Here is a 113,637-nt window from a genome sequence, read left to right as displayed (position 1 = left end):
TAACTAATATTACCGCCATTGATAACGGTGGTATCGCAACAGGTAATACGATCAACTGGACAAACTTAACTGTTCCGGCCAATGGTACTTTAACCTTAAGCTTTAAAGCAACGGTAGCAGCTAGCCTTCCAGCGGGTACCACTTCGATTAAAAATACGGCTTCGATAGTAGACCCAATTGATCCGACCACACCGATTACCCCGGTGGTTGAAAAACCAACCGAAGGGAAAATCACCACAGTAAAATCTATTGCCGGTGACCCTACAACGGTAAAACCTGGTGATGTATTGACTTACAACATCGTATTGACCAATAGTTTTGGTACTGCAAAAACAGGGGTTACGGCAAGTGATGCAGTTCCATCAACCCTAACTAATATCACTGCTATCGACAATGGCGGTATCGCAACGGGCAATACGATCAACTGGACAAACTTAACTGTTCCGGCCAGTGGCACTTTAACCTTAAGCTTTAAAGCTACGGTAGCCGCTAACCTGCCGGTGGGTACCACCTCGATTAAAAATACGGCTTCGATAGTAGACCCAATTGATCCGACCACACCGATTACCCCGGTGGTTGAAAAACCAACCGAAGGGAAAATCACGGCAGTAAAATCTATTGCCGGTGACCCTGTAACGGTGAAACCTGGTGATGTGTTAACCTATACTATTAATTTAACCAATAGTTTTGGTACTGCAAAAACAGGGGTAACAGCAAGTGATGCAGTTCCGTCGACCCTAACTAATATCACTGCTATTGACAATGGCGGTATCGCAACGGGCAATACGATCAACTGGACAAACTTAACTGTTCCGGCCAATGGTACTTTAACCTTAAGTTTCAAAGCAACGGTAGCCGCTAACCTGCCGGTGGGTACCACTTCGATTAAAAACACGGCTTCGGTGGTGGATCCAATTGATCCAACCACACCGCTTACCCCGGTGGTTGAAAAACCAATAGTTCAAAATCCTAAAATTGTTTTAGTAAAAGTCGTAACAAATACAGGCTCAGGAACCGCAGGTGCGTATCAGCTTGGCGATCAGATAGAATATACCTTTAAAGTCACGAATACGGGTGATGTCGTATTAAGGGATATTGTTTTAAACGATCCATTAATTGCCAACACGAATATTAATATTCCAGGTGAGCTTTTGGTTGCTGCAACGGTTAATTATGTGGCTCGTTATACCATTACCCAAAACGATGTGGATGCTGGTAAAATTACCAATTCTGCTACTGTAGAAGCAACGGCCCCTGATGGAACGAAATCAAAAGATGTTTCAGGAAGTCAAATTGACAATGATGATCCGACGGTCACTGTGATTCTGCAAAAAGCCGGTATGACGCTGGTGAAGACAGGTACTTATACGGATACCAATAATGATGGAAAAGTAAATGCAGGCGATAAGATAATTTATGCCTTTACGGTGAGCAATGTCGGTAATGTAACCATAAAGAACATTATGATTACCGATTCAAAAGTAACAGTTGCAGGTGGACCACTTACACTAGGCCCGGGGGCAATCGATAAGGGAACATTCACTGCGGTTTATACCATTACCCAGGCCGATGTAGATGCCGGACGTGTGGACAATATGGCTACTGTAACGGGTAAGGGGCCAAACGGTGACCCGGTAACGGCGACTTCAACCAGCGGTAACCCGGCAGACCCGGCTACACCAATAGATCCAAAATGCAAAGATTGTACTATTACTCCGTTGCCGGCATCACCGTCATTAAATTTAACCAAAACAGCAGTTGCAGGTACTGTTAATAAGGTTGGAGATGTAATTACCTACAATCTGGTGCTGAAAAATACAGGAAACGTAAGTCTAACCGGTATTCAAATCACGGATGCGAATGCAGACGGGGGCAGCATTATACCTGCAAACATTTCAAATCTTGCACCAGGTGCAACGGTAAATATGGTGGCTAAGCATACCGTAACCCAGGCAGATTTAGATAAAGGATATGTGAGTAACCTGGCCAAAGCCGATGGTAAAGATCCCAAAGGAGGGAACGTACATGGAGAGTCAACTGATCCTTCACCAATTCCTGGCGCACCAAAGGATCCGGATTGCCCAACTTGTACCATTACGCCTGTTCAGCAAAAAGGATCAATTGCCTTGGTCAAAAAAGTAACCAATACAGGGACGGGACAAAAAGGAGCTTTTGTTCTGGGCAATGAGATTGAATACACCTTTACGATAACCAATACAGGAAACATAAGCCTTAAAAATGTCGTATTGAATGACCCTTTATTGAATAAGCCAGCCATAAGTATCCCAGGAATTATTACCCCTGGCGAATCCCTTAGCCATAAGGAAAAGTATGTCATTACCTCAGCCGACATCGCGAAAGGAAATGTGACAAATCAGGCTGTAGTAAATGCATCAGATCCAAAAGGCACTCCCGTAACGGATCAATCCGGGACAGCGGCCAATAATGACGATCCTACAGTGACCACTTTGGCTAAACCTCCGGTAGCTACAGATGATAAAGGCAACACCCTGCAGAATCAGGAAGTCGTGATTTCAGTATTGGACAACGATACCCCTGGAGATAGCGATCTGGATGCTTCAGGAATAACCATTACCCAGCAGCCAGCGCACGGTAAAGTGGTCGTGAATCCGAATGGTACAATTACCTACAAACCAGACCCTGGTTATACGGGTGAAGACAAGTTTACCTATACCGTAAAAGATAAGAATGGACAGGTTTCAAATGTCGCTACCGGTAAAATTACAGTAACACCTACAAAGCCGATCGCTCAGGATGATGAAGGAAAAACAACGTTCAATAAACCAATAGATATTAAGGTCCTGGATAACGATAAGGAAAATGGAGCTCCGCTTGACAAAGGTTCAATTCAGATAACAGGTCAGCCGAAACATGGAACAGTAACTATTGGTCCGGATGGGACGGTAACTTATAAGCCAAACAGTGGCTACACCGGTGCAGACGAGTTTACTTATACCGTAAAAGATGTAAACGGAAATATCACAAACATGGCAACGGTAAAGATCACCATCGAAGGTTTCTTTATACCAAATGTAATTACACCAAACGGGGATGGTAAAAATGACGCCTTTGTTATTGTGGGTAAAGAAAATTATGATGTGGTGGAAATCGAAATCTATAACCGTTGGGGAAGCCAGGTTTACAGGCATCTGAATTATCAAAATAACTGGACCGGAGAGGGGCTGAATGAGGGCACCTATTACTACATCATCAGATTGAAAAAAGCATCAAATATAGAAACAGTCAAAGGTTGGGTACTTATCAAACGCTAAGGTAAAAAGATCAGATTATTGACTATTGAATTAAAAATCATGAACAAACAAGTGATAAAAAGAGTAATTATGTTGTTCAGCTTAACCATTGCGGGTATCTTACCCGCAATGGCCCAGCAGAATATTCAGTTTACCCAATATATATTCAACTCGCTGAGTGTAAACCCTGCTTATGCGGGTTATAAAGAACAATGGTTTGCCCAAATGGCTTTGCGTTCCCAGTGGACTGGTATTAACGGTGCACCTAAGACCGGTCAGTTTTCTATTGACGGACTTTTAGACCCTGAAACCAAAAGGATGGGCATAGGACTGCAGATCACGGCCGATAAACTTGGCCCGCAATCTTCTGTATCGGCTTATGCAAACTATGCTTACCGGTTGCAGCTGGATGCAGAAGATACCAAAAGGCTAAGTTTTGGTATCGGTGTTGGGATCACCAATTATGGCCTGGATGGTGCGATGCTCAAACCAGTAGACGGCGAAGATCAGCAACTGCCTGTAGGGCAAATCAGCAGCTATATTCCTGATGCCCGGTTTGGGGTGTACTACTATGAACCAAAATTTTATGTGGGTGCTTCACTGATGGATTTGTTTTCCGGTGATAAATCGAACAACATTTTTAAATGGGATGCAAATGCAACCGAAAATTTGAAACGCAAAAGACACCTGTATTTGATGGCGGGTATGCTGACCGATTTGTCTGAAGATGTTAAATTTCGGCCAAGTTTACTGATGAAAGAAGATTTTAAAGGCCCAACCAGCGTGGATCTAAGCGGGATGTTCATTTTTAGTGAAAAAATATGGTTTGGTGCTTCTTATCGTACAGGCTTAAACCTTTGGAAAAAGGATTATGAAAAGGACCTTAACCTGACCAAAGTGAATTCAATATCCGGAATCGTCCAGTTTTATGTGACAGAGAAATTGCGGATTGGGTATTCTTATGATCATATGCTAAACAAACTGAGCAGCGTTCAGTCGGGTTCGCACGAGATTACTTTAGGCTTAACCTTTCCACGTAAAGGGAGCAGATTACTTAGTCCTAGATTTTTTTAAATGTATAGCGAAAAATAATCACCATGAGCATGATTAAAAAATATATAGTCGTACCGGCTTTGATACTTGTATTTCTTGGGCCAGTACTAAAAGCACAGGAGCAACCAGGATTGCGTGAACGCGCAGATAAATTATACTTAACTTATAATTATGCGCAAGCCTCTTCCATTTATTCGAAGCTTGCAGATGTTAAAAAACCTAAGCTTAAGGACCTGGAACGCCTTGCGGATTGTTATTGGAAAATGAACGATTATGAGGCTGCCGAGAATTGGTACGCCAGGGTGGTACAATTTCCACAAAGCAGTCCACAGAACCTGCTCCTGTATGCTGAAGTACTCAAATCAAACGCCCGGTATGAACAAGCCAAAAGCATATTTAAACAATATGCTTCAAAATCGGGCGATGTTAAAAGGGTAACCAATGATATTGCCGGTTGTGATTCTGCTGTGGTTTGGATGGCAAAACCGACCAATCACCACATTAAAAATGAAAGCCTGATCAATACGGCCAATTCAGAGTTCGGTGTTTCCAGCATTGGTAAACAGCTTTTTTATGTTGCTGAGCCAAATGCGGCCGCCTTTAAAAAGATTTATGGACGCACCGGAAATCCATATTTGCGCATCTATACCGCTAGTCAATCTCCGGACTCCGGATTGGCAAAGCCGGAAATCAATCAGGCATCCTATAATAACGGGCGTTACCATATTGGTCCTGTGGTGAGTAATAAAGCGGGCAATGTCCTTTATGTCACGCGTACTTATCCTGGTCAAGAAACTGAGCTGACCAGGGAGCATCAATTGAAATTTGGCACCCATAACCTGGAGCTGTTTATCTATTCCAATTTAAATGGCCAATGGGAAGAAATCGCATTTCCATACAATAATGTACAAAAATATTCTGTTGGCCATGCGGCATTAAGCAAGGATGAAAAAACGTTGTATTTTGTGTCAGATATGCCGGGCGGTTTTGGCGGTACGGATATTTGGTACAGTGAACGCAAAAGTGATGGAACCTGGGGCCAGCCTCAAAATGCCGGGGGAAGGATTAATACCCCGGGAAATGAAATGTTCCCCAATCTAAATGAGGATGGTGTATTGTATTACTCCAGTAACGGATTGCCCGGGATGGGCGGACTGGATATATTTTCTGCCAAGGGAAGTCAAAACAACTGGTCGGTTCCATTGAATCTAAAGTATCCGATCAATTCTTCCGGAGATGATTTTGCCTTTCTGACTGCTGAAACTACAGCCGGCACAAAATCGGGTTATCTTTCTTCCAACCGAAAAGGCGGCAAAGGAGGGGACGATATTTATAGCTTCAACAGTGTGATTTCAAAAATCATATTGGCTTTAAAAGGAACGGTGGTCAATAAAAAAACAGGTGAAATTCTTCCGGCATCGGCAGTGACCCTATTTCAAAATGGAAGGCAGCTGGTGGCAAAACAAAACAGCAGTTCAAATGGAACTTTTTTCTTTGAATTGGAAAAGGATGTAGATTATTCTGTTTTAGGACAAAAAGAAAAATTTTATGGTGATTCTGTTCAGCTTAGCACTAAAGGTTTAATAAAATCTGATACTTTAAACGTCGTATTGCGTTTGGATCCTTTGTTTGAAATTGGAAAAGCAATCGCCTTGAAGGATATCCATTATAATTTTGATAAAGACAACATCCGGCCGGATGCCGCTAAAATTCTGGATGAACTGGTCAGAACGATGCGGGATAACCCAACACTTGAAATTGAGCTGGGCTCACATACAGACAGCAGGGGTGCAGATGTATATAACCTGGATCTGTCCCAACGCAGGGCACGTTCTGTTGTTAATTATTTGGTCAGCAGGGGCATTGACCGAGGCCGGATGAAGGCCAAAGGTTATGGTGAAACAAAATTGTTAAACCGGTGTTCTAATGGGGTAAAATGTTCTGAGGCCGAGCACCAGACCAATAGACGTACAGAGTTTAAGATTTTAAAATTATGACATTCAAAATCATCAATTCGATATTGATCATTATCGCTGTGCTGATGGGGATAAAGCAAGGTTATGCGATGCTATCGGCAAAACCTGAAATGATGGCAATGTTTGGCAAATGGGGATTTAATAAAACAACCTTAGCGATAAATGGAACGGTTACCCTGATTGCGGCTGTACTGATTTTATTCCCCAGAACTTTTGTCTGGGGAAATTTTCTAATGGCTGCAGGAATATTGCTGATTATTTGCCTGCAGCTTCTTGGTAAAGACTTAAAAGGGGCACTGATCGAACTGCCCTTTTTGCTGATCAACCTGCTCATTATCTATCTGCAATACCCATTGAAAAATGTATAATCCTAAAAAAGGTTTATACCAGTAAACTTCCACCATCAGCAACAATGACCTGGCCTGTGGTGAAACCTCCGCGCATCAGGTATACATAAGCCTCTGCAAGATCATCTGCATCGCCTACCTTGCCGGTTAAAAGTTGACTTCCTATCTTGTTAAACAGGGCCTCCCTGTCAGGTTCCGGCATATTTGCCAATAAATTGGTCCTGACTGTTCCTACGCAAACCGCATTGACTCTTATTGGAGCAAGTTCAAATGCAAGGGAACGGGTAAGGCCGTCAATTGCGCTGGCCATTCCGGCGATGACCACCGTTCCGCTTCTTGGCCTTTTTCCAATTGCACCTGTTGTTAGGGTTATTGAGCCTCCCTTGCGGATCAAGGGCGCCCCATACTTTGCGGCCATAATGGATCCCCAAAAGCGCAGATGGATGGACTTTTTTGCCTCGTCGATGTTCAATGCCGACAATTCGCTGAATTTCAGCTGGTCACCTGCAGTAAAAACAAGGTGGTCGAATTTGCCGATTTTTTTAAATAGGGCTTCAACTTGCGTTTCCTCTCCAAGATCAGCGGCGAAACCTTGAGTGTTTTTGGGCAATATGGATAAGGCATCCTCAATCCGTTGCTGACTGCTGGAAACGATTACTATGGCTGCGCCTTCCCTGGCCGCTGCCAGCGCTGTGGCCAGACCAATGCCCGAGGAACCTCCTAACAGAACGATTCGCTTAGCCTTAAGACCGTTGTTTATGGTGTTTTTCATGTCTGATGTATTTCATGTTTTCTTTTCGGGATAAAATTATTGGACTTTTAACATTAACTTGCTATGGCTTACCTGCAGGATAGTTACTATTTATATGGAAAAATTAAGGTGTGAATCACAACCGGGTATCGATAAGCAATTGGCATTGAAAGATGCCCTGGAGTTACTGAGCGGTAAATGGAAGGTTTGTATTTTGACGAATCTGTACCATAGCGGAACGCTGCGTTTCAAAGACCTTATGGAAACGTCCAAGGGCATTACACCTAAGGTGTTGTCTAAAGAGCTGCAGCAACTGGAGGAAAATCTGCTGATCACCAGAACTGTAAACAAGACCAAACCTGTTACGGTATCTTATGCGCTCACGCATTATGCGATTGAAACGCAGCCGGTCATTAAAGCGCTGATCGAGTTCGGATTGAAGCACAGGGCGGAGATTAAAAAGATTTTTTAATCTGGTGGCCTGCTTTAAACATTTAACAAATCAGCAGCAACCGGTATTCATTGTCATTTTCTTTTGGCGCCCGGTGAACACAGGGCAAAACCTTTTGTTCTGGATGCTCTATGGCTAATTTCCAAAGGTGGCCTAACCCTAAGTTTATGGGCTGGGCATTGGGTTTAGGCTGATAATGCAAATCGAAATAATATTCCTTTAAAAAGCTTTCAAACTCTGCTGGTGGACCCTGATGCAATGCTTTAAGCTTTTCCCTGATTTCAGGAACCCATATCTTTTGTTCTGCCTGATCATTCGGTAAGATGTCACTTGCAGCGCCGTAATAGGTGCATAAAAATGTATCGGTTCCAATATCTGAACGATCTACATGATAAGAATATACATCTGTTGAAATGAAATCTATTTCCAGGTCACGCTCGTAATTTTTTAGTAAATTGAGTGAGGGAGATGCACCGAAATCTGCTAACAACTGTACATCGTTTAAAATAATTTCCCGGGCGATATTACCTTTTTCTGATAAGGGAAGCGCTAAGAGGTCTTCTATCGAAATTTCTGTAACGTTCTCTTTTAATCGAAGTTTAGATACAATTTCTTTAAAATCCCCGGCTAAATTTCTGGACCAACAAATGGCATTCATCTCGTCTTGAAAATTGGTGTTTACCAGTTCAGAAAAAGTTGAAACGACTCCAATTTGATTGTTGTCAGAAAATTTATCTTTCATATTTTAAAATAAATATAATTCTTTACAAGAATATGGAATAGGATAGAGGATCATGCTAAATTAGCTTAATTTCTTTTTTCTATCCATTCATCAAGGCTTGCTTTTCCCGGCCCGAACACAAACAGTGTAAATAGCATAATCAGGTAATACAAAGGAATTTCAAAACCATTTTGCCCGGCTTCAAATCCGTTTTCCAGGTGTACGGTAACAATGGCGACAACCATGGTAACCATTAAAGGAATACTGATCAAACGGGTACCCAAGCCAAGGATCAGCAACAGCACACCCAGGGCTTCTGTAGATGCGGCAAGATAGGCATTCAGGTAAGGCGCAGGAACGCCAATACTGCCAAACCATTCTCCTATAGCGTTAATATCGTTCCATTTCATTTTTGCAGGGTTATAAAACCCATAGGCCAATATAAATCTGATGAGCAAAAGGGGGAGAAATTCTATTTTTTTAAGCAGGGCCTGCAGGCGGGTATAAGTGGATATGATTTTCATTTTTAATTTTTGTTAAAACCGATTATTAATCTCGATTCAATGGCCGTTTGTATAAAATCCAGGCACCTATTTTTAATTTCTGTAGTTTGATCGATTTGTAGTTCTGTGCATAGCCTGGTCATAAGGTCTGGTAAAGTTTGGGGACTATCGGATAAAAGTTCAAGCAGGCGTACAAAGCCGGCGGAAAGATCAGTGAAAATCACCTCTCCGCTTTCAGGCACACGGTGTACACACAAAAAGTAAGCTCCTTTGTCAGCAGCTGTAATTTTTACTGCTTCTTTTAAATGTACCGGATATTCAAAATGCTGGAAGTGTAGCTCGGGGTTTAAGACCAGTACATCGCAATCAACGTTCCCACTGTTGCTGTAGTCAATTTCACGGTCTTCCATCATAAACATTTCTATCTCCAACCATTCAAACCACAACAATTCCAGTAATACCGGATAGTCGGTCAGAATTTCAGGACGCCTTTGTTCTAGGTATTGATAAAACTCTTTGGGCATATACCAAACCTGTGGAGACTGACAAGCATGGGTGCTAAAAAACTCATGCGTTAGACTTTGCCATTTGCGGTTTTTGAGCAATTTATGGCTCAAAGGAAAAGCCGATTGCAGCATGTCATTCACAATATTAAAGACCAGTCTGCGGTAATGTCCGATGTTTTCTGATTTTATACCCGGAATATCTTCCAGAATACCTGTACGGCAATAATTGGCCAGGGCAGACTGGCTGTGATGTGTTTTTTTAAGCAGGAACATAAGGCATCGGTTTTAGTGCGTCCAGTTTAATCTCATTCAGGCGGGTCATTTCCTGATGTAGTTCCTCAAGCACAGGAATATTAAAATCCCTTTCAAGCAATACAGGCACATCTCGTTTTAAACGGCGCATGGTAAAGTCAAAAAGATCAAATACAGGGTCAATAATGGCCTCACCGTGGGTGTCTATAACAAGTGATTCCGATACCTGATGGTGCCCAGCCATGTGTATATAACTTACCCTGTCCATAGGGAGAGAAGCAATAAAATTTTTTGAATCGTACTGATGATTGAAAGCATTGACATACACATTGTTTACATCCAGTAACAGATCGCAGTTGACCTCTGAGAGTATGCTGTTGATAAATTCAATTTCAGTCATCTCTGGTGCGACAGGGCTATAATAACTGACAATCTCAATGGAGATTTTTCTTTCCAGGACCTCTTGCACCGTACGAATTTTTTCAGCCACATGCCTTACCGCATCATAAGTAAAAGGAATTGGCAATAAGTCGTAAAGGTGGGCATTGTCACATTTAGCGTAGCTTAAATGTTCCGAATAAAGCCGGGCATTGGTTTGGGAAAGGAAGTCTTTTATCTTTTTTAAAAACTGAAAGTCCAGTTGATCCGGGCTACCGACAGAGAGCGATAAGCCATGGGTATACAATGGATATTGTTCAAGGGCTTGCCTGAACTGTTTTTTCCAGAATCCACCAACTCCGATCCAGTTTTCGGGGGCAACTTCTATAAATGCAGGTTGAATGATATTGCTTTGCAACATTTCTTCTGCAAAGTCTTTTCTAAAGCCTATACCTACCATAGTATTGTTTTTTACGAAATAGAAAGAGCGCATCTAAAAATCCGGTACAGTACCGACCGGATTTTTAGACTGCCCATTGAAATTTTCTTACCCTTTTTTAGGTGTAGTGGTTTTTTTATCCTTGCCGGCCCCACATTTACCTTCGCCACATTTGCCGTCTTTACCTTTGGATTTTGATTTTGCGGCGCCGCATTTTCCCTCTTTGCCTTTTTTGGTAGAATCTGTTTTAGCTTTTGCCCCGCAGCTCAGTTCTAAAGTGTTCGATGTTGAAACTTTGTTCAATAAGCTTGATCTTAACTCTTCTGCGGAGCCCAAACTGTTGTAACGGAACAGTCCGTTAGCATTTGCGTTTAAACCCGAAACTGCGATCAGTGCACCAGCAATAATTGTACTGGTCAGGATACTTTTTTTCTTTTCCATTGTGTTGATTTTAAATTTTACCATTGATTTGTTTCGGGCTTAGTCGTACTTAAAATCCGATCCTTACAAGAATTTTAATTTTTTTTTAAATGCACAACAGATATGCGCAGGCTGAACAATCCTTAGCATTTTAACAGGCTGTTTAAAAACGTACCGGATATACCTTCAATGAGTTTAGAAACCTGAGCTAAATCAACGTGATATTGGGTCTCCAAAGGAGCGGGGGTAAGGATAAAATGACTGTTATAAAAAATAAATAAAGTCAACTATATAGTTAGCTTTGTTTTTTTATATTTACAATCAAATCACTTAAGGATATATGAGTTTTGAGCTTAGCAAAAAAACTTATTATACAACAGGCCATGAAAGAGATTGTTGAACTATCAGACCAGACCATAACCCTTGACAGGAATGAATTTCTGACCACCAAAGGTGGTGTTGACACCAATGTCTATTATATAGAAAGCGGAAGTTTGAGGATTTTTGTATTGGACGATTGTAAAAAACAGGTCGTTCGTTTTGGTTATAAAGCAAGTTTAATTGTTTTAATGGATTCTTTTTTAACTGGAAAACCATCTCATCTATTTATTCAAGCCATTAAAAAGACCGTGTTAAAAGTGATCACCAAACCACAGATTGAAAATTTTTTAACCACGGAAAACAATAGGAATTTGTGGATAAAAATTTTTGAAAATTTAGCGCTTCAGCAAATGGAACGTGAAATTGACCTGTTGACAAATTCACCAAAGGAAAGATACGAACGGGTTTTAAAACGAAACCCCCAACTTTTTCAGGAAATTCCCAACAGGCACATTGCCAATTATTTAAGAATGAGTGCTGAAACTTTATCACGACTCAAAAAACCTTGACTTCAATCAAGATTTATGAAAAATGCTTTTTTGATCTTTGCTTAGGAAATAAATTATGCAATCAGAAAAATTAATAGAACAGCTTTCAACGCAAACAAGTCAAATTATAAATCAGGCAGAAGAACTAAAAACCTTTGATTGGAATACATTAACCTGGAAAGAGAATGGAATTTCCTGGAGTATTTTAGAATGTTTGGAACATTTGAACCTGTATGGTGATTTTTATTTGCCGCAAATGGAAAACAAAATAAAAATTTCTGGTACCAAGCCAGAACTTGAATTCAGAAGCGGTTTTTTGGGTAATTACTTTGCGAAAAGTATGTTGCCAAAAGAAAATCTGAATAAAATGAAAACCTTTAAAGATAAAAATCCCTTAAATGCCGCGCTCGATAAAAGCGTTATTGACAAGTTTTTAAGTCAACAAAACCAGCTTTTGGACTTATTAAACCAGGCAAAAAAGGTGAGTTTAAATAAAGTGAAAATTCAGACCTCCATTTCAAGTTTAATCAGGTTAAAACTGGGCGATACTTTTCAGTTTTTCATCAACCACATGATCAGGCATTTAAAGCAAATTGACCGCATACAAATTTCAATGAAAAATGAATAACCAAAAAACATATACAAGCACTAAAATGAAGAAAAAAATAATGGCATTGGCTTTTTTACTGTTGTTTTTCGTTTCTGGATATGCAGATAGGCCTTTGCAGACAAGGGGAAAAATAATTGCAGCAGGGGATACTGTAGATCAGATTGTGGCAGAGGAAACCGCAAAGCTGATGAAAATGCCTGGCTATGGGGCTGTTTCAGGGGTGATTTATAGGAAGGGCAAGGCACACGAGTTTCATTTTGGCAAGCTCAGCAATGGTAAAAAGCCAGACAGCAATACGATATACGAAATTGCTTCGCTGACCAAAACCTATACCGGTTTGCTGCTTTCCCAGGCGGTTTATGACCACAAAATCAACCTGGATCAGGATGTGAGAGATTACCTGGACGATAAGTACCCCAATCTTGTTTTGGCCGGGGGTAAGCCGATCACCTTTAGGCACCTTATTACCCATACTGCCGGATTTCCTGTGTTCATGAATTGCGAAGATCCCGCCCAGACCGTTGCCCAGCAGATTGCTTGTTATGAGCGCTTCACGCGGAAAGACTTCTTTAAGGCACTGAAAACAGTGCAGCTGGTCGATAGTTCAGGGAAAAACTATCATTATTCCAGTGTAGGCACCCAGTTGGTCGGTTATGTATTAGAACAGGTTTACCATATGAACCATATGGAATTGCTCCGAAAATATGTTTTCTCCCGTTCGGGTGAAGAGCAGACTTTTTCCGTATTGAAGCAAGACGGAAATCCGAACCTATCGATAGGTAAAAACAGCGAGGGGATACCAATGCCATTGGTCAATGGGTTCCACGAGTATTCTGCGGGCATGAAATCGACCACAAGCTCGATGCTGCACTACATTAGGATGTATTTGGAAAGTAACGATGCGGTCGTCAAACAGACCATGGAACGACTAGGCGGCAATGCGCAGTATGGAAGGGCCTATGCCTGGAATACCTATGCCTACAATGGACCAAGGAAAATGCTGTACCATAACGGTGGCAGCCTGGGCCACTCCTCCTGGATCGCGCTCTATCCCAACCAGAAAACGGGAATTTTCATCGTCACCAATGTGGCCACAGCCGATTCACAGGCCAGGTTAAACGAACTCTCCAACCGCATTATGGACAGGCTGGATAGCAGCAGCAATTAAATTTTTTAAGTAACCTTATCTAAACCTTAAGATGAAACGTTATTTAACCCTCCAACTGTTGGTCCTTTTGTTAGGGCTATCCTGCGGGCTGGTTAGCCTTAAGGAATGCCGGTAGTGAGCGGTTGGAAGCGGATCAATTCTGTCGATCAGGAAGTTATATCTTCTTTTTGTTTTTTGTCCAGATTTCAGAGAGTTTCATCTCAACTGGTGCAATTAATTTTATACACAGTTCGATATCTTCGGCTTTTAATGCGCCAAAATAGGATTCGTTCAATTCTGACATAATCTCATAAGCTTCTTTAAGGACTTTCGTCCCTTTGGCGGTTGTGGTAAGAATTTTGGAGCGTTTGTCTTTATTGTTGGTTTGTTCAGTTATAAATCCATTTTGTTTTAATCTTTCGAGAATTAATAAGCCAGAAGACAACTCCGAAAAATTTCTTGTGATCACTTCTGTTTTATTGGCATTTTTCAAAACATGAATAGTGTTTAGAAATATGAAATCTTCAAAGTTATTTATGCCACATACTTTCAATGCCATTTGGGCATGATGTGAATGAAGCTTAGATATTCTTCCAATTGTTTTGGCTATTTTTCCGTATACATCTGCAGGAACAACCCCACCTAAAAATTTATCGTCTTGTTCATTTTTTGCCAACAGCATGGCCTGACAAAAATCTTCTATTTCAGCGCCTTCATTTTGCTCTTCAAATTTAGCCCACAATCTTACCAATTCAGCTGTTTTATTCATTCATTACCTCATTTGTGGTAAAAATAATTTTTTTTTCATTGTAAATTAAAACATAAATGATATATATTTGTTTTGAATTATATCATTTATGTTTTAATTTATTCAGCTAACCGATGTAGAATGAAAAAATGGCTTTTAATAATTGTTGCATTAATCATCACAACTATTGCAATGACCTCTGCCGGAAGAATGTCTGGAAACAATAATTTATATGACTTAAAAAAGAAAAAAATGGAAAAAAAAATCAAAGAAATAGACGGTCTTAAAATGGCCTATATCGAAGCAGGCACCGGTGACCCAATTGTGTTTTTACATGGCAATCCAACCTCATCTTATATTTGGAGGAATATAATACCTCTGTTAGAGGGGCAGGGGAGGTGCATTGCCCCGGACCTGATCGGAATGGGAGATTCTGACAAATTACCCGATAATGTTCCTTACAGCTTTGAAGAGAATCAAAAATATCTGGAAAAATTACTTGAAAAATTGAATGTTAAAAATAATATAATATTCATTGTTCATGATTGGGGAGGGGCGTTGGCATTTGATTGGAGCCGGCGTCATCCTGAAGCTGTAAAAGGAATTGCATATATGGAATCTGTGGTTGGCCCTCGTTATTGGAATGAAATGCCAATGCCGGCACGTCAACTTTTTCAGGATTTGCGTTCTGAAAAAGGAGAAAATATGGTGCTGGAACAAAACCTCTTTATAGAGATGATTTTACCAAAATCAATACTGCGTGAAATGTCAGCTGAAGAAATGAATCAATACCGGCGTCCTTTTCTAAGACCTGGTAGTGACCGCAAAGCTATGCTCAGCTGGGTACGACAACTGCCTATTGATGGAGAGCCAAAAAATATAGTGAAAATTGTCAATGAAAATAGTGATTTCATGGCTAAAAGTACCATACCTAAATTGTTTATTGAAGCTGTACCGGGGACATTATCTCAAGATGAAAAAAATATATGCAATACATGGTCAAATCAAACAAAAATGGCAGTGAAGGGACATCATCATCTTCAGGAAGATTCACCTGTAGAAATTGGGGAAGCCATATCCACCTGGATTAAGCACCTGAACCGATGATCATTGTTTCCTGTTCCTGATTTGGGAAAGGTCTTTTAATAGAAAGCTAAAATACGGCTTCTGATAGGATAACCGGCTTTTAGCTTTCTGCCAGTTTTAATGTTGTAAAAATATAAAGTAATGAACACCATCAATCAAAAAACAAAAGTTGCTATTATCGGTTTAGGGAGTATTGGTAAAGCTATTGCAAGCAATCTTATAAAGGGGAATCATCCGGTTATACTTTCTTCCAGAGAAATTGAAAAAGCCAAAAAAATTGCTTCAGAATTAGGTGATTTGGCAACTGCAGAAGAGATATCTGTTGCAATTGGAAAAGCCGATGTGGTTATTCCAGCCATTTACTTTGAAAAGATTAAAGAGTTTTTAGAGCAATATGAAGTGGAGTTGAAGCAGAAAATAATAGTTGATGTATCTAATCCTATTGAGCCTGATGGCAATGGGCGTTTTAAAAAGATTATTGATAAAGATGTTTCAGCTGGTGAAACAATTTTGGCATTGGTTCCAACTGATGCAAGTCTTGTAAAGGCCTTTGGGACCTTGGGGGCGCCATCCTTATCTGGAGCAGCATTTTTAAGTCCTGATAGGAAAGTACTTTTCTATGCCTCGGATAGCGCCAGCAATAATAAGCATATTGAAGAGTTGATTGCGGATAGCGGATTTGAACCCTTATATATTGGTGGTATAGATCAATCTATCCGTATGGAAGTTTTTGGGGACCTTAATGAATTTGGCGCGGTGGGGAAGCCTTTAACACTCAAAGAAGCTAAAAATTTTCTTGAAAGGGGCTAGTGCTTTCAAACACCGCTCAATACCTTCGGGCTGGTTAGCCTTAAGGAATGCCAGTAGTGAGCGGTGTTAAGGGATATTTTACCATTTAGGAAAGCATCGCATATTTTTTGGGTTTCATTCCCATATGCCGTTCAAAAACCCTCGAAAAATGACTGAGGTTGGTAAAGCCCAGTTCGTAACCTGCCTGTGAAACCGAAAGCCTTTGTTCCCTGAGCAGCCGTGCAGCTTCTTTGATTCGCCAGTATTGGTAGTAATCATAGATGCCCATGCCAAATACCTGAATAAAAATATGGCGCATTTTCAATTCGTTCATGGCAGCAATCTGTTTCAATTCGGAAATAGGGACCGGGGCGCTTAAAGAGGATATAAGTTTGGCACGTACTTTATAAATGGCGTCAATTTCACTTTGGCTGAGTTTGCTGTGCGCTGTTTTCTCCCGCTTGCTTAAACTCGTGAATAAATGGAAAAGCAATTCCATTGCTTTGAGTTTGTAGTAATAAGCAGTCAAAATACTTGTTTCGTCGATTTTTGCAAGCTCATTCACGGTGCGCAAAATATCATCGGTCATGATTTCCTCTATTAAAAAATCATTGCGGTTGTTAAACAGATAACCGAACTGTGCAGCATCATCCTTTAAAAAACTTTTCAGATAAGCAGCGCGGATAAATAGGGTCACGATGTTTACCTGGTGGCCTTTTTTGAAGGTACTTGTGGAGATGCGTGAGGCCGGAAACACATGCACGCAAGGTGCTGCTGAGGGTACATTTGATTTTTCCCCGGTACCCTCGGATTTATCTGCTGCCAATATGTTCTTAAAATAAAAACAAATGCCATCCTCGATAAACCTGGGGGCCTGCGTTTGGCGCGAGAATGTTTTCTTTACCGTATAGGACATCATGAACATCGCCAATTCGGGCATAAAATCAAAAGTCTTTTGAAAATGAACTTCCAGATTTTGCGCCGCATCTTTCCCAATATCGTAACCAATTTTATTTGTGAACTGCAAAAAAGTACTTAAGTCTTTTTCTGTTTTCATAATTTTTGCGACTATTATTACTAGTTAATCGGTTATTTTAATCCTAAAGTTACAATTAGTTTTGCTTTACGACAGCATCAAAAAATGGGCTACTGAGTTTTGTTGCGGAACCTGTTTTATAAACCTGTGTAACTTAATTTAACAACAGATGGATACAAAAGAAAATCAAAAAGATTATTCCACCCAGCGCCTGAGTCAGCGTTACCGTTTCTCCGATCCGAATATGGATCTTTTTTTTCTGGGTGCACTTGGTTGGGGGCCAACAGGCGGTTTGTCTGCGGGCGAAGCCTTTTATATTGCCACACAGATTGAAGATGGAAACGCGGAGTCCTGGACACGTGCTTTCGAAGGCCAAGGCGAAATATTAAACGCTCAAGCCGATGTTTGGTTGAAACGCGGATGCCCGGTTGCTGCAGGGGAAGCTAGGCTAAAGGCATTTGCCTGCTACCGTTCGGCCTGGCAATTTGTGGTTCCTGGCGAACGTTTCGCAACACTGCTGCGGACCAGTCAGAAGTACTTTGACCAGGCGATGGTAGAATTGGGGATTTCTGCGACCCGGTTTAGCGTTGCTTATCAGGGAGGTGAATTGCCAGGACATTTTTATGCAGGCAGCGATCCTGAGGCACCTACCTTATTGATCATCGGAGGAGCCGACACCTGCCATGAGGATAGATTTTTATCGCAAGGCCGTTATTACCTAAACCGGGGTTATGCTGTTGCGTTGGTCGACCTTCCGGGGCAGGGGCTCGTACAAGAACAGGGGCTTTATTGGGAACCAGAGACCGAGCACTCTATATCGGCGGTAATTGATGAACTGATTTCGCGCTTTGCCATAGAACCCCGCAAACTGGCTTTGCTGGGCATGAGTCTTGGTGGTTATTTTGCCTGCCGTGCAGCGGCCTATGAGCCACGACTGGCTGCAGTGATTGCCACTCCGGCGCTTAGCTGTCCCGAAGAATTATTTGCAGGTGTGGCAAAACAGGAGGCCCAGACTAAAGGTGCCGAAAAATCCGAGGTCGCCCAGAACAACTTTCAGGTACTGATGTGGAAAGCGGGCGTTGCAGATGTAGCTGAAATGATGCAACGCTGGGGAACTGTGGCCGTAGATCCAGGCCGTGTTCAGGTTCCGTTTCTGTCCGTGCTCGGCCAGCAGGAAGGAAGCGTATGGAAAGAACAGACGCAGAAATGGCACAATGCGATTCCATCTACCAAAAAGCGCCTTGTTGTCTTAGACGCCGAAACTGGTGCAGATGCCCATTGTCAGGGAAACAATCCTTTAAGATTGGTTCAGGAGGTCGATGCCTGGCTGAAAGAGGTGCTCCACTAAGGTCCCAGCTATAACAAATGTATATTTCGGCGAAAGCGGGGAAAGCCCTAAAACCGGAATATACATTTTAAGTTCTTTTTTAATAAGTCTTCCAATCATCATGATTTCTGCTGTCCTTTGAAATATTTAGCTTAAAAACTATTTTTGTGTAAACCTGAAAAACATATGAAAAAGATCTTGTTGGCCTCATTTTTATTGACTGCCGGAATTTCTGGATATGCACAAACCTACCGGCCCCTGACCAGTAAAAACAAAACTTATCTAGCGACAGTTAAAGGACTCAGTTATACTTATAAAGATGGCGTGGTTACCTTAAAAAATAATGGCAACTATGATTTAGGTACGGTAAGCATTATTGCCTCCTCTAAAGTAGATAAAACCTTGTTTGGAATTGCGTTGTTTGAAGATGGGCTCGAAAAAGGAAAAACAGTTAAAGCGGCGGTTTATTTTACCACTGGTCTTGGAAAAGATACGCATGAACTTTCTTTATCAGAGATCGATCAGAAGAATCTGGTGTTGTCTTTTGATAAAGCGACCAGGGCGCAGCACTAGGGGAATAGCGCCCCCAATGTATCCATGAGCTCCCTGGCTGCTGCACTTCCGGCACGATTGGCCCCAATAGTAGATGCGGAGGGGCCGTACCCGACCAAATGGATGCGGGGCTGTTTGGCAACCTGGGTGGCCAGCCGGCCTGCCATGATGATCCCGCCATTTTCTTCTCTGGGTAAAACCGGATTTAAATGATCTAAGGCACTTTTAAAGCCGGTATTCCACAAAATGACATCTGCTTTTTCTTCTTTCCCGTCTTCCCATTTTACGCCATACCTGGTCAGTTCACTAAACATGGGGAAACGTTTTAATACGCCTCGTTTTTCCATACTGATCACTTCGGGCGAAAGGGGCAAGCCGGTCACAGAAACCACAGATAGGGGCACTAAGCCTTTTCTGACCCTTTCTTCAACCATAGCAACGGCTTTATGGCCCGCTCCTTCATCAAAAGGCCCAGCCCTGAATTCGGGTGGGCGCCGGGTAACCCATGTGGTGGTGGTCACTTTTGAAATCTGATCCAGCAGCTGAATGGCCGAAATACCACCGCCCACTACAATGACGTGTTTGTTTTTAAAATAATCTGCAGACTTAAAATCCCTGGTATGTAATTGCTCGCCCTGAAAAAGATCAGCGCCCGGATAGTCCGGAATATAGGGGTTTTCCCAGGTGCCGGTTGCATTGATGATGCCCAGGGCAGAAAATAAAGTGGTGGAGGAATCGATGTAAAACCGCTGCTGATGTGCATAAACCTTTTCGACGACTACCGGCCGATACACCTGGATCCCAAATTTCTTTTCGTACAAATTGTAGTAACGCGGCACAGCGACATTGGCCTGCACCTGGGGTTCATTTGCTCCAATGGTTTCTTCAAAAGACAGGCCTGGTAAATCGTGAATTCTGTTCACCGTGCTCAAGGTCAGCGAAGGCCACCTGAATTGCCAGGCACCGCCGGGCTGCGGGGCACTATCCAGAATAATGAAATCCGGGCCTATATTTAAGCCCAGTTTCTTTAAGTGATAGGCAGCCGACAGTCCAGCATGTCCGGCACCGATGATGGCAATTTTGGTTTTATACCGGATTTTATTTAACATCGTAGACCTCCGTTTACCGCCATCCCAGCCCGGGGGCAACATGTTCCAGTATCGCAGAAAGCACATGCACATTATAGGCCACACCTAAGGTATTTGGAATGGTCAGAAGAACTGTATCTGCTTCCTGAATGGCCTCGTCTTTGGCCAGTTCTTCAATGAGCTGATCGGGTTCTGCGGCATAACTCCGGCCAAAAATGGCGCGTCTGTCCATTTCCAGAACGCCCAATTTATCGGTCTTTTCGGCCTGCTGACCAAAGTAATAGCGGTCCTGGTCATTGACCAGCGCAAAAATGGAACGGCTTACCGAAACCCTGGGCTCACGCTGGTGTCCGGCTTCTTTCCATGCTTGTTTAAACAAACGGATTTGCTCGGCCTGCTGGACGTGAAAGGGTTTGCCGTTTTCATCAAATTTCAGGGTAGAACTTTGCAGGTTCATGCCCGTTTTCCCGGCCCATACTGCTGTAGCATTGGATGCCGATCCCCACCAGATGCGGTCCCGCAAGCCCGGAGCATGGGGTTCCAAACGCAGCAGGCCCGGAGGATTGGGGAACATGGGATTGGGATTGGGTTCTGCAAAGCCCTGACCTTTGAGTTGCTCAAAAAACTCGAGCCCTTTTTGACGGCCCATATCGGTATCGGTTTCGCCTTCAGCCGGTTGGTAACCAAAGTGGCGCCAGCCTTCAATGACCTGCTCTGGAGACCCCCTGCTGATGCCCAATTGTAAACGGCCGCCCGAAATTAAATCGGCAGCGCCGGCATCTTCCACCATATACAATGGATTTTCGTACCGCATGTCAATGACACCTGTACCGATTTCAATTTTACTGGTTTTGGCACCAATGGCCGCCAGCAAAGGGAAGGGGGAGGCCAGCTGATTGGCAAAGTGATGGACCCTGAAGTAAGCGCCATCAATCCCTATTTCTTCTGCTGCCACGGCTAAATCAATAGATTGAAGCAAGGTATCACCTGCTGTTTTTGTTTGGTAAGACGGATGCTTTGCCCAATGGCCAAACGATAAGAATCCTATTTTTTTCATTGGTATACTTGTTTTTTATAGAATAAGGTAGACCTCCGAATTTAGCAAATGTTTTTCAGGGATGTTTTTATTTTTTGTCTGGTAAATTTCAAAAAAAACTAAACTATGTGGATGTATAGTCATAATTCATACCATACCCGGATAACTTTAGACACCACATTTTATTGATCGATCCATGCTTTTCTCAGTGAAAACTCGGCGGTCGAGGGGGTACGCATTTCAACAACAGTCCCGGCCTGTTCATTATAATCAAGCCCAACTTTTCGCAAGCTTTCTTTTAATGGAAGTGGATTTCCCGCTTCTACATAATCTTTAAAAAACTGACGGATCTGGGGAAATGTCAATGCGGTAATGACATCAAACAAGTCTTTATCTTCAAAAGCCTTTTCAGGACCATATTTTTTAATCAGCTTTTGCATTAACTCTTGTGTTCCAATTTTTCCGTTGGAAAGTTCTCTTAAACGAATATCAAGGCATAAACCCAGTAGGGGCCCTTTTTGGTAAAAATTCATGTATTGGTCTTGCATTTTAATGGCATTGCTACTCATTTCGGTCATAGACAGTTTATTGTTAAATCCGTCCATACCTTTAATTTTTCCTTCAATATTTTTAAGAAACTGCTGCAGGTTAATCATATGCTGCTTTATGGGCATATGTATGGTTGCATATTCGGTCATACCCTCATAAAGCCAAAGATGCCTGGATAGCACCGGATGAAGAAAGTTGAAATTCTGTACTTCTTTGGAGTGGATACCCAGGGGCGTCAAAATATGAAAAAATTCATGGGAGGCCACACCCATTAAAGCTTCCGGCAATTTATCTAAAGTTTTCGAGCCATACAGGCATACGGTTGAATTACTGTGCTCAAGACCATCGCCCATCATCCCCCTGGGGATTTGTTCATGATAAATAAGAAATGCATATTTCTGAACGGGTAATTTACCACCCAGGTAGGCCTGCTGGTTCTTTAAAATGCTTTCTATTTTGGCGGCCAGGTTTTTTGAATAGGAGCGGTCCTGTTTGGAATAAAAAGAAACCAGAACATTTGTAGTCCCAACTTTTATCCAGGTGGTATCAGGGACACAATACAGCACAGGGGCATCGACCAGGTGGCGGTAATCTTTAGCGGAAACCATATCTGTGGTATCGTTTTTAGGGGTGTAATCCAAAGCAGACGAAGGAAAGAATTCTTTGTTTTTCTTTACCGTAACACGATAAGCCCTATTTTTTAGCTCTTCAAAATAGCCTGCCAGCGTGCTATAGTTTAAGATAAATACACTGTCTTTTTTGTACGCACTTGCAACCGATTTTGGGCTAGAGGTACGTTGCATAAGTGAATCCCAGCCGCCGGCTACTTGATAGCTTATTTTAGCGATATTCTTCAAGTCAGGTATGATCCAGGTATTGGTATCTAATCTTTTAACCTCGATATTTTCTCCTTTTTTGTTAAAAGCCCGGAATTCTGAAACATATTGGCCAAAATTTAAAGCGTCATAATAGCCGGGAACCAGTTTAGGCATCACAAATTTACCCTGTTGGAGGTTGTTTTCAGGCGGTATAAAGGAAACACTAATTTTGTTGTTTTTCTCGCTCAATAAATCAATGTTGTATTGATAATCATTGGTTTGTGATTGAGCGAATAATTTTGATGAAAATACCAGTATTGCAACAAATAAGCCTAATTTATTCATTTGTGAGTTGATGATTTATTTTTATAATGTCCAATTACCTGCTGCTATTTTACATTGTTTTTAACCGTACTTGTAAGTATAAACTTACGTGTATTGATGGCTTATCCCACAAAGAAAGCATAATGTGCCCTTGTATTTCTTTTGGAGCACTTAATTCCCCCGGGGATCAAAACCATCCGGTTTTGGCAGGTGATTTTAGACAGCTGAACGATAATAAAAGTTACATATGGTCTGCTCTTCCAGAGATTTCGACACTAAAAAGGATCAGGATATAGACTAATCCCGAAATTTTGAAGAAGTTTTTTGTAGGTTTTTGCGTTGGGTCTCTTCTGCCTTTTTTACTTCATCTTTTTCCGCCAGGGGCTCGTCGGTTTTTAATTTTTCCGGTTTGGTACTGCTCCGGTCCGCATCATTACCATTTGTTTTTTTTCTTTTAATTTCCATGGTCAGCTTATTAATGGGTTAACGGATTCTTTTTCTGGTCGTGGCTCAGTTTTTTTTCTCAGGCACTTTAGCGCCTGCCTTCCTGGCTTCAGACAAACCAATAGCGATGGCTTGTTTTTTGGAAGTGACCTTCTGCCCACTGCCCGATTTCAATTTTCCTTCCTTCATCTGGTGCATGGTTTTTTCTACTTTTTCCGAAGCTTTTTTTGAATACTTTGTCATCAGTTGAATAATTAAAGGTTCATAGATCTATTTTAGAACATTAAAAAAGATCATAATGTTTGTGGACTACCGATCTATTTCATGTAGACATCAAAATGGACTTCTGCCTGTTTTTTGTGCTTTAATCAGCAACAGGGTTTATTTTGTTGTATTGGAGGACAGGCTACAGTTCCATAACTGCAAAATACACAGCAGTCGCCCTTTAATGGTTTTAACGTTTCCCGGCATTTTTCACATTCGTAAAAGTATTGACAGGAATCTAGGGGCATTGTTTCTGTTTGCTGAAATTGGCAAAATGGACAGGTGATAATCGATTTTAATACGATGGCTCTAGTTGACATGGCTTGATTTATTGGTGATTTTATAGCCGGTTTCTTTCTCTACAGCCTCTTCCAGTTGCGCTAAAGAAACCAGGGTGGAATCAAATTTTACAACAGATTGTCCCTTTCCATAAGAGGTAACCACCGATTGTACGCCTTTTTTAGATTGCAGCGCATGGTTAATGTATCCTTCGCAAGCGGCACAACTGAGTCCCCGGATATGAAGTACAGATTGTTTGTTGTACGTATTGCCCAGGGTACTTTGTTTTGCCGGCGGTTTTTGAAAATAAGAAATGTAATAGGGAAAGGCCGATAGTGCTAGGGAAACAAGTGCAATAACCCAGAGAAAAGTCTTTGATTGCATCACAGTCTTTTTTTCCTCACAGCCACATTGATCTGTAGACCTAGGTTGATAGGCTTTATAAAATGCCATGGCCAAGACCGCTGCAGTGGCACCAAGCAGATAGGGGCGTATGGGTTCTACCCAGCCAAACATGGAGGCTGCACTGCCAATGGAACCAAACAGCGCCAGTACCGGTACAATACAGCATAAGGAGGAAGTAAGGGCCAATAGTATGCCCGAACTTAACAGTTTGATGTGGTTGGTTTTGCTCATGCCCGTTCAGCAACTAAATTGACCTGATCAATGAGCTTAAAGAAAGGGCGAAGCAGTTCCAGATGTTCCTGCTTCAGCGTGTAAAAAATGGTTTGCCCCTCTTTGCGGAACGATATGATATGACCATCTTTCAATTTTCGTAAATGCTGGGATATTGCCGGAATACTCATGCCCAGTATATCGCTCAAGTCGCAGGGACACAATTCTTTTTCCTGTTCGAGCAAATAAAGAATCTTTAAACGCAGCTCATTTCCTGCCAGGGATAATATTGCAGAGAGTTGGGTAAAGGACGCTTCGCTGGCCGTAATTTTAATCCGGCATTCATTAATTTGTTTTGGATTGGCTTTTTCCCGTATACAACTGTTTAAACTTTCCATATTTTATGGTGATCGAAGGAACAAAGTTAAATGTTGTTACGTATTTAAGCAAATACTTAAATACAAAGAAGTGAATTAAGCCATAGTTGAATGGTTGAACATGTGGCCCCTGGTACCGGAAGTAGGGGGAAAGCCTGGTTCTTATCCAAATAAAGAGGAAGTATCAGCAAAATCCATTGGAGGTGTTTGGAATAGTACTAAGATACAAAATGTCCATATTACCGACTGATAGAAGACTCATAAAGTAGATAGTTTATGTACCCTAGAGATGTTCAGTGCTTTATCAGTGCTTTACCAGTACTTTATCAATAATTGTTCTGTACGGATATTAATGTTGATTTAGGCGAATTCGACCTTGTTCAAAATTCGTTAGTACTGATTTTGTTGGTTTATCGGAAATTTCTTCCTGAAATGGTTTGATGCTTGGAATTATTTTCCTGAAATCCATTGTTTCGTTTTCTACTTTGGAGCTGTGTATTCGACGTGGGGATGATGCAGTCCATTGTTCCTGGTTGCAAAAATGACCTCAGCTCCGATTTAGATTTCAATTCAATGGGGTATCTTACTTTCTTAAGCAGTGCGCCGTAAACCATAACTAATGTGAAATTTTTTGAAAATAGGAGATTTAAGAGGGGCTTAAAGAATGGCTTTGCCAATTTGTATGGCATAGTCCCCCAGGTCGGTCAGATTGGTATTGGATAACAGGATAATGCTCAAGTCACTGTTTAAGTAATGGAACCACACACTATTGGCACCTGAAATTCTGCCATACCTTTCCATGCGTTTGTATTTTTGATTGCCCCGGATCCAAACACTGTATCCGTAATTATCTAGCCCTGGTGTTAAAAGCAGTGCTAAAGTTTCCTTTTTTATAAGTTTAAAATCAAACAGCGCGTTGTTGAATTTAATGAGGTCCAGGGTACAGGAGTACATGGCTCCTGCGGCCGAGAAATTTTCAACGAACATAGGGATATTGGGGATTAAGTGGTCCAGATCTTCATCTTTGTAATAGGGGGTGGCCAGTTTTTTGATCAGTTTATAATGAGAAAGCAAGCCTGAATTGTGCATGCCTAATGGATGAAGAATTTGCTGATTTAAAATCTGCTCAAAGGACTTTTGATACATAACCTCTAAAATTCGGCCTAAAATCATGTATTCCCCATTATTGTAATCGAATTTTGTTCCGGGCTCGTTAACCAGGTCATTGGAGCAAAAATTGTTTACAATTTCCTTCAACTGGTGTGGCTGATGGTAAAAACCAAGGCCGTACTTCAAAAAGTTTTCATCTTTGGCCGTATCTGTATTTTTCATGCCCGATGTATGATTTAACAACTGGTGAACCGTTACTTTAGGGCCGCCCTGTCCCTTGTAATCAGGCAGGTAGTCCAGTATTTTTTTCTTCAAATCAATTTTTCCTTGTTCAACAAGCTGAAGGATTAAAACGGCCGTAAATGTTTTCGTTATGGAGCAAACCTGATATTTGGTGTCGTTTGTAATTGGCGAATCAAAAGAGCGCTCGGCCAGGCCAAAGCTTTTATGATAAATTATTTTTGAATTCTTTTGAATCAACACCGATCCGTTAAATTGATGTTCTTTGGCATAAGTTTCGATTAAATGGCTAATTTTCTGTGTTTGGCCGAGCGCACAATGGCTAAGAACAAAAAGGAACAAGGTGCTTAAAAGTTTTTTCATTTTGACTCATTTGTTTAATAAAAGACACTTGTTAATTCCTTAAGTTGCACGTTAAGAAGATGTGTGTTACAGGTATTTTTATCATGAGGCAATCTATAGCTCAATTGGAATTTTTTGCAGGATGACCATCAGAAAATAATCAGGGGGAGTACCAACTGCCCGCAAAGCGAAATGCAGTGAAAAATGATAAATACCGTTTCAGATCCTGTATTTTTATAAAAAGAAAGCTGAAATGAAACTTAGAAAAGCGAAAAAAGAAGAATTGTTTAGAATCATTGAGTTGTATGCTGACGATGTGCTGGGACAAAGCCGTGAAACCTTGAGTGATCCTTTGGATGAGGGTTATGTAAAAGCTTTTGACAGCATTGACCGCAATCCACAACAGGAACTGTTGGTATTGGTGGATGACAACAATTTGATTTTAGGGACCCTACAGATTACCTACGTCCAATATCTGAATAGAATGGGAAGTAAACGGGCCATATTTGAAGCAGTGCGCATTGATAAGAACCATAGGGGTAAAGGACTGGGGGAAATGATGTGCAAGCTGGCCATAAACAGGGCTAAAGAAAATGGGGTGAAATTTGTCCAGCTCTTTTCGGACAAACAAAGAACAGATGCTTTGCGTTTTTATCAAAAGATTGGTTTTACGCCTAGCCATGAGGGGTTTAAGATGAATTTATAAAGTGCAAGGAAGGTGCATTTTTGAGGTGATTTGACCAGTACTGAGATTTAATAAGTAATACATAGAAATAATGAGCAAAATTATCTTTGACAGCGGAATATCATTGGATGGATTTTTCGCAGGTGACCACAGAAGCCCGGCCAATGCAATGGGCGATAACGGACCTACAATACATATGTGGATGTTTAAACAAAAAGCATTTTGGAAAAACGTCAATATGGAAGGCGGCGAAGAATATGGTGCGGACAGCAAATTAATTGATGATGTATTTGCAAGGACCGGTGCTTATATTATGGGAAAACGAATGTTTGAAGAAGGCGAAGTCCATTGGAAAGAAGACCTGTATAAAGCCGATGTCTATGTGCTGACACACGAAAAACGCGAACCCTGGGTTCAAAAAGGAACGACTACTTTTTATTTCATCAATGATGGCATACATAGTGCATTGGAAAAAGCAAAACAATCGGCCAAAGGAAAGGACATCAGGATACAGGGAGGTGCCAATACAATTCAGCAATTTCTCAATGCGGGGCTTATAGACGAATTTTGTATTCATATTGCCCCTTTGTTTTTAGGAAGCGGGATCCGCTTGTTTGAGGGCATTGACAAAAACAAATATGAACTTCAGATTGCAGAGGTACTGCCCTCGGAGCTGACCACACACATAAGGTATAAACTGATAAAGAAAAAAGAACATTAAGGTTGCTGGCACTTTTGCCCCTTTAGATTGTCACCTTAAGCCCGCTTTATTCCGCTGAGGTCTGGCTATATTAGATTCATAAATTTACTTGCGATGAGAAAACTAATTATGAAAATGTCCGTTTCTGTTGACGGCTTTGTAGGTGGTCCCAATGGAGAACTGGACTGGATTTTCAAAAGCAGTGACCAGCACTCTAAAGCCTGGGCTGTTGGACAAACCGGTCAGGCCGGTCTGATCATCATGGGTCGGAAGTCCTTTGAGGGCATGGCGCCTTACTGGCCGACCTCAACCGATGCTTTTGCCCCGGCAATGAACGAAATACCCAAGGCTGTCTTTACCCAAAAAGGATTTAAAAACGTTGACCCCGGACAGGACCCATCCCCGGCAGTAGCTTCCTGGGCCAGCGCGCAGGTCTTTGAGGGCAATCTTGCAGCGCACATTCAGGAACTTAAAGCCCAACAGGGAAAGCCGGTTGTGGCCATTGGGGGCGCCGGATTTATGAGAAGCCTTATTGCAACCGGACTGATCGATGAGTTTCTGATCGTCACGCACCCGGTCCTGCTGGGCTCCGGACTTCCGATATTTAGTGGCCTTTCCCAGCCCCTGGATCTAAAACTTATAGATGTACAGACTTTTTCAGGAGGGATTGTTGCGCATACCTATCAGGTGGGTTAAATTTTTACCGGTTTCTCTTTGAAACGATAAAAACTTTAGGTCTGTAGTTTTGTTTTTATCCAATTAGCCGATAGTTTTATCCATACAGGCTTCTTTGAAAAAACTTAACCTGCTCACCTATGTCAGCACACCATAAAACCATACTGGAAAAGGCCAATGCCGCCATTACTAAAGGAGATTACGAGGGCTTTCTTGCTTTTTGTACCGAAAATACAACATGGACATTTGTGGGCGACACCGTCCTGGAAGGGAAGGAGGCCGTCCGGAAGTATATGTCTGTGACTTATCTGGAACCTCCAAAATTCCAGGTGGAGCAGCTCCTTGCAGAGGGCGATTTTGTAACGGCTATTGGTCGCATTAGCCTGAAGGATACAGATGATAAAATGACAGATTACGACTATTGCGACATCTGGCGGTTTGAGGAAGGTAAAATGGCCGAATTAAAGGCTTTTGTCATAGAATCCCGGGCATAGCCAGGTTTAAATGATCTTCAGATTTTTAAAACGCAGTTCATCCAGCCTTGGATCATCGCTGGGAAGGTCAGTAACCAGAACATCAATTTGTTCCAGGCCACAAACCACAAAAGCTTCGCTGGTGCCTGTCTTTGTGCTGCTGCTCAGTACAGCTACTGCTTTGGAACCTTTCAGCATGGCTTTTTTTACGGCACCGTCTTCCCTTATGGCCGAGGTGATGCCAAAATCTTTGGAAATTGCGCAGGTGCCCATCAGGTAAAGATCGGCCACAAATTCAGCAGCCTCAGCGCAGGTTCTGGCGCCCGTATTGGTCTGTGTGTCTTTATCGTAGTTTCCACCAAGTACGATAATTTCTATATGAGGGAAGCGGTCCAACAAGGGAACCAGGGCCATGTTATTGGTCATCACCCTTAGTGAAGTATTTGCCGGTAAACATTCCGCAACGGCGCATATGGTTGTTCCACCGTCCATAAATACGGTCATTCCGTTTTTGAGTAAAGGCTGAACCTTCATACCGATAATCTCCTTTTCCGAAGACTGAAGGCCGGTCCGGTCCTGAAAGGAGAGGGGATTTTTGTCGCGTGGTATTGCCCCGCCCCTGACTTTTGACAAAAGACCATTTTCATGCAGGTAATCAATGTCCCTACGGATGGTGTCTTCAGAAACCAACAAATCCGCAGACAAGCCCATATAGGTGACTGTACCTGTATTTTTCAGACTGGATAGAATGTGCTGGAAACGTTTTTCTCTGATCATGTACCCGCAAATATAGTTGTTTCATGCCACAGCATAAAAACCGGAAACATGATTTGTTTTTTATCAGGCAGATTCTGGATAAAGCAGACTTGGCCTAAGGGGGGAAAGGTTTTATCGAGTTTGAATCTGCTGCTTTTATGTCTTATATTTAAATATTAAATGTATTTATGAAGACGCTATTTACCCTGACCTTTTTATTGTTGTTCCTCTCCTGCAAAAGTCAGACGCTGGTTATCGATAAACTGATTTTTCATACCTCTATCTGCTTTGGTACCTGTCCGGTTTACCACATGGAATTAGACGGGGCAAGAAATGTTAAGCTTTTTGCAGAAACAGTATTTGATGACCGAAAAGGAGCCGTTCTGTATCAGGAGGACACCGCAAAAATGGGTTATTTTATTGGCAAACTTTCTAAAAAGGAGTTTCAGAAAATCTTAAATGAACTCAACCGCATCCGGTTTGATACCTTACAGTCGGATAGTAGCCTGTGCTGCGATGGTTCGAAAAAAACGATTATCCTGTACAGTAAAGGGGATCGGAAAGAAATAACAACGATGTTTGAGCCTCCGATCCTGGAGCCCCTGATCAAAAAATTATACCGCATCTGTGAGCTTAAACGGTTAAAAAAAGTAGAGCAGACTTTTCAGATTGAGCCCCCAAAGAATCTATAGAACTTTGATTTGTTTTAAGGCCTTTCTGAAAGAATAATTTTTAATCTCTTGCTTGCTTGGTATCGTAAAGTATAATAATATTGTACCAACGAACAAATGATACTACAAGATACTTTTCCAATACCAAAAAATGAGGGGCAAAGGTTGTTGAGCTTATCAGAGCTTGACCTGGATTATTCCGAACTTTCTGAAGAATTCAAAGACCTGGCCAGGCTGACTGCTAAAGTAGCAGGAACAGAAATTTCACTCATTAACCTTATTGATGCCTATACAACATGGACCATTTCGGGCCAGGGGCTGGACATACAGCAAACACCAAGGGAAGAATCCCTCTGTCAGTATACCATTATGGGCCAATCGCAGTTTGAAGTTTCAGACTTGTTACTCGACGAGCGGTTCAAGGATAAAGATTTTACGAAACCGCCTTTAGCCCTCCGCTATTATCTGGGGGTGCCGATCACAGATGCCGGAGGTTTTCAGATCGGCTCCCTGTGTGTTGTCGATAAGCAACCCAAAAATTTCAGCCCCGAGAAGATCGAAATGCTGAAAATTATTGCCGGCCAGGTGATCAGCCGTCTTCATACTTATCAGTCCATCAGGGAACTGCAAAGTCAGGTCAAAAATGCCAGGGAAACAAAAAGTAAAGTGGCCCATGACATTCGCGGCCCGCTGGCCGGGATTATAGGCTTGTCCAATATTATTGCCCAGCAAGGCAATGCCAATACCCTGAGTGAAGTACTGGACTTTATTCAGCTCATTCACAAAAGCAGTAAATCGTTGTTGGAGCTCGCTGATGAGATTCTTAGTGAAGAACAGCAGCAGCGCAAGCTGTCGGATCATGAAATGAACCTGAGTGTATTTAAATGCAAATTGCAGGACCTCTATGAGGTCCAGGCAAAAAACAAGGGGATCAATTTACAGATACAGGTGAAGCAGGGGGATACCTTGTCTTCTTTTCCTAAAAATAAACTGCTGCAAATTACGGGCAATCTGATTTCCAATGCAATTAAGTTCAGTCCGGAAAATGGAACAGTTAAAGTTCATCTGGCTTTAATTGAACAGCAGCAGGGGCATCTGCTCGAATTGATGATTTCAGATACGGGTGCAGGCATCAGCGAACAGGCCCTGCAGCATCTGGAAGACGGCCAGCATTTAAGTACCAGCGGTACCCAAGGTGAAACAGGTTACGGGTTCGGGCTGGCTTTGGTCAGGCAACTGGTTCATGGTCTGGGCGGCAGGATGGAGGCGCACAACCAGCCGGGCTCCGGTGCATGTTTTAACGTTAGCATACCTTTTAAAAAACAGTTAGAGGAATAGATTTTGCAAAAGAGCGCTCCCAGGAGCGCTCTTTTGCAAATTAGCCTGTTCTACATATAAAATACATTGAATTTATGCCCATCGGGATCGGCGAATACGAAACCATAATAACCGGCCCCAAAAGCTTCCGGTTTGGAAACAATAGTCCCTCCGGCTTGCTGCACCTGTTTTTCCCAATCGTTGACTTCCTGTTTACTATCGGCCGAAAGGGTAAATATAATCTCATTTCCGGAGCTGGTATCTGTAATTGGGCCTTTCATGGCAGGTTCAAGTACATCTTTTAAAAAGAAATGGATGATAAAGTTCTCGTCGCCAAAAAAGAAGCTGGTCAGCTGGTCAGAGGATCCGTTTGGTTTAAATCCAAGTTGGGTGTAAAATTTAGTGCTGCGCTGCAGGTCCCTGACGCTGAAATTGGCCCATATTTTTTTTGTTTTCATAGCAATGGTTTTAGTTTAAGGTATTCCTTTCAAAATTAGTCCATAAACCGGTTAAACAGGCTGGTGCTTTGCGAGATTTTCCGGGGGTATTTTTGCCATTTCTGCTGCCTCGGGTATTCAATTCCCGCCAGGGCTGTTTTTTCCATATAGAGGCTTAATTTGTTACGGTCGATGGTCACGGTAATTCCATTTTTTCAGACCTGGGGATATCCGGACTAACAAATTCCGAAAATAGACATTTTCTTTTCTTATTTATGAGGTTTTTGATGGTTTTAAGGCTTATTTTTTGTAAATTTATAGGGATAAAAATGCAAGTTTTTTACTTACCAAAATGGCCACAGCTAGGTCTTAAAATCAGGCTTTGTTTATCCTGATTTATCTGTATGCATAAAAATAATAAATTACCCGAACCGTCCTTTAAAGAAGCTTTAACATTTTGGTTTAAACTGGGTTGGATCAGTTTCGGCGGAACATTGGGCCATGTGCACATCATGTATAATTTTTTGGTGGAGAAAAAGAAATGGATTTCAGCCAGCAGGTTTTTCCATGCACTGAGTTTATGTATGCTTTTGCCGGGGCCGGAAGCACAGCAGGTGGCCATTTACATCGGCTGGCAGCTCCATGGGAAAAAGGGCGGGATATTGGCTGGTTTGTTTTTTATCCTTCCTTCTATGTTTATCCTGCTGGGATTGAGCCTGGTCTATGTGACCTATGGTCAACAATCCTGGATGAATGCCATTTTTAGCGGTTTAAAGCCTGCGGTTGTGGTTATTGTGCTCCATGCACTATGGAGCGTGGGCCGCAAGGCCCTACACACTGTGCTGCATTATGTTTTGGCTGCACTGGCCTTTTGCTGTATTTTCTTTTTTAATATGCCCATGCCCTACATTATCCTTGGGACCATCGTTCTGGCCTTGTTGATCCGCTGGTCCTGGCCGGCATTAATATACAGAGGGGCCGCGGGGCAGGAGGTGGAACAGGCCAGTGAACAGGACTACTATATCAATCAAACTTCTCCCGGACCGGGAAAACATTTTAGTGTGAAGTTGCTGCTCAAGCAAGTGGCGTTTTTTATAGCGCTGTGGGCATTACCATGGACGGCCTTTTACTTCTGGGCTGGTGATTTTACATTCTGGAACGGACTCATCCTGTTTTTTACCCAAACAGCCCTGTTTACCATTGGGGGGTCTTATACGGTATTGCCCTATGTAGCCCAGTTTAGTGTATCCAAGTTTAACTGGTTAAGTAAATCGCAGATGGTCGATGGTTTTGCTTTGGCCGAAACCACGCCTGGACCCCTGATCATTGTGGTTTGTTACGTCGGTTTTATGGCTGGTTTTAACCATTTTGGAGGATCTTTAATGATGGGAGGTATTGGACTTTTGGCCACCGCTTTTTATACTTTTCTGCCCTCTTTTCTATTTATTTTTGTAGGAGGACCGCTGCTGGAGAAAAGCAGGGAAAATGCTTTGATTAAAGATGTCCTTGGTTTTGTTACTGCCGCAGTGGTGGGGGTGATCCTGAACTTAACCCTGTTTTTGGGCAGGCAGGTATTGTTCCCGGGTGTTTTAACCTGGAGTAAAATAGATCTCACAGCACTGATATGGGTGGTGGTATCAATGGTGTTGCTGTTTAAGTTTAGGTGGAATGTGATTTATCTGATCTTATTGAGTGTCCTGTATGGGTTTTTGTCAATTTTATTCACCAAATAAGTCATTTTGGAGCGCCATATGGTTCAGGAAATAATTGGGCATGGGCGCGTCCTGAAGTTGTTTGAACTTATTGGTCAGTAAGGTTACTCTTTCCTGGTTTTTTCTGGATGTTTTCACATAAACAATTAACCGGCCTATGGTCGTTTTATCCATGCCAAACTGAAAATGTTTGGACAGGCTTTCAAAAAGAACAATGACACTGGGCGTTCCCGGACTGGCTTTAGAAATAGCGACATCAATCGGGGTATTGGTCAGATCGTAAATGTGAACGCCAGGATAACCATTGTCCTTTTCCCATTCGTAGGAAATGTCACTGGTTAAGTCTTTATGACTGACAAAGTTATAAGAAGGGTCTTGCATTTTGGTAACCGATCCGGATTTTACAAGACCCTTGGAATTGTTGGCTATGGTTTTGTTTACTTTTGAGGTTTCAAAATACAGCCTGGAAGAGTCTGTTTGGGTATGCCCAATGGTTTCTAAGGCCTTACGGTAAGCATCCATACCCGAACTGCATATGGTTTCACTGACCAGTTCATAATCCTGCACAGTCCTGTTTACAGAACGCAATTTAAATGTAGTAGAGAGGCTCAGTTTTCTTTCCGGTTCAGGACCTTCATGTTGCTGTTCTTCAACACCTGCCTGAACCTGTTCATATTCATTTAGGTTTTCCAAAGTACGGATGGCCCGTTTAATTAAATCCAGATCGCCAGGTTTTTTTGCCAATGCAATGACCAGCGTTTCAGCCTTGATCACATTCGAGGTAATGCGGTTGTTCACCCATTTATAAGTGTCTTTTTCGACCAGGTTGTTGCTCCCTTTGGACTGTTTTATTTCCTGATAACGGCGAAATCTTTCCTTTGCCCTTATTATGGCCAATTTTAGGGCAAGAACAAGTGGTGCACCTTTATCTTCTTTGCCATCAAATTTATTTTCAAATTTATTGTCCAATAAGCCGGCTATTTTAAGGACTTTCAGGATCATATGGGAAAATGTTGCCGAAGGAATAAGGCCGGGCCAAATCCGGATGCTTACGCCTACATCTCCTACAGTGGGGTAAGCAAAGCCGAAACTGGCGCGATTGGCGAAACTGATCGAATAAGTATTGTGGAAGGTGAAAACAATTTTCTTTTTTAATTCATCCATCATTTCTTTCGCCAATCCGCCAAATTCAAGGGTGTAGTTCGGCAGTGGTTCAAGCACCAGGCAGGGATACTGAATAAAATCCTGTTGAGTTTGAGAAGTAATGGCCCGCATGTATTGATTCTTTACCTGAGTGTTAATGGTGTTTGAAACCTCTGTCACCAGTTGCCTTCTGTTGTCCAATACCTCCTGTTTATAATTGGCGCTGGGTAATGCTTCAGGTTTGGTGCCTAAAACTGCTTTACGTGTATCTGAACGAAATGATTTTTCTTCAATATTAACCGAAGGGTCCACATCGACTGTGGAATTCATCTTTAATGCGCTCATAATCTGCTCATATTGTACCAGATTAGGGACTATGGCACTGGCATTGTACCGGGACTGATGACCAGCGCTATCTGCATTAACCCACAGAATCAGCTGATGCCCTGCAACATTGATCCTGCGCTGTACGACTGTTTTTCCGGACCTGGAGCCCAGCATTTTCTCATTGTCATAAGAGCCCTCCGGACCGGTAATTTTGAGTTTGTTTCCAGGAGCTTCCTCCACGTAGAAGCTGACATAAACCTGTTTGCCCCCAATTTCTTTACTCTTATGGGGAAGCTCTGTCTTTAAATATTTGCTTAAACTTTTTTCATGCGTTTCACGAAGCACATGCTTATGTGCAAAAGGGGCCCTGAAATAATCTGTTTTCTCTCTTCGTTTGTTGAGCGGGTCTCCCGATAACCCGAACGAGAAATCTCTTTCATATTGAACATCGTACTGATATGTATTGCCTTCAGTTTCCTCCTCTTGATCATCATCTTTTTCATTTTCGGAGGAGGTATTGTAACCTGGTGGCGCATTTTTTTTGAAGAAAGTATTCAGGGGTATGGCCACTTGATGATGCCCGTCCTTGGTGGCATTTCCTGAACGAATAGCTACAGCGTTAAACTTACGTATATCGGTTTCCAGTTTTTGGGAACGCTCACTGATCGGTTTGGATTGCTTGTCAACAATATCATCATAGGTTTCCTGATCATCAGGATGAATTTGAAAGTCAGGCTGATCGTCGGTCACCTGCATTGAATTTTCGTCATGTTCATCCTGCATGTCATGGCCTTGCTCGCCAGTCACCTGCATTGAATTTTCATCATGTTCTTCCTGGACCTCTTCAATCATTCCCTCAGGCTGTACTGGTTCCTTGTTCAGCTCCCTTTTAAGGATGGCCCAACCCCTCTTTTTTGCCTGTATATATTGCCTTATTTTTTCCTCTTCCACATTGGGAGACCTATACCACTGGTCCCATTTACGCTGGGCATCTTCGAGGGTAAACTGGATAGGGGCACCTGACAATGTTTGTGGTGAAGGTAAGGAGCGTCCCCCGGACCCTGTATGATGGGCAGAGGCGGACGATAAACGCTTTTCTTGAGAGGACAGGTGGCTAAACATTGGAGAGCGGTCAATGGTGGCTTTAATAAACGGTTAACGTATAAATTTAATAAAAATGGCTGGAAACACAGTAAGTGTTTCGAAGAAAATTTTACCTTCGGAAAACTGGTCAGATTTTCCGCTTTACTGTTTGCTGCTGTTATAAAAAAAGATCCGGCGCCAAAAAAAAAGAATAATTTATGAATTTTATCTTTGCAGGTTAGGGTTAAACAAACGTTTGCGTAAATTAAAATTACTATTCTGATGTTTGTGTAAGATATATTGCTGCTGCAGTCTTTTGTACAACACTTTTTTTATTCAATAAATTTCAAATGAAGCCGATAAGAAATACCGTTTATGTCTTGTTGCTGTTGTTTTCCTGCAGGCCTGCTGCAAAACAACAGCAAGACCTGACCCGGCGTTCTGCGGGTAAAGATGCGGTGGCCAGCTGTCATGCGGGCATGCCTTCCCGGTATGGGCCAGGGGCGGGCAAGGAAAAAAGTATTCCCCTTACAGTTTCTGATCACAAACACATTGGGATGGTATTGATTAAAGGCGGAGACTTTGAGATGGGTTCTGCCAATGCGGAGGGCAGGGAGGACGAATACCCCCTGCATAAGGTCCGGATCCCTGATTTTTATATGGATGAAACCGAAGTGACCAACGCACAATTTGCCCGTTTTGTAGAGGAAACCGGTTACCTCACCCAGGCGGAGCGGAAACCGGACTGGGAAGAGATTAAAAAACAGCTGCCACCCGGAACCCCCAGGCCCGCTGATGAGGTATTGGTCCCTGCCGCACTTACTTTTACACCACCGGCACATCCTGTAGCGCTGGACAATGCGGCACAATGGTGGAGCTGGACCAAAGGGGCAAGCTGGAAGCATCCGCAGGGACCCACCAGCAATATCAAAGGAAAAGAGCATTTACCGGTCGTACAGGTTTCCTGGGAAGATGCAAATGCCTATGCCCGCTGGGCGGGTAAAAGACTGCCTACGGAGGCCCAGTGGGAATATGCGGCCAGAGGTGGTTTACAAAAACAGGATTTTCCATGGGGGTCCGAAGATATAGAAAAGGGAAAACCCAAAGCCAATACCTGGCAGGGACATTTTCCGGATAAAAATACTGTCTGGGACCAGTATAGCGGGCTGGCAAAAGTAAAGTCTTTTGCGCCAAATGCTTATGGTCTTTATGACATGGCCGGTAATGTATGGGAATGGGTTTCGGATTGGTACAGGCCTGATTATTATCAAAAAGCGAAAGGTAAATTAAGTATAGATCCTAAGGGCCCTTCAACCAGTTACGATCCTGAAGAACCCAATACGCCCAAAAAAGTTTGCCGTGGTGGCTCTTATATGTGCAATGCATCTTATTGTAAAGGATACCGGGTTTCTTCCCGGATGAAGTCGTCGCCGGATTCTGCTTTGGAGAATACCGGTTTTCGTTGTGTTAAATCTTTGTAAACGGGTTTTTGATTTGCAGATCCTTATTGGATAAGGATTTTATATGCAAACGGTTGCGCTCAGAATAAAAATACTAAGGGAGGCTTTTTCAATAAATTCGTTTTTAAGCCCCTTGGGGTTTAAACCAAATAAAGATGTAGAGGTATGGATAAGGTTGAAACACGAAACATGCTGAAAAGCCGGGCCTGGCCTTTGTGGGTGCCGCTGTTGCTTTGCCTGTCCAGTGGATCTTTAAAGGCACAGCAGAAGCCCAATGTGATTTTTATATTGACAGATGATCTTGGGTTTGGGGATATTGGGGTGTTTTTTCAGGCGCAGCGTCAAAAATCCGGAGACAGGAGCCTGCCTTACCAGCTTACGCCTCATCTTGATCAGATGGCTGCCCAGGGTGCCCGTTTTACACAACAATATGCCAATGCGCCCGTCTGTGCTCCTTCCAGAGCTTCCTTTTTAACGGGTGTCCATCAGGGCAATGCGGTGGTACGGGACAATCAGTTTGATAAAATGCTGGAAAATAACCATACTGTTGCCAGTGTGCTCCAGGCCGGAGGCTATAAAACCGTTGCCATAGGTAAATGGGGGCTGCAAGGTCAAACAGGGACTGGACCGGCAAGCTGGCCTGGCTATCCTTTAAAAAGAGGTTTTGATGATTATTTTGGGTATGTGCGCCATTCGGACGGACATGAACATTATCCTTTTGAAGGTTTGTACCGGGGTAAAAAAGAAGTATGGAGCGGCAATGAAGAGGTCAGCGCAGGACTTGAAAAATGTTATACCACTGATTTATGGACAGCTGCTGCAAAAAAATGGATCACCAGTCACCGGAACAAAAGTAACCAGCCCTTTTTTATGTACCTGGCCTATGATGCACCACATGCGGTACTGGAATTGCCCACACAAGCTTATCCTAAAGGCGGTGGTTTGCATGGCGGACTGCAATGGCTGGGAAAAAAGGGGCAAATGATCAACACCGCTTCGGGCCATATTGACAGTTACCTGTATCCCGAATACGGGAACGCAACTTACGATGATGACCACGATCCCCTTAGCCCTGAGGTTCCCTGGCCGGATACTTTTAAAAGATACGCTACAGCGGTGCGGCGTATTGATGATGCCATTGGCGACATCCGGCAATTGCTGGTGGACCTGCATATTGAGGGGAATACACTGGTGGTTTTTACTTCCGATAATGGCCCTTCTATAGAATCTTATCTTCCCAAAGGTTTCGCGCCCAATGAACCGACTTTTTTTGCCAGCTACGGCCCATTTGATGGAATTAAAAGGGATTGCTGGGAAGGTGGGCTGAGGATGCCCGGGATTGCCGTATGGCCGGGCCGTATTGCAGCGAATAAAATGATCAATACACCGTCTATGCTGTCCGATTGGGCACCTACCTTTGCCCGGGCCGCCGGACTTGCTGTACCTGTGCGCATGGACGGCGTCTCTTTGCTCCCAGTCCTGACAGGCAAAGGCCCGCAGGATTCTTCGCAGGTTTATGTGGAATATTTTGAAGCTGGCAAAACGCCCGGTTTTAAAGAATTTGAAGCTGGCCGCCGTAACCGTAAAAGAGGGCAAATGCAAATGATCCGCCTGGGTGACCTGGTGGGCGTACGCTACGGGATTACCGGGGCTGAGGATAATTTTGAAATCTATAACGTAGTTACAGACCCTAAACAAACCAGTAACCTGGCCCTGAAACCTGGTTATGATCAAATACAGCAGCAGATGAAAAACAAGGTGTTGCAGCGCAGAAGGGCCGACACCGAAAGTCCGAGGCCTTACGACAATGCGCTGGTACCTGCAGATCAGGTCGATGCCAACATGCAGCCGGGCCTGCTGTGGAAATATTATCCCGGAAATTTCGCATATGTGGGGAATACAGACGGTTTAAAACCATTGAAAACGGGGAAAGTGGATTCGGTTCAGGGCAGGGAGTGGGCTGGAAAAAAAGGGCTGTTGAGCTATGAGGCTTATGTAAAGGTCCCGCAGGACGGAGCGTATACTTTCTCTTTGAAAACCAGCGGAAAGGCATTTGTACGCTTGCATGAGGCCACCTTGATCGATGCAGATTTTGCTTATGCACCCGGGGAGCTAAAGGCACAAAAAGTTCGTTTGGGCAAGGGCTTCCATAAAATTACTTTAAATGCAGTTTTTACAGGGGCTGTTGCCCCTGTGCTGTCGCTGGGTGGTCAGGGCGAAGGACAAGTGCTCCAGTTTTATCATTTAAATAAGCGTAATTAGTGGGTTATGCGTGATTATTCGAAACTTTCCGATGTGGAATTGGTCCAGCTGGTCAAACAGGGAGAAGAAAAGGCCTTTTCGCAAATTTACGACCGGTACTGGTCTGTACTTTTTTTACATGCGCGGAAAATGCTGCACCATGACGAAGAAGCCAAGGACATTGTACAAAATCTTTTTTTTCGTCTTTTTGAGCAGTTTTCCGGATTGGATTTTCATTGCTCTTTGTCGGCGTACCTATATAAATCTGTTCGTAATATGGTGCTGGACAACATCCGGCACCGGAAAGTGGTGAACCGCCACCTGGAATCCTTTAATGAATTTGCACGTGAAAATATAGTCATTCCTGAAGAACAGATCCGTCAAAAGGAACTGCAATCCATTATAGAAAGTGAAATCGAACTGCTTCCTCCAAAAATGAGGGAAGTTTTTTTACTCAGCAGAAGACATTATATGTCACATAAACAAATTTCAACTCATCTGGGCATCACCGAGCATACCATTAAAAGCCAGATTGGAAATGCCATTCGCATCCTTCGTTTGAAAGTGGGTATCCTAGCCCTTATAGCATGTTTTCTATATAAATAGCCAGCTGCCGGGGCTGCGCAATTTTTTTTATTTTTTTCTCATACCAGGGCTGTGCTGATCCGTCTTAACATTATATACGCCGGATATCCCTATGGAAAACACAGAATTCATCAGTTTATTAGAAAAATACCGGCAGGGCCGCTGCAGCCCTGAAGAAGTACGGCTTCTGGAAAGCTGGTACCTGGCAGAAGGCCGGAAAAAGGGGCCTGTTATAGAAGAACAGGAACTCGCTCAGGTCAAACAGCAGCTTTGGGAAGCGATATCCGCCCGGCAGGGGAAGCAAGGTGCCAGAAAGATGGACACCAGGCCTTACGCCTATTTTAAACTGGGCGCAGTGGCTGCCTTGTTGCTGGTTTTTGCAGCCGGATTTTATGTGTACAAGACAAATGGTAACCGCCCAGATTATTTGAAAAATGCCGATTTGGTTGTTCCGGGAGGGAACAGGGCGGTGCTGACTTTGTCAAATGGTAAAAAAGTCATACTCGATCAGCGTGGAAACGGAGAACTGGCAAAAAATCAGGGGATTGAGATCCTGAAACTCTCCGATGGCCAGCTGTTGTACAAGGTTTCGACTTCGGGTCAAAAGAAAAGTGAAGATGCCTCCTTGTTGTACAATACCATAGAAACGCCAATGGGCGGGCAATATCAGGTCATTCTGGCCGATGGTACAAAAGTATGGCTGAATGCCGGCTCTTCTTTGAAATATCCCCTTGCTTTTGCGGGTACATTAAGAAAAGTAGAATTGAAAGGGGAAGGCTACTTCGAGGTGGCCAAGGATAAAAAGAGGCCTTTTCAGGTTAAAACAGAACACCAGCTGGTGGAAGTGCTGGGTACACATTTTAATGTAAATGCTTACCCCGACGAGGAGGAGGCCAGAACAACTTTAGTGGAGGGAAGCGTAAAAGTTTCCAGCGGGCAGGATCCGGAGCATTATTCTGCACTTTTAAAGCCGGGCCAGGAGTGTAAACTGGGCAAAGGAAAGCTTCTGGTACAACAAGCTGATGTGGAAGAAGCCCTGGCCTGGAAAAACGGTTATTTTGTCTTTGATGATGTGGACCTGAAAACCGCACTCCGAAAAATTGGAAGATGGTATAATGTAGAGGTCGGCTACGACGGAAACTTTGACCGGATCGTACTGGATGGCTCCGTCTCTAAATTTAAGGACATCAATCAGGTACTTGATGTATTGCACTTAACTACACAACTCAATTTTACACTTAACGGAAGGAGGATCATGGTCAGTAATTGAAAATTTAGGCTTGGTAAAGACCGGGGGCGTTCGAGCGCCTCCGGTTTTAAAGACTAAGCGGGCGAAAGCAAATGCGTAATAACAATCAACCAACTTAACAAACCAAATGTATGAATTTTACCAGCAATAAACCAGGCAGGCCCCGCTGTGCCTGTTCAAAATTAATACGGTATACCATGATGAGAATGTTCCTGACTTTTATACTGACCTGCACGCTGTTTTTGCAAATAAGTTTCAGTGCTGCCGGACAGTACATCACCCTGAAAGCGCGTGCGGCCAGCCTCAAAGAAGTATTGAAGAAGATTAGAAAGCAAAGTGGTTATACTTTCATTTTTGCAAATAATGTTTTGGCCTATTCCAGGCCGGTGGACATCACTGTGGAACAGCAGGATATTTATAAAACGCTGGAGCAAACCTTTAAAAACCAGCCTTTAACCTATACAGTCAACAACAAAACAATCATCATCCAGAAAAAAGAATATGCTGCGCAGGTCCGGGTGACTGAGCAGGTAAAAGCCGATGTACAGGGCAAGGTACTCGATGAGAAGGGATTGCCCCTTCCAGGGGCCAGTATTAAGGTGCTCGATCAGGGTTTAAGCACAACAACAGATGTTAACGGCACATTTTTCCTGCGGGGGGTATCTGAAAATGCAATGCTTCAGGTATCCTATATTGGCTATCAGAGCAGACAGCTCAAGGCGGTTTTTAATGAACCCATGTCCATCCGTATGGAACCTGTGGTTTCTACTTTAAATGATATTGTGGTCGTGGGCTACGGGTCACAAAAAAAATCGACACTTATTGGTTCGGTCTCCCAGCTCAATGCCAGGGACATCAACAACCGTCCGGTTTCTTCTTTATCAAATGTATTGACCGGACAGCTGCCGGGGGTAACACTGATCCAAAGGAGCGGGCAACCCGGGCAGGCAGGGGCAGGCATACAGATCCGGGGAGTAGGTTCTTTCGGTGCAACGGCTAATGCTTTTATTCTGGTCGATGGTTTGCCGGTGAACTCCTTTAATGATATAGACCCAAATGATGTGGCCAGTATTTCGGTACTGAAAGATGCCTCAACGGCTGCAATTTATGGTTCCAGGGCAGCCAACGGGGTTATTCTGGTCACGACCAAAACAGGGACTGATGCCCAGGGAAAACTAAGGATCAATTACAATGGCTATGTCGGCTCGCAGCGGGCCACAGCTTATCCCGATTTTGTAGACTCCTGGGAGTATGCCACTTTAATGAACGAGGCCATTCCGGGCTCTTATACTGCCGATCAGATTCAGAAGTTCAGGGATGGCTCTGATCCGGATAATTATCCGAATGAAAATTACATCCGGAAAGTTTTGAAAAAGTCGACTTTTCAGACCGCCCACAACCTGGCCATATCCAATAGTACGCCCGGTACAACGTATATGTTGTCTGCGGGATATCTGTACCAGAACGGCATCGTAGAAAAAAATGACTATACCCGCTACAACCTGCGGCTGAACATGACCAATCAGCTGGCTTCCAATCTGAAACTGATCAGCCGCTTGTCTGGTGCCAGGTATGAAGACAACCAGCCCGCTCCGCCAGCTACTTTAGACTGGACGGATATGCTGACCAACATCAGCCAGGTGGTCCGTGTTCCTGCAATTTATCCCAGTAAGCTGAGTAACGGCGATTATGGACTTGGCGTGGTCGCCAAAGGGACACCGGTTTCTTATTTTGACAATGAATCGTTTTACAAAAACCGTCAAACTGATCTTTTGGCTAACCTGCGCCTGGAATGGGAGCCCTTAAAAGACCTTAAACTTTCCGTTATTGGCGGATATACCCAACTGACAGGCAATGATCAGCGGTTTTTATCCAACCAGCGTTTAAACAGTACAGTGACCCTTGGTCCGGGAAGCCTCAACCAGGGCAATGTGAACAATGCTTATAAAACTTTCCAGCAGCTGGCCGAATATAAAAAGCAGGCCGGCAAACATGAATTTGGGATACTGGCCGGTCATTCTTATGAATTTAACCGCGCAGCTTCCATGTCTGCAAACCGGACAGGATTCAACAGCAACACGCTTACACAGTTGAATGCCGGGGATGCCAGTACACAAAAAAATGGAGGAACAGCAGCTGAATATGCCCTGGACTCTTATTTCGGAAGGTTAAATTACAATTACCAAAACCGTTATCTGGCCGAATTTACCTTAAGGTACGATGGTTCCTCGAGGTTTCCTGCGAACTCTAAATATGCAACCTTCCCAGCTGCCGCCATTGGCTGGAGGATATCCGATGAAGCTTTTATGAAAGATAAGATCAGCTGGCTGACAGACCTTAAGCTGAAAGCATCCTACGGTACCCTGGGCAATCAGAACATTGGGAATTACAGTTATCAGGATGTGTTCAGTTCAGGTTACAATTACCCTTTTGGAAATGTACTCTCTACCGGTCTGGCCAATACCACACTGGTTGACCCGACCATTAAATGGGAATCGACCAGGACCAGGGACATGGGAATAGACGGTACATTCTTTAAAGGAAAATTAGGTTTCAGTGCGACCTACTTTGACCGTTATACCTATGATATTCTGGTGAGCCCGGCAGCGAGTGTTTCCAATGTGCTTGGTTTTGGCGTTGGTGTTCAGAACTCCGGAAAGCTGAGCAATAAAGGCTGGGAGTTTAGTCTGGATTATAAAAACAACATCGGGGAGTTCACCTATGGGTTGAACGGAAATTTCAGCATCATCAACAATAAAGTACTTGATTTGGGGGTGGGAAACATTAGCCAGCTCAATGGAATGGTTGGAAACGGTTCTTCCCTTTTTATCGGTTATCCGATGAACATTTATTATGGTTATAAAACAGATGGTCTTTTTAAAGACCAGGCGAGTATTGACAATTATGCCAACCAGAAAGGCATTAATCCTAATGTGAAGCCGGGTGACATCCGCTACATGGACATCAGTGGGCCTAATGGGGTTCCAGATGGAAAAGTAGATGCAACCTATGACCGTACAGTTCTGGGCAGCCAGATCCCAAAATACACCTATGGGCTTAATTTGTCTGCCGGTTACAGGAATTTTGACCTGAGCATACTTTTGCAGGCTGTTACAGGGGTAAGCGGTTACCTGAACAATTACGCAGGCTGGGCATTTTATCAAAATGGCAATATTCAGCGTTATCAGGCAGACAACCACTGGTCGGTTTCAAATCCGGACCCAAATGCTAAATACCCGCGCCTGGAAGCGATTTCAAATACCGGCACAGGAAATACGCTGACCTCTTCATTCTGGATGCTCGATGGAAGTTACCTGAAAGTGCGGAACATACAGCTTGGTTATAAGTTTTCCGACAGGTTGCTGAAAAATTATGGCATTGCCGGGCTGCGGGTGTATGCAACGGCCCAGAACCCTTTGGCTTTTAGTAAATATCCCAAAGGCTGGGACCCCGAAATCAATACGGGGGGAAGCTATTATCCCATTTTGGCAGTATATACGCTGGGTTTAAATGTTAACTTTTAATGGTTCTGATGATGAAAAAAGTATACAAAAATATATTTATGGCCATTGTGGCCTTATCCATAACTGCTTCCTGCCGGAAGGACCTAGACCGGGCACCCCTAGACCAGTTTTCAAGTGCCACTTTCTGGACAACCGAGCAAAACATTATGCTTGCCCTGACCGGGGTATACAGGGGCAATATTCAAATGGCCGTGAACCCAACGAGCGCAGAATATTCTGCTACAGACTGGTGGTCTTATCATGGGCTGTTGTTTCTGGAACTGGCTACAGATAATGCTTATGACCGCAGAGGGGATAATTCCGGATTCAACAGGTTGACCAACGGCACCCTGGATGCCACCAATAGCTATCTGGGCAATTACTGGAGCCTGAGTTACAACCGGATCGCCAGGTGCAATTACTTTCTGGAAAATATAAATAAGGCGCAGATCGATGCGGCAAAAATTTCAAGGATGTCGGCCGAGGCCAGGTTTATCCGTGCCTGCCAGTATTTTTACCTTTCGCAGTACTTTGGTGCAGTACCCCTGGTCCAAAAAACACTTTCTTTAACAGAAGCAAATTCGGTTACAAAAGCCACAAAAGAACAGGTGCAGGCTTATGCAGAATCGGAATTTAAGGCGGTGGCAGCCCTGCTGCCAAAACAAAGTGTTTTGGCTGGTACGGAAAGAGGCAGGGCCACCCAGCAGGCGGCGCTTGCGTTTTTGGGCAGGACCTATCTTGGAGAACAGAAATTTGCAGAGGCGGCGGCCTGTTACAAACAGATCATAGATCTGAATGACAATAGCATTGATCCCGATTTTGAGGGTTTGTTTAATGGTGCGAATGAAAGTAGCAGGGAAATTATTTTTGCGACCCAGTACCTGCAGGACCTTGCCCCGAATTCCATGTTGCAGCACAATTATCCGGCTAAATTAGGTGGTTTTGCCCTGGATTGTCCACTGAGCAGCCTGGTCGAGTCTTATGAATTTACCGATGGTACGCCATTTTCTTTTGCCGATCCCAGATATAATGCCGCAGACCCTGGCCAAAACCGTGACCCGAGGTTAAAATATACGGTACTGTATAATGGAAGGACCTTTAAAAATATCATTTACAACAGCAACCCCGACGATGCTTCTTCTGCAGACCAGCTTACCCTCACCAAACAGGCAACCCGTACAGGTTACCTGCTGAAAAAGTTTAACAGTGAGGTGTTTTCAGGAGGTGATTTGCAAAATTCAGGAATTGATTTGCCCATTGTCCGTTATGCAGAAGTCTTGCTGAGTTATCTGGAGGCCAAACTGGAATCGGGTGATGCCATAGATCAGACCCTGCTGGACCAGACCATCAATAAAGTAAGGGGAAGGGCGAGCGTAAACATGCCCAGGGTAACAGAAACCAATCCATCACTTTTAAGGGTAATTTTACGACGGGAAAGAAGAAATGAACTGGCCCTGGAAGGCCTGCGTTATTGGGACCTGCTCCGCTGGAAGACCATAGGTCAGGTGTTAAAGGGAGATTTTTACGGTGCTGCTTTTCCAAAAGCTGTAAATTTAAGAAAAAAAGGAACGGTGATAGATCCCTATGGACGCTGGTACGTGACTTCCAAAGCCTTCCGGGTCGGAATGGATGAATTATGGCCGGTTCCGCAATCTGAAGTAAATATTAATCCAAATCTCAAATAAATGAAGCCATTGTTATTTCTGCTCGCTGCGCTCTGCCTGGGCCTCCCTGCGGTTGCACAGCAAAAACCAAATGTGATCCTGATCTGTGCCGATGATCTGGGTTACGGAGATCTGAGTTGTTACGGGGCTACCAAAATACACACGCCGAACCTCGACCGCCTGGCCTCGACCGGATTAAGGTTGACCAATGGACACTCTACTTCAGCAACCTGTACGCCTTCCAGGTATGCCATGATGACCGGACAATATCCATGGAGAAGGAAAGGAACACGGATTTTACCTGGAGATGCAGCTTTAATTGTCCCTACCGATAAGAAGACCCTGCCCGGGGTATTTAAGCAGGCAGGATACCAGACTGCAATTGTTGGAAAATGGCATTTGGGGCTTGGGGAAAAAGTAGAAAAGGACTGGAACCAGGACATCAAACCCGGCCCCAATGAAGTTGGTTTTGACTATTCTTTTATTTTTCCGGCTACTGCCGATCGGGTGCCGACCGTGTTTTTAGAAAACCATTCGGTGGTGGCATTGGATGCAAAGGACCCGATTGCGGTTGATTATAAAAATAAAGTGGGGAACGATCCAACCGGAAAAGAACATCCTGAGCTGCTGAAGATGAAAAGTTCGCCGGGACAAGGACATGACAATACGATTGTTAACGGGATTGGCAGGATTGGGTACATGAGCGGTGGAAAAATGGCGCGATGGGCAGATGAAGAGCTTTCCTATACTTTTTTGGCCCGCGCACAAGATTTTATCTCCAGAAACCGGAAAACGCCCTTCTTTTTATATCTGGCATTGACCGAGCCGCATGTTCCAAGAGTACCGGCCACGATGTTTAAAGATAAAAGTGGTTTGGGGGCAAGGGGTGATGCCATTTTACAACTGGACTGGGTGGTCGGTGAAGTGATCAAAGAACTGGAGGCCCAGGGAATCGCCAAAAATACGCTGGTTATTTTTACCAGCGACAATGGCCCTGTACTGGATGATGGTTATCAGGATGAAGCGGTAAGCCTTTTGAACGGGCATACTCCGGCGGGCCCCCTTAGAGGAGGAAAATACAGTGCGTTGGAAGGGGGAACCAGAATGCCTTTTATTTTAAACTGGCCGGGCAAGATAAAACCAGGCGTATCGGATGCACTGTTGTCGCAGGTAGATTTGCTGCGTTCTTTGGCGGGCCTATTGAAACAGCCCCTCCTTAAACAAGAAGCAGGAGACAGTGAAGACCAGATGCGGGCTTTTTTGGGGACAGACAAGAAAGGAAGGAGCGAACTGGTGCTGCAAGGCGGGGCATTGTCGGTGACCAAAGATGGATGGAAATACATTCCGGCAAATAAAGGGGCCGGTTACGATGCGCTGGTTGGGATAGAAACAGGCAATTCCGAGAAAGCACAATTGTATAACCTGGTTAGTGATGTCGCTGAAAAGGATAACCTTGCAGAAAAGTATCCGGAGAAGGTGAAGGAACTGGAGGCCTTGCTGGACAAGATAAAAAATAAGGAAAGCGCACATGAATAAGGACCTACTTTGTGCCCCAGAAAAAAAGATACGGGTCTGCTTGAGCTTATTGGCTTTTATGCTCCTGGCTTTCGCCAATGCTTCCTTTGCACAAAAACGGGCGGCTAAAGCCGTTAAAAAACAACCCAACATCATTTACATCTATGCAGATGACCTGGGTTATGCAGAAACAGGACCTTATGGGCAGACCAAAATAAAAACACCTCATCTGGACCGGATGGCCCGGGAAGGTATGAAATTTACCCAGCACTATTCAGGGGCACCGGTTTGTGCGCCTGCCCGCTGCATGCTCATGACGGGCAAAAATGGAGGGCATGCCTATATTCGGGGCAATTACGGAATGGGAGGGAGCAGGGATGAGGAGGAAGGTGGACAAATGCCTTTGCCTGAAGGAACTTTTACCATACCTAAAATGCTTAAAAATGCGGGGTATGCGACTGGGATGATTGGAAAATGGGGCCTGGGCATGAACAACAGCACCGGATCTCCCTTAAAACAGGGCTTTGATTTTTACTATGGTTATCTGGATCAGAAACAGGCGCAGAACTATTACCCGACCCATTTATGGGAAAATGATCAGCAGGTGCCGCTGAATAATTCTTTTTTTGACATCAATGAGAAACTGGACCCGGCCCGGGCAACCGATGCCGATTTTGAACGTTTTAAAGGAAAGGAATATGCACCCGACAAGATGACCTCCAAAGGACTTGCTTTTATAGAACAGCATCGTTCGGGACCCTTTTTTTTATACATGGCCTATACTTTGCCGCACGTTTCCCTGCAGGTGCCCGAACGTTACATTCAACCTTATCTGGGCCAGTTCGATGAACAGCCTTATTATGGACAGCAGGGCTATGCACCCTGTAAATATCCTTTGTCTACCTATGCGGGAATGATCAGCTACCTGGATGAACAGGTTGGCCTGGTGATGGACAAAATTAAACAACTGGGACTGGATGAAAATACCATTATCCTGTTTTCCAGTGATAACGGGACCACGTTTAACGGGGGCGTTCAAGCCACATTTTTCAAAAGTGTAGCCAATTTGAGGGGTTTAAAAATGGATGTTTTCGAAGGCGGGATCCGGGAACCTTTTATTGTGCGCTGGCCCGGAAAGGTTCCAGCCAATACAAGCAGTGATCTGATTTCTGCTCAGTTTGATATGATGCCGACATTTGCGGAACTCAGTGGTGCCAGGGCAGTCCATCCCGATGGAATTTCTTTATTGCCCACGTTTCTTGGGAAGCCGGCCGGGCAACAGAATCGGCCCTACCTTTATTTCGAATATCCCGAAAAAGGGGGGCAAGTCGCCATTCGCATGGGCAAGTGGAAAGCCGTTAAACTGAATATGCAAAAACAAAAAAAGGCTGAATGGCAGCTTTTTGACCTGAGCAGGGACATCAGCGAGCAGCTAAACCTAGCCCCGGCATATCCCGGATTGATCCGGGAGCTGGAAGAAATTGTAAAGAAAGAACATCAGTCTGCCCACATCAATGAATGGGAGTTTGTGGACAGTAAAATGAAAACCAATAGCGCCAGCCCTAAGAAATAGGGCTGGCTTGGCTAAAAAAACATACACCGGGATTTTTTTTAATGCTTATGGCCGGAAAATGGTGCTGGATTGCAGGATTAACCCTTTGAAAGTACCGGTCGAAAGAACTGGTCAGATTTTTGTCTGAGCAACACCGAGTACCGGCTGGGCCAACACCTAGGGCCAATCCGGGAAATGGATTTCTGAGTAAATAACTCCGTTTTCCGTAATACCAGGCCTATGTTATCGTTATCTCATCTTCATCCCGGAAGACCCCTGAACTTTGTTTGTCTGCTGATGTTCAGTTTTTGTCTGTTCGGCTGTACTAAAAAAAATGATACTGTCCGTAAAAACCGTTACGCTGAGAAAATTTTAGACCATGCCAGCAGCCTGATTGATAAGGGGCAGTTGAAGCGTGCCATCTTTTATCTGGATTCTGCCTACCAGGGGCTGGAACAAATCGGGGTGTATGACAATTGGGCAAAATACAGCTTTAAGTCGGCTTACTTTTTAAATTATGAAGCCAATCCGGGAAAAGCGATCCTGTATGCCGACAGCATGCTTGTGGTTTTGAACGGTTTGGAAAAAGAATATCCCGAAGAATATGTCAGTGCTGTTTTGTCTAAAGGAGAAGCACTCACTGCCCAGGCAAAATACGCCATGGCTTTTAAATATTATTACGATGCAAGATTATTTGCCAGAAAATACCTCGACAGCTGTGCCTATAGTGCCTTGAATTATCGTTTGGGCCTGGTCCGCTTTAACCAGAAAAATTATGCGAAAGCCATTCCGTATTTTAAGCAGGCTTTTGAATACAACAAACGCTGCAAAATAAACGACGGTTTTATCAACCTGTTTATTTATCCGCAGTCTCAGCTCAATACGCTGGCTTTGTGCTATGAACGGTCGGGCATGCCCGATACTGCGGTTTATTATTACAAAAAGGCGTTGTCCTTTATGGATGACAGGGAAAAGCAGTTTCCGGATAAATTGCCTTTTATCAGCTCGGCCAGGGGGGTGGTGTACGGAAACCTGGGCGGAACGTATGCCACACTGGGAAAGTTTAAAGAAGCAGAGTGGTATTTAAAACGCAGCATCAGCATCAACAACAGGGTTGGTTATGCCATGGGAGATGCACAAACTGCGCAGCTTAAGCTGGCCGCGCTGTACCTGAAACGCTTGGATTTTAAAGCGGTGGATACCTTACTTTCGCAGATTGAAGAGGAACTGGCAAGGCCGCAAAAGCAAAACCTGGGCAAGGCTAATATCCGCTTAAACTGGTATAAACTAAAATGGGCTTACTTTGATCAAACATCCGATGTCCCTGCTGCCTATCGGTTCAGTAAAAAATATTATGCCTTAAAAGATTCCATTGACCTGCTGGATCAGGGCAAAAAAAATGCAGATCTGGATGAAGGTTTCAGGGATACTGCCCAGCAATACCACCTGGCCCTGCTCAGTAAAAACAACCAGCTCAAAACGACTTACATCTGGATTGTCGTTGTGGTGGCCCTGATGGTTATTGCCCTGCTGCTGCTGGTGTACAGGAACCTGAAAAGCTCCAGGAAAAATGTAAAAGAACTCACCGATTTGTACCTGACCATTAACCACAAAAACGCCCACCTGCAAAACGCACTCAGTGCATTGGAACAGAGCCAGGAAGAGAACAGCAGGATGATGAAAATGGTGGCGCATGACCTTCGCAACCCTATAGGTGGCATTACTGCACTCACAGATATTCTTTTAGAAGAAGGTGGCCATTCGGCAGGCCAAAAGGAAATGTTGCAGCTGATCAGAACCTCAGGACAAAATTCCATGGAACTCATCAATGACCTGCTGCAAAACAGCCGCAGGGAAATTTTGTTTACCGAAGCTGTAGATATGAATGCCATGTTGCATTATTGTGTGGAACTGCTGGAACACAAAGCAAAAGAAAAAGGGCAGCAAATTGAACTTGAAACCGGTCATCTTACCTTGCTGATTAACCGGGAAAAGATGTGGCGGGTAATCAGCAACCTGATTGCCAATGCGATTAAATTTAGTCCAAGGGATACCCGTATTTTTGTGCAAATGCAGGTTACAGAACACCATGCCCTAATCTTAGTGAAAGATCAGGGCATTGGAATTCCTATGGAACTGAGGGATAAATTGTTTGATATGTTTACCGAAGCCAACCGGCCCGGGACCGAAGGGGAACAGTCTTTTGGCATGGGGCTGGCCATTTCCAAACAAATTGTAGAGGTCCATGGGGGAGAGATCTGGTTCGAAAGCGCCATGGGAAAGGGGACCGTTTTTTATGTAAAACTACCGCTTCAACAACCAGATCACAGCTAAGGCCCTGATCAGCGCTTATTGACTGTTTTCATCTTTGATCCCTTTCAATAAAGCATAAATGGCCATAGCATGCCCATGTCCTAAATCGTAATCATTTTTTAACCAGGTTACGATTTCTCCGGCCTTTACAGCCGGGAGCAGCTGTCCGTGTTGGGTAAAGTTTTTTTCTTCCGCTTTAGTCCTGAAGTCCTTTGGGTCCAGTCCCGTTTTTTCTTTAATGGTTTTTAGGTAGGCTTGAAATGACATATTTTGTTAATTTAAATCGGTTAGCATACAAATATAAAGGAAAAGCAGGCCACCGGTAATGGTACTAAATGACAATTTAAAGGGGAGATCGTGACATTTATGTTCCTGGGTCTTGACTTATAAAAATCCTGGTTATCTTTGAGCCCCGGACCTGGTCAGCGCAAGAAAAATGAAATTAGAAAATAGAAATATAAAAACGAGGTTTGGGTACGGCCTGCTCATTGTTGCGGTCATTGCCGCCGGGATTTTATCGAGGCGAATTGCATTTGTTCCTTTAATTACCGGCGATGTATTGTATGCGGTGATGATGTTTTTTATGGTTAAGTTTTTGCTGATCCATACTGGTAAGGGGAAGGTCGCGGCGATCAGCTTATCGGTATGTTGCCTGATCGAACTGAGCCAGCTTTACGATGCAGTATGGATCAACCAGATCAGAAACACCACTTTGGGTGGCCTGGTGCTCGGGCATGGCTTTCTCTGGAGCGACATCCTGGCTTATACAGCCGGAACAGCGCTTTGTTTGCTGGTGCTTTATGCAGGGAAAAGGCGAACCGGATTTAAAACTGATGCCCCCTTAAGGTAAATTTACCCAGGATTTTGATGGATTTAAATCTTCTTTATCCTTGACCAGCCGGGCATGACCATTTTCGAAAGAGATGATCCAGATGCTGTCATAATCCTCATCGGGCCAGGTTAAATTTTCAGCAACACCCAGCGCTTTGATAATTTGAGGAATGCCTTTGTGCTCCCAGGTAATAATGACCGTCCCTTTACGGTTTTGGAGGTTTTTAGCAAGCAGGGCATAATCTGTTGAATTAAATACAGTGCTAACCACCAGGTTGTATTTGATGGCCAATGGCGTAATGGTTTGAAACATTCTGGAATGTTTTGTGGTATCGCCCAGTCCCAGGGCAGGTACAATCAGGTCATTTGGCGTGCCGAATTTTTTATACAGCACCTCTGGTAATTGCAGCGAACGGTTCAATCCCTGCCAGCTCAGGTTACTGCCCTTGATGGGTTTTTCGGCATGCCGGATAAAGATCAGTTTAAGATTTTTATCCTGGGCATAACCCATTAATGAGGTACACAGGCAAAGTACCAGTGCCGCCAGGATTTTGTTTTTTAAGTGGACCATTTTTTTAAGATTGTAAATGACTTTTCAAAGAAAGGGCGCAATACTAAATTAATTCTGTAGTTGTGCTGCTTGAAGTAGTTTTTGTAAATTTATGCTCAACTTGATTTGAAAGGGTTTTATTTGACTAAACTCCATTTAAATTTTCATAAATATTTTATAAACCTGTTTGTATGATGTCTGTCCCGGAAAAAAGAGTAGATCTTCAAAAAAACCTTGAAAATGAACTGGTCAGGCTTGTGCCTCTTCAGGAAAATGATTTTGAACGTCTGTATGCGGTTGCCTCCGACCCGCTCATCTGGGCGCAACACCCCAATAAGGACCGTTATAAAGAAGAGGTATTCCGGAACTTTTTTAAAGGGGCCATAGAATCTGGTGGCGCTTATCTGATTCTGGACCAGCTGAGCGGGGAAGTGGTCGGCAGCAGCAGGTATTATGATTATAATGCCGGGCAGAACCAGATCTTTATAGGCTATACTTTTGTTGGGCGTAAATTTTGGGGGCAGGGCTATAACCCTTCCTTTAAAAAACTCATGATAGATCATGCCTTTGGCTTTACCACGCAGGTTCTTTTTCACATCGGTGCGGAAAATATCCGTTCCCAGAAAGCCATACAGGCATTGAATGCAGTTAAAATAGGAGAACAGGAGGTTACTTATTACGGAGAAACACCCAAAAAGAATTTTGTGTACAGGATCGGGAAAATGGAGTGGGAAACTGGACTGTAATTCTGCTGCTGATTTGCCTTATAGAAAAAAATATGTTACAAGGATAATTTACCTGATAAAAGTTTTATTTTAGATGGTAAATCAATTAATCCATCGCCCTCATGAAAAAATATACTATAGCATTATTCTTTATCTTAGGTTTAAGTGCCTGTAAAAAAAACAATGAAAACCCTAGTCCTGAAGCAGGGTTCAATTTCGGAGATGCAAAGGAATCTTCTATTACAGTAAAAGTAGGCACAACGATCGTTCCTGTTAACAATTCTTCAAACGCTGTTTCGTATTTGTGGGATCTGGGTAACGGAACTACTTCTACCGAAAAAACACCTGTTCTTAGCTTTGATAAGGGCGGCGACTTTAAAATTTCACTGACGGTAAAAAATAAAGATGGTGTGGTATCCACGGTCCAAAAGCAGGTAAAAGTTTTATCTCCCCAGGTGAATCAGATAAAAATTACAGATTTGGCCAAATGGACCCCCTTCCCATTTTCTGATTTGACAAAATTTGCAGGGGGAACGGTTTGGGTAGAAGTTTATAAAAGTAAAAATACACTTCTTACCTATGATCGGATTTTAAACCGTGATTTTGAATTTCCGGATTATTTTAAAAGCAATGTAGTTAACGTACCGGCGGATGCCACTTATCCTGTGGTGATTGATGTGCCTGGAAAACTAGCCCTTGACGATAAAGTGAGCAAAAAATATTCATTTGTATTTGCCTTGTATGTGAAAGATGCCAGTGGAACACATTTGCTGTTTACCTCTGATTTTGTTGGATCAACTACAGTTTTAACCGATTTTTCTGGTGGCTTTGAGTGGTCCAGCACAGTGAACAACACTAAGCTCAGTCTGGATGGAGTTTATCAATAGGCTAAAGTATTATCGATAGATAAACTTTTTAACCGTTAAAATGAGGTGTTGTATCCTGAATACAACACCTTTTAAAAACACTTGTCTTTAACACCGAAGATCATTTTAACAAAACCTTAGGAAAAGCCAAAATAGGCCTGAAGGTTCCCCGATAGCCAGGTTGTTATTGAGCTGTGCCTGACCCGGGTTTCATTCGTCTTTGTTTTGAGGAAAGCCAAATAAAAGCGAGGTTAAAGATAAGGGGTACAAAGACTTTTAGGATAGGGGCGTTCCGGGTCTTAATCATTTTTTTTGCTAAGAAAAAATGATTTTAAAAGGATAAATCCAATAAAATTTGACCAGATCAATGCAAGTTTGTATTATTGCATAATCGTTGAGTAGTCAAGTATATGTCAACAATAAATTCCTCCCTTAAATTATTGATGAACCTCTCTAAAGTACAGGCTGTCATTTCTAAACGTTTTGATGTTTTAAACGCTTATGGAATGGGCTTTAATGATTTTGTGATTCTTTACCTGCTGCAACAGGCACCCGCAGGAAAAATGAGAAGAATTGACCTGGCAGATAAAATTGGAATCACGGCTTCAGGAATTACACGTTTGCTGCTGCCCATGGAAAAAGTGGGTTGGGTAAGCAGAGAATCCAATGAACGGGATGCCAGGGTCAGTTATGTGGTGTTGAGCCCTGCCGGCAGACAATTGTTTGAAGATTCGAAAACGACAGCCGATGACCTTGCCCTGGAGATCGTTCCCCGGGGAAAATCAAAAAATTGTAAAGCCTTAACTGAATTGCTCAGTGGAATGGGAGGCAACATTATTTAAATCATTAGTACAAATGCAAACTTTACAAAATGTGCTGTCAGCTGACCGGTTAGCTTCAGTGGAACAGGCATTAAAACAAACTTTTAACCACACCAATGTTCAGGAAATTGAGGTACTTAGGGGTGGTCTTTCTGCTTCGGCCGTATATAAAATAAAGGTCCAGGAACAGTTTTATGTCTTAAAACTGGATGTTCCTCAGCCTGGTCAGCTCCAGGAATTGCCGGGGGCTATGGAAATAGCGGCTGCCGGAGGGCTTGCGCCTGCTGTTTTTTACCTGAACCCTGCAGAAGGAATTTCACTGAGCGCTTTTATTAAAAGTGAACCGCTGCACACTGTGTTCAAACCTGCCACGGTACTGTTGCCGGCGCTGGCCAAAACGATACGGTCTATTCATGAACTGCCACTTTTTAGCAAGGAAAGTAATGTGCAGCAAACCGTTGCCGGACTGCTTACCCAGTTCAGGACATCAGGAATGCTGCAAGGTGCTGCGGTAGAGGAATGCCTTGATTATTGCCAGCTGGTACTGGATGCTTATCCCTGGGAAGATGAGGATAAGGTTTCCAGCCATAATGATCTTAATCCCAATAACATGTTGTTTGGTGAAGGTAAAATATGGGTCATTGACTGGGATGCGGCCTTTAAAAATGACCCTTATGTGGATTTGGCCGTTACGGCAAACTTTTATGTGAACGATGCGCAGCAGGAAGAACTTTTTTTAGAGGCGTATTTGGGCGCTGAACCAAATGCTGAACAGCGGGCCAGATTTTTCTTGATGCGGCAAATTTGCCGTATGGTCTACGCCATGCTGATGTTCAGACTGGCGGGCTACTCCAGCCCTGAAGGGACAGCCCATGATTCCGAAATAGAAAGTGTCCGCCTGGCTGCAGTAAAGGAATTGCTGGGGCAGGGAAAAATAAATCTTGGTGCTTATCCCGGACAATTTTTATTTGGTAAGGCCTTGTTTAATGAAGCCCTTCAAAGTATGCGCAGCAGTCGGTTCAATGAATCTGTGGCGTTAATAAAAAGAATATGGTCTTAATTACAAATCGAATTTTATGAATATAGAAATCCACCAATCGGGTGAAACCAAAATAGCGGAAGTCATTTCAGATGACGTATTGATCAATGATGCCGAGCAAGGGCTGCAATTGCTTGTGGACCTGTATTACCAGGGCTTTGACAAAGTGATTGTACATGAAAAGAACATAACACCCGAATTTTTTGACCTTAAAACCCGCCTGGCAGGGGAGGTTTTGCAGAAATTTTCCAATTACCGGGTGCAGCTGGTGATTGTTGGCGATTTTGAAAAATATCCTGGTAAAAGCATCCGGGACTTTATTTTTGAAAGCAATAATGGCAAACTGGTTAATTTTCTGCCTTCAGTAGCAGAAGCCGTACAGCAGCTTTTTAAATAGAAAAATGGCCGGGGGCGTTTTTCACCCGGCCATTTTATACAAACCGACCAGAGAAAGGAAAGGCCTTAACCTGGAGGATTCAATTTTTAACCTGATTTTTGTTGCCCTGACCGGATCAAATCTGATCAGACGTTTATAGCCGATGGTGGTTCCCTCGGCGAAAAGGACCCATTTTGTGCCATTCCAGTATTCAGCCCTGAATTTTTCTACTCTTTGTCCTTTGGCAATGTCCTCCTGCAGGGAAAGGACATCAAAGGTTTTTGCTTGTTTCAATTCGTATTGAAACTCCATTGGCATTTTTTTTACTGCAGCGCCTTTGAGCAGGTTGTGCTTAAAAGTGGCATCCATCTGATCCTTCCAGGCTTTAAGGCTCTTCTGGTCACTGGCACTGATCAGGCCCTGTTTGTTTGGTGGAATGTTGAGCAGCAATACACTATTACGCCCTACAGAAGTAAAATAAATATTCATCAGCTGCTCGGGTGTTTTCACTTTATCGTCCTCGGCGGGGTGATAAAACCAGCCCGGCCGTATGGAAACATCGGTTTCTGCCGGATACCAGGCCAGGGTTTTTGCCTTTACAATTTTTTCCCGGCTGCCTAAATCGCTGTCGGTCATATCGCCCTGGGGTGGAAAAGCAATGTCTTTCTGGGAATCTTTAGCGGTATGGGCATTCTCTTGCTGGTCTACGGGAACCACGCTCCATTCGGTTGTGCGCCCTTTACCGCTTTCGGTGCCTACCCAGCGTACATCTGGTCCGGTAATGGCAATAATGGCATTGGGTTGCAGTTTGCGGATCAGGCGGTACCAGTCTTCAAAATGATAAACCGGTTTTTTTCCGTTAGGGCCTTCACCGTTTGCCCCATCAAACCAAACCTCATCGACCTGGCCGTAATTGCTCAGCAGTTCGGTCAGCTGGTTTAGAAAATAAGCATTGTATTTTTCTGTGTCCCCATAATCGGGATGGTTCCTGTCCCAGGGAGAAAGGTAAACGCCAAAACCAATGCCGTACATTTTACAAGCCTGGGCGACTTCCTGCACCACATCGCCTTTTCCGTTTTTATAAGGGGTGTTTTTAATGGAGTGTTCGGTGTATTTACTGGGCCATAAACAAAAACCATCATGGTGTTTGGCCGTAATGATCACTTGTTTGAAGCCTGCTTCTTTTACAGTCCTTACCCATTGTTTTGCATCGAGCCCTTCAGGGTTAAATGTGCTGATGTCTTCTTTTCCGTCACCCCATTCCTTATTGGTCATCGTATTGATCCCAAAATGGAAAAAGGCCGTCAGTTCCAGATTTTGCCAGCGAAGCTGCCTTGCTGAAGGCCGCAGGGAAGCTGCTTTTGTGAGGATGTCTTTTTCAGTGTCTTTGGAGGAAATGTGGACCACATTACTGCTTTGGGCCTGAGCAGAAAGCACAGCACAGAATAGTGGGAAGCTTAAAATTTTTAATAATTTCATGGGGAAACCGGGGATTAAACTTTTTATTTTTTTGCAAATTTATCGGCAATTAAATGGAGCAGCAGGCCATGTTCCAGATAGGCTTTAAGGCCATCCAGTACAGTAGTAAAACCCCCGCTGGCATTATTGATTTCGGTCAATAATTCATCTCCACTGGTTTTAAATCCGTATTGGCTAATGGTTACATAGGTATTCTGATCACTAAGGGCCTCAAATTCAAAATCTACGGTGGTGGAATATTCGTCCCATTCAACGGTTATTTTTTTGTCCGGGATAATCTCTTTGACCAGCACGGTACTGGAAACCTGGTACATTTCCCATTCCCAGGTGACCGTTTTTCCGGTTTCCAGTTTGGCACTTCCTTTGGTAAACCAGAAATTTTTGGTAATCTGCGGATCTATAAAAGCTTCAAAAACAATGGAAACCGGTTTTCGGATCAGCATTTGTGCAGTAACAGCGGGTGAGGTTTGCTTTGACATGATTCGTTTTTAAATTGAATATAGTAAATTTATTTAGGGCGTTTATGGCTAATTTTATAATCGGGTAAAAATGTACGAAAACCACATGATTCTGGACGTTAATGAAAACATCAGGCTGGAGCTAACCTCCCTGCAACACAATGAGGCACTTTTTGAAGTAATCGACCGGAACAGGGCACATCTATCGAGGTTTCTGTCCTGGGTGGAGGATATGGAGCGCCCCGGTCATGTGAAAAGTTATCTTCAAAACTGCGAATTGCTTTATCGGGAGCGAAAAGAAGTGAGTTTTGTCATTAAAAACAAGGACAAGGTTTGCGGCCGGATTGGCCTTCACCATTTAAACCTGCAAAATAAAAGCGGGGCAATAGGTTATTGGCTGGACAAACAGGCCCAGGGACAGGGGATCATCACCAAATCCTGCAGGACCCTGATGGCCTATGGTTTTAACGAACTTGGTTTAAACAGAATAGAACTTAAAGCTGCTACTGAAAATGCAGGCAGCAGGGCCGTTCCTGTAAGGTTGGGCTTTACCCAGGAGGGAATTCTGAGGCAGGCCGAACTGGTGAACGGTAAATTTTTAGATCTGGTATTGTATGCCTTCCTTAAGCAGGATTGGGCTGGCTGAGCTTAATTTTTCCATCCGCGTGAAGCCTGCTGAACAGTTCTAATACCCCGGGGACCTGGGCTGGTTCTTTCCTGTAGGTTTCCAGATCGAAATAGGCAACCTGATCAATCTCATTACTGGCTTGTATTTTCTCGCTGAGCGGATACATAAAACAATCCTGTTCCATGCGGATGTTGGTGTTTTCACCATAGGCCAGCGCGGTAATATGTCCGTAAAATTCCAGTTTTTTAGGGTCCAGATCCAGGTTCAGCTCCTCCCTGATTTCACGTTGAAGGGCCTGAATGGCTGTTTCCCCGGCATCTACCTTTCCACCGGGAAGGTACCAGGCCTTTTTATTTTTGCTAAAAGCCAGTAGTATTTTTTGATCTTTAATGACAAGCAGTCCTGCGGTATGCAATTCTACGATTTCGGGATTCATTGGTTTTTGGGTCTTTAAACGGAGCAAATATAAAGGAATGTTCTGATCGGTTTTACCAGGAAAACAGAGCTGGTTTTAATTCAACGCTTTAAAATAAGCATGGCTTTTGGGCAGGCTGGCCCGGATCAGGTCATAAGAATGATCAATCAGTGCTTTGAGCAAATTGTATTGGAGCCCGCCATCGGTATATACCGTATTCCAGTGCTTTTTATTCATGTGGTAACCCGGAATAATTTCAGGATGTTGTTCCCGCAACTCTATAGCCCTTTCCGGATCACATTTAACGTTAAAACGGTTTCCATATTCAAGTCCAACGAGCAGAAATATTTTTCCCCCGACTTTAAAAACCAGGGTCTGATCGTCGAATGGAAATTCTTCAGTGGCCCCGGATTTTTGCAGGCAATAATCGCGTAATTCTTCAATATTCATGAGTTCAGAAATATAAATTCTGGTAAAAATTTATTTGATTTTATCAAAAGACTAATGTACGAATAAATATTTTGACTGCTAAAAATATTAGTATAAATTTGTGGACTGCTTATTTCTTTGCAGATTTTTGACATGGATTTTAAACCGGATGTATCCTATGGTGAGGTTAAAGCACCAAACGAAGATTTTATCGCTGCTGCGGGGAAACAGGTCATGCGGTTTTATCCGGGGGAGACCCCCTGGCACCGGAACTGGAAAAAAGCTTTTCCTGCACCTTACAGGGAAGTGAGTTTTACAGACCCTGCCGCTGGTGAATTGCACCGGGCAGATGTACATACACCTTGCGGAACAACCATTGAGTTTCAAAACTCTCCAATTGCAATTGCGGAACTCCGGAGCAGGGAAGCCTTTTATTCAAAACTGGTCTGGGTGTTGAACGGGAAAAAATTTAAGGGGTTCCGGGTACTGAAAAATTTACCGGATGTAGATGACCCAAAACTTGCTGAATATGATTTTTGTCATACAGACCATTTGAGCATGATCCGAAAAAACGATTTTAGGATCAAAGGAAATGGGGCAAAGGTGCTGAATTTTCATCACCCGGAATTGAAAAGACTGGCCCTTAGCTCTTGTTATTATTCTTTTTGCTGGAAACACCCGCACCGGGTCTGGTATGAAGCCAGGTTTCCCATTATCGTAGATTTAGGCGGACATTTCCTGTACCAGCTCAAACACCGCAGACAAATTTCCGGGGATTATTCTTACCTGCATATGATTTCCAGAAAGTCTTTTTTGGAGCAGTTTGGGCTAGGAAAATGATTTTCTGGCTTATGATTTTGATTTTTGAAATTCCTTGGGCGTAATGGCCATGTGTTTTTTAAAGAAACGGTTAAAATAAGCATCTGTTTCAAAACCAAGTTCCCAGGCTACTTCTTTGGCCCTTAGATCAGACCAGTACAGTAACCTTTTTGCTTCTGCAATTAAGCGCTCATCTATCAGTTGTTTGGGACTTCGGCCAGTGTACATCCGAATCACCTCAGTGAGTTTATCGGTACCCACCTGAAGCGCGCTGGCGTAATAATTAACCTGATGGTACATTTTAAAATGCGTTTTTAAAACACTTTTAAAACGAAGGTACAGTTCCTTTTTTTTGTGGTCGTAGGGGGCAGGTTCAGAAAACTCCGAAAATTTTAAAGTTAAAATCAGAATGATGTCCAGCAGACTGCTGATGATGCGGATGTCCTGCCGGCTGCCTTTTTCCTGTTCCTTGAAAATCAATTGGATATAGGTGTCCAGTTCCTGCAGCTGGCAGGCAGAGAGCTGAACAACAGGCTGGGAAAAAACCGAATCAATACATTGGGCCGATTTCATATGTCCCCTGTGCAAAAAGTCGGGAGAGAAGCAGATGTAAATAATTTTACAATCTTTGGTAGAGGCATGCGTATGGACCTGGTCTACATCGAGCAGCAGGATCGCAGGTGCTTCTGTTTTGCTCCATTTCAGGTCCGCAGAGTGTTCTGTGCTGCCTTCATATAAAAAACTTAAACAATAGTAGTCGTGCGTATGAGGCCCGTGATACATGGAATAAAGGTCTAAACCCGCATCGGCAGATTTGATCATAAACAGGTCCTGACCAGTTTGGGAAATTTGCAGTTGATACCTTGGTATTTGACTATCCATACAGATAACGCTTGTGCGGCTCAAATTTAGCTTCTTCGGCAGCACTGAATATCATGTGATTGTGTTTTTTTAAGGCAATGTTCATTTTATTCCAGGAGCTCAGTACAATAATGGCATTGATCAGTTCCAGGCTGTAACTCTTTCCAAAGCGTTCTTTCACTTGCTGGTATAAGGCGGCAGAAATTGTTGTATAGGTGTTTTGAACCAGTTCCCCGATCAGGGAAACCAGGAGTGCTCTTTCTGAGGATTTTGATGCCCTTGTTGGTACAGGAGGCCTTTCTCCACTCTGGAAGATGGCCGTTTTAATCCATTCTGCATGCACATGCTCAATTGTGCTGTGTAAAAAGTACTGGGTGCTAAAAAGCACCAGCGTGTTTTGAAGTTGTACTTCTGCGGCGGAGGAAAAATTATCTTTTGAAGTCATTACGTTTATGTTTAAGGGGAAGATGTTCGCCCCAGGTCCTTACCTTTCGGGCGATGTCAGGACAAAATTAAGGTTGGCCTTATGGAATAAATTACATTTTTGCGGGTAATCATTGCATTTTTAAGGGCTTTTGAGGAAATGACATTCAAATTATTTTGAATCATTATAAATAGCTTAAAGGCCTCTTTTTCCTGTTTTCCTGCAGATTAGAATTTTTCTCCATAGGAAGCTGTAGCCATTTATACCAGCCCTGAAATTAGGTTCCGGCATAATTTAATCCCTTCGGGGAATTCGTTTTAAATGTCTAATTTTAGACCCGGATTTAATTGGACAGATGACCATGGTCAATGCTTTTTTGTGGCTCAATGTGCTTGTATTTGCCTTTCTTTCGGGGCTGCACCTGTATTGGGTTTTAGGTGGGAAATGGGCCTTAACGAATGCTTTGCCCCAAAATCCGGAAAATCACCAGCCAGTAATGAACCCGGGAAAAGCCGGAACATTTTTAGTGGCTCTGGCCCTGTTGTTTTTTGCTTTGTTTACCACAGCGCTGGCATTACCTTTTACTTTTTCTGGCCGTATTTTTTCGAATACTTATGTTTTATTGGGTATTGGGATTTTGTTTTTACTCCGGGCGGCCGGAGATTTTAAATATGTGGGACTAAGCAAAAAAATTAAAACCACCTCCTTTGCCAAATGGGACAGTAAATTGTATACCCCCCTTTGCCTGTACATTGGTTTGAGCAACCTGATTTGTTTTGAATTTATTTAAAGTATAAAAATGGCACAAGAATATATTGCTGACAAGAGTTTTGAAAAACTGGATTTTACCAAAGCAGCGCTACCGCAAGGGGAATACGAAGGCTGCAGCTTTACAGGCTGCAATTTTTATGAGATGGATTTGTCGGGTTATAGTTTTTCTTCCTGTAGTTTTACAGGCTGTAACCTGAGTTTGGTCAAACTGGTTAAAACCAGATTAAGTGAGGCCAGCTTTAAAGACTGCAAGCTTTTGGGTTTAAAATTTGAGCAGTGCAATGCCTTCGGGCTTTCTTTTCACTTTGACAAATGTCTGTTGGACCATGCCTCGTTTTTTCAACTGAAATTAAAAAAGACCATTTTTAAAAACACGCAGCTAAGGGAGGTCGATTTTTCAGCTGCGGACCTGAGCCAGGCTGTCTTTGAAGAATGTGACCTCTGGATGGCTACTTTTGATCAGACGATCCTTGAAAAGACAGATTTCAGGACGGCATTTAATTATACGATTGATCCGGAACTCAACCGTCTGAAAAAGACCCGGTTCTCCCTGCCCGCAGTAACTGGTTTGCTGAGCAAATATGATATTGACATTGAAGGTCTGAACTGATTTTAGAATAGGAGGATTGCCGGATAAATGGTAAATTTAATATCGGAAATAAATTAAGCCATGGAAGATATAGAAGTGCCTACGGAGCATTTGCACGAAACCATTAAGGAGAAAACCGAAGAAGCCAGAGAGACAGAGAAGAAATGGGTGATGTCCCTGGCCATCTCAACGGCCTTAGTAGCGGTTTTGGCGGCAATAGCTGGGCTACTGGCCGGGCATCATTCTAATGAGGCCCTCATAGAACAGATACGCGCTTCGGACCAGTGGGCCTATTATCAGGCAAAAGGCATTAAAGCTGAAATCAAATCCCTTCAGATTGGTGGGGCAGACCATAGTGCAGACGTCGAAAAATATAGAAAGGAGCAAAAACAGATCCAGACGGCGGCAAGAGCTCATGAAAAATTATCTGAAGATCATTTGGAAAAACATGTGCTCCTGGCCAAATCGGTTACCTTGTTTCAGATTACCATTGCCGTTTCGGCCATTTCTATCCTGACCCGGCGCAAGTGGCTGTGGTACCTGGGACTTGTTTTTGCACTGTTTGGTGTTTTCTGCTTTATTTCGGGTCTTTTGTAGGGGGATTCGCTTTTTTAGTGGCCGTTTTTTTTGCCGCTTTAAGGTTTTCCAGATAAGTGTTTAAAACATTGATCAGGTATATATCTGGTTTGGGCATGACAATTACCGTTCCCGGCTCTTTATCCTGGGAGTGTTTAATATAATTTGCTTTTATTTTGCCCCAGTCTCTGGAATAAAGCTGTATAAATGTATCGACAAATTGCTTGTCGGTATACTTTTTTGGAAGTTTACTTAGCACAACTTCAATTTTTTCTTCTTTTCTATGTAATACTGCCATTAGGTTTTAATCTTGTCCAAAGCTACGTACAAATCTGATAGATCTGCTTAAATCCACTGATATTTAAATAAAGAGGGCATTTCGGTCGATGAGGGAACAATATCATAACAATAACTTAATATGGATCGTCCGTGTAAACCGTCTAAAAATCAGATGTTTGGTTAAACAATCCATTTAAGATCAAATGTTGTCAACGATGAATAGTATTACGCTTCCTTTTATGGGGGCAATAGATTTGAGTTATCCGGTTCTAATTATTTTTCTGATCTGCCTGCTTAGTGTTTTGGCTTTTGAGTTTGTAAATGGATTTCATGATACGGCAAATGCGGTAGCCACGGTGATTTATACAAAGGCATTAAAACCAAATATTGCCGTGCCCTGGTCAGGAATATGGAATTTTCTGGGGGTTTTTGCCGGTGGGGTGGCCGTTGCGATGGGCATTTTAAAGCTGGTTCCTTTGGATGAGCTGATGAACCTGCCCGTGCAGGTAGGCGCCTGTCTTGTGCTTGCTGTTCTTTTGTCTTCTATTATATGGAACCTTGGAACCTGGTACCTGGGGATTCCCTGTTCGAGTTCACATACCCTTATTGGTGCCCTGATCGGGGGAAGCATTGGGTTTACTTATTTTTATGGAGGCAGTGTAAACTGGGGCAAAGCAGAAGAAATAGGCCTTTCCTTGATCCTTTCTCCTATATTTGGCTTTGGTGCTTCTGTACTGCTGATGTTTTTTCTAAAAAATGTAATTAAAGCAAAACAGCTTTTTCATATTCCGCAGGGCGAGGGTGATAAACCTCCATTTTTAATCAGGATCTTACTGATTACAACCTGTACCCTGGTTAGTTTTTTTCACGGAAGTAATGACGGACAAAAAGGGGTCGGTTTGCTGATGCTCATTCTGATTACTTTTTTGCCCGCCAAATTTGCCATAGACCATTCCATTTCAAATGCGAGTATATTAAAAACCCTGGAAACCGCCGAGCTTCCGCTGGAACTATTGCTGGCTGCCAATACCAATCACCAGGCGCCCATTCTGAACGTAAAAAATCTGATCCGGCAAACCGAATCAGAAATTGGTCAGAATGCAAAGGGAAGTACAGCTGAAATTTTTAAATTTAGAAAGGATATTGAAAAGGTGAGCAAAGAGATCAAGGCATTAAGTACAAATCAGGAGCTTCAGCTTTCCCAGACCGAAAAGGAGCAGCTGGCCCTTTCTTATAAAGCCCTCAATAAAGTGACTGATTTTTCTCCGCTATGGGTTATTGCGGCCATTTCCATATCCCTTGGCCTGGGGACCATGATTGGCTGGAAACGAATTGTGGTCACCATTGGTGAAAAAATAGGTAATGAACATTTAAATTATGCGCAGGGGGCAACGGCCGAACTTGTAGGTGCAGCGACCATTGGTTTAAGTACCGGTCTGGGGCTTCCGGTGAGTACCACCCATGTACTTTCCAGTGGTATAGCAGGAGCAATGGTTGCCCAGGGCGGGGCCGGAAACCTGAACAACAAGACACTTAAAAGTATTGCCATGGCCTGGGTACTGACTTTGCCTGTTTGTATTGTATTGTCCTTGTTGTTGTTTACCCTTTTTAGATTATTTCTGTAATTAATTAAGCTCCAGATGAAAAAGATACTCGTTGCTACAGATTTTTCCAATTGCGCCAGTAATGCAATGGATTATGCCTTAGAGCTCGCCAGGATACTTCATTTAGAGGTATGTGCCATTCATGCGATACATCCTACCGAAGGCATTGACAACTCCATTTACAATGCCATTTACATTGAAAACTATTACAACTCTAAAAGGGAGGCGCTTTCCCATTGGGCCCTGGAAAGGAGCAGTAAACCCGAATACCGGGAGGTTAAAGTACAGACTTTGTGTGCTGTGGGCTTTTTGAACACGGTGATTTCCAATTATATTGAATCCAATCCGGTAGAGTTGCTGCTGATGGGCATTACCGGATCAACCGGAATTACCGGCATTGTAGGCAGCACTGCAAACATGATCGTTTCTAAACTTAAAGTGCCGACCCTGGTTATCCCTTTAGAAAGCAAACCTTTTAAAAACCCGGTCATTACCCTGGCCACCGATTTTTCGACGCAGCTTTCAGTGATAGACGTGAGTATTTTAAAAGAAGTGATTTTTGCTTTCGGATCTGAAGAACTGCATGTGCTCAATGTGATGGAAAAACCAGATATGCCGCCCGTAACCACAGGTGAAAAGGCTCTGGAAACCATTTTTAAGGACACTCACCTGGTCTTTAATTACATCAGCCACAGCAATACAACAGATGGCATTATGGACTTTATAGAAAGCAATAAAACAGATATCCTGTGTGTGGTCAAACACCATCACAATATGTTGTACAGGATCTTCAACAGGAGTACAGTGAACCAGGTCATGAACAAATCCATTAAAGCCATTTTGGTTTTACATGAATAAGGGCCGGGCCGGCTTTGCAGAATAAATTTAATGATGATGGTTTTGAATGGAAATTGCCCTTATCTTTACGCCAGGGTATTCTTTTTTAAATCCGTAAAAATATGATGTCTGAACCTCTGGCTGTACCACAAATATTCCCTTCGAATTTTGCTTTTCTGAAAGCACTTGAAGAAAACAACGATAAAGAATGGTTTACAGCGCATAAACAGGCTTATCAGCAGGAATTAGGGGATATAGAAAATTTTGCAGAGGCCCTGCTGCGAAAACTTTCTGTCCATGATGTGATAGAGACGCCTTCTGGAAAAAAGAGCCTGTACCGTATTTACAGGGATGTGCGGTTTTCCAATGATAAAACACCCTATAAAACACACTGGAGCGGTAGTTTCCGGAGGGCCACCCAGTACCGCCGGGGGGGCTATCATTTTCATCTCGGGCCGGGTAATAGCTTTATTGCCGGAGGTTTTTGGGGCCCTGAGCCTAAAGATTTAAAATTAATCAGGGATGACATTTCTTTTGATGCTGCCCCATTAAGGAACATCATCCAGAGTGAGGCTTTTGTTAAAACTTTCGGAAGTCTTAAAGGAGAACAACTCAAAACGGTACCCAAAGGTTTTGACCCGCAAAATGAAGCTGTTGATTTGCTGCGCTATAAGCAGTTCTTATTGGTCCGTCCTTTTTCAGATGAAGAGGTTTTCAGTGCTTCTTTTTTAGAACAGGCAGACCTTACTTTTCAACAGATGCGACCATTTTTTGATTACATGAGCGAAGTCCTGACTTCGGATACCAATGGCCTGACGGTATAGAATTGCAGGGACCCGAGGTAAATATGATGTTAATTTTAAGTATATTTATCTTTAGGTACTTAGCATCTTTTACATATGTCTGCTCATTCGATCCTGTCCCATTCGTCTGATATTTACGGAAACGAAATTCTTAAGATCGCCTTGTCGGTGGCCTGTGGTTGTATTCTTGGATTGGAAAGAGAAATCCGGGGGAAATCAGCAGGTTTTCGCACCCTGGCGCTGATTTGTTTTGGCTCAACGATTTTTACCCTCTGTTCTTATTTACTTGGAGTAGAAGACAACCGCGACAGGATCGCTGCGAATGTAATTACCGGTGTGGGTTTTCTGGGGGCGGGGGTTATTTTCAGGAACAACATTTCCGTTTCGGGAATTACAACAGCTGCTTCGATATGGATTGCAGCGGCGATTGGAATGTTTATTGGCATCGGCGAATACACCTTGTCAGCAATTTCACTGGTCCTTGCTTTGTTTATCCTTTATGCACTCGATTTTATCCAGTTTTGGCTTGATTTTCATTTTCAGCACCGGGATTACAGAATTGTATTGCAGGACCGCATGATCATGACGCAGGTCCAAATGGAAATAGGGATCCAGAAACTCAAGGCCATCAATGTTAAATTGCAGCGCAGTGAAGAACAGATTATTATGGAAGCTCAGGTTTCCGGTAATGGCGATCAACTGACCGAATTTAACAATTGGTTGCTGGACCAGCCCGGAGTGAGGTCCTTTAACTGGTAATACTGATTTTTTATTGTTGCGATATACAAAAACTAAAAAAAATGAGCACAATTATAGAGCGGATAGAAAAATTCAATTCGGGCCTTTTGCCAGATAAAGTTCAGTTAAAATATAAAGCGATGGCCGAAAGCCCCTTTCGTTTTTTCAGGGGTACCTGTCATCTTTTTTATCAGGATTTGGTTAAAGCCAAATCGTTTCCTTCTTCTCCTTTGGTTTGGATTTGTGGGGATTTGCACCTGGAAAATTTCGGAAGCTTCAGAGGAAACAACAGGCAGGTATATTTTGATTTGAACGATTTTGATGAATCAATGCTTTCACCTTTAAACTGGGAGCTGGCCCGGGTCCTGACCAGTATATATGTCGCTTTTGGTACGCTTAAACTAAAGAAATCAGCGGCTGTAAAAATGAGCGGGTTGTTTCTGGATAAATATATAGAAACCCTGGGCAGTGGCAAAGCGATATCCATTGATCCCAGAACAGCGGATGGCATTGTAATGGATTTTCTCAGCAGGGTGGAAAAAAGAAAAGAAAAGGAGCTGATTAAAAAGGTTGCTGATGTGGCCGGTAAAGACCTGCGCATTAAAATTGACAACCTGACCCATTTTAAACTCGAAAAAGAACTTAAAGAGGAATTGATCGGGCATCTGGGCAGCTGGATAAAAAAAACAGAATCCTGGCCAAATAAATACGTGGTCAAAGATGCCGCTTTTCGCGTTGCCGGTACTGGAAGTATAGGATTGAAACGCTATATGTTCCTTTTACAGGGCCTGAAAAATAAGAACAAGTTTTTGTTGTTGGAATTGAAGCAGGGAGTGGCTTCCTCTTTGAAGCCCTATAACAAAAATCCCCAGCCAGGTTGGAAAACTGAAGCAGAAAGGATGATCACTATAAAATACCGGATGCAAAATGTTTCCCCCGCTTTATTGAGCACCAGTCGTTTTAAAGGTGATGATTTTGTACTTCAGGAAATGCAGCCTTTTGCCGATAAAATTAATTTAGAAGTTCTTGCCCGCAATTTGAAGGATATGAAGTGTGTTCTGATGGACATGGCTGTACTGACGGCCTCGGCTCAGCTGCGAAGCAGTGGTATACAAGGATCGGTGCCCAATGGGGAGTTGATTGCCTTTGCCCGCAGAAAGGACTGGCAAAAGCCTTTACTGGACTATGCCGAGCAGTATGCTGCCCAGGTAAACCTGGATTATAAAGACTACTGCGCCGGTCTTCCCTCGCTTGTGCACTAAAGGAGGGTTTCAAAGATTTTAATTTTACATATAAAATACCATTCGGTATATTTTAATACCTACTATTGTGCACTGTTTCAGCCTAAAGAAAGGCACAGGAACAGATTGTATTTAATAGCATGTAAAATGAAAACTTCGCAAAATACCGTATTGATTACCGGCGGAAGTGCTGGAATCGGATTTGAAATGGCCAAACAATTATCTGCCAAAGGTAACCATGTGATTATTACCGGGCGCAATAAAGACAAACTGGAAAAAGCTGCCGGGAAGTTGGGGCAGGTGACGCCCATTGTTGCCGATGTTTCCCACGCGGCAGATGTAGAAGGGCTGGTGGCAAGGATCAGCAGCGACTTTAGCGGACTAAATATGATCATCAACAACGCAGGGACGGCTTTTTTGAGAAATCTTCAGACAGATAACGATACTTTTGAAAAAGCTGGCGCTGAAATGCTGACCAATTACCTTTCTGTCATCAGGTTGAATGAAAAATTACTGCCCTTATTGAAACAACAGCCGGCAGCTGCAATTGTGATGGTGTCTTCTATTGTGGCATTTGCCCCGGGGGCCAGACTGGCAACTTATGCTGCAAGTAAAGCCGCCTTGCATTCTTACAGTCAGTCTTTGAGATTGAGCCTTGAGGAAACGGGTATAAAAGTATTTGAACTGATGCCGCCTTTGGTGAATACAGAATTTTCGGCCAGCATTGACGGGCATACCGGAATTCCGGCCTTCCAGGTGGCCGATGAATTTATGGCCGCTCTGGAAAAGGATCAGTTTGAAATCCGTGTGGCTGGAACAGAACAGTTTTATCAATTGTACCTGTCTTCACCTGCCCAGGCACTAACAGTGATGAACCAGGGGAGATAATAGAGCAAGTTCCGGGTTTTGGGGCACTGCGGACTGTTTTAAATTTACCGGCAGAAAATAATGATCAATATGAACATAGAAAACAGTAATGCACAGGATGTGACAGAGATTTTTCGGCTGTATAAAATTGCCTCTGACTATCAGAAATCAAAGCAAAAGGTAGTGGTTTGGCCGGAATTTGAAAGAGAGCTCATAGAAACCGAAATTTCCCAGAATCGGCAGTGGAAACTAAGTATTGACGGAAAGACCGCCTGTATTTGGGCCACGACTTTTACAGATGAGCAGATCTGGGAAGAAAAAAATGAAGATAAGGCCCTGTATATTCACCGGATTGCAACCAACCCGGATTTCAGAGGTGAAAATTTTGTGGCCAGAATTGTTCATTGGGCAAAAGAATATGCCAGGGACCAGGGAAAAGATTATGTGCGTCTGGATACCCTGGGCGAAAATTTAAAACTGATTGAACATTACAAAAATGCTGGTTTTGATTTTCTGGGTATGTTTGATTTAAAAGACACAACAGGGCTACCAGATCATTATCATGGTGTCCCTGCTTGTCTGTTTGAAATTAAGCTGTAAGCCCTACAAATCAGCTATTCATATTTAAGGGCTTCAGAAGGATTGGATACCGCACTTTTATAGGCCTGATAACTTAGGGTCATCAGGGCAATGGCTAAAGTACCGGCGGAAGCTGCTGCAATAAGCCACCAGGAAATATTCGTGTGGTATTCAAAATTCTGAAGCCATTTGTTCATCATGTAATAAGCAAAAGGAACCGTGATGAAAATTGCAATGCAAATCAGTTTCAAAAATGACCAGGACAACAATTGCATTAAGTTTGTCACAGAAGCCCCGAGGACTTTACGGATACCAAATTCTTTGGTCCTTTGTGCTGCGCTGAAAGCAACCAGTGCATAGAGGCCCAGGCACGACACAAAAATAGCCAGACCGCCAAAAATATTGGACAATGTCCCCAACCTTTGTTCCTTTTCCATGGTCATTTCATACACTTCATTGGTGAAACGAAGTTCTACGGGATAGGAGGGATTTAATTCTTTACTGATTTTTGTAATGGTTTCTATGTTTTGGTGAAGGTTGTTTTCCGGGTTGAGGCGCATGGTAATGGTACCTGTATTTTCCTTATTGAAATAGATGAACAGAGGGGTACTGGATTTGTAAGGCGAATCCCATACGTAATCTTCAAAAACACCTATAATGGTCTTGTCCTGGCCGCCTATTTTGATGCTGGTCCCAATGGGGGTTTTGAGTTCCATGGTTTTAACTGCCGATGAACTGACAAGGACAGCAACCGAATCTGAAGCATGTTGTAGGGAGAAATCTCTTCCGCTAAGAAGTTTTAACCCATTCGTTTTGATAAAATCGTAGGTTGTGGCTACCCTGTTAAACATAATATTGCGTTGGGCAGGGGTACTTCCCGGCCATTCTGCATTTTTAAAAAAAGAATTGTGGTGGATCAGGCTTTCTGAAGACTGGCACAGACTGGTGACTGCCCCGGAGGCGAGTAACCTGGTTTTCAGTAAATCATATTTTTGGACCAGCATTCCGTCCTGCGGCATTTCAACCAATGTATTTACGTCAGAACCAAGCGGCTTATTTTTAATGTACTGTATTTGCTTATAAATCACCAGTGTGGAGATGATCAGCAGAACGGTAAAACAGAACTGGCCAATAATTAACAGTTGCCGGATGCTGATGGAAAACAAACCAGAGGCGGAGACCTTTTTTCTTAAGGCCTGGACCGGATTAAATGAAGAAAGATAAAATGCGGGATAACTGCCGGCTGCCAGCCCTGTCAACAGTACAATGCCCAACAGTGCCACCCAGTAATAGATATTAAAATACGTAATTTCCATTTTAATGTTCAGCAAACTATTGAACGAAGGCAAAAAGGCCTCTACCAGGGCAAGCGCAATGACAATGCTAAACAGGCTAAGTAAAACAGATTCTATAAGGAATTGAGCAATCAGTGACCCTCTGGTTGCGCCAATGGTCTTTTTGATGCCCACTTCCTTGCTGCGCCTTTCTGATTTTGCAGTGGCCATATTCATAAAGTTTACACAGGCGATCATTAATATTCCAAAAGCAAGACCAATAAAAAGCCAAACTTGTTCTATAGCACCGCCCACACTTTTACCGGCTTCAAATTTTCCGTGTAAATGTAATTTGCTCAAAGGAAAAAGAAACTGCGGCTGACTGAATTTGATGTCCTGATAACGTTTGACCAGGTTACTGAGTTTTTGGTTGACCAGGTTTACATCCGCGTCCGGGCGGAGCATCAGGAGCGTAATATAACTGTAGTTGCTCCAGTTTAAGTCCCTTGCATTTTCATTAACCATTTCATAAAAAGACCAGGGCATTAAAAAATCAAATTTATTGGAACTGTTTTCCGGAAGGTCCTTAATGACCCCGGTTACCGTTAAGTCCTCTTGATTCTCAAATTTTACTGACTTATTAAGGGCCTGGTTTGTTCCAAAAAGTGTTTTTGCCGTACTTTCGGTCAGGATCACTGATTTTGGTTGGGCAAGAGCTGTTTTAGGGTTACCCGCAATAAATTCATAATCGTATATTTTAAGCAAGTCAGGTTCGGCAAATTTAGCCTGTTTTTTAAAAGTGTTCTCTCCATAAGCGATGAGCCTTTTAGCCCCGTAATTCATTTTGGAAATATAACGGACTTCAGGGATGCCCTGTTTTACTACCGGTGAAAAGGCCGTTGGGGTCCCATCGAAAGTAACGGCAATTTTTCCGCTCTCATCTTTGACATTTGACATTGCGATATATACATGATCTGAATCTTTTGAATGTTTATCGAAATTCAGTTCATAGGATACATACAGCAATAACATCAGACTGGCAGCCAGTCCGATGGCGAGTCCGGTAACATTTATAAAAGAAGAAACCCTGTTCTTCAGAATATTACGCAATGCTATTTTCAGATTAAGTTTGAACATGTTATGCTTGGTTTTATTTTCTGTAAGCCGATGCGGCTCATACCAATGCTGTGCCATAATGCAAATGTATTCCAGATGTGGCGTTTTTGGATAAATTACGCATTTGTTTCTTTTGTTTCTGTGCAGTATCGAACAGTTGATGTTCAGATATGGACATTTCAGCGCTAGATTTTTACTTTTACGATGCTGCTGCAGTTTTGTTCGCATGCGAACATCCTGTTGTCCGTTAATGAACAGTTTTAGGTCGGCTGATTAAGTTTTTAGGCAATAGATGCACTTTTTTACTTTATTTTTGAGCTGGCACGTTATTCGACTTCCCAATGTAAATTCACATTTATGTTTTTAATCAATCTTAAAATTGCGCTAAGGAACCTTAGAAAAAACCTGGGTTTCTCTTTCATTAATATTGGCGGACTGGCTTTAGGGATGGCCTGTTGTTTATTGTTATTGCTGTATGTCAATTATGAGTGGAGTTATGATAAGCAGTTTAAGGATAAAGACCGGATTTATGTTTCGAGAATAAACCTGAACATTAACGGCCGGATTGCCACCACGATTGCCAATCCGGATAAACTTTCGGACGCGGCCCGGCAAAGCATCCCAGCCATTGAAAATGCGACAAGAATGGCCATGAGTGGCGAGGACAACAAGCTGTTTAGCCATGAACATCAGAATTTTAAACTGAACGCGCCTAGCGTCGATCCTTCCTTTCTTCAGGTTTTTAACTATGATTATGTTTACGGTGATGCCAAATCGGCTTTAAGCACCCCGGAGTCCGTCGTGTTAACGGAATCTACAGCGAAGAAGCTGTTCGGAAATGAAAACCCATTGGGACAGACCCTTAAATTTGACAGAAGAAAACTGCTCAAGGTGAGTGCGGTGGTCAAAGATCAGCCCAAAAACCAGAGCATACAATATGATGCTTTACTGAGCTGGTCATTCTATGAACAGGAACACCCTGAAATAAAAAACCGTGGCTGGGGAACCATCACCTGCTGGACTTTTTTTAAACTCAAAGACAAAAACCAGTTTGATGCTGCAGATGCGGCTTTACGAAAAATTATTAAATCAAATGACCCTAACACACAACTAGAGGCTTTTTTGTTCCCTCTGACTAAATTTCATCTCTATAACGATTTTTCTAATGGTAAGGTAACAGGAGGAAGAATCGACCAGGTCAGATTGTTTTTATTCCTCGCGTTTTGTGTTTTGCTGATTGCCTGCATAAACTACATGAACCTTTCTACCGCAAGGTCCGAAAAACGGGCCCGTGAAGTAGGGATACGTAAAGCATTGGGATCCAGAAGGCAAACACTGGTTGGTCAGTTTATTTTAGAATCCATGGTGATTTCGATGATGGCGGTATTGCTCGCTTTTGGACTGCTGGAACTGGCGCTGCCATACTTTAATAATTTACTGAATATTTCCATGAGCATTAGTTATGGATCTTATCAGATTTGGATGGTTTTGGCAGGGTTAATTTTACTAACAGGATTTCTGGCCGGAAGTTACCCTGCTTTTTATCTGTCTTCCTTTATACCTGTGAAGGTTTTGAAAGGTCCTATAGGCACCGGGAAATCGTCCTTGCCAGTCCGTAAAATTTTAGTGGTGTTGCAGTTCAGTTTGTCTATTTGTATGATCATCTGTGCCATTATTGTTTACACCCAAACCCAATACATGAAGAACAAGCCCCTGGGTTTTGCACCGGATAACCTTGTACAAATGGATTTGGAAGGAGAATGGAAAAAACCGGCGAAACTGGAATTGTTAAAAGATGAACTGAAAAAATCCGGTGCCATTAGCTCTTCTTCGGAATTTGCCCAGGGATTTACAAAGGATGGTTCCATTACAGGTGATTTTAGCTGGCCTGGCAAAGAAAAGAACGACAACTCTGTTATTAATTACAGAAGTATAGGTTATGAATTTAGCTCAACCATAGGTGCAGAAATTGTAAAGGGAAGGGACTTTTCTCCAAAATTCGTTGCAGATACCTCGAGCTCCATTTTGATCAACCAGGCGCTGGCAGATAAAATGGGTATAAAAGACCCGGTGGGCATACAGGTCCGATTGGGTGATAACAACCCGCCTTTAACCATTGTCGGGGTGCTGAAAAATTATTCCAATGAAAACCTGGGGCTTAAATCACCGCCTACATTCTTTTATTACAGTAAGTCGGATAATAAAACCCTGCTTTTAAGGTTAAATCCTGCTCAGAACTTAAGCGCTTCTATTAACAAGATCAAAGACATTTGTCAAAGTCTTAATCCTGAATATCCGGTTGAATTGTCCTTTGTGAATGCAGACCTATCCGGTAAACTTGAAGCAGAAAGACTTTTGAGTGTTTTGTCAAATTTCTTTGGCGGATTCGCCATTTTTATTTCCTGTCTGGGACTACTGGGGCTGGCCTTGTATATGGCCGAACAGCGCAAAAAAGAAATCAGTATCCGAAAAGTACTGGGTGCAGATCTTAAAAGTATTTTGATTTTACTGAACACGGATTTCATTAAACTCGTATTTCTTTCCAACCTCATTGCCTTCCCGGTTGCTTTTATTTTGGTGACCAACTGGTTGAAGAGTTACGATTATAAAATTTCGGTTTCTGCCATGCCTTTTGCATTGGCAGCCCTGATGTCTTTGACCATTGCTTTACTTACAGTGAGCCTGCAAAGCTTTAAAGTTGCCAAAGCGAATGCGGTGGATGCACTTAAATATGAATAATTAATCCTAAAAAAGGCCTGATGATCATCAGGCCTTTTTTAGGATTATAGTTTAGATCTTAGATTCTGCGTATTTTTTAAAATTATTCAGAATGGCCTGCCAGCCGCCCTGTTGCATTTCTACCGGATTTGTAGACTCTGCTTCAAAACTTTCAGTGATTTTAGTTGAATTTCCATTGGGCTCAAATAGAATCTCCACCTTTCTGGCATCGCCAAGGGTATACTTAATGCTGTGGTGCTGCTGAACCTCATCATAAATTCCGCCGAAATCGAAACTCATGCTGCCATCTTTAGCAGCCATAGTCGATTTAAAGGCACCACCGGTGCGCAGGTCATTTTCGGCGTATGGGGTATGCCAGTCTTCTGATGCATAGCTCCACTGGGTAATGTGTGCCGGTGCATTCCAGTATTCCCAAACCTTTTCTACAGGAGCGTTTACCGTAGCTTCAATAGTTATTACTGTTTTTTCGGATGTTTCCATAGTTTTTCAATTGTTCTTTTAGTTTCTGTAAATATACGGCTGCCATTTGAAAAAGAAGCTGGGTGAATGCGACAATCTAGGGGGGATTATTCCTCTTCTTTGGAGAGGACCCTTGTTGCAACTTTGCCTACAGTCAGGCCCTGTACAATAATAGAAAAGACCACTACAAAATAGGTCACGGCCACCAATATAGACTTGTAAGGACCTTCATTCATGGAAAGCACCAGGGCAATAGATACACCGCCCCTGAGTCCTCCCCAAACCAATACCTTAATGGTGCCATTGCTGAATTTATTTTTAAAAGGGATCAGGATGACCGGAATATAAATAGAGATGAAACGCGCAAACAGAACAATGAGAATACTCACCAGACCGATTTGCCAGTAGGTGGTCACATTTTGGATAATCAGCAGTTCAAAACCGATAAAAAGAAAAAGGATTGCATTGAGGATCTCATCAATCAGCTCCCAGAATTTATTGAGGTAATCTTTAGTGGTATCCGACATGGCAGTCCTTTTTCCGTAATTTCCAATCACAATTCCTGCGGCAACCATGGTTAGCGGGCCCGAAATGTGCATGGCATGGGCAATCAGGTAACCGCCCATAACCACCGAAAGGGTAATGAGTACCGATACCTTATAGTCGTCAATTTTTCGCATGGCATTGGAAGCGCCAAGCCCCAGTAAAGCACCGAGTAAAAAGCCACCTGCCGCTTCCTTAACCAACAGCCAGGAAATATGACCAAAAGAAACGTCTACTGCACTGCCTTCTGCAAGCTGAAGGATAACAGCAAAAATAACTACAGCCACACCATCATTAAAAAGAGATTCGCCAGCTACTTTGGTTTCCAATGATTTACGGACTTTAGCTTCTTTTAAAACACCCATCACGGCAATAGGGTCGGTAGGGGAAATCAAGGCGCCAAATAAAAGGCAAAATATAAATGGCAATTCGATACCAAGCAGCGGAGCGGTATAGAACAGGATAAAACCAATTGCAAAAGTTGAAATGACGACACTTACCGTAGAAAAGATAATCACAGGGCCCCTTTGTTCCCTAAGGTCTTTCAGGTTGATGTGAATTGCACCGGCGAACAGCAGAAAATTTAACATGGCGCCCATCAGCACTTCGGTAAAGTCTACGTCCTGGAGCAGGGTCGAAAAATGTCCAAAAGTTTTTGGAAATAAATTTCCGGTAACCACCATTAAAATGGACGTCACCATGGCAATAATCATAATACCGATTGTAGAGGGTAACTTTAAGTACCTGAGGTTTAAATAAGCAAAAAAAGAAGCGAGGACAATCAGTACAGAAAAAGAATAATATAATTCCATGAAACAGGGGCTTAAATGATAAAATGTATTTCGACTTGTGCAAAATACAAAATCACTTTACAAGAAGAAAGCCATATAAATTATACAGACTGTGCAGCAGGGCTACAGATAGAAAAGCATGTTTGGGATTTGATTTGCTTTTTAAGTATAAATAGTTGAAAATCAATCCACCTAAGGATGCACTTGTGATGTAAAGCAAATTGTAATGGTGGAAAGCACCAAAAAGGAGTGCCGGAAAAATCCAGAGCACATAGATGTTGTTTATACCGGTCCGGGTTAAAATTTGGTTTGGCAATACCTGAAAGAGCAAGGTTTCCAGCAAAGGACCAAACAGGCAACCGGCCGCCAGTACAAATATTTTACTGTCTTTTTCTGTAAATGGTGCACCCTGAAGCTCAGGAAAAAAACAACTGGCCATGAACTGGAAAAAATAGCCATTTAAGACAATGAGAAAAAAACATATTCCAAACAAACGGAATGATTTAATGTCCTGGCTTGGTGACAGAATACCCATGGAGTGCGCTTCTTTATTTGACGATTAAAGATAGCACCTGGTTTTAAGAATGAGGATAAGTCAAAATAACTTTTGTCTTTTTTTTATAAGGTTTCGTATAATATTTTAATTTTATGAAAATTTCAGTGTCTTTTTTATCTTAAAACAGGGCCTAATGTCTGCAAGGTTCCGTCAATTTTTTCATTAAGGGAAAGTCCAAGGAGTTTTGCAATCAGGGGATAAACCTGAACGTTTTCAAAGGTGTCTATTTTTAACCCAGTTTTAAAAGCCGGTCCCCAGGCCATAAAAGTGGCCTGCATGTCTTTCACCTCCTGTGGATCAAAGCCATGGTAGCCCAGGCCAGGTTTTTTGGCTGAAAAAACCTTAGGCCAGTTGGAAAACAGTAAAATATCTCCGATCCGGTTGTAAACATCGTCTTTGACACCATAATGAAAATGTTCAGGCATGTCAGTTTTGAGATAAACCTGAAAGTCCTGGGCATTTTCTTTCAACTGCTGGTACAGGCCGGGAATGTCCAATGGGTTTTTAGCCCGGATGTCCAGCATGGTTCCTGAAGAAATGACCCTGAATTTTTCGGGGTCAATAATGGAAGGAACAGGCAAGGGATGTGCAGTATCTACGGCGGTCATGCCATGGTCGGAAACAAAAATAAAGTTTACGGCAAGGCCCGTACTTTTAACCGCTTCTGTCAGCTGGTAAACAACAGAGTCTACAGTCTTTACCGCCTGCTGGGTTTCTTTGGAAAGGGGCCCATAGCTATGGCCCGCATGATCTGTTTCTGAAAGATAAAAGGTAATCAGGTGTGGCCGTGTTTCCTGGGGGAGGTTAAGCCAGTCCTGAACGGTTTTGATTCTTTGTGAAAGCGGAAGATGGTCATTGTAATTGTAATAATAGGTCGGCCTTACCTGTTTAATATCGGCTTCTGAACCTACCCAAAACATACTTGCACTTAACATTTGCTGTTGTTCGGCCAATACCCACAAGGGAGTTCCACCATACCAGCTGCCATCGCGGACTTTATCTTTTGCACTCATATTGTATTTTTCATTCCGCTTAGGATCGTAAAAGGTATTGGAAACCAAACCATGATGGGAGGGATACAGCCCGGTAACCAACGTATAGTGATTGGGAAAGGTGACAGAGGGGAAGGAGGGAAGCATAGCTGCTGCCGTGACGCCCTTACTGCTTAATTCGAGCAGATGATTTGCCTGGTATCTTTTGGCGTAATCATACCTGAAACCGTCGGCTGAAATTAAGATTACATAAGGTTTGTGCTGTTGTTCAAGGCTGTTGGTCCGGCCAGGAACGACATATTGGATCGTGTCTTGCTGTGCCATAAGGCTGCTTGCGCTGCAGCTCACAAAAAGGAGGGTCGCTATGGTGTTTAATAAGTATTTCATTCCTGGTCATGGATAAGTTTAAATTCCAACTGAACTAACAGCAGGCAAAATTCTTGCGCCAGTGTAAAATTATAGTTATCACTGTATTATATTCTGCTCTTTGTTTCAAACAGCTCTGTGCGTAAGCTGAACTGCTCAATAGCATTTAAAAAGAACCGATGGTTTTGGGTGACCTTTAGGAACATAGCTTTGAAATTGGACTTTTGTAGAATATCGGGAGGAGTTGGTATAATGTTTCAAAAGGCTTTGAACGAAATGTTTAGTTTTGAAATGATGTTTTTGAAGCATATGGGGTGGTGCCCATATTCTTAGTGTAATATTAAATGTGCCCAGAACCGCTCCGCCCGATTTCCTATGACTGCACTAAACTGTGGGCGGGCGGTTCTATTTTTATGCTGTTAAATTGCTATGCTGGTTAAATCTTTTAAAATCTTACCCTTCTTTTTATTGTTTTTAATGAACAGGTCTTTTGCGCAAGAGCCTGGTCATCATATTGATGCTGGCTTCCGTCTGGGCCTGGGCAATGCCAATATTGGTACTTCTGTAACCGCGAGGTATTTTATCGCGCCCAAACTGGCCGTTTCTGGAATGCTCAGTTTTTCTGGCCCCGGGGGAATAGCCTTGCTGGTAGAAAAACATTTTGGAATAGAGGATATGCCTTTACAGGCATTTTTAGGCGCCGGTGCTTATGCCAGGTTTGGCAGTAAAGCGTTTTTCGGTACCCAGGCAATTGCAGGCCTTGAGTATACTTTTCCTCAATATCCTGTAATGATTGCAGTTGATTGGAAACCCGAACTAAATCTATTGCGTAGCCTGGAGTTCAGACCAGGTGGTTTTGGGCTTACGCTTCGCTATAGGCTGGATTTGTAAGGCCGGTTAAACACTATCCGCTACTTTTGTCATTGAAGCGGTATTCATCGCCAGCATAGCGGCCTGGTGTTCATTTAAATATCTGGAACTGTATTTCCCATCGTTTGCATTAATAAATAAAACGGTTTTTCCCTGAATGGTATGAATAATACTGCCTGCAAGTTCGGCAGGAACAGCCGGACATCCCTGACTGCGCCCCAGTCGCCCCAATACCTGAATGCTTTGCTGGCCCACATAGGCTGCTCCATGAACGACAATAGACCTGCTGCGGGCATTTGAATTGAACCCTTCGTCCATTCCATCAAGTTTTAATGAAATTCCATGCTGCCCGTAATAAGTTTCCGCGGTAACGTAAAAACCCACACTGCTTTGCAGGGAATTGTTGTTATTGGAGAAACTGGTCGCCACATCTGCACCGCTGCGCTGACCATGGGCTACCCAGGTATTCATCAGCAATTCTTTTTTTTCAAGGTCAATGATCCACAGGCGTTTCCTGGTGCTGCTTTGATCAAAATCAACAATGCTTAAAACAGGTTTGCTTAGGCTCAGCTGTCCTGAATTTTTTAAATTCAGGTAACCCGTCATTGCTTTTTCGAAAACACCAAGCTCCAGTCCATAGCCGGCAAGACCGGCACTGTCGTAAATATTTTTTACATAATTATGGTACAAAGTGTCTTCAAAGGCATGAAATTGAGTCTGTTCCTGCACCACAGGTTTCCAGGCTATTGTTGCTGCAGAACACAAAAACATCAATAACCAGGCTATTCCAAAAAGGCTTTTTCTCATTGTAAACAATAAAAATTTGTGTGTTGTTTAAACTTTAATCCCCAAAGTTATACAGTATTAACGGAGGTTTTTATGTTAAATTGTTGCCCGACAGTTTATTGCCGTCATTTTGATCAAACAGAAATCAAAGATACACTGGCTATTTGCCTTCGAAACGCAGTTCATTGAGCACCATACTGCCATCTTTATTTTGCAGAAAAAAGGAAAGCCTCACCGGGCCTGTGGATGTGTTCAACGTACCAACGCCATAACGGGAACCTCCTCCTCCCTGGCCCTGGTGGATCAGTTCAAAGGATTTTACCTGGTTTTTGGCAAAAAAATCGATCAGCAGCGCCTTTGCCTTTGCTTTAGTATAAGCGTTGGAGGTACCGGAAATGGTGATCTCTATATTTTGGTCAAGATAACGTGATAAGCTTTCCGCATCGCCCTTGCGAATGGCATTGGTCACTTCTTCGAAGGGCCCCGGAGCGATAGACTTAGCCTCAGAAATAGACAAGCCGGCAGCAGTAGCGACAAAACAAAAAGGAAGCAGTGCAACTAAAACCAGGATTGCTTTTAACACTGTTTTTTTATAGAAATGGAAAGTACTCATGGCCGGATTTTATAAAAAATTAATATTAAATATGCAGAATAATAATTGTAAGACCTAATCAGATCCCGTATTATATTTCAGATAAAATTACTGCCGCAACCAATCTGTTTTATTTATAAAACGCCGAAGGCAGGTAAAACGCTACATCATAACTTTTTTAACCCTCAGTTTTCAATACTCCGCCAGATCAGCCGGATCATTTGCCAATAGGAGGGAAAACAAAAGACTGCCGGCTTTGTTAAACTTCAAAACCTGGCCGGGCGACTAAAGGCCAGTCTTATTAAATCTTGTAAAACAGTTGGTATAAACCTGAAATCAATAGAGCGCCATGAAAAGAAAAAAGGAAAACCGTTTTGAACGGATAGCCGATAAAATTACCTGCTGGACCGGCAGTTCTGCAGCCTTTGGTATCGCAGCTTCCGTTATCCTGATCTGGGCCATTTCAGGTCCGATATTTCATTATTCAGATACCTGGCAACTGGTGATTAATACCGGTACAACGATAATTACCTTCCTGATGGTCTTTTTAATTCAAAAATCTCAGAACAAAGATGGAAAAGCCATACAGTTGAAGTTAAATGAGCTGATTGCGGCAAGCAGGTATGCCAGCAACAGAATGGTCGATATAGAAGACCTCACCGAACTGGAGCTGGATGTGCTTCACAAATATTATGCTGCACTTTCTGCGCAGGCCGAAAAGGACAATGACATTCACAAATCGCATTCCATTGATAAAGCCCAGCAACAGGAAAAAGAGAAACAAAAGAGCACCAAACCCTGATTGTTAGAAATGCTTCTTTGCCCAGGAAGCGATTTGGTGATAGTCTTCTTCTTCTTTTCTGGAGGTATGAATGTGGAGGTGAAATAAGGTATAGTGGATTTGATAACAACGTATTCTTTCGTGAAGGTTTCGCACTTCAATTTTTTGGGATTCTTTTTCTTTTAACCAGGCCGAAAGGTAATCGATTTGTCCTGAATCTTTTATCCAGGGTTCATTCATATGGATTAAATCATAAAGTGCATCTCCCAGAAGCATCTCCGCCCAATCCAGTACCATAGTGACCTGATAGTTCTTATTGATCAGGATGTTGTCAAATCCATAATCACCATGCAGCACTTGTTTTTCCTTTGGCAGATAAGGGTAAAGATCCTCCATTTGCCGGATGAGTTTTTTAAACAATTCGGCATCCAGCCAGGTATTTTTAGCCAGTTCTTTCCAGCAAACCGGATATTTGTAGTTATGAATAGCAGATAAATAAGCTTCCCAGCTTTCAAACAAACCATTTCCCTGCTCATTAGTAAATCCCCAACCTCTAAAAGCCGATGTATCCAGCCGATGGATCTGTTCAAGGGGTTTTAAAATTTCTGATCCAAGAGCAGGATGGGCATCAAGATCGGTCTGGTCAGAAGGCGTACCAGGATAAAAGGCAGAAATACAATAATAGAGCTGCTCAGAAAAATGGCCCGTTTCCATAATTTCAGGGACAGGGATTTCAGGGCTGTTAAAATTCCGGTACGCAAAAATGTCTTTCTGGAAATCCATCAGGTGTTTACTGATCCGGATGACAAATGCTTTTTTGCCATGCTCAAATTTAAAGGCCTGGGACCACCAGCCATCGGCAATATGCTCGATGTTTTCGACCTGTTCAAATTTTTGATGAAGAAATTCTTTAAGTTTTTTGCTGTTGATATGCATGCCGGATAAAACAATTTGAAAGCCAGTATTTTAAAATTGCCTGGAATCAATTTAGTAAAATTTTATTTAAATAATTTCTGCTGTAGATCAGGTAGGCCGCCAGAAAAATAAAAGGGACCAGTATCCAGGTGAACTGGCTTAAAATCAGTAGAAAAATGACATTAAACAACAGAAAGATAAAGACAAGGTATTTTTTTATGTTCAATCCGGTATAGCACAGTAAACTCCTGAACAGACAAAGCAGGGCCAGACCGAAACAAAGCAAAGCCAGGGATGCGAAACTATATGTTTTTATGAACCAGACCACTTCAGGGAGCATTAACAATAGATAATTGAGGGTAAAACCAAAAAATAATTCCACTTTACTGCAGGGAAAATTATAGTGAAAATACAATTGGGTTTCATTAAAACGATATTCATTATACAGCAGGATCAGATGTGCAGTGACCATAGAGAGCATAATGGCTGCCGCCAGGACCAAAGGATCTTTTGCATCGGTAAACAAGGAAAACATTGCCGTAATACACAGCCATGAAATGCCCTTGGTGAGCAAATAACTTAATTTTGACCTATTGAACACCTGGAAGGTATAAAGGCAGAAAAGAGGTTTAGGCCATGTATGGGTCAACAGCCGGAAAAGATTTTTATCAGAAACAGGAGCCAGGCGGTTGACCATGCGGACATACAAAAGAGAAAGTACGGCATTTAAAATAAGTAAGTACAGCAGGATCAGCACCGGGATTAAATAATGACCGAAATTAAAACCGATCAGTAAAGCAAAAAAAGAGTAGATATAAAGCGGGAGAAAAATTTTGAATTGAACCAGGAACCAGGTTTTAAATTGTGCCCCTAACGGAAAGCTGCTGCTGCTGTAATATAGAAACAGGTATTGACCCAGTTTAAGCTGAGCGGATACATATCGCAGGCTTTTTAAGCCATAAAAAAAACAAAGCAGGAAAAAAATCCCCATGATCATTGGATTGCTCACTAAAGTTAAAGTGATCACCAGATTCCAGATGGTAAATGCCCAGCTGGGAACTGCGCCAAGGGTATTGATGAAAAAACAATAAATGACCACAGTGCCAAACAGGAAGATCAGCATCGCGGCATTTGCCTGATAAAAACCAGCAGCAAATGTTTTCATTAGTGTTTTTGTCAGTGGTTTGGAGCTCATTGGATTAAGACAGGGTTTGGTCCTTTACGAATAATTCTTTTGCACCGGCTAAAGCATAAGGGTCCAATGCCTGGTGTGAAGACAATAGAAAGGTGGTTTTTTGTTCCCGTTCCATGAGCCTGATCCAGTCGTACAATACGCTCAAAGATTCGGTATCTATCGTGATCAGGGGTTCATCTAAAAGGATTAGCGTCGGATTTCCTAAAAAGGCCAGCAGCAAAGAAAGCTTTTTGAGCATTCCGCTGGAATAGGTGCCTAAAGGTTCGTTAAGATAGGGAGCCATGCGCATACTTTCTATAAAATAGGTTTCCTGCCCCCTTGGTCCGCCTTTGGCCTTAACAAAAAGATCAATCATTTCCCTTCCGGTCATAAAATCCGGAAAAACGGGCTCAGCATCTGCAAAATTGACGATTTTACGATAAGTGACGCTGTTTTTTTTTAAACTGATGTTGTTGAGGTGAATTTCTCCCTCAAAAAAAAGGAAGCCCGCAATAGATTTGAGTAAAGTACTTTTTCCCGAACCATTGGTCCCTTTAACCCAGTAAATGCCAGGGGATATGGTTTTGCTTTCAATACTTAGTACAGTATGCCGGCCATAAGATTTGTGAAAATGTCTGAAGTGCAGCATATAATTTTGTTTTATCTGAACATGAACTAATAATGATAAGCAAAGAAACTGAAGCTTATCATTATTAGAAGCTGCTGCACTTTAAATGTTACATAGGCATTTAAAAAGCAATGGAGGTATGCACCATAATCCGGTTCCCGGCATAAGCCCGCCCACCAGCCAGATCCTGCGCCCTGACGTTCTGGTAATTTGCCCCAAAAGACATTCTTTTTATACTCATCTCAAAGCCTGCAACCAGGGAAAGGGAATAGCCCCCGGATACAGCGACATTGTATTTTTTGTCTTCCACATCTTTAGTAGCCGTTTCATACAACACACCGGTATTGGGGGCAACAGTTATGCCTTCGCCTAAGCGGAATTTGTAATAGGCCAGTACGTTGGCACTGAGTTTATTGCCGTAACGATAGGCATATTTGTTTGCTGTATTGATCTTGTAATTGACATTGGCATTTAAGCCCAGGTCGTTATAACGAACATCATAAGCGGCATTCAGCGTGAAATCTGTACTTGCCGTTCCAAGCTGGAAATTATTGGGGGATTCCTGTACTGCAAGCCGTTCAGAAGGCTCGTACTTTCCTGAAGGCAATTTTATACCCGCACCAATCCATAAAGACTGGACCAGCAAACGGTCGGCAACGGTGCTTTTATGGTCAAAGAGTTTATAATAGCCCATCAGGGCCACATCACCCAAACCATTTTTTGTTCCTGTTCCCGTCTGACTGCTGCGCTGGTTAAAATTATAAGGAATAAAGGCCAGGACCCTGAACTTATTGCCAATGTTCCAGCCGCCCCAGATTTCTGCACTTTGATAAGTTTCCTGAGCGGTTAAAGGCGTGTTTTCTCCAAAAGGACCCAAATGGGTCCTCAGACTTTTGTGCTGGTAACGTAAGCCAATGAACCTTTTGTTGAATTCAGGTAAGATGCCCAGGTAATAACTGCCAACGCCACATCCGCAAATGTCACAGGCCTTTACGGATAAAAAAGACAGAAAAAGGATAAAAAAGCTGATGGTAATTTTTTTCATGGCTATTGTTCTGCTAAAAGTGGATTTTTAATAAACTCCTCGTCGTTCAGGGTTGAAAGGAATGCGAGTAATTTTGTTTTTTCATCTTCAGAAAGGGCCAGCCCCCTGCGGCTTTCTTTCTGAAGCAAAGGGTCCAGGTTTGCCGTGGCCTGAACTTCCGAGCGGTAATGGTCCAGCACGCCCGATAAACTCAGAAAACGGCCATCATGCATATAAGGTGCAGTGTACTGCAGGTTTCTTAAAGAAGGTACTTTAAACTTATAACGGTCTGTTTCCTGTAGGGTAGCGGTATATAAACCCAGGTCATTGATGGCACTGGGCGCCAGGCCATTGTTGCGAAAGGAGCCATCTGTAAACAGGGGCTCGCTATGACAGGAGGCACATTTGTTTTTAAAAAGCACATAACCTTCCTGTTCAGCAGGGCTAAAAGTCTGCCCGCCTTCCTTACGCATTACTTTGTCGTATTTGGAATTGCTGCTGATGCATAGGAGCATAAACTGGGATAAAGCTTTCATGAACCTGGAGGTATTGATTTCCTCAGAACCAAAAGCCGCCTTGAACATGGACGTGTATTTTGGAAGTTGCTTTAATTTATTCATGACATTGTCCAGTTTCTCATCCATTTCTTCATGGGTGGTAATGGGAACGATCGGCTGCAGGTCCAGGTCATAGACACCGCCACCCCACATAAATGCCTTGTTCCAGGCCAGGTTCATAATGGGAGGGGAATTTCTGGTCCCCAAACGGTCGTCAATTCCGTGGCTGACATCGTGTCCATGCTGGGTAAAGGCAGAAGACTGGATGTGACAGGAGCCACAGCTGATGGTGTTGTTTCTGGAAAGCCTTGGTTCATAAAACAAGGCCCTGCCCAGTTCTACACCCGCTTTAGTTGGCTTGTTGTTTGCAAAATTGTAGACCGGATCGGGGAAGTTGACCGGTTTTACAAAGCCCAGAAAAGTAATGATCTGCTCGGGCAGTGGCTTGTCTTTTTTACAGGCCAGGATGAACAGGCCAAGCAGGCCCATTACCATCCAGTGTTTCTTATTCATAAGCTTAATTTTCGGTATGGTCGTGCCTGAACATTTCTGTTAAATTGGTGGCGATGCCGACACTGTACTCACTGAACATTACATTAGGATGTGTAGCGATGCTAAAGCTGTTTTTGCCATTGAATACCTTCATAATGTCTACAAAAAGATGGATGTTGCTAAACCTTTCTTTTCTGACTTTTGCAATACCCGCTGTATGGAGGTCTATGGTGATCGTTTTTAGGTTGTTGATGGTCGGGGCGCTGTAGCCTCCAAATCCGCCTATATGATATTTGAATTGCTTTTTGCCCGTAGGGTCACCGTTTACATCGTCGGAAATGACTGCTGAATTGCCTTCAAATTTGAAAAAAATATAACCGGCATTCCAGCCCCAGTACATGCCGCCGGCCTCGTGGCTTCCCCCGGCTGCCGGATCAAGGACGCCTTTGCGCTGATCGATGGGCATGGTGCTCCTTAAACTGTCCACTCCAAGGGTAAAGGTGAGTTTGGTGTAATCGGCCTCAGGGACCCTGACTTTTGCAAAACGGGTAGAGCGGTCCGTACCATTGATTAGAAAATAGCTGCTGTCTTGTTTTACAGTGTAGGTTTTTCCATCGGCCGTACTGACTTTGATGTTACTGATGAAATACTGGAGCATGCTGATGCTGAATTTTTCACCTGCTGCGTTTGTATAAATGGGGTTGTTCACTGAAAAAGTACGGTCTGCGACAATGTTGTCAAATTCTATGGCCAATGGGGCCAGGTTGTTTTCTGCAAAGCCCGGTGCCTGCTCTTCTTTTTTCGAGCAGCTTAAAAGACCAAGTGATAAAACCAGGCAAAGTGCCCAGTTGCGGATGTTAAATTTTTGATTCATTTTTTGAAATGATTAAATGGATTGTTCATTTTTTGATTGATACCGAACTCTGGTTCTGTGAGTGTCCCTAGAAAAGCAATAATGGCTTTTTTCTCAGCGCTGGACAGGGGAATGCCGGGTTTTCCGTCCCACTGGTTGAGCAAGGGATCGGTAGTCATGTAGGTTTTTACGCCATGCTCATAATGGTCCAGGACCTCTTCTATAGTGGATAACCTGCCGTCGTGCATGTAAGGTGCTGTTCTAAGCACATTCCTTAGGGTAGGGGTTTTGTATTTTCCCAAATCCGAAAGCTGGTAGCTGATGCGGTAACGTCCTTGATACAGCCCTTCAAACTGCGTGTTGCTGAAGTCCTGATCAAGGCCGTTGTTGTGGTAATTGTTGTCCGTGAAAAGTTCACCGGAATGACAGGAGCGGCATTTAAGGTTTACCAAAGACAAGCCCAGGCTTTCTTCTGGGCTAAAGGATACCCCAGGCGCTTTCCGCTGGTAACGGTCGTACCTGGACTTTGCTGAAACCAGGGTCCTTTCAAATTGAGCGAGTGCTTTGACCACATAAACAGATTTGATTTCTGCCTGAAATACCTGTTTAAACCTGTTAACATAATCGGGTACCTGTTTGAGCTCATGTTCCAGTTCTGTGAGGTTCTGGTACATTTCATCGGGGCTGCTCAGGGGGGCAAAAGCCTGGGATTCCAGATTGCTTGCGCCACCGTCCCAAAACAAGCCATTTTTTGCCCAGGCCAGGTTAATCAGTGCCGGCGCGTGGCGGTGCAGCTGTTCTCCAGAAGCTCCAATGGCACTCAATGCAACACCGTCACTGAAAGCCAGGGCCGGATCATGGCAGGAGGCACAGGAAATCCGGTTGTTCCCCGAAAGGCGGACGTCGTAAAAAAGGAGCCGCCCAAGGGCTACACCTTCTTCTGTTAAGGGGTTCTCCTCTGCAGGTTCTATAGCAGGAAAACCCTCAGGAACTTCAATCTGCATGGCATGCAGCTTAAATTCCTCTGGAATCAAGTCCGGTTCCTGCCTTTTGCAGGAACCGGATAGTAAAACCACACACAGCAAAACTAAAGTACCCTTTGCGCTCCCCTTCATTGGTTTTATTTAACAGATTTTACCGTAAAGACCTTTGAGGCATAATTTTCTGCTACTGTACTCATTGCACTGGCCTGTTGGGCACCCACAACAGGACTGCTCATGAGGTCCAGGCCTTCGCTTACTTTTGTGACATCGGCCTGGAGTAAAATGCTGCTTGTTTTGGCTGAAGAAATACGCAGAACAGCAGGCAGATCCAGTTTAATGGTTTTAAAATTACTGTTCAGACCAGTCTCCACAGCAAACTTTACACTTGCCGGACCCTCCGTTACTTTTCCTTTGAGGGAGGAAAAAATATAGCTGGTGGCCCACATCCAGGAAACGTTGGTCATACCGTTCAGCTGCGAAAGTTCCCCGGCCTGCAAGCTTAGGTTATTGTTGTATTTTTCGGGCACGCCCACCGAAAATTTAAGGCTTTTGTAGTCGCCTGCCGGAATACCATTGAGCAAAACTTCTTCTCTTTTATTGGCCGGATATAGAAAAGCACTGTTGGTTTCTGCGGCATTGTTTTCTTCGATTAGAAAATAAGCATTTGGAACGGCGTATTCTTCGTTTTTGCTGTTGATCAGCACCACATTGCTGACCCAGTACCTCAACTGGCTGAAGTTCCAGGTTTTTCCGGATAGTAGAAAATCTTTGTTCAGTGCAAAGTCATTGCTGCCCAGTACTGCATCAAAAGTAAGGCTAAGCTGACCCGCTGCTGTAGGTTGTTCATTTAAAACTGGATCGTTGTTTTTTGTGCAGGCTGTGCACAGCAATGCCATTACAGCTATTGCTGATAAAATTTTTTTCATGTAATGAAATTTTAAAATAAGCCCACTGGCCGGACCCACATTTTAGGGGCGGGCCAGCTGGTTTTTATGGTATATGTGATTTCAGGAGCCTTATTTGTTCCTAATTCTCCTTTTGAATTGAAAAATGAAGACATAAGTATACACTTTCCGCTGTGTAAACAGCGGCAGACGCAGCATTTGCCTTGAGGGAAATTACACTGTTTGAGGTGGGTGAAATATGGAGAAGGATCGGTTTACCGGATTTTCAGATGAATAAGGAGGATAGGAAAGCAGAACGGCAGGTTGTGCCGCAGAAAGAAGTGGGGCCGATGAGGGCAATACTTCCTGAAAACGGTTTTTCTGTTCAGAACGTTCCTGCTTTTTTTCTTTTTCTTCCGCCTGTTTTAATTTTTTCATCAGGTAGCAACGACCGTTACAATGCATCCAGGGCCTTGACTTATTTTCACAAAGGCTGGCAGCAATAAATTTCTGATTGGCCTGAAAACCGGCATAAATGAAAAACCTCGATAAGTTGGAGCTTATCAGCGCGACTAAAAGTGTAAGTGCAACTAAACGGTTTAACATTTAGCGGCAAAGGTATTGATTTATTCGTCAGGGGGCAATTTTTAGGCTAATTATTTGATTTTTGCAGGGGAACGGTACTCCCGCCGTTTTCGTACATTGTCAGCCCGGTTATCCGGCCATCTGAGCTTTGCTGAAATTCGAAACTTAAGTTATCCGGTTTTTCCTGAATATGAAAAGTTCCGTCCGAAATGCGATAAAGCCTGAAGTTTTTGTTACTTCCGGTTTTCTTAAAATAGAGTTCCTGACCGGAGGAACTGAGCAGAAGTCCGCTTTTATCCGGAAGCTCGTAGGTTCCGCAATACCTTTCGGGCTGAGGAATTGGCTGCGCGTAAATGGTCATGGTTAAGGGCCAGTGATAGGCATTGGCAATGCTCCGGATTACTTCGAGTGCCATCCATTCTCCTGAATTGGAATTGGTCAGCACGACCGCGCCTTGTCCGCTCTCTGTCATGGCAAACAACATTCCGGTATACCCTGCGTTGTTCCCGGCATGCCAGAAACCTGCAACTGTTTTGGACCCTTTAAGGGGAAGCCCCAGGCCCATAGAATTGATTTGCGGCTGGAGCATCTGTTTGATCAATGTTTGCTTCAATATTGCCCCGGGTTTTCCTTCCTTTGACTGCTGGATGGCCATAATTAATCTGGCCAAATCGGAGGGAGTGGTCCAGGGGCCTGCTGCAGCCGATTCAGGATAAACATTGTATTTGCGTTTGGGATCGGCCTGACCGTTATCATGATGCCCCCTGGCAATAGTCAGTCCTTTTTCAGTGTCTGGATAAAAAGAATAGGTGGTGTGCTTCATACCCAAAGGTTTAAACAGTATTTGTTCTGCATAGGTTGCATAGGGGAACCCGGTCAGGTCTTCTATAAGTTGCTGGATAATCATATATCCCGCCCCGGAATAACGTTCGGTGGTGCCGGGAACCTGGGTTACCTTTATTTTTTTGCGGTTGTTTGCAGGAGCTGTTGCCTCCAGGATCTCCTTAAGATTGGGGAGCACTTTTCCTGGTTGATAACCTTCAAAACCATAATCATCTGACAGGCCTGCGGAATGCGAAAGCAGCATTCTTAAGGTTACTTTTTTTTTGTCTGTCAAATCATTCTCAGGAATTTTCCAATGCAGCAGTTTTGTGTTGACATCTTCATCCAGTCCAATTTTTTGTTCTTCTATCAGGTGCATGGCAAGTACCGCGGTAATGACTTTGCCAATAGAAGCGCATTGAAAAAGGGTGGTCGTATCGACCGGCGCATTGGGTTGGGCCGAATCTCTAAGGCCATAAGCTTTGGCCCAGGCAATATTCCCTTTATCAATGACCGCTACACTTAAGCCGTTTACCTTCCATTTTTGCATGCGCTGCTGAATAGAAAATGTATTTTGATTTCCATCTGCTGAAGATACAATTGTGCCGGACAGACCGTTTTCAACTTTTTGAATTCGCTGCTCGGCCGGGCTTTGGGCCATCCCGGAAAATAAAAAGCCAGATAAAAAAAACAGGGACAGGAGAAAGTGTTTGTACATATGATTTCGTTTTTTACAAACATTCTGAATTTAAATAAAATTTAGTGCGCAAGTATTGCTCAAATCTAGATTTGAGCAATACTTTTTCTATTTATGGACGCCTGTGCCTGTAAGTAGGCTGTGGGCGTTACACCTGTGAACTGTTTAAATGTCCGCTGAAAAGTTGCCTGGGAATTAAAACCGCATTGCATGGCAATGCCACCTAAGGTAAATTGTTCTATGGCTGATATTTCCAGCATTTGTTTGAAAGCATTGATCCTGTATTCATTAACAAATTCATTAAAGCTTTTATGTAAATTGTGATTAAGCACATGGGAAATCACTTTTTGGGACAAACCGGTATGTGTGATCACCATTTGAAGGTTAAGGACGGGGTTTAGAAAAAGCTGATCTTTATCCATGGCTTGTTTAAGCTGATTTATGGCATGCCCGGTGACTTCCGCATCAAGCTGCATCCCCGAAATCTTTGGAGCAGCGGGCAGGTGGGGCTGTATGGATAAGGAATAGGCTTTTATACCCAGCCAGTAAATAACTACTGCCATTGGAAGATAGACAAAAGACCAGCCTAAAGTTAGTGGAAAGACCAAACCAATCCCTGGCAGGAGGTAGGGAACCAGAAAAATTAGCCATATGGTTTGAAATGCAGTCATTGCAATTACAAATTTCCGGAGATTTTTTATCCGGACCACTGAACAGCTTTTGTGGTCTTGCCGAAGCAGTTTCCATGATAGGAGAAGATAAATAGAGATGCTCAGCCAGCGGGGAAAATCTATATAAGCATTATAGGAATCGATAAAAGTAAAAGTAGCTGTTTTATTATTTCCGGCTAAACCCAGGTGATAAGCCAAAGCCAGCATATAAGGAAACAAATCCAAAACGACCGGGGCAAAGTGGAGCCTCTTTTTTACCTGGAACCGGAAATCGGGCCAGAGGCTTTTTTTTACATAAAAGAAGAAAAGTGGCCCGACAGGCATAAAAATAACAAGGGGAAGCACATCCCCAACTTTTTGCCAGCCGGTTGTCCAGTTTTGCTGCAGCAGAAACATATTAAAACTGGCCAAAGCAAGCAACAGGATCATAGCCCCTAAAAACCGGTTTTCGGGATGCTGTGCCGCAGATCTGAACAGCATTAAAGCACAGATTAAGCCTTGAAATGCAGAGGCTAATATCATTGCAAACACCAGTGAATGGCTTAGTCCCATCCTGTACTTCCTTTTAAAATTTAGCGCCCGTCAGTGCTTTTGCCTTGCATAAGGCCCCGGCCGAAAGAGCAAAGGCGTAATGCAGGGCTGCTTTGATTTTACTCTCCTGAAGTTTTATCTCAAAAAGGTCCTTTTTCCAGGCCGGATAATTTTGACCATTTAGCTGGTCAAATATTAAAGAAATGTTTTGTTCACTTGCAACCGTTGTGTGCCAGATCCCATTGGGAACAAATATGGTTTCCCCGGGTTGTAATACCACTTCCAGGGGACTGGCATTTTTGTAGAGCGGGTATTTTTGCAAATCTGGTGAAACTACATTTACAGGAGAGAGGTACCTGGACATTCCCTCTTTACCGGCATAAAGATATTCATCCTGCCCATCAGGAAACAGAATGAATTTTTTTTGCCCGTATAATTGGGTAATCCAGGCATTGGTATGATAAAAATCTTTGTGTAAGCTATACTGATTGCCCTTTCCACCAATAAACAAATGGATATTATTGCCAAATTTTCCATAAGGGATCACCCCGGAACGAAACCAGTTTGGCTGGGCATAATTCATGTGCAGGGGTTCTAACAGTTTTAACAGTTCGGGGATCTGCTCCGGAATTTCAAACAATATCGGATAAGGGGCCGGGTTTTCTGCAGTACTTTTGGCGGTCAGGTCAATAATTTCTGACATGGTATAGGTTCGATCACCATGACTGGTTTGATAGGACCCGAAGTTTTCCTTAAAAAATTCGGGTGTAAACATGGTATTGGATTTCCATGCGCCGGTGGCATTTTTAAAAACCAGTGGAATTCTTTTTTTGAGGTGTTGCTCAATAAAATCCTGATAAGAAATAGATTCTTTTTTTTCAATGTTTTGGAACGTTCCCATGTTTACCCTAATTAAAGAATAAATATAAACTATATTTAAAGTTTTCCAAATAGTAATTCAGGGATTTCCAATAACAAAACAGGCCATCTGTAAAGACGGCCTGTTTATCGTGCGGAAGAAGGGACTCGAACCCCCACGCCGTGAAGCGCCAGATCCTAAGTCTGGTGCGGCTACCAATTACGCCACTTCCGCATTTCCCCTTGTAAGGGGTTGCAAAAATAGAAATTGTTTTTGAAAGTCAAAGTACCTTAAGAAAATTATAAAGAATAAAATGGAGTTGCTCCGATTAATTTTTTGTTAAAACATTGAAGTATTGTGGATTATTAAATAACTTTAAGTCACATTTAATTATGAAATATAAGGAAATTCAACCACCGGACCATTTGAAAAGCTATATCCGCTATTGCTGGATCCTGGAAAGCCATGACGCGGTGGTATCGCCCAGATCCTTCCGGACGATGGCAGATGCCAGTCCGGGTTTGATTTTTCAACACAGCGATTACGGTACCTTGTTCCAGGCAGACAAAGCGCTTTCGGATGTTTTTTTGTTTGGACAAAGTACCAGGTATACTGAACTGAAGCTCAGCGGAAGTTTTAAAACGGCAGGGATTTATTTTTATCCCAATGGCCTTAAAGCTATTTTTGGTTTAAAAGCCGAAGAACTGACCAACTCCTGTTTGAACATGGAAACATTTGGCCTGAGCAGGGAATATGCTTTATCAGAAAGACTTTCGCAGGCGCCGGGCGTGGAAGGACAGCTGCAAGTATTGTTTGATTACCTGGGCAAACAGCTTAAAAGTAAAAGAATTTCTACAGATCCGTCCATGGAACAGGTATTGTCCCTGATGCTGGAGTCCAATGGAAATATTTCTTTAAAAGACCTTCAGGCCAGGCTTCAGCTTTCTGAAAGAAGTTTTGAAAGAAAGTTTAAAGAACTCGCCGGAATTTCTCCGAAGCTGTTCAGCAGAATCTGCCGTTTTCAGGCTTCACTCGGGCAGCTCCGCAAACCTGGCTATGATAAAGGAACCACCCTGGCTTTTGAGCAAAATTATGCAGACCAGAGCCATTTTATCCGCTCTTTTAAAGAGTTTGCCGGATTTTCTCCTTTGCAGTATCAAAAACAATCTAAAGAGTTGGTGGAAAATCTTTCTGAACTTACTTTCTGACTTGTCGGTTTTGTTCTATTTCTGAAAAATTACAGCCTGTAATTTTGGGGAAAAGATATCATCATGAAACAATCATTAAACAAAAACACCATACTGGTATTAGGGGCCAGCGGAAAAACCGGCAGCCGCATTTCGGCCAGACTTTTACAAAATGGATTTGATGTCCGCCAGGGCTCCCGGTCTGCAGTCATTCCCTTCGATTGGGAAAAGGAGGAAAGCTGGCCGGCAGTGCTGCAAAATGTGACTGCAGTATACCTTTCCTTTCAACCCGATCTGGCTGCCAGTGGCGCAGCTGAAAAAATACGGCGGTTTAAGGACCTGGCCATAGCCGCAGGTGTTCAAAAGCTGGTGCTGTTGTCGGGAAGGGGAGAGCCCGAAGCTGTGCTATGCGAAAACATTGTCAGGACATCAGGACTGCAATGGACCATTTTGCGGGCCAGCTGGTTTTGTCAGAACTTCAGCGAAGGCTATCTTCTGGAACCTTTACTGGCCGGCCATGTTGCTTTACCTGCAGGAAATGTAACCGAGCCCTTTATCGATGTAGAGGACATTGCAGATGCGGCTGTTCAGGCGTTAACAACCCAGGGGCATCATCAGGCCATATACGAACTTACGGGCCCCCGCTTGCTGACTTTTAAACAAGCTGTAGAGGAAATTTCCGCAGCCACAGGCCGTACAATTCAGTATCAGGAGTTAAGTCTGGAAGCGTACACAGATTTATTAAAATCTTATGAAGTGCCCCATGAATATATTGCTCTGCTGTCTTACTTGTTTTCGCAGGTTCTGGATGGTAGAAATTCAACAACAGAGAATGGCGTAGAACAGGCAACGGGTCACCCGGCAAGGGATTTTTCTGAATATGTACAAAGAACCGCTGCAAGCGGGGTATGGAATTCTATATTAATTTAAATTTTAAAACTGCATCTTCAATGGAACGACAAAACATTTTACTTAGCCTGGCTACGATTTGTACCGGCCTGATGGCCGGGCTGTTTTTCAGCTGGTCCTGCTCAGTGGTCCCTGGCCTGGCAAAGGTCACCGATAGCAATTACCTGGCTGCCATGCAATCCATTAACCGGGAAATTCAGAATGCCTACTTTTTTAGTTGCTTTTTTGGCGCCCTGGTTCTGCTGGTAATCAGTACTTTTATGGCCTGGCAGCCTGGGCATCACGACTTCCGCTTTTGGTGTTTGCTTGCTGCAACACTGATTTATGCCTTTGGGGTTATGGGTTTGACCATTGCCGGTAATGTACCCCTTAATGACCTGCTGGAAAATTTTGATTTGAAAAATGCATCCCCGGAGTCTATGGCTGCAATGCGGTTGAAATTTGAAAGCCCCTGGAATAATTTTAACCTCATCAGAGCTATTGGTGCTGTTGTATCCTTTGTACTGGCACTGTTGTCTTGCCTTGGCGCTCCGGGACGATAAAACCCATATTGTTTAAAAAAAGAAGCCCCGGAGTTTATACTCCGGGGCTTCTTTCGGTTTAGGCCTGAGGCTCCAGGTATTGCGCGTAGCAATAACCTTCTTCGCCGTCATTGGTCCTCACCAGCCACCACAAGTCGTTGCTTCTGTTAACCAGTGTAATGACTTCTCCGTGGGCCGCTTTGCCTACAATAGGCTGATCGGTTCCGGGCCCTTTACGGATATTCAGATTGCTGCTTTCGGTAATGACTTTTGCATGGGTTACAGCTGCATCCGCGGCAACATTTACATTGAGTACCAGGTCCCCGGAAGTAAAATTCGGATCAATCTGGTTATAGATGTCCCAAAGCTGGTCTTTTACCGCCCCATCGGGTGCAGTGCCGTCTACATATAAAACGCCGTCTTGTTCACGGACTTCCAGATCAGCTATGCCTGCTCCGGTCGCAGCATCCGTTAATTGTTTGTATTTGTCTTCTAAGGCCATAACGCTCATTATTTAACGGTTAATTTGTTGTCAATTTTTTTGGGTTTTAAGACCGACAGGCGCTGCATCAGCTTAATTAATGAAGTTTTTTGGATCTCACCGGTCAGGGTAACTACACCTTCTTTTACATCTGCTTTAACCGTTGGGAAATCTTTAACGGCATCTGCTACGTTTTTTTGAAGGACAGGGTCTTCTGCAATGACTACAGGAGCCACAGTTTTGACCATAATGTTATTGAGCACGGATTTTACGCCTTTTTCTGCCTTGGCGATTTCTTCGGCTTTGGCTTTGGCAGCATCATCTGCAACTTCGCCCGTTAAAGTCACTTCACCTTTGGTTACCGCTACAGTGATTCCACTGGTCTCTTTGGCCTGTACAGCAGCCTGTATATCGGCATCTTTTGGTTTACATCCCGAAAAGAACAGGCATACGGCTACAGCCGCAATCATGAATGAGTTGTTTGTTTTCATTTGTCAGGTATTTATTGGTAAAAGAAAAAAACGGGTAAAAATGTTTTAGATTTTTATCCATTTTTTTTGACAGTACAGCACTGCATAAAATAATTGATTAGCGCATACCTTGTTTTGACTTTCTACCCACCTTCTTTTGAGCTTCTTTTGAAAAAGGACCCAAATCCAAAAGGAATCCAAAAGGAGCTCAAAAGAAAGTGCCTCTTTTTTTGGTGGGTCACAAAAAGATCTTGCTTTTTAAAGTTTAGGACAATAAATGATTATTAAGGGTTAATAACAGACTGTAACCTGTGCGGGGGGAAAGTTAAATTTGATCAACCTAAACCAAACTTAGCCTGGTACTTAGAAAGTGCCAGGCTATTATTTACCAATCTTTATAAAATGAAACCAGGCTTAAACTTCCGCTTCGTTCCTGTTTTGTTGTTCCTGTTTTTTCAAACCTATGCCCAGCCCCGTAAAGCCGAGCCCAGAAAAGAGGGAGAAGGCCCCTGGCCGCAATTGATTATCCGGGGGGTTACTTTGATCAATAGCACAGGCGCACCACCTATGGGGCCGGTCGATGTGGTGGTGGAGCAAAACAGAATTGTTTCCATCAGGGTGGTTGGAAGTCCGGGCCTGCCCATTGACCCCTCCAGAAGGCCAGCTTTAAAAACTGGTGGAAAAGAACTGAATGCTGAAGGGATGTATATGCTGCCAGGTTTTATCGATATGCATGCCCATATCGGGGGTGCAGAAAAGGGTTCGGATGCCGATTATGTATTTAAACTATGGATGGCCCACGGCATCACCACCATCCGGGAGCCGGGATGTTTAAATGGTTTGGATTGGGTATTGGAAGAAAAAAACAAAAGCCTGCAAAATGAAATTACCGCTCCAAGGATTTTTGCGTATACCGTTTTTGGTCAGGGCAGTAAAGTGCCCATCTCTACCGCAGAGCAGACGCGAATCTGGGTGCGGGAAAATGCCAAAAAAGGAGCCGATGGCATTAAATTTTTTGGTGCTTCTCCCGAAGTGATGACTGCGGCGCTTGATGAAAATAAGAAACTGGGTTTAAGATCCATGGCCCATCACTCCCAAACAGACGTCGGGCGTTGGAATGCCCTGAGTAGCGCCCGGGCGGGTATGACTTCTCTGGAGCACTGGTATGGCTTGCCGGAAGCTATGTTTACCGATCGCACCATACAGCATTATTCTGCCGATTATAATTATCAGAATGAACAAGACCGTTTTGGAGAGGCGGGGACCTTATGGAAACAGGCTGCTGCCCCTTTTACGCCCCGCTGGAAAGAGGTAATGACAGAACTGCTGGCCTTAAATTTTACCCTTGACCCAACTTTTAATATTTATGAAGCCAACAGGGACCTGATGCGGGCCCGTCGCGCGGAATGGCACGAGGACTATACGATGCCTAAACTCTGGGAATTTTATAAACCCAGCTGGAACTCCCATGGTTCTTACTGGCACAACTGGGGTACCGAGCAGGAAATGGACTGGAAAGAAAATTACCAGCTCTGGATGGCTTTTATCAATGAATATAAAAACAGGGGAGGCAGGGTAACCGTTGGAACCGATGCCGGATTTATTTATGAACTTTTTGGCTTTGCTTATGTCCGGGAAATGGAACTGCTCCGTGAAGCCGGCTTTCATCCGCTGGAAGTCATAAAAGCAGCGACCCTGAATGGTGCCCAGGCCCTGGGAATGGATAAGGAACTGGGGAGTATAGAAATCGGAAAACTGGCAGATTTTGTCATTGTAGAGGAGAACCCTTTAAAAAACCTGCAGGTTTTGTACGGAACAGGTGCCATTGTATTGGATAAAGACAATCAGGTTAAGCGTAAAGGAGGGGTAAAGTATACCATTAAAGATGGCATCGTGTACGATGCTAAAAAATTACTGGCAGAAGTGAAAGAGATGGTCCGGCAAGAAAAATCAAAAACCGGCTATATTCTTAAGCAGCCAGGTGACTGAAAAGGAGGGAATTAAGTATAATTTCTGTTACGCCCTGTTAAGTTAGTATTAATTTATTATTTTAACTATCGAATCTTTAGGTATTGTTGATTTATGAAAGTCCTTCCCTTCACCTTACCAGTAGCCAGTGAACACTCCATTGTTGTACAGGAGGATATTCTGCCTGAATTTTATAGTTATTTTCACCGCCACCGGGAATTTCAGATCACACTGATCATCAAGGGGGCGGGGACTTTAATTGTCGGTAATTATACCCAGCTCTTCAAACCGGGAGATATTTATTTTATTGGAAAAGACCAGCCTCATATTTTCAGGTCGGACCACAATGAATCGGATAAAGATTTTGAACAGCAGGTCCATGCGATTCATATTTTCTTTGACCCCAAAGATAACCTTTCGCAGCTCATGGGGCTGCCGGAAATGGAATTTATCCGGAAATTTCTTTTGGGCATTGACTATGCGCTTCAGGCACCGGAGGCCTATACCCGGCTGCTGTCTATTTTTATTAAAAAAATCCGAAACACGGAAGGACTGGAGCGCCTGCTGCTTTTTATACAACTGATGAATTATTGTGTAACCCATGTCCGTGACTGGAAAACACTTTCTATAGGGCTTTGTGGTTCTGCTTTTACAGATGCAGAAGGGGTTCGTATGAACGATGTGTACCATTATACCATTGACCATTATTCTGAAACCATAACCTTAAAAACCATTGCTTCTATTGCCTGCATTACGCCCCATTCTTTTTGCAAGTATTTTAAAAAACATACCCGTAAAACCTATTTGTCCTTTCTCAACGAGATCCGGGTAAATGAAGCCTGTAAAAAAATTGTGAGCGGGGATTTTGTGAGCATAGCAGAGGTTGCTTATTCTACCGGTTTTAACAGCATCATTACTTTTAACAGGGTATTTAAAAAAACAACCTCTATGTCGCCCAAGGATTATATCCGTAAGTATAAATTAAACGCGCTTGACAGTGCCATAAAAAACTTGATTTATACCGTTTTGATGATTTTCTGTTTCTAAGGAAGCGATATTTTTTTCTGTTTTTTCTTAAACTGGTCAAAAAATGACCGTAAATCCTTGTTATTGCCCTTGTTTTCTTTTGATTGGTTGTTTTGTAGTGCAACTTGTTGGTTAATTTGTCAATTATTAATCTGTTTGTGTCTGTATTTTTTTTGTTGTAGACAATTTTTGATAAGTAATGGACAATTATAGCCTATTAAGTTTTAGGCCCCTGCGTTAAATTTGGTTGAACCAATAACAACAAAACCGCCTGTATCCCAAAATACAGGTATAAACAAACCAGAACCATCGGAGTGGCCAACCCCATTTCCGATGTCCTTTAACTTAACCAAACCAATCAGATTATGAAAAAAGTATTACTCCTTTTTTTTGTCCTGCTTTCGTGCACTTTGCTCGCAGAGGCCCAGGATAAAACGATTACCGGAACTGTTATAGGAAAAGAGGATAAGCAGCCCATTCCGGGGGCTTCCGTTAAAGTAGTGGGGACTTCAATTGGGGCCATGACCAATTCAAAAGGAAGTTTTACTTTAAAAGTGCCTCTTAACGCAACGCTCGAAGTTATTTTTGTCGGTTACCTGAGCCAGAAAATACAGGTAGGTGCCGAAAACACCTATACGGTTGCCCTGTCTGAGGATGCAAAGAAACTCGAGGAAGTTGTGGTGACCTCTTTTGGTATACAGCGCGACAAGAAAACGCTGGGCTATGGGGTAAGTAAGGTGAGCGCAGAAAGTTTAACCAATGCCCCTACACCTGACATCACCAATGCTTTGGCCGGAAAAGTGGCAGGGGTGCAAATTTCCGGTGCAGGAGGAGGTTTCAGCAGTTCCAACGTCACCATCAGGGGCTTTTCCAGTATCACCAGAAGCAATCAGCCCTTGTATGTGGTCGATGGGGTTCCTATTGACAACGGAGGCGGAAGCAATTCTGTCAATGCAGGTGTCGCCAGTTCCAGCAGGGTATCAGACATCAACCCCGAAGATATTGAAAGTATGAACGTACTTAAAGGGGCTGCTGCAACAGTACTTTATGGATCAAGAGCAGCTTCAGGGGTTATTTTAATCACCACCAAAAAAGGTAAATCGGGCAGATCGCAGGTTTCCTTTACTTCCAATGCCTCCATGGGCGTTATCAACCGGTTTCCGGAATATCAAAATGAATATGCCCAGGGAACAAATGGGGTTTACGGGGATGCGACTGATCCTTTCAGATGGATTCCGCGCTCTACGTCATGGGGGCCGAGAATAGCCGGACAAACCGTGACGGACATTATGGGAAATAAAGTTCCTTTGCAGGCCTATCCGGATAACGTGAGGGATATTTTGCAAACTGCTGGTTCTTTCGACAATACCCTTAGTTTTTCGGGTGCCAATGATAAAATGAATTACCGGGTTTCTTATGGAAACAGTACCCAGACCGCTTTGGTTCCGGGAAACAAACTGGCCCGCAATACATTCAGTGTAAATTTGGGGGCTGCGGTAACCGATAAGTTTAAAATCAATACCTCTTTCTCTTACATCAACAATACCTCTAACCGCACACAGGCAGGTAATCAGGGGGCAAATCCACTCTGGAGGGCCATTTATATGCCAAGAAGTTATAATGCTTCGGGTTTACCGGTAACCGATGCCGCCGGTAACCAGATCTGGTATTCCACCAATGAGGAAAATCCGTACTGGTCTATAGACCACATTACCAATAAACAAGAGCTGAACCGCTTTTATGGAAACATCAACCTGAAATACGATTTCACCAGCTGGTTGCAGGCCGATTTAAAAGTAGGGGTAGATACCTATAACAATAACATTTCGGGCTTTGACGATAAAGGGGTGAGGAGTAATGGAAATACGGCTTCTGCGGCGGCAGGTGGTTTGTCCGAGAGCCAGAACCTGACCCGTAATTTAAGCAGTTACTTCACTTTAACGGCCAATAAAACCTATGGGGACTTTAACCTTTCGGCGACACTTGGAAATGAGATCCTGTCCAATTACAACCGGACTTTAAACTCAACAGGCTTAGGCATTGTGATACCTGGTTTTGCCAACCTGAAGAATTTTAACTCTTTTAATGGTTCTAACAGTTATACCAGGAGCCGCTTAATGGGTATTTTCGGAGACCTTTCTGTTGGCTATAAATCTTATTTAAACCTGAACGTCAAGGCGAGAAATGATTTTTCATCTACACTTTCTCCCGAGAACCGGTCTATATTTTATCCGGCTGTTGCCGTCAGTTTTGTGCCTACAGAAGCTTTTCCAAACCTGAAAAGTAATTTCCTGACCTCCGCAAAAATCAGGGCCAACGTTGGAGAGGTCGGTAAAGGGGCCAATGCTTACGCCACCAACACCGTTTTTGGAACTGCCGGGGCATCCGATGGATTTAGTTCTACGGCGGTCAACTTCCCGTTCAATAACCTGGTTGGTTACACCTATTCAGATACAGCTGGTAACCTCGATCTTTTACCAGAGTTTACCAGGGAAATTGAGCTGGGTACAGAATTGAGTTTTTTTAATAACCGGATGTCTTTGGACTTGTCGGTTTACCAACGCGATTCCAGAAAACTGATCTTTAATGTACCTGTTCCTTCCAGCTCCGGGTTTTCTTCCCAAACCAGAAATGCCGGAAAACTGTCTACTAAAGGTTTGGAGTTTTTACTGAGTGGTACCCCTATAAAAAATTCCAGTTTCAGCTGGGAGGCCTCTTTAAATTTTACGACTTTCAAATCTATAGTTAAAGAATTGGCACCGGGCGTGAGCCTGATTTCTCTGGGTGGTTTTACCTCGCCCAATGTGCAGGCTGTTGCCGGAAAAGAATATGGTTTGATCTATTCCAATATGTACCTCAGGGATGCCCAGGGTCGAATGATCATTAAAGCAAATGGTCTTCCGCAGGCCACTTCAGAAGTTGGACAGGTTGGAAATCCAAATCCAAGATTCACCGCAGGTCTGACCAATACCTTTACCTATAAATCTTTCAGTTTTTCTTTCCTGATGGATTTCCGGTACAAAGGGGATATCCTTTCCAGAACCCTGGGAGACCTTAGGATCAATGGGGTGGCCAAAGAAACAGCAGAATTTAACCGCTTTAATCCGGATGGAACCGTATCCAAACCTTATTTGTTCCCTGGCGTGTATGCAGATGGTACCCCAAACACCACTTATGTTACTGCACAGGATTACTGGGGCTTATCGGGTAAATATGTGGCCTGGGAAGGGTATATCCGGGATGCGACTTTCCTGAAATTAAGGGAAGCTACTTTTACTTATACTTTTCCTAAAGAGTTGCTGGCCAGAACAAAATTTATCAGCAAACTCCAGTTGTCGGTATACGGACGTAACCTCTGGACCTACGCCCCACATTTTCCGGATTTAGACCCTGAACAGAATGTTTTAGGGGTAGGAAATGCCCGGGGCCTGGAATTTGGGATTCAACCGGTACCAAAAACATATGGTGCAACGCTTAGGGCTACATTTTAATGAACAGATTTCTTGAAAAAAATCAATGAGAATTATGAAACTGAATAAAACAATTATATGTACAGGTCTTGTGCTGATCGGAAGCCTGTTCCATTCCTGTAAAAAATTCTATGACGTAAACGATGATCCAAACAATGTTAAGGATGCACCCCTGGCACAACTTCTGCCATCGATAACGGTAAACATAGGTTATATCGGGGCCAGTGATCTTTATCGCTACAGTGGTCTGATTATGCAGCAGTTTTCCGGACAAACGACCAATACCTCACAAACCTTTAAGGAATATGAGCGGTATAACATCAACAATTCAGATGTGAACAACCAATGGAATTCCATTTTTGCTGTGGTCCTGGCAGATATCGCCAAACTTATTGAAAAAGCAGAAGCGACCGGAAGCCCTCATTATGCTGGTGTCGGGAAATTAATGAAAGCGTATATCTATCAAATTACCGTAGACGCCTGGGGCAAGGTTCCTTATAGTGAGGCCACTAAATTTGCAGGTAATTTTTATCCTAAATACGATGACGATGAGGCCATCTATAAAGACCTGATTAAGCTCATTGATGCTGGAATTGCCGATATTAATGCTGCAAACTCCGTGTTTGAGCCCGATCAGACCAGTACCATTTTTATTGGAAAATGGACAGATGTAAAACCAAGATGGATTCGTTTTGCCAATACACTAAAATTAAGACTGTATTTACATTATAGCCAGAAAGATCCTTCTTTTGCCTCTACCCAGATCACTACTTTGATCAATAGCGGCGCAATCTTCATGGACTCTAATGCAGATAACTTTCAGATGCGGTTTTCAACCGAATCCGGACGTCAAAACCCCAATGCAAGTATTGAAGGTGGTCAGTTCAAAAACTCTTTTTTCCCAAACCGCTATATCGTTAACCTGATGAACGGCAAAGCGGATCCAAGGAGACCCTCTTATTTTGTGCCTTTTCCTTACAATTCGAACCCGGCAACGTATAAAGGGGCAAGTGTACTGGACAATGCTTCGGTTGCCTATTCAAGACTAAACACTTATCTGAAAGGGGATACAAAATTCGGTACTATCGTGGTTAACCCGGACGGGACGATTACCGATGGTTCTATTACCTGGCAGGGCAATTCCTATGCAAAATTGCTCACTTATGCAGAATATAATTTTATAAGGGCCGAAGCGGCCCTGAACCTGGGCGCTGCCGGGGATGCGCAAAGCTTTTTCCAGGCCGGGATTCGTGCTTCTATGAGTGATGCCGGGGTATTGAGCGCAGATATAGATGCCTACATTACTGCAAATGGTACTTTAAATGGTACAAATGCACAAAAACTGGAGCAGATCATTAATGAGAAATACGTCGCTAATTTTGGTGTAGTGATGGAGCCCTGGACCGATTGGAGAAGAACAGGCTATCCGGCCATTACACCTTTACCGATCTCAGTAGCGGTTTATGATAAAATCCCAAGGTCTATCATTTATCCTTTATCTGAAAGAAACAGTAATCCGAATACACCTGCAAGAACAGATTTGCTGCAACGCGTATTTTGGGATACACGTCCATAAATAGATTTAAACAGCTAAAATGAAAAGAATCAGTTTGTTTTTTATTGCAATGGGCATGCAGTTCTGTTTTGCCCAAAGTAAACCTGCACCTGGCAATGCGCCGGTGCAGGAAAACCGTCAGCAACCCGAAAGCGAAGGGACGGTACGCACCAAAGGTTCGGTAACCATTAACGGAAAAGTCATCAATTATACCGCTACCACAGGCTACATGCCCCTGAAAACAGAAGAAGGGAAGATCAGGGCCAATATTTTTTACATTGCTTACACCAAGGATGAAGGTGGGGACCTGAGCAAAAGACCGGTTACCTATACCTTTAATGGTGGACCCGGCTCTGCTTCTGTCTGGTTACACATGGGAGTCATTGGTCCCAGAAGAATTGTCATGTCTGAAAAGGGAGAGGCTTTAAGCCCTCCTTATTCTTATACCAATAATGAATTCTCCTGGCTCGACCAGAGTGACCTGGTTTTTATTGATCCGGTTGGAACAGGTTTTAGCCGTGCGGCCCCAGGCGTGGATAAAGCAGAATTCCAGGGGTATAATGAAGACATACAATCTGTAGGGGAGTTTATCAAATTGTACACCACACAGAATAAACGCTGGGGTTCTCCTAAATTTCTGGCTGGTGAAAGTTATGGGACCACCAGAGCGGCAGGTTTGTCCAATTACCTGCAAAATGCTTTTAAAATGTATGTGAACGGCGTGGTCCTGATTTCTGCGGTGCTCAATTTCCAGACCATTAATTTTGCTATAGGCAATGATTTGCCTTATACCCTGTATTTACCAAGTTATGCAGCAACGTCCTGGTATTATAAACAACTGAGCCCGGAACTTCAGGCCAGGGATGTCAAAAGCCTTACCGAAGAGGTAGAGAAATTTGCGATTAATGAATACACCACGGCCCTGATGAAAGGAGATAAACTGAGTGCTGCGGAATATGCATCTGTGGTTTCCAAGTTGAGTAAGTATACCGGATTGTCCGAAGAATTTATCCGGTATACAAACCTGCGGATCAACCTGCCCCAGTACAATAAGGAACTGCTGCGCAAAGACGGAAAAACAGTGGGCCGTTTGGATTCTAGGTTTACAGGGATCGATTATAACGATACGGGTTCGGCTACGGAATACGATCCAAGTAACACCGGTACGATTTCGGGACCCTATACTGCTGGCGTGCTGAGCTATTTTGGTAAGGAACTGAATTATACCAATAACCTGACTTATTACATTCTTGGTGGTGGTGTAGGGCGCTGGAATTACAGCAATGTACAGAACAAATACCTGAATGTAGCAGAATATATGCGTCAGGCCATGTCCGTGAACCCTTCGATGAAGGTTTGGGTACTGGGTGGGTATTACGATTTTGCAACCCCTTATTTCGCTTCCAGATATGTGATCCACCATATGGGTTTAAGACCGGAACAGGAAAAGAACATCAATTTCACCTATTATGAGGCAGGTCATATGCTTTACATCCACATGCCTTCGCTGAAACAGATGAAAATAGATGCAGATTCATTTTATCATAAAACTTTACAGGACATTAAATAAAACAGAAATGCCATATTTATACCACATTCGATGCAGTTTGCTGAGCGGACTGCTGATGGCCAGTACACTTTATGCGCTTGCCCAGCCAAGAGGTAACCGGGGGCAGGCAGAGGCCCCGCCAGTCCCTGCTGTTGAAAATAAAGCTGCAGCGGCTCCTGTATCATTACCGCTGAGCCCCGATGGATACATCGTTTCCAATTCTCAGAATATTCCGCCACCGGTCAGTACCAAACATAGTTTGACCATTGCAGGCCAGGTGATCAATTACACCGCTACCGCCGGCTATCTGCAGTTGAAAAATGAGGACGGGAAACCAAAGGCCAATATCTTTTTTGTGGCCTATACCAAAGATGGGGTAGCCGATAAGAAAAAAAGGCCAATGACTTATGCTTTTAACGGAGGTCCGGGATCTTCCTCGGTATGGTTGCATATGGGAATTATTGGGCCGAAGAGGGTGTTAATGAGCGATAAAGGAGATGTGCTTCCGCCGCCTTATACCTATGTAGACAATGCTTATTCCTGGCTGGACAAAACCGATATGGTTTTTCTGGATCCGGTCACCACCGGTTACAGCAGGGCAGTAACCGGAGAGAACGACAAACAGTTTCATGGTTATGAAGAAGACCTGCAGAGTATGGCCGAAGCTATTCGTTTGTACAGTACAAAATACGAGCGCTGGAATTCGCCTAAGTTCCTGGCAGGGGAAAGTTACGGAACGACCCGCGCGGCCGGCCTGTCGGAATACCTGCAAAGCAAATATAAATTTTACCTGAACGGGGTGGTACTGATCAGCTCCATTTTAAATATGCAGACCGCACGCTTTGATATTGGAAACGACCTGCCTTATCCGCTCTTTTTACCTACCTATACGGCAACGGCATGGTATCATAAAAAACTGGCCGCCGATTTACAGAAAGACCTGAAGGCTACCTTGAAAGAAGTAGAGGCCTTTGCATTGGGTGAGTACAATACGGCCCTGATGAAGGGCAGTGAGCTCAGTGCTGAAGAATACAACCATATTGTAGATCAGCTGAGCCGTTATACCGGTTTATCTAAAACCTATATCCGTCAAACCAATTTAAGGATTGACATCCATAAATTTGACAAAGAGCTTCGTCGTTCAGATGGACTGACTGTTGGGCGTCTGGACAGCCGTTTTACGGGCAGGGATTATAATGATGTGGGCGTAACCCCGGAATTTGATCCAAGCAATGACGGGACCATTTCAGGACCCTATAGCGCGGCGATTAATCATTACCTCCGGGCCGAACTTAAATTTAAAAACGACCTCCCATACGAAATTCTGGGTGGCCGGGTACAGCCCTGGAATTACAATAATGTCCAGAACCGTTACCTGAATGTAGCGGAGTCTTTAAGACAGGCCATGGCGGTAAACCCTTACCTGAAAGTATGGGTGCTGTGTGGCTATTATGATCTTGCAACCCCTTATTTTGCTGCGGATTATACTTTTAGCACCATGGGCCTGCGACCGGAACAGAAAAAAAATGTAAACTTTACCTTTTACCAGGCGGGACATATGCTGTACGTACATAAACCATCCCTGATCCAGGTTAAAAAAGATGCAGACAGGATGTATGACCAGGTGATCAAAGAGATCAGTGCAGCTCCTGAAAAATAATTATAAAGATAGTAAAACAAAGATGAAAGCATTTACTTACACCCTGGCTGTTCTGTTGTTGTTGGGTACGGCAAGGACCAGCGCACAAAACATCAATCCGGACGATACCAAACTTGCAACAGCGCAACTGACGGTGGCAAGGGAAAAGTTAAAGCAGGAACTTAAAACTCCTGGAAAGGACCAGGCAGCCGTTTTGGAACGGATGCTGCAACTTGGCTTATGGAAGGAAGCCCTGGATGAGATGGGGGCAAACAGGCTTCCTTCATTTGCCCGGGACTTGCTTTGGGCAGATTATGCCATTTTGAACAATGATTTTAAAAAAGCAGAATTCCTGGCTGCTGGCGTGCTGAAAACAAAACCGGACCTGGAAAAAGCCGTGTTGTTAAAAGCTTTTCTGGAAATCCAGGCCTGGCGTTTACCAAAAGCTGCAATGATTTGTGAAAAGGCCTTGCAAAAAAAGCCTTCAGAAAAATTACAGCTGATGCTGGGCAGGGCAAGGCTCTTGCAAAAAGATTATAAAAATGCCCTGTCCATTGCCAAAGCACTCCTGAAAAGTAATCCTCAAAGTGCCGGTGCTTACCTGCTGGAAGCAGATGTTTATTTTTGGGACCAGCATCCTGAACTGGCGGAAGCACCTTTAAAAAAGTCGTTGGAGATTGATCCTTTTAATCCGGATGCGCGCTTTAGTTACGGATATGCCATTTGGAGAAGAGTAGATGCCAGGCAGCTGAATGCCATGGCTGCACAATGGGAGCTGGCTTTGGCAGTCAATCCTTTGCATTTTCAAACGAACTGGCACTGGGGGAACGGGCATACCAATTTGACCTATGCTGATTATGCCGAAAAAGACGATGAACAGGTCAGAAAAGCCTTGTCCAAAGCAGATGAACTGGTCAGGGCAAATCAGGTACAGGCCGCTATTGAGTATACACGGACAATTGAAAAACAGTATCCGGCTTCAGTGCTTCCGGGCATGCACAGGGCATCCATTTATTATATCGCTTTTGATATGGACCGCAAAAGCCGTCTGGATTCGGCCGAAAAGATTTTTCGTTCTATTTTGCTGCGTAAAAAGCACTATGGTCCGGCGCACAACGGTCTGTCGGCAGTGATCAAGTCCAAACGGATCCCATACCTGTCTGTATATGATTCCATTACCAATAAGCTGAACCATACCCAAATTAAAGATATGGAGAACTTTAGTAAGGTTTTTCCAGATGTGAATTATTATCCTGGCAATATGGTGAAAGCCATGGCCTGGAACCAGCTGTATGCTGCAGTCGTGTATTTTCCTTTCTTGTCCAAACAAGACAATGCCTTTAGGATCCCTCCATTGCACAATGATCTGGCCATTACCATGAACGCACCTTCTTTCCGGTACATGACTACTTTTGACAACAGGCAGTGGATGGACATCCGGGGCGTAGGCAGCGGCGCGGCAGCTATTGAATATGTGGAGCGGGGTGCTTATATGGAAAGGAATGTAATCCTACATGAATATGTACACCTTTTTCACGGAAGAGTGCTCACGGATGCAGAAAACAGAAAAATCAGGTCTTTGTATTACAAAGCAATGAAAGAGCAAAGGACCCTGGATTACTATTCTCAAAACAATGAGAGTGAGTATTTTGCACAAACTTATCCGGCTTATTTTGAACCGGTAAAAGTGCACCCGCTGGATTTTAAATCCATGAACACCACAGCTGATCTGAAAACCAAAGACCCTGAAATGTATCAGTTCATTGACCAGCTGGTGAAAAAAGAAAGGGCTTATCTTGCTGGCGATCAAAAAGCAATGGCTAGCAACTGGTCGGAAGTCTATTTGAACTTGAGCAATAAATTCAGACAGAAAAACCCGCGACAGGCTGCCGCTTATGTCGATACTGCATTAAACTATGATGCAAAATATCTTCCTGCTTACCTGACCATGTCCCAGCTGAGCATAGACAAAAAAGACTTCAGTGCTGCAGAAGGATGGCTTAAAAAAGGGCTTGCCATCAATGCTTCTTACGCGCCTTTGTATGCTGCATTTGCAGATCTGGCTGCTGCGAGGTTTACTGCAGGAGAAATTGATCAGAAAACCGCTGTGGAACAACAGGCCAGCCAGCTTAAAAAGGCTTTTGGGCTGGAAGATGATTATCAGGAACTGGCACGGATCAACATACAGTTAAGGGAAATGTACCGTAAAAACGGATTGATTGCGGAGGCCATTTCGGCAGCTGAACAATATGGTAAAACCGGGGCAGTTGTTTCTACGTACCTCCGGGACAGAAGAGACGATGCGCTTGCTTTCGCGGCAGCCCAGCAGTCGGCCCTTGGCTATGCTGAACCGGTAAAAGTCCTGCAGCACCTGGTCGAGCAAAAGCCACAGAATTTTGAATACAGGAACCTGTATGCCGATGCACTGGCGGCCAATCAAAAATATGAAGAGGCCATCAGGACACTAAAACAGGCCCAGCGGATCCTGGCCGCATCGGGTAATGCCAGACCAGACTATAACCTTCGCATCGCGGAATTTTATCATGCATTGAAACAACCGGATAGTGCTTCGGCTTATCTTGGGCCTTTTTTAAGCGGAAAAGCACAGGTTAGGGAAGCCGACAAACTGCGTTATGCCCGTTTGTTATCCGCAAGCGGACATCACCAGGAGGCTTCGGCGCTGATGAAAAGCCTTCCGCAAAAAGGAGATGCATTTTACCGGGCAGATTATGCCTACACGAGTGGTTTAGTGCTGGAAGCTACTGCGCCGGCAGATGCGGCATTACAGTATGAAAGCGCTTTGGAGGCAAATCCATACCTGTTTAAAGCCTATCATAAATTACTTCAAAATTATCAGTCTGCAGGGCAGCAGGAAAAAGCAGCTGCACTTAAAACAAAAATCAATGCTTTAAAGATACAGCCGGGACCGGCTGATCT

Annotated in this window: 109 protein-coding genes and 1 tRNA gene (1 of these 110 running past the window's edge); 59 read left to right on the top strand and 51 right to left on the bottom strand. The window is 43.3% G+C overall.

Annotation, left to right across the window (positions count from 1 at the left end; translation table 11 throughout):
* The 4 genes from B0O44_RS04665 to B0O44_RS04650 form a co-directional block, all read left to right on the top strand.
* The coding region (locus B0O44_RS04665) for a DUF7507 domain-containing protein (RefSeq protein WP_146229771.1) at nt 1-3,293 on the top strand (3,293 nt) is incomplete at its 5' end.
* A 39-nt stretch (nt 3,294-3,332) separates the two neighbouring features.
* Nucleotides 3,333-4,346: a PorP/SprF family type IX secretion system membrane protein gene (locus B0O44_RS04660; protein ID WP_110827488.1), complete on the top strand. Its 1,014-nt coding sequence runs from the start codon at nt 3,333-3,335 to the stop codon at nt 4,344-4,346.
* Between the two features lie 23 nt (nt 4,347-4,369).
* Nucleotides 4,370-6,322: an OmpA family protein gene (locus tag B0O44_RS04655; protein ID WP_245943587.1), complete on the top strand. Its 1,953-nt coding sequence runs from the start codon at nt 4,370-4,372 to the stop codon at nt 6,320-6,322.
* Complete coding sequence (locus tag B0O44_RS04650) at nt 6,319-6,669, top strand: DoxX family protein (protein WP_110827486.1); 351 nt, start codon at nt 6,319-6,321, stop codon at nt 6,667-6,669. The genes B0O44_RS04655 and B0O44_RS04650 overlap by 4 nt, the downstream gene beginning before the upstream one ends.
* A 13-nt stretch (nt 6,670-6,682) precedes the next feature.
* Here the strand turns inward: B0O44_RS04650 and B0O44_RS04645 are convergent, their stop codons facing one another.
* Complete coding sequence (locus B0O44_RS04645; protein ID WP_110827485.1) at nt 6,683-7,420, bottom strand: SDR family oxidoreductase; 738 nt, start codon at nt 7,418-7,420, stop codon at nt 6,683-6,685.
* A gap of 94 nt (nt 7,421-7,514) precedes the next feature.
* On the opposite strand from B0O44_RS04645, the gene B0O44_RS04640 reads away from it, so the two are divergent.
* Nucleotides 7,515-7,871, top strand: a complete 357-nt coding sequence (locus B0O44_RS04640) for a winged helix-turn-helix transcriptional regulator (RefSeq protein WP_110827484.1) — start codon at nt 7,515-7,517, stop codon at nt 7,869-7,871.
* Nucleotides 7,872-7,893: 22 nt separating this feature from the next.
* On the opposite strand, the gene B0O44_RS04635 is transcribed toward B0O44_RS04640, so the two are convergent.
* The 5 genes from B0O44_RS04635 to B0O44_RS04615 form a co-directional block, all read right to left on the bottom strand.
* Nucleotides 7,894-8,592, bottom strand: a complete 699-nt coding sequence (locus tag B0O44_RS04635) for a DUF1826 domain-containing protein (RefSeq protein WP_110827483.1) — start codon at nt 8,590-8,592, stop codon at nt 7,894-7,896.
* A gap of 65 nt (nt 8,593-8,657) precedes the next feature.
* Nucleotides 8,658-9,095: an HvfX family Cu-binding RiPP maturation protein gene (locus tag B0O44_RS04630; RefSeq protein ID WP_110827482.1), complete on the bottom strand. Its 438-nt coding sequence runs from the start codon at nt 9,093-9,095 to the stop codon at nt 8,658-8,660.
* Nucleotides 9,096-9,097: 2 nt separating this feature from the next.
* Nucleotides 9,098-9,853 carry an HvfC family RiPP maturation protein gene (locus B0O44_RS04625; protein WP_110827481.1) on the bottom strand — a complete coding sequence of 252 codons (756 nt, stop codon included), beginning with the start codon at nt 9,851-9,853 and terminating at the stop codon, nt 9,098-9,100.
* Nucleotides 9,840-10,670: an HvfB family MNIO-type RiPP peptide maturase gene (locus B0O44_RS04620; protein ID WP_110827480.1), complete on the bottom strand. Its 831-nt coding sequence runs from the start codon at nt 10,668-10,670 to the stop codon at nt 9,840-9,842. Before B0O44_RS04620 ends, B0O44_RS04625 begins: the two co-directional genes overlap by 14 nt.
* A gap of 87 nt (nt 10,671-10,757) precedes the next feature.
* Nucleotides 10,758-11,090: an HvfA family oxazolone/thioamide-modified RiPP metallophore gene (locus B0O44_RS04615; RefSeq protein ID WP_146229770.1), complete on the bottom strand. Its 333-nt coding sequence runs from the start codon at nt 11,088-11,090 to the stop codon at nt 10,758-10,760.
* 362 nt (nt 11,091-11,452) lie between these two features.
* Between B0O44_RS04615 and B0O44_RS04610 the strand changes: the two genes are divergently transcribed.
* Genes B0O44_RS04610 through B0O44_RS04600 form a run of 3 tightly spaced genes read left to right on the top strand, consistent with a single transcriptional unit; the run spans nt 11,453 to nt 13,716 of the window.
* Nucleotides 11,453-11,959, top strand: a complete 507-nt coding sequence (locus tag B0O44_RS04610) for a Crp/Fnr family transcriptional regulator (RefSeq protein ID WP_110827601.1) — start codon at nt 11,453-11,455, stop codon at nt 11,957-11,959.
* Between the two features lie 55 nt (nt 11,960-12,014).
* Entirely contained in the window at nt 12,015-12,566 is a 552-nt protein-coding gene (locus B0O44_RS04605; protein ID WP_110827478.1) for a DinB family protein, read from the top strand.
* A gap of 25 nt (nt 12,567-12,591) precedes the next feature.
* Nucleotides 12,592-13,716, top strand: a complete 1,125-nt coding sequence (locus B0O44_RS04600; RefSeq protein WP_170123272.1) for a serine hydrolase domain-containing protein — start codon at nt 12,592-12,594, stop codon at nt 13,714-13,716.
* Between the two features lie 154 nt (nt 13,717-13,870).
* On the opposite strand, the gene B0O44_RS04595 is transcribed toward B0O44_RS04600, so the two are convergent.
* Complete coding sequence (locus tag B0O44_RS04595) at nt 13,871-14,464, bottom strand: MarR family winged helix-turn-helix transcriptional regulator (RefSeq protein WP_110827476.1); 594 nt, start codon at nt 14,462-14,464, stop codon at nt 13,871-13,873.
* 120 nt (nt 14,465-14,584) lie between these two features.
* On the opposite strand from B0O44_RS04595, the gene B0O44_RS04590 reads away from it, so the two are divergent.
* Both B0O44_RS04590 and B0O44_RS04585 read left to right on the top strand, forming a co-directional pair.
* The gene (locus B0O44_RS04590) at nt 14,585-15,550 is read left to right on the top strand and encodes a haloalkane dehalogenase (RefSeq protein ID WP_211321314.1); all 966 of its coding nucleotides are present in this window, start codon (nt 14,585-14,587) and stop codon (nt 15,548-15,550) included.
* 120 nt (nt 15,551-15,670) lie between these two features.
* Nucleotides 15,671-16,339 carry an NADPH-dependent F420 reductase gene (locus B0O44_RS04585; protein ID WP_211321313.1) on the top strand — a complete coding sequence of 223 codons (669 nt, stop codon included), beginning with the start codon at nt 15,671-15,673 and terminating at the stop codon, nt 16,337-16,339.
* Between the two features lie 85 nt (nt 16,340-16,424).
* Here the strand turns inward: B0O44_RS04585 and B0O44_RS04580 are convergent, their stop codons facing one another.
* Entirely contained in the window at nt 16,425-17,375 is a 951-nt protein-coding gene (locus B0O44_RS04580; RefSeq protein WP_110827475.1) for a helix-turn-helix domain-containing protein, read from the bottom strand.
* A 148-nt stretch (nt 17,376-17,523) separates the two neighbouring features.
* Between B0O44_RS04580 and B0O44_RS04575 the strand changes: the two genes are divergently transcribed.
* Entirely contained in the window at nt 17,524-18,702 is a 1,179-nt protein-coding gene (locus tag B0O44_RS04575; RefSeq protein ID WP_110827474.1) for an alpha/beta hydrolase family protein, read from the top strand.
* Between the two features lie 165 nt (nt 18,703-18,867).
* The gene (locus B0O44_RS04570) at nt 18,868-19,254 is read left to right on the top strand and encodes a hypothetical protein (RefSeq protein ID WP_110827473.1); all 387 of its coding nucleotides are present in this window, start codon (nt 18,868-18,870) and stop codon (nt 19,252-19,254) included.
* Here B0O44_RS04570 and B0O44_RS04565 read toward each other — a convergent pair.
* From B0O44_RS04565 to B0O44_RS04530, 9 genes are all read right to left on the bottom strand, one after another.
* Nucleotides 19,251-20,342: an NAD(P)-binding domain-containing protein gene (locus B0O44_RS04565; RefSeq protein WP_110827472.1), complete on the bottom strand. Its 1,092-nt coding sequence runs from the start codon at nt 20,340-20,342 to the stop codon at nt 19,251-19,253. The genes B0O44_RS04570 and B0O44_RS04565 overlap by 4 nt on opposite strands.
* A 13-nt stretch (nt 20,343-20,355) precedes the next feature.
* A complete protein-coding gene (locus B0O44_RS04560; RefSeq protein ID WP_110827471.1) occupies nt 20,356-21,378 on the bottom strand; it encodes an LLM class flavin-dependent oxidoreductase in 1,023 nt (340 codons plus the stop codon).
* 161 nt (nt 21,379-21,539) lie between these two features.
* Nucleotides 21,540-23,069: a M61 family metallopeptidase gene (locus B0O44_RS04555; RefSeq protein ID WP_110827470.1), complete on the bottom strand. Its 1,530-nt coding sequence runs from the start codon at nt 23,067-23,069 to the stop codon at nt 21,540-21,542.
* Nucleotides 23,070-23,345: 276 nt separating this feature from the next.
* Nucleotides 23,346-23,513, bottom strand: coding sequence for a hypothetical protein (locus tag B0O44_RS24925; protein ID WP_170123271.1), 168 nt, complete (start codon nt 23,511-23,513; stop codon nt 23,346-23,348).
* A 45-nt stretch (nt 23,514-23,558) separates the two neighbouring features.
* Complete coding sequence (locus B0O44_RS24920; protein ID WP_170123270.1) at nt 23,559-23,735, bottom strand: DUF6496 domain-containing protein; 177 nt, start codon at nt 23,733-23,735, stop codon at nt 23,559-23,561.
* A 125-nt stretch (nt 23,736-23,860) separates the two neighbouring features.
* A complete protein-coding gene (locus B0O44_RS25340) occupies nt 23,861-24,076 on the bottom strand; it encodes a GDCCVxC domain-containing (seleno)protein (RefSeq protein ID WP_110827468.1) in 216 nt (71 codons plus the stop codon).
* On the bottom strand, nt 24,066-24,671 hold the full coding sequence (gene merTP / locus B0O44_RS04540) for a mercuric transport protein MerTP (RefSeq protein ID WP_110827467.1): 606 nt from the start codon (nt 24,669-24,671) through the stop codon (nt 24,066-24,068). The genes B0O44_RS25340 and merTP overlap by 11 nt, the downstream gene beginning before the upstream one ends.
* Nucleotides 24,668-25,048 (bottom strand): ArsR/SmtB family transcription factor, encoded by a 381-nt coding sequence (locus B0O44_RS04535; protein ID WP_110827466.1) that lies wholly within the window; start codon nt 25,046-25,048, stop codon nt 24,668-24,670. The genes merTP and B0O44_RS04535 overlap by 4 nt, the downstream gene beginning before the upstream one ends.
* Nucleotides 25,049-25,684: 636 nt before the next feature.
* The gene (locus B0O44_RS04530; protein ID WP_110827465.1) at nt 25,685-26,740 is read right to left on the bottom strand and encodes a serine hydrolase domain-containing protein; all 1,056 of its coding nucleotides are present in this window, start codon (nt 26,738-26,740) and stop codon (nt 25,685-25,687) included.
* A gap of 232 nt (nt 26,741-26,972) precedes the next feature.
* Here B0O44_RS04530 and B0O44_RS04525 point away from each other — a divergent pair, with 232 nt between their 5' ends.
* The 4 genes from B0O44_RS04525 to B0O44_RS04510 all read left to right on the top strand — a co-directional run bounded on the left by B0O44_RS04525 (nt 26,973) and on the right by B0O44_RS04510 (nt 29,273).
* The gene (locus B0O44_RS04525; protein ID WP_110827464.1) at nt 26,973-27,425 is read left to right on the top strand and encodes a GNAT family N-acetyltransferase; all 453 of its coding nucleotides are present in this window, start codon (nt 26,973-26,975) and stop codon (nt 27,423-27,425) included.
* A gap of 70 nt (nt 27,426-27,495) precedes the next feature.
* Nucleotides 27,496-28,125 carry a dihydrofolate reductase family protein gene (locus B0O44_RS04520; protein ID WP_110827463.1) on the top strand — a complete coding sequence of 210 codons (630 nt, stop codon included), beginning with the start codon at nt 27,496-27,498 and terminating at the stop codon, nt 28,123-28,125.
* Between the two features lie 93 nt (nt 28,126-28,218).
* Nucleotides 28,219-28,800 carry a dihydrofolate reductase family protein gene (locus B0O44_RS04515; RefSeq protein ID WP_110827462.1) on the top strand — a complete coding sequence of 194 codons (582 nt, stop codon included), beginning with the start codon at nt 28,219-28,221 and terminating at the stop codon, nt 28,798-28,800.
* A gap of 119 nt (nt 28,801-28,919) precedes the next feature.
* Nucleotides 28,920-29,273, top strand: coding sequence for a nuclear transport factor 2 family protein (locus B0O44_RS04510; RefSeq protein ID WP_110827461.1), 354 nt, complete (start codon nt 28,920-28,922; stop codon nt 29,271-29,273).
* Nucleotides 29,274-29,279: 6 nt separating this feature from the next.
* Here the strand turns inward: B0O44_RS04510 and B0O44_RS04505 are convergent, their stop codons facing one another.
* Complete coding sequence (locus B0O44_RS04505) at nt 29,280-30,029, bottom strand: DeoR/GlpR family DNA-binding transcription regulator (protein WP_110827460.1); 750 nt, start codon at nt 30,027-30,029, stop codon at nt 29,280-29,282.
* Nucleotides 30,030-30,196: 167 nt separating this feature from the next.
* Here B0O44_RS04505 and B0O44_RS04500 point away from each other — a divergent pair, with 167 nt between their 5' ends.
* The gene (locus B0O44_RS04500) at nt 30,197-30,700 is read left to right on the top strand and encodes a DUF6438 domain-containing protein (RefSeq protein ID WP_110827459.1); all 504 of its coding nucleotides are present in this window, start codon (nt 30,197-30,199) and stop codon (nt 30,698-30,700) included.
* Nucleotides 30,701-30,796: 96 nt separating this feature from the next.
* Entirely contained in the window at nt 30,797-32,017 is a 1,221-nt protein-coding gene (locus B0O44_RS04495) for a GAF domain-containing sensor histidine kinase (protein ID WP_110827458.1), read from the top strand.
* 50 nt (nt 32,018-32,067) lie between these two features.
* Here the strand turns inward: B0O44_RS04495 and B0O44_RS04490 are convergent, their stop codons facing one another.
* The gene (locus tag B0O44_RS04490; RefSeq protein ID WP_110827457.1) at nt 32,068-32,454 is read right to left on the bottom strand and encodes a VOC family protein; all 387 of its coding nucleotides are present in this window, start codon (nt 32,452-32,454) and stop codon (nt 32,068-32,070) included.
* Between the two features lie 383 nt (nt 32,455-32,837).
* Between B0O44_RS04490 and chrA the strand changes: the two genes are divergently transcribed.
* Nucleotides 32,838-34,166: a chromate efflux transporter gene (gene chrA, locus B0O44_RS04485; RefSeq protein WP_110827456.1), complete on the top strand. Its 1,329-nt coding sequence runs from the start codon at nt 32,838-32,840 to the stop codon at nt 34,164-34,166.
* Here chrA and B0O44_RS04480 read toward each other — a convergent pair.
* Complete coding sequence (locus tag B0O44_RS04480; protein WP_146229769.1) at nt 34,152-36,737, bottom strand: hypothetical protein; 2,586 nt, start codon at nt 36,735-36,737, stop codon at nt 34,152-34,154. The two genes, chrA and B0O44_RS04480, sit on opposite strands and share 15 nt — an antisense overlap.
* Nucleotides 36,738-37,048: 311 nt before the next feature.
* On the opposite strand from B0O44_RS04480, the gene B0O44_RS04470 reads away from it, so the two are divergent.
* From B0O44_RS04470 to B0O44_RS04430, 9 genes are all read left to right on the top strand, one after another.
* A complete protein-coding gene (locus B0O44_RS04470; protein WP_110827453.1) occupies nt 37,049-38,179 on the top strand; it encodes a formylglycine-generating enzyme family protein in 1,131 nt (376 codons plus the stop codon).
* Between the two features lie 144 nt (nt 38,180-38,323).
* Nucleotides 38,324-40,420, top strand: a complete 2,097-nt coding sequence (locus B0O44_RS04465) for a sulfatase-like hydrolase/transferase (RefSeq protein ID WP_211321312.1) — start codon at nt 38,324-38,326, stop codon at nt 40,418-40,420.
* Between the two features lie 6 nt (nt 40,421-40,426).
* Nucleotides 40,427-41,005 (top strand): RNA polymerase sigma factor, encoded by a 579-nt coding sequence (locus tag B0O44_RS04460; RefSeq protein WP_110827452.1) that lies wholly within the window; start codon nt 40,427-40,429, stop codon nt 41,003-41,005.
* Nucleotides 41,006-41,096: 91 nt separating this feature from the next.
* Complete coding sequence (locus B0O44_RS04455) at nt 41,097-42,254, top strand: FecR family protein (protein ID WP_110827451.1); 1,158 nt, start codon at nt 41,097-41,099, stop codon at nt 42,252-42,254.
* 110 nt (nt 42,255-42,364) lie between these two features.
* A complete protein-coding gene (locus B0O44_RS04450) occupies nt 42,365-45,757 on the top strand; it encodes a SusC/RagA family TonB-linked outer membrane protein (protein ID WP_110827450.1) in 3,393 nt (1,130 codons plus the stop codon).
* An 8-nt stretch (nt 45,758-45,765) separates the two neighbouring features.
* Nucleotides 45,766-47,421 (top strand): RagB/SusD family nutrient uptake outer membrane protein, encoded by a 1,656-nt coding sequence (locus tag B0O44_RS04445; RefSeq protein ID WP_245943586.1) that lies wholly within the window; start codon nt 45,766-45,768, stop codon nt 47,419-47,421.
* The gene (locus B0O44_RS04440) at nt 47,422-48,936 is read left to right on the top strand and encodes a sulfatase family protein (RefSeq protein ID WP_110827449.1); all 1,515 of its coding nucleotides are present in this window, start codon (nt 47,422-47,424) and stop codon (nt 48,934-48,936) included.
* On the top strand, nt 48,929-50,488 hold the full coding sequence (locus B0O44_RS04435) for an arylsulfatase (RefSeq protein ID WP_245943585.1): 1,560 nt from the start codon (nt 48,929-48,931) through the stop codon (nt 50,486-50,488). The genes B0O44_RS04440 and B0O44_RS04435 overlap by 8 nt, the downstream gene beginning before the upstream one ends.
* A 219-nt stretch (nt 50,489-50,707) precedes the next feature.
* Nucleotides 50,708-52,801, top strand: coding sequence for a tetratricopeptide repeat-containing sensor histidine kinase (locus B0O44_RS04430; protein WP_110827448.1), 2,094 nt, complete (start codon nt 50,708-50,710; stop codon nt 52,799-52,801).
* Between the two features lie 15 nt (nt 52,802-52,816).
* Here B0O44_RS04430 and B0O44_RS04425 read toward each other — a convergent pair whose 3' ends face one another.
* Complete coding sequence (locus tag B0O44_RS04425; RefSeq protein ID WP_110827447.1) at nt 52,817-53,047, bottom strand: DUF4287 domain-containing protein; 231 nt, start codon at nt 53,045-53,047, stop codon at nt 52,817-52,819.
* A gap of 169 nt (nt 53,048-53,216) precedes the next feature.
* On the opposite strand from B0O44_RS04425, the gene B0O44_RS04420 reads away from it, so the two are divergent.
* Entirely contained in the window at nt 53,217-53,630 is a 414-nt protein-coding gene (locus B0O44_RS04420) for a ribosomal maturation YjgA family protein (RefSeq protein WP_110827446.1), read from the top strand.
* Here B0O44_RS04420 and B0O44_RS04415 read toward each other — a convergent pair.
* Nucleotides 53,622-54,182, bottom strand: a complete 561-nt coding sequence (locus B0O44_RS04415) for a histidine phosphatase family protein (protein WP_211321311.1) — start codon at nt 54,180-54,182, stop codon at nt 53,622-53,624. The genes B0O44_RS04420 and B0O44_RS04415 overlap by 9 nt on opposite strands.
* 170 nt (nt 54,183-54,352) lie before the next feature.
* On the opposite strand from B0O44_RS04415, the gene B0O44_RS04410 reads away from it, so the two are divergent.
* From B0O44_RS04410 to B0O44_RS04390, 5 genes are all read left to right on the top strand, one after another.
* Nucleotides 54,353-54,907 carry a GNAT family N-acetyltransferase gene (locus B0O44_RS04410; protein ID WP_245943584.1) on the top strand — a complete coding sequence of 185 codons (555 nt, stop codon included), beginning with the start codon at nt 54,353-54,355 and terminating at the stop codon, nt 54,905-54,907.
* 101 nt (nt 54,908-55,008) lie between these two features.
* The gene (locus tag B0O44_RS04405; RefSeq protein WP_110827444.1) at nt 55,009-55,773 is read left to right on the top strand and encodes a PKD domain-containing protein; all 765 of its coding nucleotides are present in this window, start codon (nt 55,009-55,011) and stop codon (nt 55,771-55,773) included.
* Between the two features lie 389 nt (nt 55,774-56,162).
* Nucleotides 56,163-56,594, top strand: a complete 432-nt coding sequence (locus B0O44_RS04400) for a MarR family winged helix-turn-helix transcriptional regulator (RefSeq protein WP_211321310.1) — start codon at nt 56,163-56,165, stop codon at nt 56,592-56,594.
* Nucleotides 56,595-56,607: 13 nt separating this feature from the next.
* On the top strand, nt 56,608-57,633 hold the full coding sequence (locus B0O44_RS04395; protein WP_110827443.1) for a phosphotransferase: 1,026 nt from the start codon (nt 56,608-56,610) through the stop codon (nt 57,631-57,633).
* A gap of 16 nt (nt 57,634-57,649) precedes the next feature.
* Nucleotides 57,650-58,009 (top strand): DUF4180 domain-containing protein, encoded by a 360-nt coding sequence (locus B0O44_RS04390; RefSeq protein ID WP_110827442.1) that lies wholly within the window; start codon nt 57,650-57,652, stop codon nt 58,007-58,009.
* Between the two features lie 21 nt (nt 58,010-58,030).
* Here the strand turns inward: B0O44_RS04390 and B0O44_RS04385 are convergent, their stop codons facing one another.
* On the bottom strand, nt 58,031-59,467 hold the full coding sequence (locus B0O44_RS04385) for an alpha-L-fucosidase (RefSeq protein WP_110827441.1): 1,437 nt from the start codon (nt 59,465-59,467) through the stop codon (nt 58,031-58,033).
* 23 nt (nt 59,468-59,490) lie between these two features.
* On the bottom strand, nt 59,491-59,946 hold the full coding sequence (locus B0O44_RS04380; protein ID WP_211321309.1) for an SRPBCC family protein: 456 nt from the start codon (nt 59,944-59,946) through the stop codon (nt 59,491-59,493).
* 70 nt (nt 59,947-60,016) lie between these two features.
* Between B0O44_RS04380 and B0O44_RS04375 the strand changes: the two genes are divergently transcribed.
* Nucleotides 60,017-60,571: a GNAT family N-acetyltransferase gene (locus B0O44_RS04375; protein ID WP_245943583.1), complete on the top strand. Its 555-nt coding sequence runs from the start codon at nt 60,017-60,019 to the stop codon at nt 60,569-60,571.
* Here the strand turns inward: B0O44_RS04375 and B0O44_RS04370 are convergent.
* On the bottom strand, nt 60,549-60,989 hold the full coding sequence (locus B0O44_RS04370; protein WP_170123269.1) for an NUDIX hydrolase: 441 nt from the start codon (nt 60,987-60,989) through the stop codon (nt 60,549-60,551). The genes B0O44_RS04375 and B0O44_RS04370 overlap by 23 nt on opposite strands.
* 75 nt (nt 60,990-61,064) lie before the next feature.
* Complete coding sequence (locus B0O44_RS04365; protein ID WP_110827440.1) at nt 61,065-61,418, bottom strand: MmcQ/YjbR family DNA-binding protein; 354 nt, start codon at nt 61,416-61,418, stop codon at nt 61,065-61,067.
* Nucleotides 61,419-61,550: 132 nt separating this feature from the next.
* Between B0O44_RS04365 and B0O44_RS04360 the strand changes: the two genes are divergently transcribed.
* The gene (locus B0O44_RS04360) at nt 61,551-62,237 is read left to right on the top strand and encodes a competence protein CoiA family protein (RefSeq protein WP_245943582.1); all 687 of its coding nucleotides are present in this window, start codon (nt 61,551-61,553) and stop codon (nt 62,235-62,237) included.
* Between the two features lie 9 nt (nt 62,238-62,246).
* Here the strand turns inward: B0O44_RS04360 and B0O44_RS04355 are convergent, their stop codons facing one another.
* A complete protein-coding gene (locus B0O44_RS04355) occupies nt 62,247-63,098 on the bottom strand; it encodes a helix-turn-helix domain-containing protein (RefSeq protein WP_110827439.1) in 852 nt (283 codons plus the stop codon).
* On the bottom strand, nt 63,091-63,522 hold the full coding sequence (locus tag B0O44_RS04350) for a hypothetical protein (protein ID WP_110827438.1): 432 nt from the start codon (nt 63,520-63,522) through the stop codon (nt 63,091-63,093). Before B0O44_RS04350 ends, B0O44_RS04355 begins: the two co-directional genes overlap by 8 nt.
* A 334-nt stretch (nt 63,523-63,856) precedes the next feature.
* Between B0O44_RS04350 and B0O44_RS04345 the strand changes: the two genes are divergently transcribed.
* Genes B0O44_RS04345 through B0O44_RS04335 form a run of 3 tightly spaced genes read left to right on the top strand, consistent with a single transcriptional unit; the run spans nt 63,857 to nt 65,458 of the window.
* On the top strand, nt 63,857-64,291 hold the full coding sequence (locus B0O44_RS04345; protein WP_110827437.1) for a DUF3995 domain-containing protein: 435 nt from the start codon (nt 63,857-63,859) through the stop codon (nt 64,289-64,291).
* Between the two features lie 9 nt (nt 64,292-64,300).
* Nucleotides 64,301-64,882 (top strand): pentapeptide repeat-containing protein, encoded by a 582-nt coding sequence (locus tag B0O44_RS04340; RefSeq protein WP_110827436.1) that lies wholly within the window; start codon nt 64,301-64,303, stop codon nt 64,880-64,882.
* Between the two features lie 60 nt (nt 64,883-64,942).
* A complete protein-coding gene (locus B0O44_RS04335) occupies nt 64,943-65,458 on the top strand; it encodes a DUF4337 domain-containing protein (protein ID WP_110827435.1) in 516 nt (171 codons plus the stop codon).
* Here B0O44_RS04335 and B0O44_RS04330 read toward each other — a convergent pair.
* Nucleotides 65,439-65,735, bottom strand: a complete 297-nt coding sequence (locus tag B0O44_RS04330; RefSeq protein WP_110827434.1) for a hypothetical protein — start codon at nt 65,733-65,735, stop codon at nt 65,439-65,441. The two genes, B0O44_RS04335 and B0O44_RS04330, sit on opposite strands and share 20 nt — an antisense overlap.
* Nucleotides 65,736-65,931: 196 nt before the next feature.
* On the opposite strand from B0O44_RS04330, the gene B0O44_RS04325 reads away from it, so the two are divergent.
* The 7 genes from B0O44_RS04325 (at nt 65,932) to B0O44_RS04295 (ending at nt 72,406) form a co-directional block, all read left to right on the top strand.
* On the top strand, nt 65,932-67,341 hold the full coding sequence (locus B0O44_RS04325) for an inorganic phosphate transporter (RefSeq protein ID WP_245943580.1): 1,410 nt from the start codon (nt 65,932-65,934) through the stop codon (nt 67,339-67,341).
* Between the two features lie 15 nt (nt 67,342-67,356).
* Nucleotides 67,357-68,178 carry a universal stress protein gene (locus B0O44_RS04320; RefSeq protein ID WP_110827432.1) on the top strand — a complete coding sequence of 274 codons (822 nt, stop codon included), beginning with the start codon at nt 67,357-67,359 and terminating at the stop codon, nt 68,176-68,178.
* Between the two features lie 101 nt (nt 68,179-68,279).
* Nucleotides 68,280-68,981, top strand: coding sequence for a DUF2461 domain-containing protein (locus B0O44_RS04315; RefSeq protein ID WP_211321308.1), 702 nt, complete (start codon nt 68,280-68,282; stop codon nt 68,979-68,981).
* A 75-nt stretch (nt 68,982-69,056) separates the two neighbouring features.
* Nucleotides 69,057-69,719, top strand: a complete 663-nt coding sequence (locus tag B0O44_RS04310; protein WP_110827430.1) for an MgtC/SapB family protein — start codon at nt 69,057-69,059, stop codon at nt 69,717-69,719.
* Nucleotides 69,720-69,760: 41 nt separating this feature from the next.
* The gene (locus tag B0O44_RS04305) at nt 69,761-70,960 is read left to right on the top strand and encodes a DUF2252 domain-containing protein (protein ID WP_110827429.1); all 1,200 of its coding nucleotides are present in this window, start codon (nt 69,761-69,763) and stop codon (nt 70,958-70,960) included.
* A gap of 126 nt (nt 70,961-71,086) precedes the next feature.
* A complete protein-coding gene (locus tag B0O44_RS04300; RefSeq protein WP_110827428.1) occupies nt 71,087-71,827 on the top strand; it encodes an SDR family oxidoreductase in 741 nt (246 codons plus the stop codon).
* Nucleotides 71,828-71,896: 69 nt separating this feature from the next.
* Entirely contained in the window at nt 71,897-72,406 is a 510-nt protein-coding gene (locus tag B0O44_RS04295; RefSeq protein WP_110827579.1) for a GNAT family N-acetyltransferase, read from the top strand.
* Nucleotides 72,407-72,420: 14 nt separating this feature from the next.
* Here B0O44_RS04295 and B0O44_RS04290 read toward each other — a convergent pair whose 3' ends face one another.
* Entirely contained in the window at nt 72,421-74,796 is a 2,376-nt protein-coding gene (locus tag B0O44_RS04290) for an ABC transporter permease (RefSeq protein WP_170123268.1), read from the bottom strand.
* Between the two features lie 336 nt (nt 74,797-75,132).
* Between B0O44_RS04290 and B0O44_RS04285 the strand changes: the two genes are divergently transcribed.
* Nucleotides 75,133-77,514 carry an ABC transporter permease gene (locus B0O44_RS04285; protein WP_110827426.1) on the top strand — a complete coding sequence of 794 codons (2,382 nt, stop codon included), beginning with the start codon at nt 75,133-75,135 and terminating at the stop codon, nt 77,512-77,514.
* A gap of 51 nt (nt 77,515-77,565) precedes the next feature.
* Here the strand turns inward: B0O44_RS04285 and B0O44_RS04280 are convergent, their stop codons facing one another.
* The 4 genes from B0O44_RS04280 to B0O44_RS04265 form a co-directional block, all read right to left on the bottom strand.
* Nucleotides 77,566-77,994, bottom strand: coding sequence for an SRPBCC family protein (locus tag B0O44_RS04280; RefSeq protein WP_110827425.1), 429 nt, complete (start codon nt 77,992-77,994; stop codon nt 77,566-77,568).
* A gap of 86 nt (nt 77,995-78,080) precedes the next feature.
* Nucleotides 78,081-79,328 (bottom strand): cation:proton antiporter, encoded by a 1,248-nt coding sequence (locus tag B0O44_RS04275; RefSeq protein ID WP_110827424.1) that lies wholly within the window; start codon nt 79,326-79,328, stop codon nt 78,081-78,083.
* Between the two features lie 52 nt (nt 79,329-79,380).
* Entirely contained in the window at nt 79,381-79,842 is a 462-nt protein-coding gene (locus B0O44_RS04270) for a CPBP family intramembrane glutamic endopeptidase (protein ID WP_110827423.1), read from the bottom strand.
* A gap of 134 nt (nt 79,843-79,976) precedes the next feature.
* The gene (locus B0O44_RS04265; protein WP_110827422.1) at nt 79,977-81,242 is read right to left on the bottom strand and encodes an alkaline phosphatase family protein; all 1,266 of its coding nucleotides are present in this window, start codon (nt 81,240-81,242) and stop codon (nt 79,977-79,979) included.
* 456 nt (nt 81,243-81,698) lie between these two features.
* On the opposite strand from B0O44_RS04265, the gene B0O44_RS04260 reads away from it, so the two are divergent.
* Nucleotides 81,699-82,112 (top strand): hypothetical protein, encoded by a 414-nt coding sequence (locus tag B0O44_RS04260; protein ID WP_146229768.1) that lies wholly within the window; start codon nt 81,699-81,701, stop codon nt 82,110-82,112.
* A gap of 6 nt (nt 82,113-82,118) precedes the next feature.
* Here B0O44_RS04260 and B0O44_RS04255 read toward each other — a convergent pair whose 3' ends face one another.
* Both B0O44_RS04255 and B0O44_RS04250 read right to left on the bottom strand, forming a co-directional pair.
* Complete coding sequence (locus B0O44_RS04255; RefSeq protein WP_110827420.1) at nt 82,119-82,898, bottom strand: murein L,D-transpeptidase catalytic domain family protein; 780 nt, start codon at nt 82,896-82,898, stop codon at nt 82,119-82,121.
* A gap of 139 nt (nt 82,899-83,037) precedes the next feature.
* On the bottom strand, nt 83,038-83,490 hold the full coding sequence (locus B0O44_RS04250) for a DUF4783 domain-containing protein (protein ID WP_110827419.1): 453 nt from the start codon (nt 83,488-83,490) through the stop codon (nt 83,038-83,040).
* Nucleotides 83,491-83,818: 328 nt separating this feature from the next.
* Here B0O44_RS04250 and B0O44_RS04245 point away from each other — a divergent pair, with 328 nt between their 5' ends.
* Entirely contained in the window at nt 83,819-84,271 is a 453-nt protein-coding gene (locus tag B0O44_RS04245) for a low affinity iron permease family protein (protein ID WP_110827418.1), read from the top strand.
* Between the two features lie 3 nt (nt 84,272-84,274).
* Here the strand turns inward: B0O44_RS04245 and B0O44_RS04240 are convergent, their stop codons facing one another.
* The 13 genes from B0O44_RS04240 to B0O44_RS04180 form a co-directional block, all read right to left on the bottom strand.
* On the bottom strand, nt 84,275-85,186 hold the full coding sequence (locus tag B0O44_RS04240; protein WP_110827417.1) for a phosphotransferase family protein: 912 nt from the start codon (nt 85,184-85,186) through the stop codon (nt 84,275-84,277).
* Nucleotides 85,187-85,232: 46 nt separating this feature from the next.
* Entirely contained in the window at nt 85,233-86,360 is a 1,128-nt protein-coding gene (locus B0O44_RS04235) for a hypothetical protein (protein ID WP_110827416.1), read from the bottom strand.
* Nucleotides 86,361-86,364: 4 nt separating this feature from the next.
* A complete protein-coding gene (locus tag B0O44_RS04230) occupies nt 86,365-86,988 on the bottom strand; it encodes an ABC transporter ATP-binding protein (protein ID WP_110827415.1) in 624 nt (207 codons plus the stop codon).
* A 100-nt stretch (nt 86,989-87,088) separates the two neighbouring features.
* The gene (locus tag B0O44_RS04225; RefSeq protein WP_110827414.1) at nt 87,089-88,012 is read right to left on the bottom strand and encodes a transporter; all 924 of its coding nucleotides are present in this window, start codon (nt 88,010-88,012) and stop codon (nt 87,089-87,091) included.
* A gap of 2 nt (nt 88,013-88,014) precedes the next feature.
* The gene (locus B0O44_RS04220; RefSeq protein WP_110827413.1) at nt 88,015-89,061 is read right to left on the bottom strand and encodes a cytochrome-c peroxidase; all 1,047 of its coding nucleotides are present in this window, start codon (nt 89,059-89,061) and stop codon (nt 88,015-88,017) included.
* A gap of 4 nt (nt 89,062-89,065) precedes the next feature.
* A complete protein-coding gene (locus tag B0O44_RS04215) occupies nt 89,066-89,914 on the bottom strand; it encodes an MbnP family protein (protein ID WP_110827412.1) in 849 nt (282 codons plus the stop codon).
* Nucleotides 89,911-91,008 (bottom strand): cytochrome-c peroxidase, encoded by a 1,098-nt coding sequence (locus B0O44_RS04210; RefSeq protein WP_110827411.1) that lies wholly within the window; start codon nt 91,006-91,008, stop codon nt 89,911-89,913. Before B0O44_RS04210 ends, B0O44_RS04215 begins: the two co-directional genes overlap by 4 nt.
* Nucleotides 91,009-91,013: 5 nt before the next feature.
* Nucleotides 91,014-91,802: an MbnP family protein gene (locus B0O44_RS04205; protein ID WP_110827410.1), complete on the bottom strand. Its 789-nt coding sequence runs from the start codon at nt 91,800-91,802 to the stop codon at nt 91,014-91,016.
* Nucleotides 91,803-91,994: 192 nt separating this feature from the next.
* Nucleotides 91,995-92,366: a hypothetical protein gene (locus B0O44_RS25170; protein ID WP_245943577.1), complete on the bottom strand. Its 372-nt coding sequence runs from the start codon at nt 92,364-92,366 to the stop codon at nt 91,995-91,997.
* A 46-nt stretch (nt 92,367-92,412) separates the two neighbouring features.
* Nucleotides 92,413-93,885: a serine hydrolase gene (locus B0O44_RS04195; RefSeq protein ID WP_110827409.1), complete on the bottom strand. Its 1,473-nt coding sequence runs from the start codon at nt 93,883-93,885 to the stop codon at nt 92,413-92,415.
* Between the two features lie 65 nt (nt 93,886-93,950).
* A complete protein-coding gene (locus tag B0O44_RS04190; protein WP_170123267.1) occupies nt 93,951-95,015 on the bottom strand; it encodes a helix-turn-helix domain-containing protein in 1,065 nt (354 codons plus the stop codon).
* Nucleotides 95,016-95,100: 85 nt separating this feature from the next.
* Nucleotides 95,101-95,967, bottom strand: coding sequence for a cupin-like domain-containing protein (locus tag B0O44_RS04185; protein WP_110827407.1), 867 nt, complete (start codon nt 95,965-95,967; stop codon nt 95,101-95,103).
* Between the two features lie 110 nt (nt 95,968-96,077).
* Nucleotides 96,078-96,159, bottom strand: a tRNA-Leu gene (locus B0O44_RS04180).
* Between the two features lie 158 nt (nt 96,160-96,317).
* Here B0O44_RS04180 and B0O44_RS04175 point away from each other — a divergent pair.
* The 3 genes from B0O44_RS04175 to B0O44_RS04165 all read left to right on the top strand — a co-directional run bounded on the left by B0O44_RS04175 (nt 96,318) and on the right by B0O44_RS04165 (nt 98,563).
* Nucleotides 96,318-97,133, top strand: a complete 816-nt coding sequence (locus B0O44_RS04175) for a helix-turn-helix domain-containing protein (protein WP_110827406.1) — start codon at nt 96,318-96,320, stop codon at nt 97,131-97,133.
* Nucleotides 97,134-97,196: 63 nt separating this feature from the next.
* On the top strand, nt 97,197-98,042 hold the full coding sequence (locus B0O44_RS04170; protein ID WP_110827405.1) for an NmrA family NAD(P)-binding protein: 846 nt from the start codon (nt 97,197-97,199) through the stop codon (nt 98,040-98,042).
* Between the two features lie 20 nt (nt 98,043-98,062).
* Nucleotides 98,063-98,563, top strand: coding sequence for an anthrone oxygenase family protein (locus B0O44_RS04165; RefSeq protein ID WP_110827577.1), 501 nt, complete (start codon nt 98,063-98,065; stop codon nt 98,561-98,563).
* 58 nt (nt 98,564-98,621) lie between these two features.
* On the opposite strand, the gene B0O44_RS04160 is transcribed toward B0O44_RS04165, so the two are convergent.
* Together B0O44_RS04160 and B0O44_RS04155 are read right to left on the bottom strand one after the other, a co-directional pair.
* Nucleotides 98,622-99,044 carry an SH3 domain-containing protein gene (locus B0O44_RS04160; protein ID WP_110827575.1) on the bottom strand — a complete coding sequence of 141 codons (423 nt, stop codon included), beginning with the start codon at nt 99,042-99,044 and terminating at the stop codon, nt 98,622-98,624.
* Between the two features lie 8 nt (nt 99,045-99,052).
* Nucleotides 99,053-99,514: a BON domain-containing protein gene (locus B0O44_RS04155; protein WP_110827404.1), complete on the bottom strand. Its 462-nt coding sequence runs from the start codon at nt 99,512-99,514 to the stop codon at nt 99,053-99,055.
* Nucleotides 99,515-99,895: 381 nt separating this feature from the next.
* Between B0O44_RS04155 and B0O44_RS04150 the strand changes: the two genes are divergently transcribed.
* The 7 genes from B0O44_RS04150 to B0O44_RS04120 form a co-directional block, all read left to right on the top strand.
* Nucleotides 99,896-101,482 (top strand): amidohydrolase family protein, encoded by a 1,587-nt coding sequence (locus B0O44_RS04150; RefSeq protein ID WP_110827403.1) that lies wholly within the window; start codon nt 99,896-99,898, stop codon nt 101,480-101,482.
* A gap of 93 nt (nt 101,483-101,575) precedes the next feature.
* Complete coding sequence (locus B0O44_RS04145; protein WP_110827402.1) at nt 101,576-102,508, top strand: AraC family transcriptional regulator; 933 nt, start codon at nt 101,576-101,578, stop codon at nt 102,506-102,508.
* A 344-nt stretch (nt 102,509-102,852) separates the two neighbouring features.
* Complete coding sequence (locus B0O44_RS04140; protein ID WP_110827401.1) at nt 102,853-105,978, top strand: SusC/RagA family TonB-linked outer membrane protein; 3,126 nt, start codon at nt 102,853-102,855, stop codon at nt 105,976-105,978.
* 34 nt (nt 105,979-106,012) lie between these two features.
* Entirely contained in the window at nt 106,013-107,533 is a 1,521-nt protein-coding gene (locus tag B0O44_RS04135) for a SusD/RagB family nutrient-binding outer membrane lipoprotein (RefSeq protein ID WP_170123266.1), read from the top strand.
* A 19-nt stretch (nt 107,534-107,552) separates the two neighbouring features.
* Nucleotides 107,553-109,082 carry a S10 family peptidase gene (locus B0O44_RS04130; protein WP_211321307.1) on the top strand — a complete coding sequence of 510 codons (1,530 nt, stop codon included), beginning with the start codon at nt 107,553-107,555 and terminating at the stop codon, nt 109,080-109,082.
* A 7-nt stretch (nt 109,083-109,089) separates the two neighbouring features.
* A complete protein-coding gene (locus B0O44_RS04125) occupies nt 109,090-110,721 on the top strand; it encodes a S10 family peptidase (protein ID WP_211321306.1) in 1,632 nt (543 codons plus the stop codon).
* Nucleotides 110,722-110,743: 22 nt separating this feature from the next.
* Nucleotides 110,744-113,637 carry the 5' portion of a UDP-N-acetylglucosamine--peptide N-acetylglucosaminyltransferase SPINDLY family protein gene (locus tag B0O44_RS04120; RefSeq protein WP_110827399.1) on the top strand. The gene runs 13 nt beyond the window's last position, so the window shows 2,894 of its 2,907 coding nt (coding positions 1-2,894); it begins with the start codon at nt 110,744-110,746; its stop codon lies beyond the right edge, outside the window.

This window comes from Pedobacter nutrimenti (genome assembly GCF_003208655.1).
GTDB lineage: Bacteria > Bacteroidota > Bacteroidia > Sphingobacteriales > Sphingobacteriaceae > Pedobacter > Pedobacter nutrimenti.
The sequence above is the reverse complement of the archived record's forward strand: the minus strand, read 5'-3'. Positions and strand labels throughout refer to the sequence as shown.

Coding starts and splice junctions, on each gene's coding strand:
- B0O44_RS04305 (WP_110827429.1), top strand. CDS start 69,761: ATGAGCACAATTATAGAGCGGATAGAAAAATTCAATTCGGGCCTTTTG.
- B0O44_RS04605 (WP_110827478.1), top strand. CDS start 12,015: ATGCAATCAGAAAAATTAATAGAACAGCTTTCAACGCAAACAAGTCAA.
- B0O44_RS04435 (WP_245943585.1), top strand. CDS start 48,929: ATGAATAAGGACCTACTTTGTGCCCCAGAAAAAAAGATACGGGTCTGC.
- B0O44_RS04135 (WP_170123266.1), top strand. CDS start 106,013: ATGAAACTGAATAAAACAATTATATGTACAGGTCTTGTGCTGATCGGA.
- B0O44_RS04450 (WP_110827450.1), top strand. CDS start 42,365: ATGAATTTTACCAGCAATAAACCAGGCAGGCCCCGCTGTGCCTGTTCA.
- B0O44_RS04530 (WP_110827465.1), bottom strand. CDS start 26,740: ATGAAAAAACTTTTAAGCACCTTGTTCCTTTTTGTTCTTAGCCATTGT.
- B0O44_RS04145 (WP_110827402.1), top strand. CDS start 101,576: ATGAAAGTCCTTCCCTTCACCTTACCAGTAGCCAGTGAACACTCCATT.
- B0O44_RS04445 (WP_245943586.1), top strand. CDS start 45,766: ATGATGAAAAAAGTATACAAAAATATATTTATGGCCATTGTGGCCTTA.
- B0O44_RS04490 (WP_110827457.1), bottom strand. CDS start 32,454: ATGAAAACAAAAAAAATATGGGCCAATTTCAGCGTCAGGGACCTGCAG.
- B0O44_RS04140 (WP_110827401.1), top strand. CDS start 102,853: ATGAAAAAAGTATTACTCCTTTTTTTTGTCCTGCTTTCGTGCACTTTG.
- B0O44_RS04320 (WP_110827432.1), top strand. CDS start 67,357: ATGAAAAAGATACTCGTTGCTACAGATTTTTCCAATTGCGCCAGTAAT.
- B0O44_RS04470 (WP_110827453.1), top strand. CDS start 37,049: ATGAAGCCGATAAGAAATACCGTTTATGTCTTGTTGCTGTTGTTTTCC.
- B0O44_RS04125 (WP_211321306.1), top strand. CDS start 109,090: ATGCCATATTTATACCACATTCGATGCAGTTTGCTGAGCGGACTGCTG.
- B0O44_RS04155 (WP_110827404.1), bottom strand. CDS start 99,514: ATGAAAACAAACAACTCATTCATGATTGCGGCTGTAGCCGTATGCCTG.
- B0O44_RS04430 (WP_110827448.1), top strand. CDS start 50,708: ATGTTATCGTTATCTCATCTTCATCCCGGAAGACCCCTGAACTTTGTT.
- B0O44_RS25340 (WP_110827468.1), bottom strand. CDS start 24,076: ATGTCAACTAGAGCCATCGTATTAAAATCGATTATCACCTGTCCATTT.
- B0O44_RS04645 (WP_110827485.1), bottom strand. CDS start 7,420: ATGAAAAACACCATAAACAACGGTCTTAAGGCTAAGCGAATCGTTCTG.
- B0O44_RS04660 (WP_110827488.1), top strand. CDS start 3,333: ATGAACAAACAAGTGATAAAAAGAGTAATTATGTTGTTCAGCTTAACC.
- B0O44_RS04610 (WP_110827601.1), top strand. CDS start 11,453: ATGAAAGAGATTGTTGAACTATCAGACCAGACCATAACCCTTGACAGG.
- B0O44_RS24920 (WP_170123270.1), bottom strand. CDS start 23,735: ATGACAAAGTATTCAAAAAAAGCTTCGGAAAAAGTAGAAAAAACCATG.
- B0O44_RS04390 (WP_110827442.1), top strand. CDS start 57,650: ATGAATATAGAAATCCACCAATCGGGTGAAACCAAAATAGCGGAAGTC.
- B0O44_RS04625 (WP_110827481.1), bottom strand. CDS start 9,853: ATGTTCCTGCTTAAAAAAACACATCACAGCCAGTCTGCCCTGGCCAAT.
- B0O44_RS04415 (WP_211321311.1), bottom strand. CDS start 54,182: ATGGTCCACTTAAAAAACAAAATCCTGGCGGCACTGGTACTTTGCCTG.
- B0O44_RS04580 (WP_110827475.1), bottom strand. CDS start 17,375: ATGAAAACAGAAAAAGACTTAAGTACTTTTTTGCAGTTCACAAATAAA.
- B0O44_RS04185 (WP_110827407.1), bottom strand. CDS start 95,967: ATGGGAACGTTCCAAAACATTGAAAAAAAAGAATCTATTTCTTATCAG.
- B0O44_RS04420 (WP_110827446.1), top strand. CDS start 53,217: ATGAAATTAGAAAATAGAAATATAAAAACGAGGTTTGGGTACGGCCTG.
- B0O44_RS24925 (WP_170123271.1), bottom strand. CDS start 23,513: ATGGAAATTAAAAGAAAAAAAACAAATGGTAATGATGCGGACCGGAGC.
- B0O44_RS04460 (WP_110827452.1), top strand. CDS start 40,427: ATGCGTGATTATTCGAAACTTTCCGATGTGGAATTGGTCCAGCTGGTC.
- B0O44_RS04510 (WP_110827461.1), top strand. CDS start 28,920: ATGTCAGCACACCATAAAACCATACTGGAAAAGGCCAATGCCGCCATT.
- B0O44_RS04340 (WP_110827436.1), top strand. CDS start 64,301: ATGGCACAAGAATATATTGCTGACAAGAGTTTTGAAAAACTGGATTTT.
- B0O44_RS04330 (WP_110827434.1), bottom strand. CDS start 65,735: ATGGCAGTATTACATAGAAAAGAAGAAAAAATTGAAGTTGTGCTAAGT.
- B0O44_RS04455 (WP_110827451.1), top strand. CDS start 41,097: ATGGAAAACACAGAATTCATCAGTTTATTAGAAAAATACCGGCAGGGC.
- B0O44_RS04410 (WP_245943584.1), top strand. CDS start 54,353: ATGATGTCTGTCCCGGAAAAAAGAGTAGATCTTCAAAAAAACCTTGAA.
- B0O44_RS04480 (WP_146229769.1), bottom strand. CDS start 36,737: ATGTTTAGCCACCTGTCCTCTCAAGAAAAGCGTTTATCGTCCGCCTCT.
- B0O44_RS04575 (WP_110827474.1), top strand. CDS start 17,524: ATGGATACAAAAGAAAATCAAAAAGATTATTCCACCCAGCGCCTGAGT.
- B0O44_RS04260 (WP_146229768.1), top strand. CDS start 81,699: ATGAACAGGTCTTTTGCGCAAGAGCCTGGTCATCATATTGATGCTGGC.
- B0O44_RS04360 (WP_245943582.1), top strand. CDS start 61,551: ATGGATTTTAAACCGGATGTATCCTATGGTGAGGTTAAAGCACCAAAC.
- B0O44_RS04505 (WP_110827460.1), bottom strand. CDS start 30,029: ATGATCAGAGAAAAACGTTTCCAGCACATTCTATCCAGTCTGAAAAAT.
- B0O44_RS04295 (WP_110827579.1), top strand. CDS start 71,897: ATGAACATAGAAAACAGTAATGCACAGGATGTGACAGAGATTTTTCGG.
- B0O44_RS04210 (WP_110827411.1), bottom strand. CDS start 91,008: ATGAAGGGGAGCGCAAAGGGTACTTTAGTTTTGCTGTGTGTGGTTTTA.
- B0O44_RS04630 (WP_110827482.1), bottom strand. CDS start 9,095: ATGAAAATCATATCCACTTATACCCGCCTGCAGGCCCTGCTTAAAAAA.
- B0O44_RS04190 (WP_170123267.1), bottom strand. CDS start 95,015: ATGCTGTTCAGATCTGCGGCACAGCATCCCGAAAACCGGTTTTTAGGG.
- B0O44_RS04385 (WP_110827441.1), bottom strand. CDS start 59,467: ATGAAATTATTAAAAATTTTAAGCTTCCCACTATTCTGTGCTGTGCTT.
- B0O44_RS04345 (WP_110827437.1), top strand. CDS start 63,857: ATGACCATGGTCAATGCTTTTTTGTGGCTCAATGTGCTTGTATTTGCC.
- B0O44_RS04405 (WP_110827444.1), top strand. CDS start 55,009: ATGAAAAAATATACTATAGCATTATTCTTTATCTTAGGTTTAAGTGCC.
- B0O44_RS04400 (WP_211321310.1), top strand. CDS start 56,163: ATGTCAACAATAAATTCCTCCCTTAAATTATTGATGAACCTCTCTAAA.
- B0O44_RS04600 (WP_170123272.1), top strand. CDS start 12,592: ATGAAGAAAAAAATAATGGCATTGGCTTTTTTACTGTTGTTTTTCGTT.
- B0O44_RS04595 (WP_110827476.1), bottom strand. CDS start 14,464: ATGAATAAAACAGCTGAATTGGTAAGATTGTGGGCTAAATTTGAAGAG.
- B0O44_RS04225 (WP_110827414.1), bottom strand. CDS start 88,012: ATGAAAAAAATTACCATCAGCTTTTTTATCCTTTTTCTGTCTTTTTTA.
- B0O44_RS04570 (WP_110827473.1), top strand. CDS start 18,868: ATGAAAAAGATCTTGTTGGCCTCATTTTTATTGACTGCCGGAATTTCT.
- B0O44_RS25170 (WP_245943577.1), bottom strand. CDS start 92,366: ATGTTAAACCGTTTAGTTGCACTTACACTTTTAGTCGCGCTGATAAGC.
- B0O44_RS04535 (WP_110827466.1), bottom strand. CDS start 25,048: ATGGAAAGTTTAAACAGTTGTATACGGGAAAAAGCCAATCCAAAACAA.
- B0O44_RS04255 (WP_110827420.1), bottom strand. CDS start 82,898: ATGAGAAAAAGCCTTTTTGGAATAGCCTGGTTATTGATGTTTTTGTGT.
- B0O44_RS04240 (WP_110827417.1), bottom strand. CDS start 85,186: ATGCATATCAACAGCAAAAAACTTAAAGAATTTCTTCATCAAAAATTT.
- B0O44_RS04310 (WP_110827430.1), top strand. CDS start 69,057: ATGTCTGCTCATTCGATCCTGTCCCATTCGTCTGATATTTACGGAAAC.
- B0O44_RS04245 (WP_110827418.1), top strand. CDS start 83,819: ATGAAAAGAAAAAAGGAAAACCGTTTTGAACGGATAGCCGATAAAATT.
- B0O44_RS04515 (WP_110827462.1), top strand. CDS start 28,219: ATGAGAAAACTAATTATGAAAATGTCCGTTTCTGTTGACGGCTTTGTA.
- B0O44_RS04555 (WP_110827470.1), bottom strand. CDS start 23,069: ATGAATAAATTAGGCTTATTTGTTGCAATACTGGTATTTTCATCAAAA.
- B0O44_RS04350 (WP_110827438.1), bottom strand. CDS start 63,522: ATGACTTCAAAAGATAATTTTTCCTCCGCCGCAGAAGTACAACTTCAA.
- B0O44_RS04525 (WP_110827464.1), top strand. CDS start 26,973: ATGAAACTTAGAAAAGCGAAAAAAGAAGAATTGTTTAGAATCATTGAG.
- B0O44_RS04365 (WP_110827440.1), bottom strand. CDS start 61,418: ATGAATATTGAAGAATTACGCGATTATTGCCTGCAAAAATCCGGGGCC.
- B0O44_RS04235 (WP_110827416.1), bottom strand. CDS start 86,360: ATGAGCTCCAAACCACTGACAAAAACACTAATGAAAACATTTGCTGCT.
- B0O44_RS04170 (WP_110827405.1), top strand. CDS start 97,197: ATGAAACAATCATTAAACAAAAACACCATACTGGTATTAGGGGCCAGC.
- B0O44_RS04520 (WP_110827463.1), top strand. CDS start 27,496: ATGAGCAAAATTATCTTTGACAGCGGAATATCATTGGATGGATTTTTC.
- B0O44_RS04165 (WP_110827577.1), top strand. CDS start 98,063: ATGGAACGACAAAACATTTTACTTAGCCTGGCTACGATTTGTACCGGC.
- B0O44_RS04590 (WP_211321314.1), top strand. CDS start 14,585: ATGAAAAAATGGCTTTTAATAATTGTTGCATTAATCATCACAACTATT.
- B0O44_RS04335 (WP_110827435.1), top strand. CDS start 64,943: ATGGAAGATATAGAAGTGCCTACGGAGCATTTGCACGAAACCATTAAG.
- B0O44_RS04275 (WP_110827424.1), bottom strand. CDS start 79,328: ATGGAATTATATTATTCTTTTTCTGTACTGATTGTCCTCGCTTCTTTT.
- B0O44_RS04285 (WP_110827426.1), top strand. CDS start 75,133: ATGTTTTTAATCAATCTTAAAATTGCGCTAAGGAACCTTAGAAAAAAC.
- B0O44_RS04375 (WP_245943583.1), top strand. CDS start 60,017: ATGTACGAAAACCACATGATTCTGGACGTTAATGAAAACATCAGGCTG.
- B0O44_RS04370 (WP_170123269.1), bottom strand. CDS start 60,989: ATGAATCCCGAAATCGTAGAATTGCATACCGCAGGACTGCTTGTCATT.
- B0O44_RS04425 (WP_110827447.1), bottom strand. CDS start 53,047: ATGTCATTTCAAGCCTACCTAAAAACCATTAAAGAAAAAACGGGACTG.
- B0O44_RS04440 (WP_110827449.1), top strand. CDS start 47,422: ATGAAGCCATTGTTATTTCTGCTCGCTGCGCTCTGCCTGGGCCTCCCT.
- B0O44_RS04395 (WP_110827443.1), top strand. CDS start 56,608: ATGCAAACTTTACAAAATGTGCTGTCAGCTGACCGGTTAGCTTCAGTG.
- B0O44_RS04380 (WP_211321309.1), bottom strand. CDS start 59,946: ATGTCAAAGCAAACCTCACCCGCTGTTACTGCACAAATGCTGATCCGA.
- B0O44_RS04300 (WP_110827428.1), top strand. CDS start 71,087: ATGAAAACTTCGCAAAATACCGTATTGATTACCGGCGGAAGTGCTGGA.
- B0O44_RS04250 (WP_110827419.1), bottom strand. CDS start 83,490: ATGAGTACTTTCCATTTCTATAAAAAAACAGTGTTAAAAGCAATCCTG.
- B0O44_RS04315 (WP_211321308.1), top strand. CDS start 68,280: ATGATGTCTGAACCTCTGGCTGTACCACAAATATTCCCTTCGAATTTT.
- B0O44_RS04620 (WP_110827480.1), bottom strand. CDS start 10,670: ATGGTAGGTATAGGCTTTAGAAAAGACTTTGCAGAAGAAATGTTGCAA.
- B0O44_RS04500 (WP_110827459.1), top strand. CDS start 30,197: ATGAAGACGCTATTTACCCTGACCTTTTTATTGTTGTTCCTCTCCTGC.
- B0O44_RS04635 (WP_110827483.1), bottom strand. CDS start 8,592: ATGAAAGATAAATTTTCTGACAACAATCAAATTGGAGTCGTTTCAACT.
- merTP (WP_110827467.1), bottom strand. CDS start 24,671: ATGAGCAAAACCAACCACATCAAACTGTTAAGTTCGGGCATACTATTG.
- B0O44_RS04220 (WP_110827413.1), bottom strand. CDS start 89,061: ATGAATAAGAAACACTGGATGGTAATGGGCCTGCTTGGCCTGTTCATC.
- B0O44_RS04655 (WP_245943587.1), top strand. CDS start 4,370: ATGAGCATGATTAAAAAATATATAGTCGTACCGGCTTTGATACTTGTA.
- B0O44_RS04150 (WP_110827403.1), top strand. CDS start 99,896: ATGAAACCAGGCTTAAACTTCCGCTTCGTTCCTGTTTTGTTGTTCCTG.
- B0O44_RS04270 (WP_110827423.1), bottom strand. CDS start 79,842: ATGGGTATTCTGTCACCAAGCCAGGACATTAAATCATTCCGTTTGTTT.
- B0O44_RS04650 (WP_110827486.1), top strand. CDS start 6,319: ATGACATTCAAAATCATCAATTCGATATTGATCATTATCGCTGTGCTG.
- chrA (WP_110827456.1), top strand. CDS start 32,838: ATGCATAAAAATAATAAATTACCCGAACCGTCCTTTAAAGAAGCTTTA.
- B0O44_RS04355 (WP_110827439.1), bottom strand. CDS start 63,098: ATGGATAGTCAAATACCAAGGTATCAACTGCAAATTTCCCAAACTGGT.
- B0O44_RS04265 (WP_110827422.1), bottom strand. CDS start 81,242: ATGAAATACTTATTAAACACCATAGCGACCCTCCTTTTTGTGAGCTGC.
- B0O44_RS04565 (WP_110827472.1), bottom strand. CDS start 20,342: ATGTTAAATAAAATCCGGTATAAAACCAAAATTGCCATCATCGGTGCC.
- B0O44_RS04465 (WP_211321312.1), top strand. CDS start 38,324: ATGGATAAGGTTGAAACACGAAACATGCTGAAAAGCCGGGCCTGGCCT.
- B0O44_RS04280 (WP_110827425.1), bottom strand. CDS start 77,994: ATGGAAACATCCGAAAAAACAGTAATAACTATTGAAGCTACGGTAAAC.
- B0O44_RS04290 (WP_170123268.1), bottom strand. CDS start 74,796: ATGTTCAAACTTAATCTGAAAATAGCATTGCGTAATATTCTGAAGAAC.
- B0O44_RS04205 (WP_110827410.1), bottom strand. CDS start 91,802: ATGAAAAAAATTTTATCAGCAATAGCTGTAATGGCATTGCTGTGCACA.
- B0O44_RS04495 (WP_110827458.1), top strand. CDS start 30,797: ATGATACTACAAGATACTTTTCCAATACCAAAAAATGAGGGGCAAAGG.
- B0O44_RS04615 (WP_146229770.1), bottom strand. CDS start 11,090: ATGGAAAAGAAAAAAAGTATCCTGACCAGTACAATTATTGCTGGTGCA.
- B0O44_RS04640 (WP_110827484.1), top strand. CDS start 7,515: ATGGAAAAATTAAGGTGTGAATCACAACCGGGTATCGATAAGCAATTG.
- B0O44_RS04325 (WP_245943580.1), top strand. CDS start 65,932: ATGAATAGTATTACGCTTCCTTTTATGGGGGCAATAGATTTGAGTTAT.
- B0O44_RS04175 (WP_110827406.1), top strand. CDS start 96,318: ATGAAATATAAGGAAATTCAACCACCGGACCATTTGAAAAGCTATATC.
- B0O44_RS04230 (WP_110827415.1), bottom strand. CDS start 86,988: ATGCTGCACTTCAGACATTTTCACAAATCTTATGGCCGGCATACTGTA.
- B0O44_RS04160 (WP_110827575.1), bottom strand. CDS start 99,044: ATGGCCTTAGAAGACAAATACAAACAATTAACGGATGCTGCGACCGGA.
- B0O44_RS04560 (WP_110827471.1), bottom strand. CDS start 21,378: ATGAAAAAAATAGGATTCTTATCGTTTGGCCATTGGGCAAAGCATCCG.
- B0O44_RS04215 (WP_110827412.1), bottom strand. CDS start 89,914: ATGAATCAAAAATTTAACATCCGCAACTGGGCACTTTGCCTGGTTTTA.
- B0O44_RS04195 (WP_110827409.1), bottom strand. CDS start 93,885: ATGTACAAACACTTTCTCCTGTCCCTGTTTTTTTTATCTGGCTTTTTA.
- B0O44_RS04585 (WP_211321313.1), top strand. CDS start 15,671: ATGAACACCATCAATCAAAAAACAAAAGTTGCTATTATCGGTTTAGGG.
- B0O44_RS04130 (WP_211321307.1), top strand. CDS start 107,553: ATGAAAAGAATCAGTTTGTTTTTTATTGCAATGGGCATGCAGTTCTGT.